The organism is Rhodococcus sp. ARP2 (assembly GCF_001029585.1).
Classification (GTDB): domain Bacteria; phylum Actinomycetota; class Actinomycetes; order Mycobacteriales; family Mycobacteriaceae; genus Rhodococcus_F; species Rhodococcus_F erythropolis.
Genome location: NZ_LEKE01000083.1, coordinates 57,139 through 172,481 on the forward strand (window position 1 = coordinate 57,139; position 115,343 = coordinate 172,481).

Below are 115,343 nucleotides of genomic sequence, written 5' to 3' on the forward strand. Positions count from 1 at the left end.
TTCCGAGGGCGACAAATCTGCCGTCCTTGACTGCCACAGCGGTGGCGTTATCGCCGACCGCACCGTCCATGGTCCTGATCTCGCCGTTGATGTAGATGTGGTCAGCCACCGTTGTCATACGCTTGTCTCCATTCGTTTTCCGACTACAGTCGTCGAGGACTTCTTCGCAGGTATCCGCGTCGCCACAACCACTCCGGCCAAAATCATTCCGGCACCTGCAAGTTGGACGAGAGTTGGGGTCTGCGCAAGCATCACCGCGCCGAACAGCAGTGCCGACGCCGATTGCAACACCAGGCTGGCGGCGACTGCACTGGCAGGCAGACGCTGACTGGCGCTGGCCACCAGAAGCCACCCGATCACCTGAGATACCAACGCGAGCAGCACAAGCCAGCCTTGAGCTACGAGCGAAGGGGTCAGATCCAAAGTTCCACTCACGAGGCCGTATACACCTGCAGTGAGGGCAGTGGCTCCCGTCGAGACGAACATCGGCAGAGCCGTTCTACCCGCCGCCCGAGTAGCCAGACCCATCAGGAAGATGTAGACCGCGTAGGCGCCTGCGGCGATCACGGCAAACGACACTCCGACAGCAGGATTCGACCCCGTGAGCGTTGTGCTCGTCCCGGCTACCAGAGCAACTCCGGCGAAGAGCAACGGAAGGCTGGCGACCAGTTCCCGGCCGATCCGTTGGCGCAGAACAACGTAGCCGAGGATTGCGACGAACAGCACTTGCAAATTCAGGATCACAGTCGAAAGACCTGCCCCGATCGAATGAATCGACTCGTGCCAGAGCACCAGATCGATTCCGAGGAACGCGCCGGCAAGCAAAGACTTCACGATCCAGGGCGCCGAGATCGAAGGCCGGGATGACCGACGACGCTGAACGAGCACGAGTATGCCGAGAGGGATGAGCGCATAGAGACACCGAAAGAAGGCACCCGTCGACGGAGACACTCCTGAGAGTTCATAGAGCACCGAGGTCAACCCGAGGATGCATGCACCGGTGACGACTACACGCAGGTCACGACGGCGTAGTTGATCGCCGGACGGCACGCGTGGCGATACTTCATCACTCATGGTGATAATGTATCACCGACGCAAAGCCTGTCATACAGGGAAGATGCGTGCATGAGAACTCCGGTTACCCGTGAACGCGTGATCGCTGCCGCAGCCGACCTGGTCGACAGCAAAGGCGCCGACGCTCTGGTACTGAGTCAACTCGCCGAGACCCTCGACGTCCGGCAGTCAGCCCTGTACAAACACGTCGACGGGGTCGACGACGTCCACCATCAACTCAGCCTCCTCGCACGCAACCTTCTCGCCGAACAACTGCGTGCCGCCGCGGTTGGTCTCTCGCGCGACGACGCCGTCATGGCGCTCGCAGACGCATGGCGTTCCTTCGTCCGGGTGCACCCCGGGCTCTACGCCATCACCGACCGCTACCCCACTGCTCCGCATCCCGATCTGGTCTCCGCCGTCGGCGAGGTGGTAGACGTCATCAACAAGGTGATCGCGGGATACGGTCTGAGCCCGGATGATTCGGAGCAGGCGGCGTGGTCTCTTCGTAGCGCGCTGCACGGTTTCTGCATCCTCGAATCGGTAGAGGGTCAACCGGCCGGCACCGACCCGGATCGGGTGTACCGAAGACTGGTCGAACTTCTCTGCGCCGGTATTGCTCGTATGTAAATACCGGCTCCTGTTATCGTCGGATGAAACGACACAGACCAAAAAGGATCAGACATGGTTGGTGAACTCGACATCTCCGGATAAAACCGGGCATGACGGCCACCGGCAGACGCCTCGGAGCGCTGCCGTAGTGGCCATGTTGTCGTTCACTAACCCGACTTTTTGCGGAGCAGCGTTGCCGCGCCCGCACGACACCTGAGGTCTATTCATGTCCGATACCTACATCGTTTGCTCGAATCTGTCTTTTGCCTGGCCGGACGACACTCCGGTCTTCGACGAATTGTCCTTCACCGTGCCCGGTGGCCGAACCGGGCTGGTTGCCCAGAACGGCGTCGGGAAAAGCACTCTGCTCAGATTGATCGCCGGTCAACTCCGCCCACGCGCCGGCAGTGTGTCCGTCGACGGCGTTCTCGGATACCTTCCGCAAGACCTTCCACTGACGGGCGATCTGACCGTTGCCGAGGTCTTGGGCATCGCCCCGACGCTCGCTGCGCTGGACGCTGTCGAATCCGGAGACACACGAGAAGAACACTTCACGACAATCGGGTCCGACTGGGACATCGAAGAGCGGACCCGAGCCCAACTCGGCCGACTCAGTTTGAGTGACATGACGTTTGATCGTCGTCTCGACACTCTGAGCGGCGGGCAGGTCATCTCGCTCGGACTGGTGGCTCAACTCCTGCGACGCCCCGATGTCCTTCTCCTCGACGAACCCACCAACAATCTCGACCTTGACGCGCGCCGCAGACTTTACGACGTTCTCGACGACTGGAATGGCTGTCTGTTGGTAGTCAGCCATGATCGAGGACTACTCGACCGCATGGACCGCATCGCCGAACTTCACAGCGGCGAGATCAGCTTCTACGGTGGCAATTTCACCGACTACGAAGCTGCGGCACGCTCGGCTCGCGAGGTGGCGGAGAAGAACATCCGCAACGCCGAGCAGGACGTCAAACGCGAGAAGCGCGAACTGCAGCAGGCCCGAGAACGCGCTTCACGACGCGCAAGTAACGCTGCCCGCAATCTCGGGAACGCGGGCTTGCCCAAGATCTTTGCGGGGACCATGAAGCGCAATGCTCAGGAGTCGGCCGGCAAGGCGAACGAGACACACCTCGCCCGGGTCGACGCGGCAAAGGACCGACTCGACAGAGCGGGCCGCGCTCTTCGAGACGACCAGACGATTTCGCTCGAACTGCCAGGCACTCACGTACCCGCCGGACGCATGGTGTTCTTTGGTGAGCGAATGCAATTCGCGTTCGGCGATCGTGAGATCTTCGCCGACCCCGGCATTGACCTGGCCATTCGAGGACCGGAGCGTATCGCGTTGACCGGGCCGAACGGCGTGGGAAAGTCGACGCTACTTCGCATCGTCAACGGGGATGTTGCGCCGACTTCCGGTGAGGTCGAGCGAGCCGACGGCCGGGTGGCATATCTGTCGCAGAGGCTCGACCTACTCGACCCCGCACGCACCGTCGCCGAGAACTTTGCATTGTCGGCTCCAGGCCTTCCGGCCCCGGAACGCATGAACATCCTGGCGCGCTTCCTCTTTCGGGGTGCGGGTGCTCACCTACCCGTCGCTGCACTCTCGGGCGGTGAACGGCTGCGGGCTACGTTGGCATGCGTTCTCTTCGCCGATCCGGCCCCGCAATTGCTTCTTCTCGACGAGCCGACCAACAACCTCGACTTGGTGAGCGTTGCTCAACTCGAAAGTGCCCTGAATGCATATCAGGGGGCGTTCGTGGTGGTCAGCCACGACGAGAGATTCCTGGCCGAGGTCAAGGTCGAACGCTGGCTCAGGCTCTCGGACGGCCGTTTGACCGAGGTCGCCGCACCGGACGCAGTGGGCTGACACGACCAGTGAACAGGCGAAAGGCCTTCACACACATCGTGTGTGAAGGCCTTCGTCTGCACTACTGCTCAAGGCGTCCTGGTGTACACCGGATCGTCGAAGGATCGACGTTGCGTCACCCAGTCCGTGGGCAGGATGTTCTCGATCATGTCTTCACGGGATTCGTCGAACACGACGATCCGATCGGCGATTCGCCACTCACCACGGCGCCTTTCGAACCTGTCGACGTAGCGGCACTTGATCGTGGCAAGCATCTGCACCGAATCCGTACCGGAACGCTCCTGCCGCAGAAAACACAAACAGTACGACTCACACTGAGCGACATCGCCGTTGATGTCGATCAGTATGTTGGAAATGCAGTGAATCGAAGAGTCGATCGTCTTGTGCCTGAGCTTCATGTCTTCGATGAGCCCGTCGACGGTTCCGATGTAACCACCGTGGTTGTCTATCGCGTCGTCGAAGTAGCAGAGAGCTACGCTGTCGAAATCTTTCCGATCGACGGCCCGAGCGTAGCGATACAGAACTTCGGTGATTTCTTGCTTGTCAGCGAGGGACACAACACGTCTCCTGTTCTCCCGAGGTGATCAATCAACCTGCAGTTCAACGCCCTTGGTCTCCTTGATGAAGAAGACCGTGACGAGGGTGATCACGGCACAGAACACGAAGTATCCGGCCGGGGCGAGAGAGTTACCGGTCAAGCTGATGAGATAGGTGGCGATGAAGGGCGCGGTGCCACCGAGGAACATGTTGGTGACGTTGTTACCCAAGGCCAGACCGCTGTACCGCACAGATGCTTTCAGCATTTCGACATAGGTCACGTACGAAGCACCGTTGACAACGGAAACGCAGATGAAGAGCACCGACTGACCGACAACCGCCTGCCAGATACCAGAACCGGCCATCATCATGAACATCGGGATTCCGAGAACCACTGCGGCGGCACTACCGGCGAACAGCACCGGCCGACGCCCGTACTTGTCTGCCATGTATCCCGAGATCGGCAACGTGATGACGCCGAGAACCAGCGCAAGAGAAGTGGAAAGGAAGGCAACGCGCGACGAGTGACCGCCGGTGGTCTGCAGGTACGTTGCGGCATACACCGAGGCGATGTAGTAGCCACCGGTGATGAGTGCGCCCAGCAGGATGATCTTGACGACGCTGCCACCGGAGGTGCTGAGCAGCTCACGGATGGGAAGCTTCTTGGTCTCACCCTTGTCCTGCAGTTCCTCGAACTGAGGAGTGTCTTCCATCTGGCTACGGATCCAGATACCGATGCCACCGATCAGCAGGCTGAGCAGGAACGGGATACGCCAAGCCCATTCGAGGATCTGCTCTTGCGAGAATACCGACGTCAGGCCGAGGGCCATGAGCGAAGCAGCCAGCGAACCCAGGTAGGTGCCGGTATTGACCATCGAGGTCTGCGTCGCACGCCACCGCTTGGGAGCGGACTCGGAGACAAACGCGTTGGCGCCGCCGAGTTCACCGCCGGCCGCGAAGCCCTGCAGGCAACGAGCCAGAACGAGGATGGACGTGGCCCACACACCCAACGTGGCGTACGTCGGCAGCAAGCCCATTCCGGCTGTCGCCAGAACCATCAGAAGGATGGTCCAGGAGAGAGCATTCTTGCGGCCGTACTTGTCGCCGATGTGGCCGAAGAAGATTCCGCCGGGCACGCGTAGAAAGAAGGCCACGGCAAATGCTGCAAAGGTACCGAGCAGTGCTGCGTTCGGGTCGTGGGAAACGAAGAACAGCGCGGCGATTGTCGTGGCCATGTATCCGTAGATACCGAAGTCGTAGTACTCGACGACGGTACCGACGATGGCCGCGCGAATTACCTTCGTCGTCGACTGTCGTTCGGTTGCCACGTTCCTGCCCTCGGTGGATTCGGCTCTCGCCATGGTCTCATTCTCTGACATGTTGTTCCCTGCCTGGATTGGATACTGACTGGATTCGGTGCCGCGCAGACGTCGGACGTCAGGAGTGCGCGATGGAATGGACCGGTGCGCTCTCAGCGCTGGTCCTGGTGTAATTCGCCGCATTACGTCCCGCTACGCGGCCCATGGTCAAAGCGTTGGCAACTGCATTGCCGCCGCCCACGTATCTCAGTCCGAGGATTCCGGCGCCGGCCTCACCGGCCGCGTACAGACCCTCGATAGGTACTCCGGTGCTGCCGAGCACGGCCGCATCGGTGTTGATTTCCATTCCCGCATGCGTGCATACGAGCTCTGCCGGAAGGATTTTCGCGGCATAGAACGGAGCTGTCGCAATAGGATCCGGATTGCCGACGGCACCCTTGTTTCGCAACGTGCGATGACGGAGGAAGTCGTCGTCGTGACCGCTGGGCAGTTGGTCGTTCCATCGACGCAGGGTTTGCGCCAACGTCGCAACCGGAACACCCGTCGCCACTGCGAGGTCTTCGATCGTATCCGCGCGAATCGTGCCACCGGCGGCAACTTCTTCCTCGACGCGTTCGGGATTCCAATCCGCATATCCCGGAGCCAGATTCACGCGAGCGTTTTCGTCGAAGATCATCCAACCGTATCCACCCTGATGGTCGATGATGCCGGTCGAGACGGCGTACGAGCTGTCCTCGTCCATGAATCGACGGCCGTCCTGGTTGACGTAGATCCGCGACTTCGGCGGAAAACCGGCCTGCCAGTGATGGAATCGCTGGAAGTAGACCGTGGGCAGCATCAGGCCCCAGCCGTCGCCCGCCACGGAAGCACCGAGGTCTTCGGCAAAACGAAGATGGTCTCCGCGACTCCCCTCCGCTGCGACGACGAACAAGGCGTCTCCGGCCTTGTTCGCGTCCGGGAAGTGGCGCGCCACCAAGCCTGGATCTTGCGCGAATCCACCGGAAGCAACAACGACGGCGCCCGCAGGCACCTCGATGTCGTCGGCGACAACACCGACAACCCGACCGTCTTCCTCGATCAGCTTCTGCACCCGTGTTCCGAAGATGACCTCGATCCCGTGCTTACGACGAGCCTTGTCCAGCACCTGAATCAGTCCGTATCCCTGATCCTTGGGCACATGGCCGCGCCAGACATCCTCGACGCCGGCCTGGGCGAGTCCCGGTTGGTGAGCGTTACCCGAGATCGCCGCTGGAATCTCGACGCCGAGCCCGATGAGCCATTCCAGTGTCGGACCGGCATTTTCGCAGAACGCACGAATCAATCCGGGTGCGAGCATCCACTGGTTGAGGTCCATGTAGTGCTGGAAGAACTTCTCTGCCGAGTCGTCGACTCCGAGGCCGGCCTGCACGCTTGTTCCGGCGGCCGTGAAGATTCCGGCCGACAGCGCAGTGGATCCACCGAGTTCGGTTTCGGACTCGAACAGCAGAACGGATGCGCCTTCTTCAGCTGCCGACACCGCAGCGGCGAGACCGGCTCCGCCGCCACCGATGACAACGACGTCCCAGTGCTCGGTCATGAAAGTTCTCCAGTCTCCGCGATGATGCGGTGGTAAAGACCGTTCGACACCAACCCGCCGTCGACGGTGAGTTCCGTACCGGTGGTGTAGGTCGAACTGTTCGAGAGCAGGAACAGCACCGCTTCGGTGATCTCGTCGAGAGTTCCCATGCGTCCGAAGGGAACCGACTTCAGTGACGCGGCGACGAAGTCGTTTGCGCCGCCGAGCAGCGCCGTACCGACCAGTCCCGGGTGCACAGAGTTGACGCGAATCCCCCACTGCGCGAAGTTGCCCGCGGCCGACTTCGACAGACCGGTCAAACCCCACTTGCTCGACGAGTAAGCCGGAGAGAAGTACCCGATCTGACCGGCGATGGACGAGATGTTGACGATCGATCCGCCACCACTCTGGCGCATCAGCGGCGCCACCGCCTTCATACCGTAGAACGGACCGAAGAGGTTGATCTTCATGGTCAGTTCCCAGATGTCGTTCGGGGTGTCCATGAATTCGAGCCGACGCGAGATGCCGGCGTTGTTGACCAGTCCACCGAGTTCCCCACGGGTGGTGCGAATTTCGTCGACAACCCGGTCCCAGGCATCGGCATCGGTGACGTCCAGAAGATGAGCGGACGCCGATCCGCCGGCGGAGACAATGTCGTCGACCACGCCGGATGAATCCGAAACATCGGCAATGCAGACATGCGAACCGCGCGCGGCGAGAGTGCGCGCGTGATGCGCTCCCATCCCGGCAGCACCGCCGGTAACGAGAACGACGCCGGGATATTTCGTGGACTCAGACATGCCGCGAACCACCGTCCACCGCAATGCTGTGCCCGGTGACGTAGCGCGCGCTGTCCGAGAGCAGGAACAGCAGCGGCCCGAAGACCTCTTCGGGCGAGCCCAGACGATGCAGCGGTACCGCGTCGAGTGCGTTCGCGAGCGCGATCGGATCATCCTGGACCCACTTCGTCATCGCCGTGTCGATGTAGCCGGGCGCAATGGAGTTCACACGAATACCCTTGTCTCCGAACTCCACTGCGAGCGACTCAGTGAGGTGCGCGACGGCAGCTTTCGACGTGCAGTAAGCGCCTCTCCCCTTCCGCACACGCAGCGCAGATACCGAGGACATGTTGACGATGGCGCCGCCGGGACCGAGGTGGCGTGCCGCTGCCTGAGCACCGTAGAGCACTCCTTCGACATTGACACTCAGCGTTGCGCCGATCTGCTCCGGGGTGATCTCCTCGGCCAGCGCGAACGGGAAGATACCCGCATTGTTGATCCAGAAATCGACCCGGCCGAACTCCTTCAACGCCAACTGCGCAAGCAGTTCGTGCTCGTCCGGCTTGGTGACGTCGACCCGAGCTCCGACGACGCGACCCGGCTTGTCCGCCAGTGCATTCGATTCCAGGTCCGTATTGATTCGTGCGGCCGTGGCGAGCATCTGCTCTTCGTTGATGTCGGCACCGACGACATGTACGCCGCGTGTTGCCAGCCCTTCGGCGAAGGTCGCACCCATACCCTGAGCCGCGCCGGTCACCACTGCGACCTTGCCTGCCAACTCCGGGTACACCGCCGACATCTGCGTCACAACGGTGCGGCCCGGGTTCGTCTGGTCAGAGCTTTCGGTCATGATGTACTTCTCCTACTGAATATTGTTGTGCAAGAAACATTTCGGTACTTCAGCCGTGTTCGGACACTCGAGGTGCGTCGTCTCGGGAGACGGTGCGGCGGGCGATCTTCCATTCCTCACCGACCCGAACCACGCGGTCAGCGACCGTCGTCATCCGAACCAGTCGCGATTCGCCGCCGCGAGCGGTGGCAACGATCTGCAGGTACCCGCGCACTGCGAGAGCACTCTCGTCCACCGCCTCGACGACGAGATTGGTCAGAACGTGCCGATGCACCTCGTCGACAGCTTCCGCAGCAGCGTAAAAGCGAGCAGCAAACGCTGCAAGGTCGTCGAAACCGACCACGGGTTCCGGATAACTGGCTGAATGAAATTCACCGTTGTCCGTGAATGTCTGCGCCCAATCCTGCTGGCGCCCAGAGTCTATGCAATGACTCTGGTGGCCGTACAGCTGGTGGATTGCGACAACATCCTCCGTTGCCACGACGCGGTAGTTGCTCATGAAGGTTCTCTCCGAACACGCTGCGCTGCATCCACCCGAAGGTTGTGCAGCTCCGTAAAGTGTGCGATAATCGCACACACTGTGCGATATGTTCAAAGCGTAGGTGGCATACCTCACAAACGTCAAGAAAGGGATTTGATGTCAGAGCTGAGCGAGGAACACCGTCCGCACAAAAGCGCAGTTCAAGTGGACTCGAGCATGTCGAAAACGCTGCACCACGGACTCGAGATCTTGGAACTCCTGACGTCCTATCCGCACGGTTTGTCAGTCACGGACATTGCCGACGGAGTGGGAGTCCACCGGACTGTCGCACATCGGTTGATCCGCACGCTCGAGGCTCATCACCTGTGCCGCAAGGACTCCTTCAAGCGCGTCACTCTCGGCGCCGGACTGGTCACCCTCGCCGAACCGGTGGAACAAGATTTGCGAACCCTGGCCCGCCCGATACTTCAAGAACTTGCCGAGGCCACCGAGGCGACAGCACACCTGGTGGTCCGCGAGAGCGACACCGAAGTGCGCGCACTGATGGTGGTCGAACCGCGCAGCGCCAAGGTTCACGTCGCGTTTCATCCAGGGCAGGTTGATCCGATCGACCGCGGCTCCGCAGGGCTTTCCATTCTTGCCTCACTCCCACCGGTGAGCGGGGAACGAGAGGAAGTGACGGCTGCCCGCGCACGGGGCTACGCAGTGACCGTCGGGGAGGTCATCCCGTCCGTCCTGGGAATCTCGGCAGTCATCCCCGGCAGACGCCGCGACGCCATCTCCAGCCTCGGAATCTCCGTGTTCGACTCCGAGGATCAAGCAGCCCTGGGCGCCGAGGTCATGGCAGCGGCAAAAACCCTCGGCAGCATGTTGCGCTGATCCAGACAACAGGCTGATCCGAACACCAGTCGAGCCCCGGGAATACCCGGGGCTCGACTTTGTTGACTCCGAATGAGATAGTTGAACAATCAACTACCTGACATCAGCTTCACGGATACAAGGAGTACGACATGCCTGCTGTGACAGTCGAGAACATCTTGGCCCTGCCCCGCCTCGACGAGCCGGCAGAGTCAGCAGTCGACCGCCCCGTCAAGAGCATCACCACCGCACCGGTCGGATACGAAGGTGAAGGCTTTCCCGTCCACCGCGCGTTCGCCGGCATCGACCTCTCCGCCCTCGACCCGTTCATCCACATGGACCAGATGGGCGAAGTCAACTACGCACCCGGAGAGCCCAAGGGCACTCCGTGGCACCCGCACCGCGGCTTCGAAACCGTCACCTACATGATCGACGGCATCATGGAGCACCAGGACTCCAACGGTGGCGGCGGTGTAATCGGCGGCGGCGACACCCAGTGGATGACCGCGGGTGGCGGCATCCTTCACATCGAAACTCCGCCGGAGCACCTCGTCCTCAGCGGCGGCCTGTTCCACGGCGTCCAACTGTGGGTCAACCTGCCTCGCGACAACAAGATGGCATCTCCGCGGTACCAGGACATCACGGGCAACAAGGTGGCCCTGCTTTCCTCGCCGGACGGCGGAGCCTTGGTGCGCGTCATCGCCGGAGACATCGCCGGCCACGCCGGACCCGGATCGACGTACACACCCATCGCGCTCTCCCACACCACTATTGCCCCGGGTGCGAGCCTGACTCTGCCCTGGAACCCCGAGTTCAACGCCATCGTCTACGTGCTCGCCGGCGAAGGAACGGTCGGAGCCGAGCGTCGACCCATTCGAGTAGGGCAGACGGCTGTCTTCGGACGCGGTGACTCCATCACCGTCGCCGCTTCCGATCGCCAGGATTCGCGGACCGAATCCCTCGAGGTATTCATCCTCGGTGGCAAACCGATTCGTGAGCCCATCGCGATGGCCGGGCCGTTCGTCATGAACACCAAGTCCGAGGTCATGCAGGCCTTCGAGGACTTCCAGGCCGGACGCCTCGGATCCATCCCGGCAGCACACGAAAAGCTGAGCTGACATGTCGTCGGTGGTCGTCCAACGAGCAGCCGAACGTGCGCACCTCAACTACGGCTGGCTCACCGCGCGTCACAGTTTCCCCTTCGCCGGAAACTTCGATCACGCCGCGTACGCGCACGGACTTCTGTTGGTGAACAACGACGACATCATCGAAGCCGGCTCCGGTTTCGACACTCATCAGCACCGCGATACCGAGATCGTGACGTGGGTGCTCAGCGGATCTCTGGTTCACCAGGATTCCGCTGGGCACTCCGGCGTCATCCATCGCGGACTCGCGCAGAGAATGAGCGCCGGTACCGGAATCCTGCACTCCGAGCGCAACGATCGCTTCCGGGCCGACGGCTCACGCGTCACCGAACCCGTTCACGTCGTTCAGATGTGGATACCGCCGGACGAATCCGGAGTGACCCCGAGCTATCAGGAACTCGACATCAACTCCGAACTCGACGGCGGTGGCCTGATCACCCTGGCATCGGGGATGCCTGCGCATCGCGGTCACAGCGCCATCGGCCTGCACAACAAACATGCGGCACTACATGTTGCTCGCCTCGAGACCGGCGGGTCGGTATCTCTTCCGGATGCGCCGTACGTGCACGGGTTCATCGCCAGCGGCACTGTCGACGTCGAGGGAGTCGGATTGCTGGGACCAGGAGATTCGTTGCGACTCAAGGACACTGGCGGTCAACGAGTCGAGGGAATCGACGATGCGGAGATACTCGTGTGGGAGATGCACGCGTCGACGAACTGACGACACCACCGAGTACGCCCAATGTTCGGACTACACAGCAGGTTCGTCGTAGGGTGGATGCCGGTAGTGGTGGATCCGGTAGTGATGGATCCCGGTGGCACAGAAGGAGGAGCCATGGCATCTGGTCGAGCACAGGCCCCACGGACGACACCGCACATCGATGTGCACCGCTCCGGTGATCGCTTGAAATCCCGCGTCTCCTGGCTGGATTCGAAACATTCGTTCTCGTTCGGACAGCATTACGATCCGGACAACACTCATCACGGATTGCTGCTCGTCAACAACGACGACACCGTACTGGCGGGAACCGGTTTCGATACCCATCCGCACAAGGACATGGAAATCGTGACGTGGGTACTTCGCGGTTCGCTCGTGCACCAGGATTCCATCGGCCACACCGGCGTCATCTATCCAGGCCTCGCCCAGCGCATGAGCGCCGGTACCGGAATCATGCACAGCGAGAAGAACGATTCGTGGCGTATTGGCGGCGAACAGCATTCCGACCCCGTGCATTTCATCCAGATGTGGGTGGTACCGGACGAAGGTGGACTGACTCCCGGCTACGAACAACTCGAGATCGACGACGAACTGCTGCGCGGCGGTCTGATCCCGGTGGCCTCCGGAATGGAGCGCTACAAGGATCATTCGGCGATTCGCATCAACAACAAGAACGCCGCCATGCACGTCGCGCGGATTCTGCCCGGCACCTCCGTGAATCTTCCCAGCGCACCGTTCCTGCACGTCTTCGTTGCGCAGGGCACTGCCGAGATGGAGGGCGTGGGCACACTGTACGAGGGTGATGCCGTCCGGTTGAGCGATTCGGGTGGGCAGCAACTGACCTCCGACGCCGGGGCGGAAGTCCTCGTCTGGGAGATGCATTCACGTATCGGTGGTTGAGACCCGGTCTCGGCAGGACTGGGTGCGCTGGAGATACTCGACGGATGAGCATCGACAACTCCGCCGCACCCGTCACGCAACTTGACCCCCTCAACACCTTGATGGGTGTGCGCGCCGTATCGGTCGTGCCGGGCGACTTGGCCTTCGCGCAGGCAGTCGGCCCGCGCTTCCACGATCACCGTGGCAAGACGGTGCTCGGTTCCATCGGCGTCATGATCGACGGTGCCATGGGCGGCGCGGTGTACTCGGGACTGACCTCGGGCCATCAATCCGTGCTCGCGCAGGTCACGGTCAGCGCGGGCGCCGACATTCCCGCTCTCGCAGACGTCGGCGCCACCGGCACGCTCGTGCATCTCGACGACGGCGTCGGGCTCGCGTCCGGTCAACTTCGCGACGAGAACGGCACCCTGCTGGCCGTGATGGCCGGCCGCGCAATGGTGGTCTCGCGTCCACCCGTCGTCGGAATCGACGACTACGTGGACGGTGAGCCGCTACCGGTCCCGACGCCGGAGAAAACGAGCAACCTGAGTGGGTTGTCGGGGTCCGACGTCGTCGAAGGTATCCGAGGCGGCACGCTCGAACGCGGACCGCTCGCCGGACTACTCGATCTTGCTGTCGTCGACGTGACGCCAGGTTCCGTCGTCGGGGAGTTCGCACCCGTCGCCTGGATGGCCAACCCGCTGGGCGCCGTGCAGGGCGGTGTCCTCATCTCGGCAGTCGACGCCGTTACGGGACTGGCAGCACAGACCCTGACCAGCGCCGATCAGGACTATCGCGTCCTCGACCACAAGATCGACTTCCTGCGCTCACCCGACATCGGTGGGCCGGTCTTGCGCGCCGAAGCCTCCGTGATTCGCGCCGGGCGCAGGCTCGCGCTGATCGAAACGCGCATCGTCGACGCCGGCGGACAGGTCTACGTACGGGCCACCTCGAGCATCCAGATGCTCTCCCAGCAAGTTCACAGCGGATAACCAGTTCCGCACCAGGTCGCCCGTCCACCATTGAGACAACAGCCCACACAATGGAGGTACAGCGGCGTGAACAAAGACATCGAAGTGAGCAGGCTACGCGTGAGCCGTCGACGGGCCCTCGCTCTCGGCGGAACCATCAGTCTCGGCGGGCTCATCGCAGCCTGTTCCGGTAACAGTGGCACCGCCACGACGACTTCGGCCGCGGCTGCATCGACGACAACCACTTCCGGCGCTTCCGCAGCGGCCACGTCCGGCGATGCCGTCACCGCACTTCTGGCCAAAGCACCGCAGTGCGTCATGAGCAAGGAAGAGACACAGGGCCCCTACTGGTTCGACGTCGACTCCATTCGCGGCGACATCCGCGAAGACCGTCCGGGCACCACACTGCAGGTGGCAATGCGCGTGCAGGACAACAGCCAGTGCAACGTCGACGGCAGCATCGGCGCGGTCTCCAACGCCGTCGTCGAGATCTGGCACTGCGACGCCGGCGGCGTGTACTCCGGCTTCGAATCCGGTTCGCTGAGCGCCAACGGCGGCGGCGGTGGCGGAACTCCCCCGGCCGGCGGGATGGGTGAACCTCCGTCAGGTGCACCCGGAGGTGGAATGGGCGAACCTCCGTCAGGCGCCCCCGGAGGAATGGGCGGCGGCATGGGCGGTTCCGGAGAGACCTCCGACGGTTCGTACAGCGTCGGCGACACCGAAGCCACCACCACCGACGACGGCACCTACCTGCGCGGCGCCCAGACCACCGATGCAAACGGCATCGCGCAGTTCACCACGATCTTTCCCGGCTGGTACATGGGCCGCACCACCCACATTCACGTCAAGGTGCACATCGACAAGAAGACGGTCCTCACGTCGCAGACCTTCTTCGACGAGACCCTTCTCGACGAGGTGTACTCGCAGTCCCCGTACAGCGAGCACACCGGTCGTGAGAACAACACGAACAACGCCAGTGACGGTATCTACGACGACACCGGCCTCATGACCGTCGAGAAGCAGTCGGACGGTTCCTACCTCGCCGTCATCAACCTGGGTATCGACGCCTGAGGTAGGAGCCAGGTCAGCCGCCGACGTATGCCGCGAGGTGCTTTCCGGTGAGGGTGGAGCCGTCGGCGACGAGCTCCTCGGGAGTGCCTTCGAAGACGATCCGACCGCCGTCGTGACCGGCTCCAGGGCCGAGGTCGATGATCCAGTCGGCGTGCGCCATCACGGCCTGGTGGTGCTCGATGACGATGACGGACTTACCGGAATCGACGAGTCGATCGAGCAGGCCGAGCAACTGCTCGACGTCGGCCAGGTGCAGTCCGGTGGTCGGCTCGTCGAGGACGTACACGCCACCCTTCTCGCCGAGGTGCGTCGCCAGCTTGATGCGCTGACGCTCACCGCCCGACAGCGTCGTCAACGGCTGGCCGATCGTGAGGTACCCGAGCCCCACGTCGACCAGTCGGACGAGGATCTTGTGCGCAGCGAGCGTCTTCGCCTCACCGTCGCCGAAGAACTCCTCGGCCTCGGCCACCGACATCGTGAGAACCTCGTTGATGTCCTTGCCACCGAATTTGTATTCGAGAACTTCCGCCTGGAAGCGCTTGCCCTCGCACTCCTCGCAGAGAGTGGCAACGCCGGCCATCATCGCCAGGTCGCTGTAGATGACGCCGTTGCCGTTGCACGTCGGGCAGGCGCCTTCGGAGTTGGCACTGAAGAGCGCCGGCTTCACGCCGTTGGCCTTCGCGAATGCCTTGCGGATCGGGTCGAGCAGCCCGGTATACGTTGCCGGGTTGCTCCGACGCGAGCCGCGGATCGCACTCTGATCGACCGACACCACGTCCTCGCGTTTCGCCAGCGAGCCGTGGATCAGCGAACTCTTACCCGATCCGGCCACACCAGTCACCACGACCAGTACACCGAGCGGTACGTCGACATCTACATCTTGGAGGTTGTGTGAGTTCGCTCCACGAATCTCGATTGCTCCGGTGGACTCCCGCACGGTCTCCTTGAGGGCGGCCCGGTCGTCGAAGTGACGCCCGGTGACCGTATCGCTGGCTCGCAAGCCATCGACTGTGCCCTCGAAGCAGACGTTTCCACCGGCGCTACCCGCGCCTGGCCCGAGGTCGACGATGTGATCGGCGATCACGATCGTCTCCGGCTTGTGCTCGACAACGAGCACGGTGTTGCCCTTGTCCCGCAGGCGCAGCAGAAGATCGTTCATCCTCGCGATGTCGTGCGGATGCAGGCCGGTAGTGGGCTCGTCGAATACATACGTGATGTCGGTGAGCGAGGAACCCAGGTGCCGAATCATCTTGGTGCGCTGAGCTTCACCACCGGACAGCGTTCCCGACGGACGGTCGAGGCTGAGGTAGCCGAGTCCGATCTCCACGAAGGAGTCGAGCGTTTCGCCGAGCGTCGTGAGCAAAGGCGCGACCGATGGTTCCTTCAGACCGCTGACCCATTCCGCGAGATCGCTGATCTGCATCGAGCAGGCGTCGGCGATGTTGACGCCCTTGATCTTCGACGACCGCGCGCCCTCGCTCAGTCGCGTCCCGTCACATTCAGGGCAGGTGGTGAACGTGATCGCCCGCTCGACGAACGCCCGGATGTGGGGCTGCATCGCGTCGACGTCCTTGGCGAGGAACGACTTCTGAATCTGCGGAATCAGACCCGTGTACGTCAGGTTGATGCCTTCGACCTTGATCTTGGTCGGCTCTTTGTAGAGCAGATCGTTCAGTTCCTTCTTGGTGTACTTCTTGATCGGCTTGTCGGGATCGAAGAAACCGCAGCCGCGGTAGATCCGGCCGTACCAACCCTCCATGCTGTAGCCGGGGACCGTGATCGCACTCTCGTTGAGCGACTTGGTGTCGTCGTACAACGCGGTCAGATCGAAATCGTTGACCGCCCCTCGTCCCTCACATCGCGGACACATGCCGCCGGTGATCTTGAAGCTACGACGCTCTTTCGTCTGACGTCCGCCGCGTTCCATCGTGACCGCGCCTGCTCCGGAGATCGAGGCCACGTTGAACGAAAACGCCTGAGGCGAACCGATGTGAGGCTTTCCGAGACGGCTGAACAAGATGCGGAGCATCGCGTTGGCGTCGGTGGCGGTTCCGACTGTCGAGCGCGGGTCGACGCCCATCCGCTGTTGATCGACGATGATCGCGGTGGTCAGGCCGTCGAGAACATCGACGTCCGGCCGCGCGAGCGTCGGCATGAATCCTTGAACGAAAGCGCTGTAGGTCTCGTTGATCATCCGCTGCGATTCCGCGGCGATCGTACTGAACACCAGCGAGCTCTTTCCCGAACCGGAGACGCCGGTGAATACCGTCAGCCTCCGCTTCGGGATCTCGACGCTGATGTCTTCGAGATTGTTCACCCGCGCGCCTTGCACGCGGATCAAATCGTGGCTGTCTGCAGTGTGCAGGGCAGTCATCGTGTCTCCATCTGTCAGTCGATCGCCGACGGTCTCAGCGCAGTTGACGGGCTCAGCGCAGTTCTTGAATACGGATCAGGTTTCCCGCTGGGTCGCGGACGGCGCAATCGCGAACGCCGTACGGCTGCTCGGTCGGTTCCTGGACGACGTCGATGTCGCCGGCCTGAAGCCGCTCGAACGTATCGTCCAGATCTTTGGTGGCCAGAAGAAGTCCGCCGTACGTGCCCTTGGCCATCATCTCGATGATGGTGCGGCGCTCGTCGTCGGTGATTCCGGGATCGACGGCCGGCGGATGCAACACGATGGAGGTGCCGGGCTGGCCGGGCGGCCCCACCGTGATCCAACGCATCCCGTCGTAGCCGACGTCGTTGCGCACCTCGAAGCCGAGGGTGTCGCGGTAGAAGTTCAGGGCGGCGTCAGGGTCGTCCTGCGGAAGGAAACTCGAGTGAATGGTGATGTCCATGGCGATCACGTTAATTGCGGTTGTGGGTTCTGCGCTTCTCGATTCCTGATCGGTCTGGTGACTTGTTTGGACACGCAGGAAGGCATTCCGGCCGTCGACTGCTCGGCCTCGCGCCGATAGACGCTGGGCGGGACCCCTACCAATTCGGTGAACTTACTGCTGAAAGTGCCGAGAGAGCTGCAGCCGACTTCGAAGCAGACGTCCGTGACACTGAGATCTCCGCGGCGCAGTAACGCCATTGCGCGCTCGATTCGCCTGGTCATCAGGTATGCGTACGGCGGTTCGCCGTACGCCTGACGGAATTGGCGACTGAGATGCCCCGCAGACATGTTCACTCCCCGCGCGAGCGCCTCCACGTCCAGAGGCCGCGCGTACTCCCGGTCGATACGGTCACGCACGCGTCGTAGTCGCGCGAGGTCCTGCAGGTGCGGATCTGCGGCAGGTCTGCTGGTCACGTATTCGATCGTGCCATGCGGTACCGACGTTGCCCAGCACAAGAGATGAACTGGGGTGTGGAGCGATCACGCACACACCGAGCAGTTCGTCATGATCGTGTAAGGATGGAGAAATGACCACGGCTCATCGCTCAGGCATCGACCTCACCCACCTCGACGGCGACACACGGGCGCAGGACGATCTGTTCGTCCACGTCAACGGAAAATGGCTCGCCGAATACGAGATTCCGGCAGACCGCGCAGTCGACGGGGCCTTCCGGACGCTCTACGACAAGGCCGAAGAAGACGTACAGACCATCATCACCGAAGCCGCGGAGTCCAACTCTGCCGCCGGTACCGATGCACAGCGCATCGGCGACCTGTACTCGAGCTTCATGGACGCCGACGCGGTGGAGGCCGCGGGCCTCAGCCCCATCGACGACGAGCTCGACGCCGTCGCCGATGCGCCGGACCGGTCGTCGTTGGCCACCGTGATCGGACGCCACCAGCGCGTCGGCGTCGGCGGTGCCATCTCGCATTACGTCGACACCGATGCCAAGAATTCGGAGCGGTACCTGATCCACTTCAGCCAGTCGGGAATCAGCCTGCCCGACGAGTCGTACTACCGCGAGGACAACTACGCGGAGATCCGCGAGAAGTACGTCGCGCACATCGACAAGATGTTCACCCTCGCCGGCGTCGGCTACGACGCACAGCGTGTGTTCGAACTCGAGAAGAAGATCGCGGCCGGGCATTGGGACGTCGTCAAGCGTCGTGACGCAGATCTGAGTTACAACCTCGTGGGCTTCGAGGAACTGACCGAGCAGAACCCCGGTTTGGACTGGGCGGCATGGTTGTCCGGTCTCGGCGCCGATTCGGAGAAGTTCGCCGAGATCGTGGTCCGTCAGCCCGATTTCCTGCACACCTTCACCGCACTCTGGGCGTCGGAGTCACTCGACGACTGGAAGGCATGGGCAGCGTGGAAGGTGCTGCACGCTCGCTCCCCCTACCTGCATTCGGCGCTGGTCGACGAAACCTTCGCTTTCTACGGAACCACGCTCTCGGGTACCGAAGAGAACCGTGAGCGCTGGAAGCGCGGGGTCAGCCTGGTGCAAGATCTGCTCGGCGAGGCCGTCGGCAAGCTCTACGTCGACCGTCACTTCCCCGCTGAGGCGAAGACCCGCATGCTGGAACTGGTCGCCAACCTACAGGAGGCGTACCGCCGCAACATCTCCGACCTCGAGTGGATGAGCCCGCAGACTCGTGAGGCCGCGTTGGCCAAGCTCGAGAAGTTCACCCCGAAGATCGGTTACCCCGACAAGTGGCGCGACTACGCCGGTCTCGATATCTCGGCTACCGACCTGGTGGGCAACTACCGTCGTGGATACGCCGCCGAGTACGACCGTGACCTGGCCAAGCTGGGTGGCCCCGTGGACCGTGACGAGTGGTTCATGACGCCGCAGACCGTCAACGCGTACTACAACCCGGGCATGAACGAAATCGTGTTCCCCGCAGCCATTCTCCAGCCGCCGTTCTTCGACGCCGCAGCCGACGACGCCGCCAACTACGGCGGCATCGGTGCCGTCATCGGCCACGAGATCGGGCACGGCTTCGACGATCAGGGCGCCAAGTACGACGGCGACGGCAACATGGTCGACTGGTGGACCGACGAGGATCGTAGCGAATTCGGCAAGCGCACAAAGGCTCTCATCGAGCAGTACAACGAGTTCGAGCCCAAGGAACTGCCGGGCCACCACGTCAACGGTGAATTCACGATCGGCGAGAACATCGGCGATCTCGGCGGGCTGTCGATCGCGATCGCGGCGTACAAGATCGCGACCGAAGGTAACGAACCTCCGGTCATCGACGGACTCACCGGTCTGCAGCGCGTGTTCTTCGGGTGGGCGCAGGTATGGCGCACGAAGGCCCGTGAGGCCGAAGCGCTTCGCCGTCTGGCCGTCGACCCGCACTCGCCGCCGGAGTTCCGGTGCAACGGCGTCGTCCGCAACCTCGACACGTTCCACGAGGAGTTCGACGTCAAGCCAGGTGACGCACTGTATTTGGAGCCGGAGAAGCGTGTGAAGATCTGGTAGCAAGGGCAAGCCCCTGTGCGCGCTTAAGGACCCCCTGGACTCCCTGAGCGCGCACGGGGCCGAAGGCCCTACCGGGCGTACATGATCACCCCGACGCCGACCAGACAGATCAGCGCACCGGCGATGTCGAAACGATCCGGGCGGAATCCGTCCATCACCACCGCCCACAGCAGTGAACCCGCTACGAAGATCCCGCCGTACGCGGCGAGGATGCGCCCGAAGTTCGCATCGGGTTGCATGGTCGCGACCAGACCGTAGAGACCGAGCGAGATGACGCCGAGCCCTACCCAGATCCAGCCCTTGTGCTCGCGAATTCCCTGCCACACCAACCACGCGCCCCCGATCTCGAGCAGCGCGGCGAGTACGAACAGCAATAGCGAACGTGCGACGGTCATGCCGCACACAGTATCGCTACAGACGTACCCCGGTCTCCGCGGAAAAGAAGTACACCTCGCCGGCCTTGGGCAGCAGATGAAGCGACTCCCCCGGTGCCACCGACATCTTCCGATCGACGCGAATGACGATTCGGCCGGATCGGCTCTGCCACTGCGAATCCGGGGCACCCTTTGCATAGACGAACGATTCGGCGCCCAGCTCTTCAAGCAGGTCGGCATCCACGGCCAGCGAGCCCTTTCGCCACGCTCCCACCAGATCCCACGACTCGGGACGCACTCCCACGACGACCCGCTCCCGCTCGGACGCCCCGGTGGGCAGCGGAATCCGCAGGTCACCGAGCACTGCGACGGTACCCTCGACCGGCGCTTCGATCAGGTTCATGCCGGGCGATCCGATGAAGGCGGCCACAAAGGTGTTGACGGGGTTGTCGTAAAGTTCCCGCGGCTTCGCCACCTGCTGCAAACGACCGTCCAGCATCACCGCCACCCGGTCCCCCATCGTCATCGCCTCGACCTGATCGTGGGTGACGTAGACCGTCGTGGTGCCGAGTCGACGCTGTAAGGCAGCGATCTGCGACCGCGTGCTCACGCGTAGTTTGGCGTCCAGATTGCTGAGCGGCTCATCCATGCAGAACACCTTGGGATGGCGAACGATGGCCCTACCCATGGCAACTCGCTGACGTTGCCCACCGGACAGCTTGGCCGGTTTACGTCCGAGCAGCGGTTCGAGTTCAAGCATCCGTGCTGCCTCGAGTACCCGCTCGCGCCGTTCGGACTTTCCCACTCCCGCGTTCTGGAGCGCAAAACCCATGTTCTGCTCGACGGTCATGTTCGGGTACAGCGCGTAACTCTGAAACACCATGGCGACGTCACGTGCTCGCGGAGCGAGATGCGTGACGTCCGTGCCGCCGATCTCGATCCGGCCGTCCGACGCGGATTCGAGACCGGCGAGCATTCGCAGGCTGGTGGACTTACCGCAACCGGAAGGTCCTACGAGTACCAGGAACTCACCGTCGGCGATGTCGAGGTCGAGACGGTCGACTGCCGGTCGATCGGTTCCTTCGTAGCGGTGCGTGATTCCCGCGAATTGCACGTTGGCCATGAGTGTTCTCTCCTACTACTTCGGCAGCTTTGGGGTGATCTGCCGGTCGATGATCTGCTGCAACTGGGTGGCAACGCCGGCGAATGTCGATGCGACGTCGGCTTTCTGGAGAGCGATCTGCTCGAGTCCGGTGCCGATGATCTGATCGCCACCCGGGACGAACACGCGTGCGTAGTCCTGCGAGCGCGTACGCGAAAGCTGATCCACAGCGGTACGGGAGTTCGGATTCGCGTCGAGGAATGCCTTCATGCTCGGCTCCGACGTTGCCGACTTGCGGACCGGCATGTAGCCGACGTTCTGCGAGAAGTACGCCGTGTTCTCACCATTGGTGATGAAGTCGATGAACTTGAGCGCGTTCTTCTTACGCTGATCGGAGATCTTGGACGGGATGGCAAGCCCGGCGCCGCCGGTGGGGCAACCGGGAGTTCCGTCCACTGCCGGGAGGAACGCGGTGCCGAAGTCGAAGTTGGCAGTCTTCTTGATGCCGGACAGGTCACCCGTCGACGCGATGGTCGACGCCAGGATGCCCGTACCGAATTCGTTTGCGATGTCGGTGGAAACCGCGGCGTACTTCTTGTCGTGAATCATGCTGGAGAGGAACTGCCCTGCGGCAATGGTCTTCTCGTTGTCGAGCTGCAGATTCCACTGGTCGGAATACGATCCGCCGAAGGTCCAGATGGGGCCTTCGTAGGTCCAGCCGAGGTAATCCTTCGCGTTGCCCCACCCGTGTGCCAACTTGCCGTTGCCCACGACCTTCTGCAGCTCAGGCCCCCACTCGTCGAACTCCTGCCACGTTGCAGGCCCACGGTCGGGAAGTCCGGCCTGCGACCAGACCGCCTTGTTGTAGTAGAACAACGGCGTCGACCGCGCATAGGGAAGTGCGTAGTGCTTGCCCTGGAACAGGTAGTCGGCGAGCAACGAGTCGACGTAGTCGGCCGAGTCGACGCCCACCTCGGAGAAGAGTCCGTCGAGCGGCTCGATTGCCCCGGCAAGTGCGTAGTTGAACCACCAGACATCCGACAGCACAACCACATCGGGAACATCTCCGCCGGAGAGAGCAGCGTTGAACTTCTGCGCCACCTCTTCGTAGTTCTTGCCGCCGTCCACCAAGTTGACCTTCAAGTCCGGGTACTTGGTCTGGAAGCGGTTGATCAATTCCTTCTCCACGTCGGTGGACTTACCCGGGTGGTTCGACCAGAAGGTGATGGTGTTGGACTCACCCGACGCACCGGATGTTCCCGCAGCATCAGCGCTGGAACCACCGGATCCCGCGCACGCGGTCAGTGCTGCGCCGGCGGCGATTGCACCGCCGAGGCTCAGAAATCCGCGCCTGTTCATGTTTGCCATTACTGCTCCTCGAGAAAGAAATGTGACGGGAAAAGCTGTCAGCCCTTGACCGCACCGGAGGTGAGGCCTTTGATCATGTGTCGTTGCAGCAGAAGGAAAATCACCAGGATCGGTAGCATCGTCAGTACCGTTCCTGCCATGACGGGACCCCAGTTGGTGAGTCCGTCGTTGTTCTGCAGTTGGGTCAATCCGATCGGCAGCGGCGCCACCGAGGAATCGTCGGACATGAGGAACGGCCACAGGTACTCGTTCCATTCGTTGACCACCGTGATGATGCCGAACGCCACCATCGTGGGCCCGGAAACGGGGAGCACCACGCGCCAGAGAAGCCGCCAGTGGCCGGCGCCGTCCATCCGCGCTGCCTCGACGATCTCCGAAGGTATCGAGAGAAAATGGTTGCGCATGAGGAACGTACCGAAGGCTACACCCGCGAGCGGAACTATGATGCCCTGGAACGTGTTACGCCAGCCCCACTCTGCCACGAGTGCGTAATTCGAGATCACGGTGATCTGGTTCGGAACCATCAATGCGGCGATGATTCCGAGAAAGACGAAGTTCTTCCCCGGGAAGCGCAGGAACACCAGCCCATAGGCGCTGAGAGTCCCCAGAACGAACTTCGCCGCGGACAGTATCGTCGTGATCACTATCGAGTTCCGCAGAAACATCCAGAACGGAACCGATGTCGTTGCTTCGGAATAGTTTTCGGGATGCAGCGACGACGGCCACCACGTTGCAGGCTGCGTGTAGATCTCCGGACGCTCCTTGAACGAGGTCATCACGATCCAGTAGAGCGGCAGGACGATGATGACCAAGGCGATCACCATTGCCGCGTAGCCGAGGATCTTCACACCGACCTCACGCCGGTCCACGTTCTTGCGTTCCGGCCCGGGCCGGACGACGGAAGTCGGAGCAGCGCTTTTCTTTTCCTCTACCGCTGTCATTTCTCTTCTCCCCGATCCATGGCACGAACCTGGTAGACGGTGATGATCAGCAGGATCAAGAACATGATGGTGGCAACCGTCGCGCCGTAGCCCGCCCGGAAGTTTCGGAATGTCTCGTTGTACACCTGGTAGACCATCGTTGTCGTCCCTGTACCCAGCGGGCCACCACGGGTCATGACGTTGATGATGTCGAAGACCTGGAGCGAGTTGAGCATGACGGTGATGGAGAGGAAGAACGTCGTCGGGCGCAACTGAGGTAGGAGAACCCGGCGGAACTTGGTCCACGGCTTGGCGCCGTCGATTTCGGCTGCTTCGTTCAATTCTTGCCGAACTCCTTGCAACGCAGCGAGGTAGATGACAAACGTGTAGCCGAGGTTCTTCCACATGTATGTCACCGTCACCATGAACAGCGCCCAGTGGGGGTCCTGATAGAAGTCGGGCGATTGGAGTCCGACGCGGTGCAGGAGATCCTGGATCAGACCGAAGTTGGGGTCGAAGACGAACTGAAACGCGACACCGATCGCTGCACCGGAGATCACGAACGGCGCGAAGATCGCCGACCGGACCAGGTTTCGCCCGACGAGCTTGCGATCGAGCAGCATGGCCAACGCCAGACCGATGACCATCGAACCCACCACTGTGACCAATGTGAATACCACTGTGTTGGTGACAATCTGCCAGGTGTCGCTTCGTCCGAACCACTCGCGGTAGTTGCTCAGCCCGATGAACGTCGCCTTCGGGTCCGCAATGTTCCAGTCGAAGAACGAAAGTCGGATGTTGTCCACCAGCGGGCGATAGGTGAACAAGATCAGCAACGCGAGATTGGGACCTACCAAGAGCGCAAAGAGCGCGTAATCACGCCATGGTCTGCCCCACAGACCTGGCTTGCCTGATGTGGGCAGCGTTCTTTCCGGACTCGATCTCACTGAGGCAGTCTGACCGCTCGCAACGAATGAATGGTGAACGTACAAGACACTCGAGCTGAACGCGACACGAAAAAGGCCCTGCGCGAATACTTCTCGCGCAGGGCCTTCCTCGTCGATGTCTAGCGGTTCCAGTCACCCAATCCGTCGGCGCCGCTGAGGACTCCACCTGCGGTGTTCTGCACGATCACCGGGTCACCCTTGCCTGCGTTCTCGAAGAACCACTTGGCGTCCTCGGTGCTGACATTGAGGCAGCCGTGGCTGACGTTGGTGAAACCTTGTTGCGCTACCGACCACGGAGCGGCATGGACGAAGATGCCACTGTAGGAAATTCGTGTCGCGTACTCGACGTAGGTGCGGTAACCCTCGGGAGAATCGATCGGAACGCCGTACGTGGACGAATCCATGTACATGTCGCGCAGCTGCTCGCCGACGATGTACGTGCCGTTCGGTGTTTCGTGCCCCGGCTTGCCGAACGACGTCGGCATGGTGCGCACGACTTCACCGTTGCGGGTGACGGTGACCTGCTTGGTGTTGTCGTCCGCGACGGTGACGAGTGCGTCACCGATGTTGAACGTGGAGTGCGAATCACCGGCGTCGACGGTCGCGGAGATGTTCGCCGGCCAGAACTGTGCCGGCTTCCAACGGACCTGGCTGTCGTTGATCCAGTAGAAGCTGCCATCGACCGGAGGATCGGTGGTCACGCGAATCGCGCGTTCGGCCGTAGCACGGTCGCCGACTGCCTCGTTGAAACGAATGATGATCGGCTGCGCGATGCCGACTGTCTCACCCGCGGACGGGTTGAGCGACGGCGCGGAGAAGTTGGGAGCGCCGATGGGAGCCTGAATCGGTGTACCCGGGATGCCCGGAACCGGAATCGCCGGATCGAGGTACGGAACGCCGGGAATGACGGGCAACGGAATGTCCGGTCCACCGGGGAAGAGAGGAACGGCCGCGGAAGGTCCGGCGAGAGCCAGGCCGGCAGCCACCGCTCCGACGATTGCCACGGCAACCCGTGACGTCCGACGACCCTGTCTGCTGCCCATGTCACTACCTTCGCTCGAATGACCACGTACTCACGTGGATTTTGCGCGGCCGGCATCGATACCCGCCTGGTACCGATGCCGATGCACCATCCGGACGCGCCCGCCGGGCGCACACCTACACACCCGAGCACGCCAAAGAGAGCAAACCGCACATTTCCATAGTCATTAACACACAAATGCGGCAATCGAGCAATTCGGATGTTCGCCCAAACGTTGCTATCCCTCGCTGCGAGCAGCCGCCAACATCGATTCGATGGAGATGAGTTTGGTTCGCGGTCGACCGGCGGCGGCACCGGATGCTCGTTCTGCCTTGTCGATCCGCTGCCAACCTTGGTAGTCCACCTGATCCGGCGACCGATCTGCCAGCAGAACCTGCAACTTGTCAGCGTCCTCGGTCGGCGTGGCGAGGCGCCCACCAGCGAAGTCGTCGAAGATCATCGACACCGTCTCGGCGGAGCAGTACTTGTTGGTGCCGATCACCCCCGTCGGTCCGCGCTTGATCCAACCCGCGACGTAGACACCCGGGATCGGCGTGCCGGTGTCGGTGTCGATCACGCGACCGTTCTCGTTGGGGATCACGCCGCGAGCGTCGTCGAAGGGCAAGTCGGCCATCGGTGTGCCGCGGTATCCGACCGACCGAAGCACCAGGGAGGTGTCGATCGTCTCCTCGGCTTCGGTAGGCCGGGCGGAGAGCTGACCGGTCGGCGTTGCCACCAATTCGTTTTTCACGATCCGCACCTGTGAGACTGCACCGTCGCCGAGGATCTCGACGGGCGAGGTGAGGAACCGGAGAACGATCCGCTTGCGGGAAGGATCTGCGGTACGGGAAGCAAATTCCTGCGCCTGCTTGACCTTGAGCAGCACGGACGGCTCGGCGGCATCGCTGTCCACGAACGCCTGACTGGCCTCGTCGAGTTCGGCTTCGATCGGGTCGACGACTACGTCCACGTTCGCCATCTGTCCGAGGGCCAACAGTTCGGGATTGGTGTATGCGGCCTGCGCCGGCCCGCGCCGCCCGAGAATGACGACCTCACGAATCTTGCTGTTACGCAGCGCTTCCAATGCATGCTCGGCGAGGTCCGTCTTCGCAAGCTGGTCCGGGTCGGTCACCAGGATGCGAGCGACGTCGAGTGCGACGTTGCCGTTTCCGACGATCACCGCTCGCTCGCCGGACAGATCGAAAGTCCGATCGGCATATCCCGGGTGGCCGTTGTACCAGGCGACGAACTCGGTGGCAGCGTGACTTCCCGGCAGTTCCTCGCCCGCGATCTCGAGCTTGCGATCCCCGGCAGCGCCGACCGCGTAGATCACTGCGTGGTGATGGTCCAAGAGTTCCGAATGCGAGATGTGGGTACCCACCTCGACGTTGAAGTGGCAGCGCACGGTCTTCTTCGCGACCACGGCGCGGAACTGGTCGGTGACGCCTTTGGTTCCGGGATGATCCGGAGCCACGCCGGCGCGCACCAATCCGTAGGGAGTGGGAAGCCGATCGAACATGTCGACCTCGACGCGAGGCTTGCCGGTCAGTTCCATCGCCGCATAGCAGGCTGCGGGGCCGGAGCCGACGATCGCCACTTTCAGCGTTCCCAGTTCGGGATCGATCTTGGCCATCGTGATCGGCTCGGGCCAATCCGGGCCCATCGGATGCTTCTCGAAGTACGACGCGTTCATCTGCAGGTACGGCGCGTCGTCCTCGTCGAGTTCGTTGTCCGGGAAGATCGCCTCGACCGGGCACTCGTCCACACACGCACCACAATCGATGCAGGTGTCGGGATCGATGTAGAGCATTTCGGTGGTCGCGAACGGAGCTTCGTCCGGTGTCGGGTGAATGCAATTGACCGGACACACGTCAACACACGAGGCGTCGTTGCAGCACGGCTGCGTGATCACATACGCCATGACATTCCCCTATCCCTGAAACACGAAGCACGAACTGATTCCCAGACTATAACGTGTTCCAATTTGGCGCGAGAATCGTTTTCAGATCACCCCATTGCGCTTCAGCAGCCATACCGCCTGCACGGTGGCGTGACCTCGCCATTCCAACGCCGCGGCGGGCGAATAGCTGTCGAAATCCACCGCCCAACCGCCGTCGTCGTGTTGCCGTGCAGCGAGCGCGGACAGTTCGGAGTCGATCACCGCTGCATCGAACAACGCGCGGGTCGGACCGCCAGGAAGCGGTGAGAAATCGAGGGGCCGCATGAATTCGCCCTCGGCTCCCCCGTCCACGTGAACCAAGCCGTCAGCCGGGATACGCGAACCAAGAGTGCTCACCAACGACGACGCTTCGGGACTGTTCCGGTGAACCGCGTCGAGAAACTGCAAGGCAAAGGCGAGCTCGAGGGCATGCAGAGAATCCGCCCCGTCGATCGCGTCGAGGCAATATCGAACGGCAGAGGCGAACCACGGATGTTCGGCGACGGCCTCGTCGAATTCGGCAACGCGAGCCGCTGCAGCACACACGATGCTGGTGATCTGCAACGACGGCGCCGACGGATCCGCGCTCACCCAGAAGGGCGCACAACCGGCTGGATCGGCAATCGGGAAGGCGAAGGGCAAACCGCCGCCTGCCAGCGAATTGGTCTGCAACCAGTCGCACAGTTCGACCGCTCTGGGCGTCGGCGTTCCGATGTCGGCAAAGGCTTCGAAGGCATGCAGCGCTCCGCCAGGTTGGCTGGTTGCCGAGCGAAGATCCGGTTCGAGTCCCCAGCCGTACCCACCGTCCGGGTTGCGATAACCGTCCACGGCCGCACAAGCCCCGGCCCGGTCACCCTGTCCGAGAATCAAATTCAGCCGATGCCGATCGAGAGTCCTGGCATGTCCCGCCATGAACCCGACGGCCGCCGTGAGATCAACACTCATGAAGAACGGTTCAGGATTCGTCGCCGTCGAGCCGGAAGCCGACCTTCAACGTGACCTGGAAATGCGCCACGGCGCCGTTCTCGATGTGGCCGCGAGTTTCCACCACCTCGAACCATTCGAGGTTGCGCACCGTCTCGTTCGCCCGGGCGATGGCGGTGCGAATTGCCGCGTCACTGCTCTCGGTGGACGAGCCGACGATCTCGGTCACCCGGTACACGTTGCTGCTCATGGCATTCCCTTCGTGTCAGATTCGACGAACCAACTCCTGCGCCTCGGCGCCGAGCCTCGCAAGGCGAAGATCACCGAGAGCTGTCACAGCACTACCCAACCTGTTGGTGGTGAAACCGAGCGAGAGTCCGCTGGACAGGTCCGCATACGCGCCTGAACCGCCGACTCCGTAGTGGCCTATCGCATTCCGCGGCTGCCGCCGCGCGGCAATGATCGGCGGGTGGTAACCGAGAGTCCAGTTGGGCCGCACCGCCAGCACGTAATCCCGATCGCGAGTCTGGATGGTCGACATCTGGTCGATGGTCGATTCCTTCAGGAACCGCTTCCCGTCGATCACGCCGCCGTTAGCGATGGCGCCGTACATCTTCGCGAGAGCGCGCGCGCTGAACACTCCGTTCCAGCCCGGCATGACCGCGTCATGGACAGCCGGGTTGCGCACCATGACGTCGAAACCGTCCGGCATCGCGGCCTCCGCGAGTCCGCGAGTCGGACCGACGTGTGAGAGCACGGTCGACGCGAAGGCCCAGTTCAAGCCGGCAGGGTTGATATGTGGGAACAGCTTCGCGATCCGTGGACGCTCGGTTTCGGGTACGCGGTACCAGAATTCGTCGACTCCGAGGGGCTTCGCTATCTCCGCTTGTACGACGTCGATGAACGGCTGACCGGACACCCTGGCCACAAGTTCGGCTACCAACCAGCCGTAGGTCACAGCGTGATAGCCGGGGCCTCGAAGCCGACGCGGATCCGGCTTCTCGGCAGCCAGGGCGGCAACGACCGCGTCGTAGTCCATCAGGTCGAGGGGATGCGGCATCAGGCCGCGAACGCGGTGAAGGCCCGCGCGATGTGACATCAGTTCCCGGACGGTGATCTTGTCCTTGCCGGCCCCTGAGAATTCGGGCCAGTACTGAGCAACCGGAGCGTCGTAGTCGATCAGCCCGCGTTCGGCGAGTCGATGAACGACGGTGCTGGCCACGCCCTTGCCGGTCGAGAAGGAAAGCGACACCGTGTCGTGGTCCCAGCGCCTGTCGCGGTCGGCATTGCCGGCCCAGATGTCGAGAACTTTCTCGCCGCCCAGGTACACGACCAGCGCGCCGCCGCCTTGTTGCGGTTGGCGATACATCGCGAAGAAGCGGTCGGCCAAGGGAAGGAATCGCCGGTCCACATACAGCTCGGTGCGCGAAGGCACCTCCACCCGGGCGAGCGAACCCCGTCGTGCATTGGGAGCCATCGCGTCCTCCGATCCCCGCTGATTCAAGTTGTCCGGTCACCGGATCGGTGGCAGGAGCTTGACACCATTGTGACCACTGTCACGCAAGAGGCTCAGGACCGGGGTGCACTCACGGGGTGACCCACGTCGAAGTGCCGTCGCTGACACATCCCTGACCTGTGGCAAGGTTGAAAACAAGGGTGGGACCACCCGAGCAGATCGCCCCGACGTCCGCGTCACCCACCGCCGCTCTGCCGCCAGGTCCGCTGAGCACCACGGCAAAGGGTGAGGAGTCTGTGCGACCGAGTGCGAGCGAACCCGGGCCGTACGCAACGGCGGCAAGCAGCCCACCGCGCGACTCCGCTGCAGCAACGCCGCCGAAGAGTCCGACGCCCGCCGACCGGCCACCGTCTCGCGAATCGGCGACGCCGACGCCATCGCCCTCCACGTGTGAAATCGCGTAACTGGAGGGATCTGCCACCGCTCGGCATGCGGATGACCCGTCGACGATCGTCTGATCTTGGCCGCGCGCCGAACAATCCAACGTCGCGGCCGACGCTGTTCCACTACCGAGTGACAATCCGAAGGCGGCAAGAATCACGCCACCCGCCGCTAAGCCTGCTGCTCGCATTTTCCGGCGATCCATATCCAACCCCCACAGTGCATTCGACGTGACCGTACATTCGACGTCTAATCGAATTACCCGATATGTCCGCCTCTGACGCTACCCGTCTTTGTTCTTCCTATCTCGGTCCTTGCTCGGTTGAACTCGTTTGGGTTCACCGGGCATTTTGGGATAGTTCGGCGGGTACGGCAGATCGCCAAGTCCCGCCGCCAGATCCTTCTCCCACATCTCCAACAGAACGTCGAGGGCAAAGGCCTTGTCGTGCATCGCTTCCATCGGATCACCACGATCGGCGAGCAAGCCGGGAACCGTGGCGATGGTGCAGTCGTCTGGGTGCACGTCCCGCAGTTCGTCCCAGGTCACCGGCGTGGACACAGTTGCGATCGGCGTCTTACGAGCCGAATACGCCGCCGCGATCGTCCGGTCACGGGCATTCTGATTGAAGTCGATGAAGATCCGTTCACCCCGCTCTTCCTTCCACCACGCGGTTGTGGCGCGATCGGCACTACGCCGTTCGACTTCACGGGCGAGGGCGATACCCGCGTGGCGGACCTCGACAAAATCCCAGCGCGCCTCGAGCGGGATGTAGACGTGAAGGCCTCGGCCACCGGACGTCTTGGGAAATCCTTCCAATCCCAACTCGGCGAGCAGAGGGCGAAGGACCTCGTCCGCGATGGCAACGGCCTCGTCGAACCCGGTCCCCGGTTGCGGATCGAGATCGATGCGGAGTTCGTCCGGGTGGTCGGTGTCCGGGCAACGCACGGCCCAGGGATGAAACGTGACAGTCCCGAGATTGGCAGCCCACACGATGTTCGCAGCACTACGCACTCGAAGGACGTCGGCCTTGCGACCCGACGGGAACGTGACCTCGCAGGATTCGACGTGCTCGGGCCGCTTTGCCGGCAGCCGCTTCTGGTAAACCTCTTCGCCCTCGATGCCGTCGGGGAATCGCTGAAGATGCGTTGGCCGATCTTGGAGCGCCCGCAACGCTGCACCCTGCAGCGCCACCGTTCGGTAGTACTCGACAAGATGCCGTTTGGTTCCGCCGTCCTCACCCAACTGCGGATAGTAGATCTTGTCCGGGCTCGACAACCGGACCGCGATCCCGTCGACGTCCAGTTCCTCTGCGGGACTCGCCATCACTTACCACCTGCAAGAACATCCGCGAAGTCGTATCGCACCGGAACCTCCAACTGATCGAAAGTGCATTCGTCGGGCACCCTGTCCGGACGCCAGCGCAGGAACCGCGCGGCGTGCCGAAAGCGTTCCCCTTCCATCTGGTCGTACGCCACTTCCAGCACCCGCTCAGGACGAAGCGGAATCCAGGAGCGGTCTGCGGCCGATCTCCACCGGCTGGCCTCTCCCTCGGCCACAACGTCGTCCCCGAGGCGCAAAGGTTCGAGTTCGGCCAACAACTCGATCCGCCGCGCCGCGGTGAAAGCCGAAGCGCCACCGATCATCTTCAATTCGGAACCGTCGAACAGACCCAGAAGCATCGACCCGATACCCGGCTGGCTCTTGTGGGGACGGTAGCCCAGCAGTACGACATCCGCGGTCCTGGCGTGTTTCACCTTGATCATCTCGCGTTTGTTCGGCAGGTACGGTCCCGCCAGCTTCTTGGCGACAACCCCGTCGAGGCCCGCGCCTTCGAATGTTTCGAACCAGGCCATTGCTTCGGCGCTGTCGGCCGTCGCTGCCGTGACGTGGCAACTCGGCCCGCCACCGACGCAATCGAGGAGCAACGCACGTCGCACACCGAAGTCCTCGATCGAGACGTCGCGATCCCCGAGCGCCAGTAAATCGAACCCGACAAATTGCGCGGGCGTCTGTTCCGACAACAATGCGACGCGGCTCGCGGCGGGGTGAATCCGCTCGGAGAGCGCTTCCCAACTCAGGCGCGTCACACCGTCGATCTCACGGGGAACCACCAGTTCTCCGTCCACCACACATTTTTCGGGCAATTCAGACTTGACGGCTTCCACCGCCTCGGGAAAGTACCGCGCCAAGTCCTTTCCTCCTCGCGACCCGAGCACCACTTCGTCACCGTCACGAAAGATGATTGCTCGAAATCCGTCCCATTTCGGCTCGTACGACCACGTCGGGTCACCGGACTCGGGCTGAGGCGGCACAGTGGCCGCAGCCTTCGCGAGCATCGGGGCAAGCGGCGGCATCAGGGGTAGCTCCACCTACCCATACTGACAGTCCGGTTGGCAATTCGACTACCGATGTATTGGAATAGGTCCCGAACAATCTACGAACCAACAGAATTATCCAAGAATCAACAAAGGGGTCCTTATGTCCGGAATCGTCCGGCGACTTTGCACTGCGGTGATCGCAACTTCTGCAATCGCCGCCTTCACCGTCGGTTGCGGTTCCGACATCGAGCCGAAAGCCATTGCGGAATCATCTTCCTCGGTTGCCGATTCGACCACTACCTCCGCAGCCCCGACCACCTCGAAGATCACCGGCCAGGAGGGTTCGGACGACGGCGGCGACGTCGACATCGACGTGTCGATCGGTGATTGCGTCAAGCTCGGCGGTACCACGACGGCCGCGGAAATCGACAACGCGGACTGCGGTAGCAAGGATTCCAACTACAAGGTGGTCGCCAAGGTTCCCACCTCTGATCAGTGTGCCTCCGATGTCGACTCGTACTACTACGAGACCCTCGCGGGTGACGAGCAGGGCGCTGTCTGTCTCGACGTCGACTGGGTAGTCGGCGGATGCATGGACCTCGGCAGCGGAATGGACGAGCCCGCCCGCATCGAATGCTCGGATACCAGCGGCACCAATGTAGTCGAGGTCGTCGAAATCCTGCAGAACTCCACGTCGATCGACGAATGCGGTTCGGGGGCAGACTCGGGATTCGAGCACCCGGAACGTAAGTTCACGGTCTGCGTCGCAACGCTCTGATTCGAGCGCCCTCCCGAAAAACACCTGTGCGCCTTGTCAACCGATCTCGGTTGGCAAGGCGCACAGCGCTTTCTACAGCCAGTGCCTTCTACAACCGGCGCTTTCTACAACCAGCCCCGACGTTTGAAGATCGTGTAGAGACTTCCACACGTCAAGAACATCATCGAGAGCGCAAACGGATAGCCCAAGTGCCAGTGCAGTTCCGGCATGTCGTCGAAGTTCATTCCGTACACGGTTCCGATAAGCGTCGGCGCGAAGAGAATTGCCGCCCACGCCGAGACCTTCTTGATCTCCTCGTTCTGCGCGTAGCTCGCCTGCGTCAGATTGCGCATCTCCTCGTTCTGGTTCTGCGACACCAGAGTTGCGTTCACCGTGAGGATGTTTCCGAGCAACTGACGAAAGCCGTCGGCCCGCTCCACCACAGTCGTGGCATGGTCGGTGACGTCGCGGAGGTAACGCTGGAGTTCCTCGTCCGTGTGGTACTTGTCGAACCCCGCCGACAACCCACGCAGCATTCCCAGCAGCGGACGGGTCGCCCGCTGGAATTCGATCACCTCACGGGTCAGTTCGTAGATGCGACGCGAAACTCCGGGATCGCCACTGAACACTTCGGTTTCGATCTCGTCGATGTCGTTCTGCAGGCCGGCCACCACCGGGGCGTACCCGTCGACGACTGCGTCGAGAATGGCGTAGAGAACGGCCTCGGTACCCAACCGCAACAGGTCAGGATCGTTCTCCATGCGAGTCCGCACCGCCGAGAGATCCGGCGATTCACTGTGACGGACGGTCAGAATGAAGTTCGGACCACAGAAGATGTGCAACTCGCCGAATTCGACCCGCTCGGTCTCGTCGCGGTACCGCGCAGCACGCAGGACCACGAACAGTGTCTTGCCGTAGCGCTCGAGCTTGGGGCGCTGGTGCGCGACAATCGCATCCTCGACCGCCAGTTCGTGGAGGTCGAAATGTTGTGCAGCGGCATACAACTGGGCGTCGTCGGGCCGGTACATGCCGATCCACGCCATCGACTGCGAATCCGGAAGGCATGACAGTGCTTCCGCCAGCGTGGACGGCGACGCTATCCGCTCGCCGTCGCGGTACACGCCACTGTTGACGACGGTCGATTCGACGGGCGCCACCGCCTCGGGCGGGGCAGCCTTGACGACGGTGCGTGCGGCACGCGAGTGCCCGGGATGTGAGTCACCGAGACCCGCGGAACGACGTGGCAGTACCGAACGTGAACGACGAAATTCGCGCATGCTGAACAGCTTTCGAGGGAAGAGTGAACGACGACGCTTGCTTCACAGCAAAGCCGAAGCCGATGAACACACGATGAAGCTGCAGCAAAATACCGGAACAACCCGGGCGGCTACAGCTTCAGTTGGTACTCGGAGGTTGGCCACGCATTACAGCCACACCTCCTCTTCCCTGAATTCCTACGCAAGTCCGCGCACGACGCCAACATGCTACCCCGACTGTCAGAGCGGGACAAACCGAACGACAAGCCGCAGGACAGCACGAACCGGTCGGAGGAAACCCGCTCGACGAATGCAGCTTTCAGTCAGTTCGCAGCGCGCAATCCGCCGATCAAGAGTTCGACGATCTGGTCCGCCAACGACTCCGTCTCCGCCAAAGTCTGCCCTTCACGCCTTCGGTACCAGAGGTCGATGCCGTTGAGACTGCTGAGGAGTACTTTTGCCGCCATTCGCGGCGAGCTCGCACGAATGGAACCATCCGCGACACCTTCAGTCATCACGTCGACGAACAGATTCTCGTAGTCGAGTCGCAGCGAATTCAGTTCCACGAGGACTTGCTGTTGCCTCGGCTTGAGCGCGGAGTTCATCTGGCCCCGGACACCTTGGTGGATCGTGTGGTGGTACCCGAGATGTGTCATGAGATTGACCAGGTGGGCGTGCGACATCGCTTCGAGACGCGCGAGGCCGCTGTCTGCCCCGTCGATCCGAGACTCGACCTCCGCGCGGAGCAGGCTCATCCCGCGCTCGTAGATTGCCAGGTAGATGTCGAACTTCGAACGAAAGTGGTAGTAGACAAGACCTTTGGTGGCCCCGATTCGATCGGCCAGCAAATCCATGGTCGTGGCCGCGTAACCGTCTTCGGCAAAGGCGTCGGCGGCGCTGGTGATGATCGCGGATCGCACGTCCGGAAGATCACTACTCATTCGACTTCCACTCCCATTCGCACTGCCTGCCGGCCCTTGACTGTTTCCACGCTATCGCATAGTAATACTGAGTAGTATCCCAGATCAGAGAGGTTTTCCAATGTCGTTGGATTTTTCCGGCAAGGTAGCGATCATCACAGGCGCAGGCGGCGGACTCGGCCGTTCGCATGCATTGGCCCTCGCCGCACGCGGCGCACGCGTCGTCGTCAACGACATGGGTGGCTCGGTCAACGGCAGTGGCGGCGCTGATACCGCAGCAGCCAAGGTAGTGGCGGAAATCGTCGAGTTGGGTGGCGAGGCCATCGCGGACCACTGCGACATCACCGACGTCGACGCCGTCGCCGCCATGGTCGCGACGGCCGTGGACAAGTGGGGCCGCGTGGACATCCTGATCAACAACGCCGGAATCCTGCGCGACAAGTCGTTCATCAAGGCCGAGCTCGACGACTTCCGCAAAGTCATCGACGTGCATCTGATGGGTTCCGTCATCTGTTCCAAGGCAGTCTGGCCGCACATGGTCGAACAGAACTACGGACGCATCCTCATGACTACGTCGGCATCGGGAATTTACGGCAACTTCGGCCAGGCAAACTACGGCGCCGCGAAGTCCGGCGTCGTCGGCCTGATGAACGTTCTCGCTATCGAGGGCGAACGCAAGGGCATCCGCGTCAACTCGCTGGCCCCGACCGCCGCGACCCGCATGACCGAAGACCTCCTCGACGAGAAGACTCTCGCTCTGCTTGCACCCGAATCGATTTCACCCGGCGCGCTGTTCATGGTCTCCGATGACGCACCGACCAAGACCATCCTCAGCGCTGGTGCCGGTGTCTTCGCGATCGCTCGCATGGAAGAGTCGCAGGGCGTGTACATCCCCGAAGGCGCACTCTCCCCTGAGGTCGTCGCCGAACGGTGGTCCGAGATCAGTGACATGACCAATTCCGTCCAGGTGCCCGCGGCGTTCGATCAGACCCGCCGGTTCGTCGAGAAAGCTGTAGCCGAGCAGCCTGCCAACTGAGCAGGGCAACCAGCCAACTGATCGATCCTGCTCCCCCTAAGGTGTGGTGGTGACCACACCAACGGGAGTTTCGATCGTCGACATCGTCGACAGACTGGGAATGACGTTCCTCAGCGGAGGCGACACCGTCGACGACGCCCGCACTGTCAGCCGAGTGACCCTGCACGAAGGGTCCGGAGTCACGCAAGGCAGTGCGGGCGCCGTCGTGCTCGGCGCAGGACTGGCCGAGTCGGCCGACATTGCCACTGCAGTAAAAGAATACGGTTCGGCCGGAGCCGTCGCGCTGATCGTCAGGGAGCCATTGGCCGTCGACGAAAGCGTCGCACGGGCGGTCGCCGAAGCCGATATCGCACTACTTGGAATGGTCAAGGATGCAAGCTGGCTGCAAAGTGCGTCGCTGATCAACGAGATCCTCGAATCCGGCAACAACGGGGACCGCACGTCCGCCGCCGACGCCGACCTGTTCGATCTTGCCAACTCGATCGCTCAGGTATTGAACGGCCCGGTCACCATCGAGAATCAGTCGAGCCGGATCCTCGCGTTTTCGGCGGATCAAGCCTTCGGCGACGAGGCACGTAAGCAGAGCGTCCTCGGACATCAAGTGCCGCAGCACTATTCCGACCGGCTCAGGTCAATGGGGTACTTCAACAAGATCTACGGCTCTACCCTGCCGGTATTTCTACCGGGTATCGGGCCGGGCATCAGGCCCCGGGTCGGCATGCGAATACATGCGGCATCCCAGATCCTCGGTTCGATCTGGGTGATCTTGGACGAGGAGCCGAACGAATTGCAGGTGAAAACGCTCGTCGAGGCGGCGGGGGTAGCCGCGATGAGTTTGCTTCGCGCCAAGCTGGCCGCCGATTCCGCACGACGGCTGAGGTTGGGCGAGGTGATCACGCTACTGAGTGGCGGCACTTCGGCCAAGGAAGCGGCCGAGCGACTGGGCTACGGCCGCTCGAAAGCAAACGTACTTGCGGCCGGCTTCCGTAGCGGCGCCGGCGCATCGTTGGAGGCCGAAGCCGACGTCGATCAACTGGCCCTGACACTCAATACCTATCTCGACCAAGTATTTCCGTTGTCGGTGGCGGCAGCGATCGGCGGCACCGTCTACGCCGTCATCCCACACACCCGGCACCAGACCGACGACGACTACGTGCGTCGGATCGCGTCGGAGTTCGCAGACCGTTCCCGTTCGGAAAAGTCGGTGGTCATCGGAATCGGTGCGACAGTGGCCGACGTGATGACGCTGGAGAAGTCACGCGACGAAGCCGACCGAGCGCTTCGCGTTCTGAGGTCGACGTGGAATTCCTCGGGCCGGACCGTCGCGCGCGCCGACGACGTGCAAATCAATTCCCTACTTCTGCGCCTCTCCGACGCCCTGGCGGACGAGAACGAGACCGCGTCGGGTCCGCTCGCGGTACTGCGTGAGTACGACCGCACTCACGACATCAACCTCGTGGACACCCTTCGAGCCTGGCTCGACACGTTCGGCGACATTCCGGCGGCTGCGTCGTTGGTTCACATCCACGTCAACACGTTCCGGTACCGCCTCAAGAAACTTGCCGGGATTGCCGGAATCGATCTCGATGATCCGGAAACTCGATTCAGCCTGATGCTCCAGCTTCGTCTCTTCTATCCGACAGCGTTGTAGCGATCTACCAAGTCTCACGAAACATTCGTAAATCCGGACGATGTTCTCCTCCTTTTGTTGGGTGAGGATTCAAGCAATCGTTTATTGCTCCTGACCCGACAGACCTCGTGTCACTCGGGCGGGACTACACCTTCCGGAGGCACCATGAAACAACGGTCCTACGCACTGCTGGCTGCGGCAACTGGCACCGTTCTTGCCCTGACCGCGTGCTCATCGGGTGGCTCGTCGGGTTCAGGTTCGGGTGGGGGTGAACCCGTCACGGACGGCACCTTCAAATTGGCTCTCGTGGCCGACCCCGGCGCTCTGAATCCGCTGATGACGGCCGCATCGCCGGCGCACCAGCTGGCGCGTCTGAGCTACGACTATCTGCTCCACCCGGATCCCGATACCGGTGTCACCAAGCCATGGCTCGCCGAGAAATGGGAAGAGACAACCACTTCCGCGTCCTTCACCATTCGCGACGGTGTCACCTGTACCGACGGATCCGCTCTGACTGCCCAGACTGTCGCCGACAACGTCAATTTCATCACCAACGCAGCAAACAAATCTGCTCTCCGCGGGGTGTACGCACCGGCAACTGCGAGCGCCACCGCCGACCCGGCGACACGGACAGTAACGGTGACGACTCCGGAGCCCTCTCCGTTCCTGCTTCTCAACCTGGCGCGAATACCGATCATGTGCGAGGCCGGGTTGAAGGATCCGACGGCGGCAAACAAGACGACCTTCGGGTCGGGCATGTTCCAGATGACAGAGGCAGTCGCGAACGATCATTACTCCTACGTTCGGCGCGACGGCTACAACTGGGGACCGGACGGCACCACCTCGGATACGGCTGGAGTACCCAAGAATGTCGTCGCGTCCATCATCACGAACAACAGCACAGCGGCCAACCAGGTGTTGTCCGGTGATCTGAATGCCGCAGCAGTTTCCGGCCCCGACCAGGATCGTATGAACGCCGCGAACCTGGACACCGTCAAGCAGCCTGCTCCGGCGGGCGAGATGTTCTTCAACCACAGTCCCGGCAATCCGACGAGCGATCCTGCCGTACGCAAGGCTCTGGTCCAGGCTCTCAATCTCGACGACCTCGCCGAGATCTTCACGGCCGGTCGCGGAACCCGGTCGACCACGATGGTGTCCATCGAACCGCGGGCCTGCATCTACGACTCTGTCGCCGGAAACCTGCCGGACTTCGATACCAGTGCAGCCGCAGCAACTCTCGAGTCTGCGGGCTGGAAGGTCGGCGCGGACGGTAAGCGCAGCAAGGACGGCACACCGCTCCGAATTCGGATGGTGTACGAGACGTTCGGTGACGCGACCGATGCTGCCGCCGACGTCGCGGTCAACGCGTGGAACGACCTGGGCGCCACCATTGAACTCACCAGTGGAGACTCGAACAAGATTCTCGATGTAGCACTCAGCGGCAAGGACAACACGGCGTGGGATGTTGTGTGGGAGCCGATCAACGTCGCGCTGCCCAGCATGCTGGTCCCCTTCCTCTCCGGTCCTGTGCCCGCGGCGGGAATGAATTTTGCGTCGATCTCCAACCCGGCCTACGACGCAGCCGTCACCAAGGCTTCCGGGCTGACGGGCGAGGACGCTTGTGCCGCTTGGGCAGACGCTGAGTCCGAGATCATCAAAGCAAACTCGGCGGTACCTTTTGCCGACAAGATCACGACTCTCTACTTCAACAATGCGGGTCTTGCATTCGGCCGCAATTTCATCGGTTCGGCCCTGCGCCTGTACCAGTAGACCGCCGGTAGCGACCGGGGAAATCGTCGTGTTTCGCCGGTCGCTGTCGGTATACGGACAGGTATTCACCGATCCAGGCGGTTTTCGTGGGAGCGGACGAAAATCGACCCGATTTTCGTGAGGATCGACAGAGATGCGCGTCACGTCATGCGCCAAGATTTAGCAGTCAACACTCAATCGCGCCCTCACGTTTTTCGCTCGGGCCCCAGCTCCATCCCGGAGGCACCATGAAACACCGCTCCTATCCAACACTTGCGGCAGCCGCAGGGCTCACGCTTGTGTTGTCTGCTTGTGGCTCGGGAGGCACGTCCTCGGGCGCCAGTGGCGGTGAACCGGCCACGGACGGGACCTTCCGTTTCGCCCTGCAGGCCGATCCGGGCGCACTCAACCCGATCATGTCGGCCTCTCAGGCAACCGCCGAGCTGTCTCGATTGGCCTACGACTACCTGATCTACCAGGATCCCGATACCAGCGAAGTCGGACCGTGGTTGGCGGAGAAGTGGGAGGAGACCCCGACCTCGGCGTCCTTCACCATCCGTGACGGGGTGACCTGTACCGACGGATCGACGCTGACTTCCCAGACCGTCGCGGACAACATCAACTTCGTGGCCAATCCGGACAACGGTTCACAGTTGCGCGGGTCCTCCGTTCCGACCGGTGCCACAGCAACCGCCGATCCGGCAGCGCGCACCGTCACGGTGACCACCGCGGCGCCGAGCCCGTTCCTGCTTCTCAACGTCGGTCGACTGCCGATCCTGTGCGAGGCCGGGCTGAAAGATCCGACAGCATCGAACAAGAAGTCGCTCGGCACCGGCATGTTCGAAGTCACCGAAGTCGCCGCCAACGACCACTACACGTTCCAGCGACGTGATGGCTACAACTGGGGCCCCGACGGCACCGCTTCCGATACCCCCGGCGTCCCCAAGACGGTCATCGCCGCGATGGCACCGAACGTGAGCACCGCCGCAAATCAGCTTCTCTCGGGTGAACTCAATGCAGCTCCGATCGCCGGGCCGGACAAGGACCGCGTCGCGGCAGCCAATCTGGACTCGGTTGGCCGGCCGGTGCCCGCAGGCCAGATGTACTTCAACCAGATCGCCAGCAACCCCACCAGTGATCCGGCAGTGCGCAAGGCGCTGATCCAAGCGGTCAATCTCGACGACCTCACTCAGGTCATCACCGCCGGAAACGGGGTCCGGGCAACCAGTCTCGTCGCCGTCGAACCGCGCGCCTGTGTCTACGACTCTGTCGCAGGCAACATTCCGGACTTCGACCTCACAGCTGCAAAGGCAACACTGGACGGCGCTGGTTGGACTGCCGGCGCTGACGGCAAGCGAAGCAAGGATGGCAAGCCGCTCAATCTCCGCCTCGTGTACGACGGCACCGACGATCCGCGCAACGCGGCGGCAGAACTTGCTCAGTCGGCGTGGTCCGAACTCGGCGCAAACGTCGAGGTGACCGGTGGTGACTCGAACAAGATCATCGACGTCATTCTGAGCGGCAAGGACAACTCTGCCTGGGACATCGCCTGGGTCCAGATCAACTCCTCGCTGCCCAGCACGTTCACCGCGTACTTTGCCGGGCCGGTTCCCGCAGCAGGCAAGAATTTCGGATCGGTCAGCAACCCCGCCTACGAAGCAGCAGCCACCAAGGCTTCCGGTCTGACCGGTAGCGACGCTTGTGACGCTTGGGCCGACGCCGAGTCGGAGCTCACCAAGACGATCGCGGCCGTGCCCTTCGCAGATTCCGTCATGAACGTGTACTTCAACAAGGCCGGACTCTCATTCGGTAAGACGCTCACCGGTTCTGCGTTGCGTCTCTACCAGTAAGTCGTTTTCCCGCTCAGCATCTCTTCCCGCCCTGCATCTGTTCCCGCCCTCCGGAAAGACAGCCCATGAGTCAAACTATTGAAGCCGCGAAACCAGAAGCGGCGCCTCAGGCTCGAGCAAAGTGGCTCGAGTCCGACAGCTGGCCCGCATATCTTCTGCGTCGTTTCGGCACCTTCGTGATTTCACTCTGGGCGCTGGTGACTGCGGCGTTCCTGATGCTCCAACTGATTCCGGGCGACCCGGTTCGGTTGGCTCTGGGAATGAACGCACCGGTCGAACTGGTCGAGACAACGAGGTCTCAGCTCGGTTACGACCTTCCCTTGTGGCAGCAGTACTTCCGATTCGTCGGCGGGTTGCTGAGCGGGAATCCCGGTGACTCGATCACCTTGAGGACTCCGGTCTTCGAGGTGATCGCGTCCCGCCTCCCTGCAACACTCGAACTGGCTGTACTCACAGTCGTCACGGTGCTGCTACTGGGCATTCCGATCGGCCTCATCTTCGCTGCACTGACCCGCAACGGTCGACGACGCGGAGTCGAGATCGGTTACACCGCAACGTCAGGCACTATCGCCGTGATCCCCGAGTTCATGTTCGGTACGGCGCTGGTCTACCTCTTTGCCGTCACGTTCCCTGTTCTGCCCGTCGCCGGCCGAGGTGGACCGGAAAGCTACATCCTCCCGGTCGCGGCCATGTCGATCGGTGCCATCGCCTCGATGTCGCGCATCGTCCGTGCAGAGGCACTCGGCGTGTTGGACATGGACTACATCCGTACGGCGCGCGCCAAGCGAATGCCCGTGGCACGAATCTACTTCCGTCACGCAATGCCCAACCTCATGACGTCGACGCTGACGCTCGCCGGACTCCTCCTGGGTGGTCTGATTGCCGGCACCGTGCTCATCGAGAGCATCTTCGCCTGGCCCGGCATGGGCATGGCGCTGGTCAAGTCCATCACCGAGAAGGACTACCCGCTCGCCCAGACACTGGTCGTGATCTACGGCGCCATCGTCCTTCTCATCAATTTCATCGTCGACGTGGTGCTCGCTCTCATCGACCCACGATCCACAATTCGGGAGAACTGAGTTGAGCACCTCACCTACGGCCCCCACTGCGGCCCCCAAGACGCCCCCGCGACGACACTGGATCGTCGGAACGTTCCGCACCCCATTGGGAATCCTGGCCCTCACCTTCCTGACCGCTCTGATCGCCCTCGTCATCTTCGGACCGATGATCTGGGGTGACGCCGCTGTCGCAGCCAACCCGAAGGCACTCTCTCAGGGACCGAGTTCCGAGCACATCTTCGGCACCGACGCCGGCGGGCGTGACGTCTTCGCCCGCACGATGACCGCCGCGAGACTGTCGGTGCTCATGGCTCTCGGAGCCGTCGCACTCGGTGTCACAATTGGCCTGATACTCGGTACGCTCCCGACGCTCGCTCCCCGCTGGGTCGGACGAATGGTCGTGGCATTCCTCAACTTCGCCATCGCGTTCCCCGGACTGCTCCTCGCGATCTTCCTGTTGGTCGTTCTCGGACAGGGTGCGGGCAGCGCGGTGATCGCCATCGGCCTCGCCCTGGCCTCGCCGTTCGCGAGGTTGACGTACGCACTGGCTTCGTCGGTCAACGGACGCGACTTCATCGACGCAGCACGCATCCTCGGGGTCACCAAGCCGGGGCTGCTGTTCCGCCACATTCTCCCCAATATCCGTGAACCACTCATCGTCAATGCCAGCATCGCTGTCGGCAGCGGCCTGGTGGTCTTCGCCGGACTCTCGTTCCTCGGCTTGGGCATTCAGCCACCTGCATTCGACTGGGGCCGGATGCTCAACGAAGGTCTGTCGAAGATCTTCGTCAACCCGGCCACCGCACTTGCCCCCGGCATCGCCGTCGTGCTCGCCGGCTTGACCTTCACGCTGCTCGGCGAGGCCATTGCTCGCGGCGCGGGAGTTCGCAGCCCGATCAGCAGTCGCCTGCCGAAGTGGAAGCCGATCAACCGGAAAACTGCTCAGGCCGATTCGGCGCCCAGCGACGAGGACGCAGTTCTCACCGTCCGCAACATGTCCGTCGCAGTCCCCGCGGGTGACGACTGGCGTCGCCCCGTCGACAACATCAGTTTTACAGTTCATCGCGGCGAAACCGTGGGCATCGTCGGTGAATCCGGCTCCGGAAAGTCACTGAGTTGCATGGCAATCGCGCAGCTGACCGACCACCCCACCGTGGTCGACGCCGGGCTCATCGAGTTCGACGGCACCGTGCTGATGAAGGACGGGAAGCGGCCGGACAACGCGGCTTCGCGCAAGGTTGCCCGCCAACTCGGCACACGTATGGCGATGGTGTTCCAGGATCCGATGTCGTCCATGAATCCGTCTCTCAAGGTCGGATACCAGGTCGCCGAGATCGGTTGGCTCCACGAAGGTATGAGCAAGGTCGACGCGAAGAAGGCGGCAGTCGAGCGACTGAACGCCGTCAAGATCCCCGACGCGCCCAGGCGTGCGAAGCAGTACCCCCACGAGTTCTCCGGCGGTATGCGTCAGCGCGCGATGATCGCCATGGGTCTGATGGGCAAGCCCGCTCTGATCATCGCGGACGAACCCACCACTGCGCTCGATGTGACCGTTCAGCGTGAGGTTCTCGGGTTGCTCCACGAGGTTCGCGAAGAAACCGGCGCCGCAATCCTTCTCATCTCGCACGATATGGCCGTCATCACCGGCATGTGCACCCGTGTCCTGGTCATGTTTGCCGGCGAAATCGTCGAAGACATCGCAGTCGACGATCTGATCGCCGGTCGTGCAAAGCATCCGTACACCCGCGCGCTGATCGCCGCGGTCCCCACCATGAGCACCGATCGCGACAAGCCGCTTGCCACCGTCGACGAAGCCTGGCAGGTGGAGAGCCTCGACGCCGAGGAGAGCACCGCCGACATCGAGTTGGAAGAACTGTTGGCTGTTGCAGAGGAGATCCGATGAGCAGGCTCGAATTCCGTGACGTCAACGTCCACCTCGGTAGCGGTTCGAAAAAATTCCACGCCGTCAAGAACATCAATCTCGACATCCCCTCCGGATCGGTGGTCGGTCTCGTCGGTGAATCGGGTTCCGGAAAGTCGACACTGGCGCGAGCAACTGTCGGCTTGGCCGAGCCCAGTTCCGGCCAGATCCTTCTCGACGGTGTGGACGTCGCTCACGCCCGCGGCGCGACGGCTCGTCTGCGCCACCGGATCCAGATGGTCTTCCAAGATCCGTACTCGTGCCTCGACCCGCGAATGACCATCGGCCAGTCACTCGCCGAGGCTCTGCGGTCCACCGAGCGTCGTGACAAAGCTCGCCGCGGCCGCGGCGACCGCGCTGCCGAGGTGGCTCGACTCCTCACCACCGTCCAACTGCCGGTGGAGAAGGCGCACGAATACCCGTCGTCGTTGTCTGGTGGTCAGCGCCAACGCGTTGCCCTCGCGCGGGCTTTGGCAGCCGCACCGGCAGTTCTGCTTGCAGACGAAATCACCTCCGCTCTGGACGTGTCCGTGCAGGGCGCGGTTCTGAATCTGTTGGTGGATCTGCAGAAGCAGCTAGGTCTGACGGTTCTGTTCGTCAGTCACAACCTGGCGGTGATCCGCTATGTCTGTGACCACGTCGCAGTCATGCTCGGCGGCGAGATCGTCGAACACGGGCCGGTTCTCGACGTGATCGATTCGCCCAAGGAGCCGTACACGGCAAAGCTGTTGTCCGCGATCCCGACCTTCGGGGAGCCGATGTTCCAATGACAACGCCGACCACTCTCGACTCCCCCGCTGCCGTAGCCCGTGCCGAAGAACGTCGTTCGGCGAGAATCCAGGATTACGCGTCCGTGGTTACACCGACCAGCATCGCCGTCTCGGCGTCGGGACGCATTGCATACGTACGTACCGAAGCGAATCCGGCCGCGGATACCAACGAGCACTCGATCTGGTTGGCTTCCCCGCAACTACAGCTCACCGCGGGACCTGCCGACACCTCGCCGGCATGGCATCCCGTTTCCACGCTGTTGGTCTTCGTTCGGCCGGATTCCTCGGGCACACCGCAACTGTGGAAGGTCGACGCCACCGGCGGGCCCGCCGTTCAGATGACCACCACGGCGCAGCTCCCGCTCGGCGCTGGGGCACCAGTGTTCTCTCCCGACGGTGCTCGAATCGCCTTCAGCGCCCCGGTCGACCGCACTGCCGCCGGATCGTCACACCTCTTGGTGGCGAAACGCCTCAACTACAAGGTCGACGGATCCGGTGTCCGGGGCAGCGTTCGGGCGCACTTGTTCGAGTTCGATCTGGCCGCCGGCTCGCTTCGGCAACTGACGGACGGCGATTGGGACGCTTCGCATCCCGCGTACAGTCCCGACGGCACCGAACTTGCTTTCACCGCGGCGATGGACGGCAATGCCGATCTGACACGGGCGAGCTCCGCGTGGACCGTATCGCTGACTGATCTCGCCTCGGCTCCGCGGATGCTGGGGCACGCACGCGGCATCGCCGGACCACTGACGTGGACACCTGTCGGCGACGCCGTCGTAGCAGTCGGTTGGCACACGCCGATCATTCACAACAACGAACTTCTTGTCCTGCACCGCGACCAGCGAATGGAAGACCGCAGTCTGACATCCGCACTCGACCGAAACGTCATGCCTGGCGGGACCGGTTATCCCGGTGGCGCACCGCGTTTCACCGCCGACGGCGACATCGTCTTCTGCATCCGCAACCACGGCTCCACCGAACTGCACAAGGTCGATTTCGGATCAGGCTCCGTCTCACCACTTCTCACCGGAGAACAGACAGTGGTCTCCGGTCTTGCCCTGACCTCTGGGAAGGCCGTCGTCGCGCTGGCAACGGCGACGTCCTTCGGTGAGGTCGCCGTCATCGACCTCGAGACTCGTGCAGTCGAAACCGTCACCGAATTGAACACGGAACTGACAACTTCCGTCGCGTTTCCAGTCGCCTCCGAGCGTTGGTTCGACATCAGCGACGGCACCCGTGTTCAGGGTTGGATCCTGCGCGACCCGAACGTCACGGGCGCCGGTCCGCTGGTTCTGGACGTCCACGGCGGACCACACAATGCCTGGACCGGTACACCCACCCCGATGCACGCGTACCACGCGGAACTGGTCGCGCTCGGATATACGGTCTTGATGATCAATCCGCGGGGAAGCGACGGCTACGGCAACGAGTTCTTCGACGGTGTGCGTGACGGTTGGGGTGAGGCGGATCGCGCCGACCTGCTCGAACCAGTCGAAACCCTTGTCGCCGAAGGGATGGCCGATCCGAAGCAACTGGTGCTCACTGGCTACAGCTACGGCGGATTCATGACGTGCGCCCTGACGTCCGTCACCGATCGGTTTGCCGTCGCAGTCGCTGGCGGCCTTGTCTGCGACATCGCGAACACGGCGGGCCCCTCGGACGAGGGCATCTTGCTGCAGACGGTCGAATTCGACCCGCAGTCATCTCGGGTACAGGAACTTTCGCCGCTGGGGCGAGTCTCCCAGGTGACGACACCGACGCTGATACTTCACGGCGGTAGCGACGTCCGCTGCCCGGTCAACCAGGCAGAACAGTGGTTCGGTGGACTGCGTTTGGCCGGCACCCCGACCGAACTGGTGGTCTTCCCGGGCGCGTCGCATGCCTTTGTGCTGACGGGTCGACCCTCCCACCGTCTGGATTACAGCACCCGTCTCGTCGACTGGATCGAACGTCATCTCTCGCCTACGCCGGCACTGACCACGGTCGATCCCGACTACTGGCAGTACCGACTCGACACCCTGAGCGCGAAGTACGGGGTACCCGGTGCTTCGCTCGGAATTCTGACCACTACCCGCAGCGGTTTCGACCGCACCGTGGTGACGTCCGGTGTCGTCAGTACCCGTACCGGTGTCGCGGCCACTCCCGACACGTTGTTCCAGATGGGTTCGATCAGCAAGGTCTGGACGGCCACCCTGATCATGCAACTCGTCGAAGAAGGATTACTGGACCTCGACTCGCCTGTCCGGAACATTCTGCCGGGCTTCGCAGTTGCCGACGCGGTAGCCACTGAAACGGTCACCACTCGCCACCTGTTGACTCACACCAGTGGCATCGACGGTGACGTCTTCATCGACGGCGGACGCGGCGACGACTGCGTCGAGCGATACGTCGCAGCCCTGACATCGACGGTGCAGCTCTTCGCACCCGGTACCGATTGGTCGTACTGCAACACCGGCTTCGTCATCGCCGGACGAATCATCGAGGTTCTCCGAGGCAAGAGTTGGGACGCGGTTCTGCGTGAGCGGATCATCGAGCCTCTCGGCCTGACCAAGACCACGACCTTGCCCGAGGAGACGGCACTGCACCGCGCTGCGGTCGGGCATGTCGGCGGTGCCGACAATCTCGCGCAGACACCACAATTCCTCATCCCTCGCTCGATGGGCCCCGCCGGTCTCATCAACAGCACCGCCGAGGACCTTCTTCTGTTCGCGCAGGATTCGATGCGCGAGGATCCGATTCTGCTTCAGCGGTCCACCCATCTGGCGATGCTCGAGGAGCGCCGCCAGATCGGAGAGGTGTCATCTGCAGACATCATGGGAACCACGTGGCTGCTGCACAATTGGGACGGGGTGCTGGCGCATGGTCACAACGGTGGAACCCTCGGACAGCAGTCCTTCTTGCGGGTGGTCCCGTCCTGCGGCATTGCGGTAGTCCTGATGGCCAACGGCGGTGCGATGGACGCTCTCTCGGGCGACCTTCTCGCCGAGGTGATCGGTTCCATCGGCGGCGTCGCCGTGACACCGGCATTTTCGCCTGGAGACCCCGCCACCCGCACCACGTCCTCACCTGAGGAACTCGATGCGCTGTGCGGTCTGTACCGCGATGCTGCTGCCGATTTCGTCCTGGAAAGGACCGGGAGTTCCCTGACCGCCCGCCGCACCGAGCACATCGACCCTTCGGTCAACGCCGAAAGCGCAGAGTCCGTCTCTCTCAGCCTGATCGAAGTTCACCCTGGAGTATTCGCGACCCAACTACCTCAATCAGCGGGTTGGATCCGGATCACTTTCTCCGACACCGGGAGTACACAATTGCTACACGTCGGAAGCCGCGCGTATCCGCGAGTGAACAACCGATGACCATTCTCCGCGATCTGGCCGAGCGCCAACTTCCTCAGATCCTCGAGGACGCCATCGCGCTCATTGAAGTCGAGTCGCCGTCGCACGATCTCGAAGCTGTTGCCCGCAGCGCGAAGTGGACGTCAGACCTTGTCCACGAGCGACTCGGAGTGACACCGGAGTCGATAGTGACGGAAGGCCGAACCCATCTGGTGACCCGTTTCGGCAGCTCACCGACGCGGCTGATGCTGCTCGGTCACCACGACACCGTGTGGCCGATCGGAACCCTGACGCGCCTACCCGCAGCGGTCCCCGAGGGCGCACTACGAGGTCCGGGTGGCCTCGACATGAAACTTGGTGTCGTTCAGGCAATCCACGCCCTCGCCATCGTCCGAGAGTTGCACGGCGACGATGCACTCGACGGAATCACACTTCTGGTCACCGGTGACGAAGAAATCGGTTCGCCCACGTCGCGGTCACTGATCGAGGACCTCGCGGCGGGCGCGGTACTGGTTCTCGAGGCCGGCGGAGACGGCGGCGAACTGAAGACTGTCCGCAAGGGAGTGTCGCTGTATCGGATCCATGTTGCCGGTCGCGCCGCGCACGCCGGGCTGGAGCCGGAAAAGGGCATCAATGCTGCAGTAGAACTGGCTCGTCTCGTGATCGCGGTCAACGACTTGTCCTCGCCTGCGCAGGCAACCACCGTCACCCCGACTGTCATTTCGGCCGGAACCACCACCAACACCGTTCCGGCAGAAGCCTTTGTCGACGTGGACGTGCGCGCAACCAGCGCTGCCGAGCAGGATCGGATCGATGCAAGTATCCGAGCCCTGCAGGCAATCCACCCCGAAGCCGTAGTCACGGTCTCGGGTGGCGTCAACCGACCACCTCTCGAAGCGACGATGTCCGCACCGTTGCTGGCGTTGGCGGAACATGTTGCGCTCGAGCATGATCTGACTCCTCCCGTCGGGCTCGCCGTAGGCGGAGCCTCGGACGGAAACTTCACTGCCGGTATCGGTATCCCCACCCTCGATGGCCTCGGTGGCGTCGGCGGCGGTGCACACGCCGAGACCGAGCATGCGCTCGTGTCCGCTATCGCCCCGAGGACGGCGTTGGTTGCGGGCCTTATTCGTTCGATCACGTCTGAAGGGGGCCCTCGTGTCGAAAAGCAAAGCGGTTGAGTTTCGAGAGCTGGTCGACAATCGCGAAATAGCCGATCTATCCGCCGTTTTCGATGAGATCTGGGCTACCAGCCCCGGACCGGCTCATTTCGGCACGGCGATGTTGGTTGCGCTTCATCACGGTGGTCACTACGTGGTGGGAGCCTTTTCCGAAGGCGAAATGATCGGTGGTTGTGTCGGATTCTTCGTCGAGCCTCTCGGCGAGGTTCTGCACTCACACATCGCCGGAGTACTACCGGGACACGCAGGCAAGGGAATCGGCCGCGCCCTCAAGCATCATCAGCGAGACTGGTGCATCGAGCGCGGTGTCAGGACGATCCGGTGGACCTTCGATCCACTGGTCGCACGAAATGCCTATTTCAACATTCAGCGTCTCGGTGCCGCACCGACCGAATACAACCCGGATTTCTACGGTTCGATGGCAGACGGCATCAACGCAGGCGACGCCAGCGATCGTATGCTCGTCAGTTGGGATCTCGACGTCGATGGATCTCCGAGTTCTGCTGTGGCCGTGAATGATACATTCAAGGTGCTTCAACCCACCGAGGACGGTACGCCTCGAATGCTCCCGATCCCACCCGACTGCATCGATATCGCAGTCGGAATACCCCGAGACATCGAGCATCTGAGAACAGTCGACCGCGCCTCTGCCTTTGCCTGGCGACACGCGCTTCGCGAGTACCTCGAACCACTGATCGCCTCGAAGGAATGGCAATCGACCGGCTTCGACCCCAGCGGCTATTACACGTTCACGAAAATCTGCGAGACAACCGGAGAAGAGCAAGTCCATGCACATTGAGTCCGTCGAATTGCGCGAACTGCGCATCCCTCTCGTCTCCCCCTTCACCACGTCATTCAGCACCCAGCTCGAGCGCAACACCCTCGTCCTGAAGGTGAGCGGCACCACCGACGGCCCCAACGGTCCGGTGGAGACTGTCGGCTGGGGCGAGTGCGGTTCGCTGAGCGATCCGTACTACAACTCGGAGTACACCGCTGGTGCGCGGGCGATGCTTCGCGAGTATCTCGTTCCGACGCTACGTAAGTCGCAGTCGGATCAGCCGCTCTCGGCCGAGACGGTCGGCAGCGTACTTCACCACATCGTGGGTCACCAGATGTCCAAGTCGGCTATCGAAATGGCAATTCTCGATGCTGAATTGCGCGGTCGTGGACAATCTTTCGCTCGGTACCTCGGTGCAACGCGCACACGAGTTCCCTCGGGAGTGTCCGTCGGCATCCAGGACAGCATCCCTCAGCTGCTCGAGACCGTCGGCAACTATCTGTCGCAGGGGTACGTGCGAATCAAGCTGAAGATCAAGCCGGGCTGGGACATCGCTCCCGTGGCTGCGGTGCGCAAGGAGTTCGGCTACGACGTTCCTCTGCAGGTCGACGCAAATGCCGCGTACACCCTCGTCGACGCGCAGTTGCTCCGTCGCCTGGACGAATTCGCACTGCTCCTCATCGAACAGCCGCTGGCCGAGGACGATTTGGTGCAGCACGCCAAGCTCGCCCAGTCCCTCTCGACTCCGATCTGCCTCGACGAGTCGGTCGAGTCGGCCAAGGATGCGGCGGATGCCATCACGCTCGGTGCCGCTTCGGTCATCAACATCAAGCCGAGCCGTGTCGGTGGATATCTGGAAGCCAAGCGCATCCACGATCTCGCCTCGGCACACGGTATCGCGGTGTGGTGCGGCGGAATGCTCGAGACCGGAATCGGCCGCGCCGCCAACGCGGCCCTCGCGGCGCTGGACGGGTTCACGCTGCCCGGCGACATCTCGGCGTCCGATCGCTTCTACAAGGAGGACATCACCGAACCGTTTGTCATCGAGGACGGCCACATCGCCGTGCCGCAGGGACCGGGCTTCGGCGTGACTCCACGTGAAGACGTCATGGATCGCTTCACGGTCGGAACCGAGACTCTGTAGGTCCACACAGTCACGCAGCAGCCACCTCCACCTTCACCCGGCGGAGGTGGCTGTTCGTCGTTTCTGTCGGTAGGGAGGTGCATAGTGATTCGGACATGACGTTCTGCACCGAAAGGCCCCCGATGAGTAGCTGGTCCGATCGCCCGATCTGCGCGTTCGACCTCGAGACCACGGGGCGGGATCCGTCGACCGCTCGCATCGTCAGTGCCTGCGTCGCGGTCATCGACGGTTCGAATGTCGAAACACGCACGTGGTTACTCGATCCCGGCGTCGATATCCCCGCCGACGCTTCGGCTATTCACGGAATCAGCACCGAGTACGCGGCGCGGCACGGCCAGAACTACGCCGAGGGCTACGAAGAGATTCGCGATGCTCTGCATAATTCCTGGGCGCGCGATCACGCCGTCGTGGCGTTCAATGCCTCCTATGATCTGACGGTCATGCATGCCGAGGGTCTGCGCATCGGCAAGCCCGCATTCGTTCCCGGGTTGGTGATTGATCCGTACGTGATCGATCGGGCGATGGATACGTTCCGCAAGGGCAAGCGAACGCTTGCGGCCGTGTGCGAGCACTACGGAATTTCATTGGAGTCGGCGCACGAAGCCGAGGCCGATGCCAAAGCGGCGGCGGCGTTGGCCCGCGAGTTGGCCGTGCGGTTCCCCGACCTCCTGGGGCTCGATCTCATGGTCGATCAAGCCGATTGGCACGCCGAGCGCCAGCGTGATTTCGCCGAGTACCTACTCAGCCAGGGCCGGGACGTAGGAGACGTCGACGGCCAGTGGCCGATTCGCGTTATCGCCTGATCCGGGCAATCGAGTACGCCGTCAGTCGGGAGTCACGATCGCGAAGTTCTTGTCGCCGGGATCCAACACCGCGGCAAGTCGCGCCAGAACCGACTCGTCCCCGGTGAGCGCGATGCCGGCATCGGCAAGCCCTTCGGCGGACAATCCGCCGAGAGCCAACGCAGGCAGCGATCGTTTGGTCGTGGACAGGATCGCGTCCGCAGGATCCTTTTGACTGTGCGCACTGTAGGTCAGGACTCCGTTGGCGAGCCGCAATCGGTAGCGTTCGTCGACATCGGTCAGCACGACGTCGATGGACAGTCGTTCATTCCAGGCACTCGGACCGTCAACTTGAATCGCTATGGCGTCGAACAACATTGCAGGTGTCAGCTGCGCGATTACATCCGGGGCGGTGGTTTCGGTGGGGGTGCCGAACTGGCCACCACGCAGTTCTGTAGTACCGGAGAGATACCAGTTGCGCCAGGTGCCGTTCTCCGCACCGTAGCCGAGCTGTTCGTAGGTGTCGGCCAACAGCGCTTTGGCTCCGGCGTGACCAGGCTCCGAGAACACGACGTGATTGAGTACCTGTGCGACCCAACGGTAGTCGCCGGCGTCGAACGAATCACGCGCTTTGGTGACCACTGCGTCGGCGCCACCCATGAATTCGACGTACCTAATGGATTGCTCGACCGGAGTATGTTCCCACAGACTGGCCGGGTTGCCGTCGAACCAACCGAGATAGCGTTGATAGATCGCCTTCACATTGTGGCTGATCGAACCGTAGTAACCTTTTGCGCTCCAGGCATTCTCGAGCGACGGTGGCAACTGGATCTCTTCGGCGATTTCAGGTCCGGTGAGACCTTTGTTGATCATGCGCAGCGTCTGATCGTGGACGTAGGCGTACAGATCACGCTGCGTGGCAAGGAATTCGACGACGCGGTCGTTGTCCCAAGTCGGCCAGTGGTGCGAGGCGAAGACAACTTCGACGTCGTCACCGAACATGTCGATGGTTTCGGTGAGGTACTGCGACCAACCGTGAGGATCACGCACAACAGCGCCGCGTAGCGTCAAGAGATTGTGGAAGTTGTGGGTGGCGTCTTCGGCTGCACACAGAGCTTTGAAGCCGGGAAGGTAGATCAACATTTCCGACGGCGCTTCGGTATCAGGTGCCATCTGGAAGATCATGCGGACACCGTCGACGGTCTCTTCGTGTCCGGTGGTGGTGACGATATCGGTCGGCGCGATGAGAGTGACGGTTCCGACCGACACAGTCTGTCCCAGACCTCCACCGACTTGTCCCTGCGGACCCCTGGCCAGTGCGGCACCGTACATGTAACCCGCACGTCGTCCCATCGCGGTACCCGCATACACGTTTTCGGAGACCGCGTGCTCGACGAATCCCTCCGGCGCAAAGATTTTCACGCTCCCGCCGTCGACTTCCTCCTGCGTGACGAATCCCTTCACACCACCGAAGTGATCGACGTGTGAGTGAGTGTAGACGATCGCCTTGATCGGCCGATCTCCCCGATGTTGTCGATAGAGTTCGAGCGCCGCCTTTCCCGTTTCGGCAGACAGGAGGGTGTCGATGACAACTACCCCCTCGTCGCCTTCGATGAAAGACGTGTTCGACAAGTCCATTCCGCGGACCTGATAGATGCCCGGGACTACTTCGAACAATCCGTCGATCGCGGCGAGTTTCGACTGCCGCCACAGACTGGGATTCACAGTCTCGGGTGCATCCCCTTCGAGGAACGAGTAGGTGTCGTTGTCCCAGAGAACTGTTCCGTCTTCGGCGGTCACCGCGTTCGGTTGACGGCGAGCAACAAGCCCGCGAGTGGCGTCGTCGAAATCCTGTGTATCGGCGAACGGCAGACTCCCGAGGAGCGCCTTCTGCTGACGAATGATGGTCTCGGATGCCGCGTTCGATGTCGTAGCCATACCGACATTTTGGCGCGCTGCGGTCGTCTTCGCCTCACCTTCTACGGGTGAATGATGTTCGTGACCAATGTGTCTGACCCGCGAGCGGAGAAACGAGCTTCCTTCGATCTGCGACGGCCTCGTGATCGACGCAGGCGGGGGTGTTGCAGTCGCGGGTGTATCGGCGGATAGATCAAGCTCAGTGTCGATCCGAGTGTGAAGTAGCTGCGAAGCAGACGGAAGACGAGGTAGGCGGGAACGTACTTGACCGAACTCGGCCGCCAGACCAGGCACACGACGACCGTCATGATCATCGACATACCCAACAATGTCGCGACGATGGGTTGCCATTGCAGAGTCGTGAATGTCGATTGGAATGCGATTCCGGCGATACAGGCGAAAATGAGCAGTGGCGCCAGCATCGCTCGGCGTGCGGCGTTGACCAGGTTGAACGGCAACACGAACGTTCCGATCATCGTCTGCCGATCCAGGAGCAGCGCCCGGTTGCGCGCCGCGAGGTGGTAGATACTGCGAAACCACCGGGTTCGCTGCTCGAGTAGGTGCGCGTAGGACGCCGGAGTCTCGCTGTAGTACACAGCTTTCGGATCCGCCACACTGTGGTAACCGGCAGCTGTCAGTCGCATGCAAATATCGGTGTCTTCGCCGTTCATCCCCTGCACCATGCCGCCTACCTTGATCAACTGGCTCCGCCGATAGACCGCGAACATCCCGGGAATGCCCATGACGCCCTGATACCCGTCGAGTGAGACCTGGAAAAAGCCGTGGCGCATGTACACCTCGATCAGGCGACACTTGTCGATCCAGGTCTTTTCCTCGCGCGGCATGGGGATCCCACCGACGCAGCCGACGCGCGGGTTCGCGAAATGTCGCATCGCTGTCTCGAGGCAACCCGGGCCGATGACAGTGTCAGCGTCGATCCTGGCTACGAACTCTTCGGTGATGTGGTCGATTCCCTTATTGAGTGCGATTGCCTTGCCCGGTGTCGGGCAGTCGAGGACGGTACCGGTGATGAAGCTGCATTCAGCAATGATCTGTTCTGCGACTTCGTGTGTGTTGTCGGTGGAGGCATTGTCTACGACGTAGAGGTGGATTCGTCCCGGGTATGTTCGCGCTGCGGTGTCGACGGCAGCGATGGTAGCGGCGATATCGTGCGCCTCGTTGTGAGCCGGAACAAGAATTGCCGTAGGCGGCGAGAACTCGTGACCGCGCGACTTCTTCAGCGCACGTACTCCGAGCAGTGCCGTCGAGATCGCCAGGAGTTGCTGCATGAGGAAAACTCCGGCACCGATACCTCCGAGAATTGCCCAACTCTTGAGGAGGTCGACGAGGTCGTACAGGACGTGCAATGCGATCGCGGCTCCAGCGATCGCCAGTACCAAGCATCCTGACAGTTTCAGGAACGCGCTCAGCGGTATTCGCGGGTCGAGTGGCAGCGGCCCCTGCGGGGGAAGTTGTGCCTGACGGAGGATGGTGTGCGGGAAGATCGCGAGGGCGATCAGCCCGGAGATCATCTGAGCTCCGAAGACGGAGATGGAGATGATCCCGGCGTTGTGGAGCAACCACGCCACAGTGTCGACCGCGACGCAGAACAACGCGTACTTACCCAGCAGGGAGAAGGCGAGGAATACTCTGCGCCAGATGTTCGAGTAGGCGCAGAGTGCGTAGGTGAAGAAGAACATGATCAGAAACAGCCGCAGAGGGAAGACGACCTTCCCTCGTCCCTCTGAAAAGATGACCAGGTCTCGCGGCATGTCGGTCAAACCTGAATGTACGAGGAATGTTCGGATGCACATGACGATGATCGACAACCCGGCAAAGGTGATCAGAAATCCGTTGGTCCCGCTCGACGGCCGATCGACGGCGTAGTCGGCCGGCGCGCTGTCGACAGACCGGAAATGATCGACCAGCGCACGGTCCTCGTCAGGAGCACGCAAAGCGTCAGTCATCGCACTCCCCCACTCACCGGGGTCCGTTCGCACGTGCCGGAGCACCGGGACCCGTTGTGCCGTCGGCGTTCACGATGACGCTGCCCTGAGCCGTCATCAGTCGAGCGGATTCCGTCCCGAACGGCGGTACCGGAATCTTACCGGGTTCCCCGACAAACTGAATGGCGAGTCCCCCGGCACCTGTTGTACTGGTGGCAGTTTCGACCACCATGCCGTTGTCGAACGAGGAAATGTCGAGGGCGGATTGCTCAGGGCCGGCCAGAATTCGTCCATTGTCGATGCGCACCGGTGGATTCACTTCCGGGCTTTGCCCGATCAGCACGAATGGCTGACCCGATGCCGGTTGGGAATTCCAGAGAAACTCCGGGTCGTACCCATTCGGAATGAACTTCGTCAGCACCGGGACGACTGCGTTGAGTTCGTCCACTGCGCTCACGCTCGAAGCATCGGGTCGATAAACGGCGAATCCTGGCGCAAGCGTTCGCGGTACGGCCGTGAATCCGATCCCCGGGTCATCACCGAGCACAAGAGCAGAAGTTGTTTCGAGTTGCATCGGGTACGTGGTCACTCGCACATCGCAGCCACCCAGATCACGGTCACGCTGGATGCTGAGGGTCAGGGTGTTTTCCAGTAGCTGCGACGTCGGCAAAGGGATCACAGTCTCCACCGAGGTCGCGCGATCGAGGCGGCGACTGTCGACCAACCGATCGTTGAGTTGAACGTTGAGAATCCAGGTGAGGTCGTCGGGAGACGCCGGGAGTTGCATCCCGACCCGAACTGATTGCGGTAGACGCCCGCCGGGTAGATCGGCGAGCGAGTACCCGATGCGCCACCGATGGTTTTCGGTGACCTGCACGACGGACGTGTCACCGCCGAGTGCATCGAGAGCCACGTCGTTGCCGCTCAACGGTTTTGTCACGAGCGCTTGCGGATCGCTCCCTTCTGAATCGGCCGTGGACACAATCGGAGTCGTGAGGAATCTCGAAATCAAGTCACCGTTCGGTTGGGTCATCGCCACCACCGCTGTGCCCTCGGCCTTTCCGAGCGTGATGGACTCAGCTTGTCCTTCCGGGGCAGACCAGCCCTGATCGACGAGTGCGTCCGTCGGGCCCACCATCACTACGTTTTCATCGCCGTCGCCTGGCAACCGGTCCGAGTACGTCACCTCGTACCCTGCTCGGGTCAACGCGATTCCCATTTGTGCTGCGGCGGTTCGCCACTGGTCACTCTGATCGACCAGGACCACGGTGAGTCGACGATCCCAGGAGACGACGGCGTCGCGAACTGTGTGTACAGGTTCCGACAAGGCCGCTTCTACGACGCTGGTGGGGTCCAGGTGCACCTGCATTCCGGCCGCATGGTCGGGTGTGCAGGTCCGATTGTCGAGGGTCCCTTGTACCTGCACCTGTACGCGCACCTGTCCGTCGCTCGACAACTGCCCCGGAACATCGACCATGACGTCCAATCCGGTTTCCCCCGTGTTCAACTCACTCTTGTAGACCTGCTGACCGTCCATCCTCACGATCAGGAACACGACACTGTCCCGGGCCACCTGCGACGTCCCGGTCAATCGCAGTCGGGTCTGTTCCCGCGCCGAATCGACCGGGAAGGTGACGTCGAAACTCGTCGACGGCGAATCGTCGGTGAGCCAGACGCCGTCGTCGAATCCCGCTCCCGACAGCGACTTCGTGTAGTGACGATCCGCCGGAACATCGAGGCTGTTGTCGTCGACATCGCGCGTGAACCACAACGGCCGCACGAACACGAAAACCAGCAAGAGTACGACGGCAGCCGCAAGTACCCACCATGCAGATCGTGGAACCGAACGCCCACGTTCCCCCGGAAAGTATTCGGGCTCGGAATCTTTCGCTCCCGAGCCCGGAGTGCCATCAGGCGGATCTACGGCCGGGCCATCTGTGTCGTCGTTCATGCATCGGCTCCTGCGGCAGATGATCTCCTTGCGCTGTTCCAGTACGAGGTGGACGGGATTCGGCTCACGTCGACCCGATCTGCATACTTCTGTGCGATTTCCACCGACTCCTGCAGCAGTCCGGCGTCCAGCCGAGTCGGCTCCAGACCGAGGCCGAGCAAGTGATCATTGCGTGCACTGAGCAGATTTTCATCAGCCTCGGCACGGGGGTTCGGGACCTCACTGATGCGCGCGCCGATCGACTCGGCGACCAGGCGTGCCAGATCGGAGACGCGGTGAGTCTCGGTCACCTGATTCATCACGCGTACCCGTCCGTCGACGGCGTCCCCGGATTCTGCGGCTAATCGTATGCACCGCACGGTGTCACGAATGTTGATGAAGGCCCGAGTCTGCCCTCCGGTCCCGTGCACGGTCAAGGGATGACCGAGCGCCGCTTGAACCAGAAAGCGGTTCAGCACCGTTCCGAAATCACCGTCGTAGTCGAAGCGGTTGACCAAACGGGAATCGAGCGCAGTCTCGTCCGTCTGTGTGCCCCAGACGATGCCCTGGTGGAGGTCGGTGATCCGCACGCCGTCGTTGCGCGCGTAGAACTGGAACAGCAACTGGTCCAAGGACTTGGTGAGGTGGTAAACGCTACCGGGCGCCGTCGGGTACAGAATTTCGCGTGAATGAAGATGTCCGTCTCGGTCCGGGTAACTCACGGTCAGATAGCCTTCGGGCAGATCTACCGGCACCGACTCGTATCCGTAGACGCCCATCGTCCCGAGATGAACTACATGGGCGTCGAGGCCGGTCTGAACCACCGCGGCAAGCAGGTTGTGAGTTGCGTTGAGATTGTTGTCGACGGTGTAGCGCTTGAGTTCCGGCGATTTCATCGAGTACGGAGCAGCGCGCTGTTCCGCGAAGTGCACGATCACCTCCGGACGAACCTTGCCGAGGACATCGAGTAAGACGTCGTACTCGTGGGCCAGATCGAATTCGACGACGTCGATTCTTCGGCCGGTCACTTCCGACCAGGCCCGCACACGCTCGGAGAGAGTCGAAATCGGGGTAAGCGACTGCACCCGCAGTTCATCGTCGATTCGACGACGAACAAAACTGTCGACGATGGTCACCTGATGCTCGTGCGCCGAAAGATGCAGAGCGCTCGGCCAACCGCAGAATCCGTCACCACCGAGTATCAGTATGCGCATGGTTCTCCCTTACTTCCGTGGAGGACAGGTGTCACTCATGCAGGCGGTTCTCGCATGCTTCACCTGTAGCCCGGATCCCGATGCCGAATTCGATGCCATGACCACATCGTCAGTCTGTAGTGCCAAGATCGCATGCACTTCACCTACTACGGGTGAACATCAAGTGCAGGAGCGTCCATGCGGCAGTAGGCACGGATCTCGAGGGTATGGTCATCTCGTATTCCCAAGCACAACACGAGGCAAGTTCAGGAACGGCCTTATTTGACGACTGTTGTTGTGCCGCAACTCTATACCGAGACATGGTTCGAGGATCGTGTGGAGTTCGATGACGAAGCTGAGGATGTGGTTGGAGTGACGATTTCCGAGAACCTGGCCAGGGATGCGTATCTGTACGCCTATTCGATCGACGAGGCGTACAAGTTCCTGTTCGAGACGACCATCGAGCCTGGGCGCGCTGTAAACGAGTTCCAACTGTTGCGAGACCTGGCAGATGACACCTATACAGCCCACCCCTCGATCAACAACGACACGCTGCACCTGCAGGGATGGTTCGATGTCGGTGCCGAACCTGTGGTTGTGACCGTCCCGGACTTCGACGAGGGGCGGTACTGGATCCTGCACACGATGGACCTCGGTCATTACACCAACGCCATGATCGGATCTCGAACACGGGGTGCGCGAGGAGGACGCTTCCTGTTCGCCAGTGGTGTGTGGGACGGTGACATTCCGGACGGGGTCGACGAGGTTGTGCGCTCCGAGTCCGATCTGATCAAGGTCATGGCCCGCATCATGACTACCGGCGGCGACGACCTAGAGGCGGCCCGAAACCTCCAGGACCAGTGGAAGTTGGAAACGCTGTCGGTGTTCCTGGGGGCGTGCGGCCCGGGGCAACCAATCCGCGACTATCCCGATCCGAAATCGACGAACTGGCTCGCGCGCACCAACTTCGTCCTGGCTGCCGGTTCAATGGCCCGAGCCGATGCGGAATGGCTGACGAAGTACCACGACATCGGTCTGGAACCGGGGAAAACTGAATTCACACCTGAGCAACTGGATGCCGCCGAGCGCGGAGAGCAGCTTGGGATGGCACATATCCGTGATCTCGCGCCTGAGATGACGAACGCGGGAAAGCTCCTGGGCACGCGGGCCGACCTTCAGGACGGGCCGCGCGATTTCTTCGCCGAGGGAACGTACCTCGGCCAGTGGGGGCTGCCACCGGTCGAGTCGGTGTACGTCAAGGTCGAGACAGGCTCCGACGGGCAACCGATCAACGGCGCGCATGGCAAGACGTACCGTGCGCGCCTTCTCCCTCCGGAGGTGAGCGAATTCTGGTCGTTCACCGTCTATGGTTCCGACGATCGCTTGATGGCGCACAATGCGATCAATCGTCACAGTCGCGGCGATCGCACGCTGATCATGGACGACGACGGTTACTTTACGATCGTGCTGAGCGCGGACGTCGACGCCAACGCAGAGAATCCGAACTTCCTCCCCATTCCGGAGAAAGACGCCTACCTCATCATGCGAATGTACGGCCCGAGCAAGGCCGTTCAGGACGGCGAATACCTGACACCGTCCTTCGACGTCACGTGATCGAGCGCCTCGACTGAAGTCACCGATGAATTGCCGACCGACATTCGACGCGTGATGGCCACCGATTGAAAACGGTTACCCCGCCGCGATCCTCGTCCCGACGGTATGGACGATCTGCACGTCCGGGTTCCACGGAATCAGTGCGTCGATCGATGCCTCCAGTTCATCCAGTGGGGGAAGGGTTTCCGGGCCGAGCACGTCGATGGTGGCGGTGCTGCCCTGCCAGGTGACATCGGTGACCTCGGCTCCCGGAGTGTCTGAGAGCCACTGTTGCGCCGCGCTCCCGATCTGCCTCGCCCACAACGACGACAGGGAGTTGCCGACCATCGGAATCGCGACGACGATCAACAGAGCGGCAAGCACGAGGTATGCCCGCCGCCGCGACGTCTTCAAGATCCCGGCGTCGCGCGCGTACCCAGCTGCGACGAACACGCCTGTCGCAGTGATGATCATGGCAACCACGTTCGATGCGAACAGTACAAACGCGCCCACCGCCAAACTCGGTGACCCCGAGCCGAGACAGACACCTACCACCGCCAACGGTGGGACAAGCGAAATTGCGATGGCAACACCGGGAAGTACGTCGCCGACATCCTTGCGCGCGATCGCGATGGCCCCGACCAAACCGGTCGCAAGTGCTGCCGTCAAGTCCATCAACGTCGGCGAAGTACGCCCAAGCACTTGGGAATTGGTCAGCACGTTGGAGGGATTCGGCAATACCTGAGCGAACGCGACACCCAATACGACGACGAGGCAGATACCACCGACGACATAGACCAGGCTCCGCCCCACCAAAGCGCCTTGGCCAGTTGTGATGCCCAACCCGACCCCGAGAATCGGCGTCGACAAGGGAGCGACGATCATCGCTCCGATGACGGTTGCCGTGGAATCGCCCACGACACCGGCCACGGCGATCACGGCAGACAGCGTCAGCATCACCCAGAAGGCGGATCGCTTCGAATCTCGGTCCCCCACCGAGAAATTGAGCTTTTCGTCGAGCTCCGCCAATGTGCGCCGTTGTGCTTGCGGAACCACCCCGTTCACGGTCGATACTCCATCACACGCCGATACGGCGGGTGGTCTGCGCTGACCCTGCGACCCCGGTGAGCAACGAGACGATCGCGATTCCGACGACGAAGTAGATTGCGGCGCTGGCGACTCGCGATGCGGTGGTCGCTGCGATCGTGAACGGCCACAGCGCGGTGGCGATCGTTGCGAGGATTCCGATCCACGCGAAGAAGTTCGACGCACGTGGCGTCGACACCATCAACGCATGCAGAAGTGCGGTAGCGACCAGCGCTGCGATCGCGGCGCTGAGAGCAAGCGAGCCGGCTTGGGAATTCCCCGGCATCCGCTCCGGTGTGATGACCGGAGTGTCGAGGATTCCCCGCACGATCAGTAGTCCGACGACCGCGGCCAGGGCCGCGACGAGCGCAGTTGCGGCCCCGCCCGCCCACAGTCGTTGTGCATTGACGGCGGGAGTCGCCGGACTGTCTGGTTGGAACTGGCTCATCGAGAGACTCCTTCACCGATACCGGATAGGGCTGTCCTTCCGAACTGTATGCGTTTCGGGACGGCACACATTCACCCTCGACGGGTGAAAAACACGGCGCTCTCGACTCTTCGACGGTGCCGGGGCTACGCCGGGACGGGCGGCCACACCGGGGCAATGCTCCACGGGCGCGCCACCTCGAGCTGCGACGCAACCCGGATCAGCAAATCTTCACGCCCGAACGCACCCACCAACTGCACACCGATAGGAACGCCGGCCGAGTCATGACCCATCGGCAAGGAAATCGCAGGCTGACCTGAACTGTTGAACGGACTGGTCAAGCCGCTGTACCCGGCCGAATGCTCCCAGATCGACATGGGATTTGCCGTGTCGAGCAGACCGAGCGGAGCTGCCGGTCGAGCCATCGTCGGCGTCAGCAACAGGTCGTGATCGACAAAGAACGCACCGATCACCTGGGCTGCCCGCTCGAGTTCCTGCAATGCCTTGACGACGTTCGTCGCACTTTCGGACTTCGCGCGATCGTAGATCATCCGAGCCATCGGCTCGAGGTCGTCGTCGCGGATTGCGCGGTTCAGGGCCTCGAGTCGTTCGTCGACCTCGATCGTCATCGGAATGCCCATCAACACGGAAAGCCCGGCGGTGAGCGCATCGAGCGGAAAGTTCGGGGCACCCTCGGTCACATCGTGACCGAGTTCTTCGAGCAGGCCGGCAACACTGGTTGTGACGGCCGAGCACTCCGGGTCCACCGGGGTGCCATCAGGAAGAGTGTTACTCAGACCGATCCGCAACCGTCCGGGATCCGCACCAACTTCCTCGATATACGGCCGCTTCGGCGCCAGGATCACGTAAGGATCACCGACAGTCGGTCCGGCGGAGAGATCGAGAAGCAGTGCAGTGTCGCGGACACTTCGGGTGAGTGCGTGATGAACACTCATCGGCGACGAGAACAGCGTGCGCGCCGGTGCCGTCGGAGTACGTCCACGGCTGGGCTTGAGGCCTACCAAGCCACAGGCCGATGCGGGAATACGGATCGATCCACCGCCGTCACTGGCATGGCCGCCGGGCACGATCCCGACGGCAACAGCTACAGCCGTGCCACCCGAAGATCCGCCGGGTGAACGATCAAGGGCATAAGGGTTGCGGGTAGGCCCGAACAGCGCAGGTTCGGTACTCGCATTCTTACCGAACTCCGGGGTGTTCGTCTTGCCGATGACAACCAGACCGGCCTCACGGTACCGCTCCACGAGCGTCGAATCTTTTTCTGCCACAGCATCGGCGAACAATCGAGATCCGTTGGTGCTCGGCAATCCTGCGACGTCCATGCCCAGGTCTTTGATCACGAACGGGACGCCGTGCAGTGGACCTTCCGGCAAGCCGCCTGATACCTCGTTGCGTGCCTCCTCGCGACGCTCACTGATCACCGCGTTGACTGCCGGGTTGCGCTCGTCGAGTCTGTCCAGGCTGAACTCGAGAACTTCCTTGGCGGAGACGTCGCCGCTCTTGATCGCCTCGGCCAGGCCGGTCATGTCGTTGTTGTCGAACAAATCCTGCATCGATGCCCTCATCACTCGTGTCGAACTCTGCCGATAGTGAGGTCCGTCATACCAACCATGGCGAAGGCGTAGCTTTGAAATTCCGCTTGGCGGGACCGGCCTACCGATTCAGCCTTACAGAATCAAGCCCTGCCGCCGCGCTTCCACAACTGCTTCGTGCCGACTGCGGACGTCGAGTTTTCCCATCAGATTCCGCATGTACGTCTTGATCGTTTCGACGCTCAGGGACAACCTCTCGGCGATCTCGGCATTGCGCAGTCCCAGAGCTACGTAGCCCATCACCTCCCGCTCACGGGGCGACAGGACAACGGTGTTCGCGACTGGAGTGTTCGCGGAAGGGTTCGGCGACGCCAACGCCCGCAACTTTGCCTCGACGGCGAGGACCTGCGCGCTGAGAGCCATGTCCTCGAGGTTCGCCGCGATCTCGCCGAGCGCCAGGACGCTCTCGGTCAACCCTTCGGATATCTGGGCATCGCGATTCGAACCATGTTCCACCGCAGCGGTATCGAGCATCGCCACCCGACGATCCACTTCGTCGCGAATCTCGAATTCGCGGGCCAACGCGTACGACGATCGCATCATCGTCTCGGCGATCACGTCGCCGATCGGCAGGTTGGCACGCAGTCCTCCGTAGATCGCTCCGCGAGTAACCCCGCGTACGACGATCGGGACTGCCATCAAGGATTCGATGGCTTCGGTGCCCACTTCGTAGTCGTAGTCATGAGTGATGTGCGACGAGTTCGCGTAGTCCTGCACCGCGCCCGGTCGTTGTTCTGCGATCGCACGACCACCGAGTCCGCATTCGGCGTCGATCTTCAAATTTCGCAGGATGTTGCTACGAGTCCCGACGTAGCCGGTGATGGTCAGCGACCGGTCGTCAACACAACCGCCGAACAGAACCGGCAACTCGGTTCGGGGGTGCAGTCGACGCAGTTCGGCGCGCAACGCGTCGTCGTCGCTCGGTCTCAGTACCCTGCTCACTCTCACCTCCACATACCCAATTCAGAGGGTAGCGGCACCTTTGACTGGGCAATAGCGTGCATCCAGGCCATTTGTAGTGCCGATCACAACTACCGTGACACCAACCGTGTCACGTCGCCTTCGGAGGAACCGTGTCTGTCTCGACAGCTCTCGCAGCCAACAACACCCCGCTCAGTCCGCTGCGCTTTCTCGAGCGCAGCGCTGCGGTGTTCCCCGATCGCACCGCCGTCATTCACGGCGACCGGAGCTACACGTACCGAGAGTTCGGTGACGAGGTCGCAGCGCTGGCCCGCGTCCTGCGTCAACGCATTCAGCCCGGTGACCGCGTTGCGTACCTGGCGCCGAACGTTCCCGAGATGCTGTTCGCGCATTTTGCCGTCCCACTCGCCGGCGGAGTCCTGATCGCCCTGAACTCACGCCTCGCCGGTCCCGAACTCGAGTACATCCTCGATCACTCGGGAACCACGATCCTGTTCGTCGACTCCGAATTCGTCGGCTCGGTCACCTCGTCCAAGGCGAACGTGACGAGCCTGCGCGAGATCATCGAGATCCCGGACTCCACCGTCCCGTCCCCGGAGGTTCCCACCGGAATCGTCACCGGGCAGTACGCCGATCTGATTGCCGAAGGTGAAGCTCTCGCCGATCAGCCACTGTACTGGGGCGTCGACGACGAGCAGCAGTGCATCGCCATCAACTACACCTCTGGCACCACCGGAAAACCCAAGGGCGTCATGTACTCCCACCGCGGGGCGTACCTGAACTCGCTCGGCGAGACATTCCACAACGGCTTCGACGGAGCGACAAAGTATCTGTGGACGCTGCCGATGTTCCACTGCAACGGGTGGTGCACGCCGTGGGCCGTCACTCAGGCCGCGGGCACACATATCTGCCTGCGCGCGGTCCGCGCCGACGCGATCTGGGACGCCATCGACAATCTGGGCGTGACGCATCTGTGCGGCGCTCCTACCGTCTGCTCCACCATCGCCGACGCGGACCAGGCCCACAAGGTCGACGCCCTGCGCATCACCACCGCCGGCGCTCCCCCGTCACCGACGATCATCGGAAAACTCGAAGACATCGGTGTCACCGTCGTTCACGTCTACGGCCTCACCGAGGTATACGGCCCTTACACGATCTGCGAGTACCAGGAAGCCTGGGACGACAAGCCGCAGTCCGAGCGCGCGGCACTTCTCTCCCGTCAGGGTGTCGGCATGGTGCAGGCCGAAAATGCTCGCGTTGTCGATGACGAGATGAACGACGTTCCCGCCGACGGCCAGACCATGGGTGAGATCGTGCTCCGCGGCAACAACGTGATGCTCGGTTACTACCGTGACGAGGCCGCGACCGCCGAAGCATTTGCCGGTGGTTGGTTTCATTCCGGCGACCTCGGCGTCATGCATCCCGACGGTTACATCCAGCTCAAGGACCGCGCGAAGGACATCATCATTTCGGGCGGTGAGAACATCTCCACCGTCGAGGTGGAGCAGGCGATCATGAGTCACCCTGCCGTGATCGACGTGGCAGTCGTCGGCGTTCCCGACGAGAAGTGGGGCGAGCGCCCGAAGGCATTCGTGGTGCTGGGCAAGGGATTACAGGCTTCCGCCGAAGACATCGTCGAGCACACCCGTGCATTGCTGGCCGGGTACAAGGTTCCCCGCGACATCGTCTTTCCACTCGACCTTCCTCGCACCCCGACCGGCAAGGTTCTCAAGTTCCAATTGCGTGCGTCGAAGTAATTCGGCCGTAGGGTCTCAGCGCACCGAACTGTGACGCCGGCGCAGATCGACAGGTTGCCCGTCCGAAGGGAACGGCAAGGACGTGAAGTCGAGCGGAGCGACGTAATCTGCGTCGACGTTCCAGTCGAAGCGCATGAGGAGGTGGTGCATGATTGCCTTGATCTCGGCGCCGGCGAAGTGCATTCCCAGGCATTTGTGCACTCCACCTCCGAACGGTTCCCACGCGTACCGATGAACCTTGTCTTCGCGTCGATTCTCGGCGAAACGTTCGGGATCGAAACGCTCGGGATCAGGCCAGTACTGCGCCATGTGGTGCGTGAAGTGAGGGGCGACAGAAACATACGTTCCCGCAGGCACGAAGTGACCCCGTACTTGAGTGTCGCGGACCGCTCGCCGCGCCATGACCGGTACGGGAGAGACGAGTCGGAGGCATTCCTTCATCACCAGGTCAAGGCTGCTCAGGCCGTCGAGATCTGCAAAGCTGGGCGTCGAGGTCCCCAGAGCGAGCGACTCGGCACGACACCTGTCCTGCCACTTCGGATGTTGACCTAGATATTGCATCATCGTGGAAAGGGTGATCGTCGAAGTGTCGTGTGCGGCCATCAGGAGGAAGATCATATGGTCGATCACTTCGTCGTCACTGAAGCGTTGTCCTGCTTCGGATTCGATGTGACAGAGCACGGAGAACAGATCATCGGTTGCGCGAGCTCGACGCGCCGGCAGGTAGCGACGAAAGAAGTCTTCCAGGACCCGGCGGCCGTCGAGTCCTCGCTTCCATCTGGTCCCCGGCACGCGGTAGCGGACCAGAGAAGTAGCCGCCTGCACACAATCCACGAAAGCCTTTTTCACCGAAGATATTTCGCTTTCGGTACTTCCTTCCGCACCGCCCATGAAGATGTCGGTGGCGAGATCGAGGGTGAGTGTCTTCAGCGCTGTGTATGCACGAAATCCGTCAGTGGGGGTCCATGTGTCGAGCGCCGAGTCGATTGCCGGATTGAGAACGTCGACAGACTTCTCGATCCGAGTCCGAGTGAACGCCTGCTGCATGATTCGACGATGCCGTAGATGTTCTTCCGAATCGAGAAGCATCAGCCCACCGTGAAAAAAGGGGCCGATAAGCACCGACCAGCCGTCGCTGTTCACAAAAGCCCGATCTTTGTTCTGCAGCACTTCCTGGCACGCGTCGGGTCCGAGAACAGCGATCCACTGCCGACCGACCATCGAGAACCAAGAGACCTCGCCGTATCGATCCCAGTTCTCTTGCATCAATGCGAGTGGATCGCGGATGTATGCAAGAGCGTGCCCGACGAGAGGCAGCCCGGAACGGCCCGAAATCGGGTGCAACTGCGAGTTCACGGGGGGACGAGCCAGGATCTTGGACACTGCGACCTCTACTCTCGCTCAATCTGACAGTGCATCCTGTCAGATGGACTGTAGTCTGCGTCACAGTGGTTGCGTCTGTCAATATCGACCTATGACTTCTCCGACGCCGCGGCGGTATGCCGGCCTCAGCGGCGACCAGCGCTCAGCATTGCGGCGCGAGAGCTTGCTAGAGGCAGGGCTGGAACTATTCGCTGTCGCAGGCAGTCGAGGCGCCACGATGACCGCGATCTGTGCGCGAGCCAAGTTGACGGAACGCTACTTTTACGAAAGTTTTTCCAGCAGAGACGAACTGCTGAAAACAATCCTGGACGGAATTGCCGACGAGGTTCGCGACGCCGGCCTGACCGCACTACGAGCGAGCGACGGAACGCTCGAGCAGCGCGTACGAGATGCCATCACGTCGTTCGTCACCCTCCTCACCGACGATCCCCGCAAGGGGCGTGTGGCAATGATCGAATCCGCTGCATACGAGCCCCTTCGCGCACACCGGCGCGCGGTACTGCACGGCTTCGCGCAAATGGTCGCGGACGAAGCCTCGCGAATGTACGGCGACCGAGCTTGGCCATCTCATCAAGGTCAGATCAACGGACTGCTCTTCGTCGGGGGCCTTGCCGAATTGGTCACCGCGTGGCTGAACGAGGAGATCGCTATTACCCCTGACGAGATCGTCGAGGCGGCAACCTACCAATTCACGTCCACCGCACACCGTTGAGATGGAACCGATCGGCATGCGGTTGCTGCCCGCCACACCGGGATGGCGCGAACAGGCGCAATACTTGTCCCCATGAGTGAACGCGCAGACCTGCCCGGAACTGACCCCGCACAGTTTCGGGTACACGTCGCGTCTCAAGCGATCCGGTTGTTCTCGGAGAACGGGTACGAAGCCACCACCGTCGAGCAGATCGCCGCTGCCGCCGGTGTGTCGCGCCGGACGTTCTTCCGGCAGTTCCGCTCCAAGGAAGACGTGATCTTCGCCGATCACGAGTCCCTCCTCGAACACGTGGCCGAGTTCCTCGCGTCCGATTCCGCCGACCCCTGGGCGTCGGTGTGCGAGGCCGCGGGACTGGTCTTCGACTTCTTCCGCCGGAACCGTGACCTTTCGATGCGGCGATACCGCGTCGTACAGCATGTTCCGGCTCTTCGCGACCGCGAACTCGTCACCGGATTCCGCTATGAGCGCCTCTTCGTCGACTACCTGCGCAGCGCTGTTCCCCGCGAACCGGTCCTCGAGGTTGTCGGTTTTGCCGCAGCTGTCACCGCGTGCCACAACTACCTCTTGCGAAGCATGATCAAAGGCGACGAAGACGCCACAGCCGAAGCGCTGAGCCAGGCATTGCTCGACGTTCGGCGGACGTACGGCGTGGCACCCGGGTCCAAGACCAGCACGCCAGAATCGAAGTCTGTGCTGGTAGTAGCATTTCCCCCGGGCACGTCCGCCGAGGAGATCAGCAGAAAAATCCACGAACAACTCGGCTGACACCGCTCGTGCACCGGAACTTCACACTCCCACCCCTTGACCTGGCACTCAGTGCCGTGTTTGACTGGGGTCATTGGCACCGGTCTGTCCGCGAATCTCGTCGGTAACGCCGGAGCCGCACCAACCGCCTTCAAGCCACCTTCACCAAGGAGCGTTCCCATGGCAGGAAACCCGGATTTCAATCTCTTCGCGCTGAACGAAGAGCACGACGAACTGCGGGCTGCTATCCGCGGACTCTCCGAGAAGGAAATCGCGCCGTACGCCAAGGACGTCGACGAGAACGCACGTTTCCCCGAGGAAGCGCTCACCGCTCTCAACGCGTCTGGCTTCAACGCCATCCACGTTCCCGAGGCTTACGACGGCCAGGGCGCCGACTCCGTCGCCACCTGCATCGTCATCGAGGAAGTCGCCCGCGTCTGTGGCTCCTCCTCGCTGATCCCCGCCGTGAACAAGCTCGGCACCATGGGCCTGATCCTCAAGGGTTCCGAAGAGCTCAAGTCCAAGGTGCTCCCGGACCTCGTCAACGGCGGAATGGCGTCGTACGCACTGTCCGAGCGTGAAGCCGGATCCGACGCCGCTTCGATGCGTACCCGCGCGAAGGCTGACGGCGACGACTGGATCCTCAACGGTTCCAAGTGCTGGATCACCAACGGCGGCAAGTCGACCTGGTACACCGTCATGGCTGTCACCGATCCCGACAAGGGCGCAAACGGCATCTCCTCCTTCATGGTCCACAAGGACGACGAGGGCTTTGTCGTCGGACCGAAGGAAAAGAAGCTCGGCATCAAGGGCTCCCCCACCGCTGAGCTGTACTTCGAGAACTGCCGCATCCCCGGCGACCGCATCATCGGCGAACCGGGCACCGGCTTCAAGACGGCACTCGAGACCCTCGACCACACGCGTCCCACCATTGGCGCACAGGCTGTCGGCCTCGCCCAGGGCGCACTCGACGCGGCTCTGGCATACACCAAGGATCGCAAGCAGTTCGGCAAGTCCATCAGCGATTTCCAGGCTGTTCAGTTCATGCTCGCGGACATGGCAATGAAGGTCGAAGCCGCACGTCTGATGGTCTACACCTCCGCTGCTCGCGCCGAGCGCGGCGAGAAGAACCTCGGTTTCATCTCCGCTGCGGCGAAGTGCTTCGCTTCCGACGTTGCCATGGAGGTCACCACCGACGCCGTGCAGCTGTTCGGCGGCGCCGGCTACACCACCGACTTCCCGGTCGAGCGCATGATGCGCGACGCCAAGATCACGCAGATCTACGAAGGCACAAACCAGATTCAGCGCGTCGTGATGTCGCGTGCGCTACTGAAGTAGGGCCTCCGGCCCTGTGCGCGGTCAGGCAGTCCATAGACTCCTTAACCGCGCACGGGGGCTTGACCCCTGTCTGAAGAATCTTGAGGAGAATCGTGGAACTCGTAGGCGTAATCGGCGGCGGCACCATGGGTGCCGGCATTGCCGAAGTTTGTGCAAAAGCCGGTAGCTCGGTACTGGTGCTCGAAACCAAGGAAGAATTTGCCGCCGCTGCTCGCGAACGGATCGCCAAGTCGATCAACCGCGGCGTAGCCAAGGGCAAGATCACGCAGGAAGACGCCGATGCCGCCATCGCACGCGTTCGCGTCACCCTGGACATGGAAGAGTTCGCCGATCGCGACCTGGTGATCGAGGCGGCTCCCGAGATCGAAGCTCTCAAGTACGAGATCTTCGGCAAGCTCGACAAGATCGTCAAGCCTGCAGGCATTCTGGCGACCAACACCTCGTCGATCCCCGTCATCAAGATCGCCAAGGCCACCTCGCGCCCCGGCCAGGTTGTGGGCGTTCACTTCTTCAACCCCGTGCCGGTCATGCCGCTCGTGGAGATCGTGGTCAGCCTGACGACGTCCGAAGAGACCGTCCTCGCCGTCACCGACTACGCCAAGAACACGTTGCGTAAGAAGACGGTTCGCGCGGGCGACCGCTCGGGCTTCATCGTCAACGCTCTGCTCATCCCTTACCTGTGCCAGGCAGTCCGGATGCTCGAATCCGGCTACGCCACAGCAGAAGACATCGACGAGGCCATGAAGGGCGGCTGCGGCTACCCGATGGGCCCGCTGACGCTCCTCGACACCGTCGGTCTCGACATTGCCCTCGCAGCGGCAGAGTCCCTGTACGCGGAATTCGCAGAACCGCACTACGCTCCGCCGGCGCTGCTTCGCCGCATGGTCGACGCCGGTCGTCTCGGCAAGAAGACCGGTCGCGGGTTCTACGAATACGCCTGAGTCCGACCGCTTCACTCTTCCGGCCCCTTACCTGTTGCAGGTGAGGGGCCGGAGTTGTTTTCGGACAGATCTTGTCGAATCGATTGACAAACTCGCGTAGCGCAGTAAAAGTCATCATGTGACAACAATCGTTGTCACATGATGGCAGGCGGAGGGGCACCCTGATGAGCAGCGACGCAGACACGGGCACTCGTCGATCGAAGCCTCGAGAACTACGAGCCGATCCGATCGGCCCCGGCTCCCTGACATGGACACACTTCGGCGACGTTCGCGGCCTGCTGTACCTCGGACGCGCAGGCATCCTGCAGAACATGCACCCCGCGGTAAGCGGAGCGCTGCAAGATCATTCGAATTTCTTCGACAACCCACTCGACCGCCTGTTCCGCTCACTGCCGCCCATCTACGGCGTCGTGTACGACCGGACCGAAGAGGGCACAGGCACGCTCGTTCGCAACTTCCACACCGATCTCAAAGGAATCGACGAAACCGGCGGGCGCTACCACGCCCTCACTCCTGACACTTTCTGGTGGACACACGTCACGTTCTTCGAGGTGATTCTCGATTTCAACGAGCGATTCGCGTACAAGAAGTTCACGCAGGAGCAGAAGGACCAACTTGTCCGTGAGGCCGTAACCTGGTGGCGCTGTTACGGACTCACCGATCGACCGGCTTTCGACGACTACGCCAGCTTCCGCACGTATTGGGAAGACATGCTCGACAACCACCTGATCAACACCCACACCACAAAATGGTCGACGCGCATCGCCGAGCACGACATCGCACCGGCTCCGAAGGTTCCGACGTGGCTGTGGCGTCTTAGCTCTCGCCCCACGATGGCCGTGGCGAACTGGATCGGCAAGGCACTGATGCCGGAGAAGGCACGCAAGACCCTTGAATGGGAATGGACGCCGCGCGACGAACGGATGTACTTCTGGTTCGCCCGCTTCCTGACATTGACAGATCGGTTCTGGCATCTGCTGCCGCTACGACTGCGGTATGCACCGCGCGCCTACTCGGGCATCCGCGCGCAGGGTCTGTGAGCACTCGTCGGTAGGCTGGAGTGCGTGCCAGCCCAACTCCCCTCCGACGCGATCAGTGTCCGCGTGGACAGCTGGACGTGGGCGGTTCGGCTGTTCAAGACACGCTCGCAGGCGGCGACGGCCTGCCGATCGGGACACGTTCGGGTCAATGGAACGTCGGCAAAGGCGGCTCAGCAGGTGAAAGCCGGCGACGAGGTGCGGGTGCGTGTATCCGGCATCGAACGCATTGTCGTCGTGGTCAAGCCGATCACGAAGCGAGTCAGCGCGGTGCTGGCCGCCGATTGCCTGCAGGACAATTCGCCACCCCCACCACCGCCCGAACTGATTGCGTCCATTCCGCGACGTGATCGCGGCGCCGGCAGACCGACCAAGCGCGAGCGACGTGACCTCGAGAAGTTGCGCGGCCTCGAGCCCTGATTGCTACCTCGAAACAGGCTGACGCAGAACCGTCTTCAGTTTCTCGGGCGGCGTCCGGCGCGCATCACTGAGGTAGATCTCGTGATGATCGCCGTTGAAACTGAAGCCGTTCGACGGGATGAACGTGTTGTGCAAGCGGTCCAAGGTGGGGGCCTCGTCGTCGTAGGAACCTACGTGAAGAATCTGGACGGACAGACCCTCCTCCAACTCGAGAAACCTGACCTTGTCGAGAGCGGCAATCTCCTTCTTGGCCCGCACTGCCTTGGCTCGGACTGCTGCAATCGCCGCAGACAGTTCGGCCGCCGTGATCCACTCCGGTTGCGAGATCATCATCGTCCAATCCCACGACGGCTTGTCCCGTGTCACGAACACCTCGGGGTCATCTGCCCGCCACAACCCTTCCAGCGGGCCAACGACGAAGTCGCGATCCAATTCCTTCTTGCTCGCGAATTTTGCCGAGTAGGACACCGAATACAGCGCTTCGAGCGCCTCGGAGTACTCGGTGGCAGTGTTGGGGTCGCCGTGACCGTCGACGGCGAAGTAGCCGAAGCGGGGAACGGTCACGAGGGCAAAATCGCGGCGCCCAGGCGAGTAGAGGTCCTTGTATGCCTTCTTGACGTCGTACTTCTCCATGCGCCACCCACCTGATCACTGGCCGAGTTTCAATGTTCGGAAACCTATCCGAGAACACCGACATCCCGATAGCGGACCACTGTCCCCTTGTTAATAGACCAGTGGACCTTTACTCTGGACGGGGTGACTACACCCCAGGCGACCGACGTCGCTCGAGTTCCGCGCCGCAGACCATTGCGGATCGTTGCCATATCCGCGATTGTCGCGTCGATCTTGGCTCTGTTGTTCATGTACCCATGGTGGAGCTTGTTCATCCGGCCGGACTGGCCGACTGCGGTGGCAGTTTTCGGCACCGTTCTGTTTGCCACCCTCTTGATCGCCCTGCCTGCCAGCATGGTGCTCAGCCACGGACACACCGACCGCGATCCAGTTCGCCTGATCGGCGACGCCCTCCTCGGAATCATCTGGGTCGTGTTCGTGTGGACCCTGCTCGGCGAAGTTCTGAGGCTCGGACTGCTCGTCGGCGGCGTGGATGACCCGCTTCGATCGAGAATTGTCGCCGTTGCCGCACTGATCATCTCGGCCCTTCTGCTGATCTGGGGCTACCGGGAAGCCATGAGACTGCCACGGATCAAGCAGGTCGACGTCACCATCCCCCGCCTTGGTGCGGGGATGGACAAACTTCGGGTAGTCGCGATCACCGACACTCACTTCGGGCCGATCAATCGCGAGAAGTGGTCCGAGCGCGTCATCGCGGCAGTCAACGATCTCGACGCCGACATCGTGGCCCACGTCGGTGACATCGCCGACGGAACGGTAGAGCAGCGCCTCGGCCAAGCGACCCCCCTCGCATCGGTCGAAGCCAGGCTCGCTCGCGTCTACGTGACCGGCAATCACGAGTACTTCCACGAGGCTCAGGAGTGGCTCGACTACATGACCTCGATCGGCTGGGACGCGCTGCACAACCGCCACCTCGTGGTCACCAAGGGCGGAGACAGACTGGTCATCGCCGGAGTCGACGATGCGACAGCGTTGGGATCGAAACTCGACGGGCACGGCGCGAACTTCGACATGGCCCTGGCCGGCTCCGACCCCGAATTGCCGATCCTGATGCTCGCCCACCAACCGAAGCAGGTTACTCAGTCCGCTTCTGCGGGAGTGGATCTGCAGCTCGCCGGCCATACCCACGGCGGACAGATCTGGCCCTTCAACTTTCTGGTGAAACTCGATCAACCGTCGGTACACGGGCTTACCAGGCACGGAGAACGTACGCAGCTGTACACCAGCCGCGGAACCGGCTTCTGGGGTCCACCATTCCGAGTGTTAGCACCGAGCGAGATCACCGTTCTGACGCTACACAGCGCCTGATCGTTCTCAGCTCGTTCGGGTTGCCGCTCGCGCCGACAACCCGACGAGCTGGTTGATCAGGCCTTCGCGCAGGCCGACTGCGAACATGTCGGCAGCTGGGGGCGCCTGCATCTCGTTCAGCACGACGACGATGGATTCGGCAGGCTCGGCCGTGGGCCACAAGCCGGCAACGATCACCAGGGTCACCTTGGCGAATTGTGCCGCGTCGCCTTCCGAGAGGTGGGGCAGCTGTGAATGAACTAGCGATGCAAACCTTCCCGAGTTGACCGTCGCCCGCTTCTTGAAGTCGCGGGCGAAGTCGACGGAGATGTTTCTTTCGAGGACCCCGGCCATGACGCTCATCAACTCGCACAGCAATCGCTGTCCGACAAGCGATTCCGCAACCGCGGATGCGACATGAATTTCAGGGGCGTATGGCGAGTCGTCACCGGCCGGAGTCAACGACTCGGACAACCCGTCCAGCCACGCAACCCAGTTCTCGTCGAGCACTTCGAGAAAGATGGCCTCGCGACTGTCGAAGTACCGGAGCACGTTCGACTTCGCCAGGCCGACGCTCTCACTGAGCTCACGCAGGCTGATGTCGGCGACGGGTCTGGACCCGAGCATCGCGCGGGCTGCATCGAGAATCGCGCACCGACGTGCTTCGATCTGCTCGGGCCTGCGCGCGCGCTGGAATCCGTGGGTCGCCACCATCACGTTAGATTATCAGACCATCGTTCTATTGTTTGCTGCACTGCGGGTCAATTGTCCGAAGGTGCATGCTGCGCCACGACTCCCCTCGACGCCAGTTCGCGACGCAGCGAATCGGTATCGACGGACGCGAGATCGACTCGGTGCGTGCGGGTGGCCAAAGCTCGGACCTCCACGGACAGATCTGCCACCTGCTTACGCGTCGCGGCCTGCCCTGCCTCGTCCTGTTCCGCCACTCGCTCGACCAACCAGGAAGCGAGTGTGGCAGTCACGATGCCCAGCAATGCAATTCCGCCGATCATCAACGCTCCGGCGATCAGGCGCCCGGTTGTAGTGACAGGAGCCATGTCTCCGTAACCGACGGTCGTAACCGTCTCCATCGCCCACCACAACGCCGTCCCGTACGACGTGATGGCGGCGCCCTCAGCGTGCCGCTCGGCGTCGAGCATGGCCAGTGCCGCGACACCGATCAGCAAGGCCGTGGCCCCGGTGGCGTAGACAACCACTCGTCCACGCAAGCTTTGCCCGCTCGAGCGGTGGACTATTGCAAGCAGGGTGACCAATCGAAGGAGGCGCAAGGGACGCAGCATGGGTAGCACCACCATCGCCAAATCCAAGAGATGCCTGACGAACCAGCGACCGCGTGCAGGAGCCAACCACAGGCGAACTGCGTAGTCGACGGCAAATACGACCCACGAAGCCCACATGATCCATTCGGTCAGGCGATGCGGGAAGCCAGTCGGTTGCGCCAGGACTTGGTACGCGTACGCCACCAAGAACAGGCAGGCCGCAGCGGTCAAGGGGATGTCGGTGGTGAGCTGCCACCGCTCCGACGTCCACGCAGTGCGGCGGTGCACCGACTTCCTCGATTCGTTCATCCGAGAAGTCTTACACCACTGCTACCGCGTGACCGGCAGAACCGACTCAGATCCGAGTGTGCGTCAAGATGTTGAGCGCCATGGGAACTGCCTCGATCGTGATGGGCAACGGCCCCACCCGATCACCGTCCGCGTAGGCGATGATGCCCTCGGAGACCAACCGCACCTTCTTCGACCGATACGTCTGCACCGCATCCAAGGAGACGTGAGTTCCCTTGTACACCCGCGGAAACAGGCGCACCAGACGCAACCTCGAACCGTGCCCGACGACGGTCAGATCCAGCAACCCATCAGACTTCGACGCGCCCGGAGTGATGAGCATGCCGCCACCGTACGAGCGCCCGTTGCCGACAGCCACGAGCGTCGCGTCCACCGTGATGACCTCGTCGTCGAGTTCGATCCGGTACGGCAGCGGCTTCATCTTCGCCAACTCGGCGAGCATCGCCAAGTTGTAGCGCATCGGTCCCTTGGGCCACGACATCCGATTGGCCCGTTCACTGACCAGCGAATCGAATCCGCTCGCGATGATCGTTCCCGACCAGACGACGGAACCGTCGGCAAGCGTGATCTTCGCCAGGTCGGACTGCTGCACGACGCCGTCGGCGATCACATCGGCGGCTGCCTCGGGATCGCCTGTGGGAATGCCGAACTCACGGGCGTGATCGTTACCGGTGCCCGCCGGGATGAGTCCGATAGGAGTATCGGTCAACGCGGCAGCCTGCAATCCGATGCTGATGGCACCGTCACCGCCGACCACCACCAGCGCGTCGGTACCCTCCTCGATCGCACGACGCGCCAACTTCTTGGCGTCGTCGGCATCGGTTCCGATGATCTCGGTGACGGCAACTCCCCGAGCACGCAGTCGCGCAACACCTTTGCGTCCGGCTGCAGGCGCGTGACCATGTCCCGCCATCGGATTGATCAGGACGGTAACCTTCTCGATCTGACTGCGGGTTTCGGTCACGGAATCAGCTTTCCAGGATTGAGGATGCCGGCAGGGTCCACTGCATTCTTCACTGCGCGAAGGATATTCGCGCCCAATTCGCCGATCTCGTCCTTCATCCACGGGCGATGGTCAGCTCCGACTGCGTGATGATGGGTGATCGTGCCACCGGCGGCGATGATCGCATCGCCAGCGGCAGTTTTCGCCTTGTGCCACTGAGCGATCGGATCCTCGGTCTGCGCGCTGACTACTGTGAAGTACAGCGAAGCACCGGTCTTATAGGTGTGCGAAATGTGGCACATCACGAGCGGCTGAGTCCCCTGCTCGACGAGAGCCTTGGTCAGCGCTTCGGTGACCGAGGAGCGCAGGTTCGCGAGGTTACCCCAGGTGGTTGCTGTCTCGAGGGTTTCACACAGTGCGCCGACGTCGAGAAGAGCGTCACGCAGATACGGCGCATCGAATCGCCCGTGTTCCCAACTGTTTCCGGGCTCCTCACCGAGCGAAGTCCCACCGTGAGCGGTGAGAATTGCTCGGGCCTCCGCCATCCGTTCAGCGGTGTGCGAAGCGGTGCCCTCGTAGGTGGTGATGCCGAGGCAACCACCGGTGAAGGCGTTCTCGCCGATCTTGTCGGTGGTCGCCAGATTCACGCCGCTCTCGGCCTCGTCGGACAATCGCAGTACGGTCGGAGCCGATCCTTCCTGGACCAGCTCACGCAATGCTGCTGCGCCGGTGGCGAAGTCGGGGAAGCTCCACCCTTCGCGCACGGTGGTCTCGGGCAGGCGGTGAACCCGGACACGCACGTGCGTGATGACGCCGAATGTCCCCTCGGAGCCGACAAAAAGCTCACCCAGATCGGGGCCTGCGGCAGAGGCCGGCGCACGCCCGGTCTCGACCACACCGCTCGGGGTGACAACGGTGAGGCCCTGGACCATGTCCTCGAAGCGTCCGTATCCAGCCGACGCCTGCCCCGAAGACCGGGTGGCGGCAAACCCGCCCAGAGTGGCGAACAGGAAGCTCTGCGGGAAGTGCCCGACCGAGAAACCGTGCTCACGCAGAAGCTCCTCGGCCCGTGGGCCGGTGGTTCCGCCGCCGAACGTCGCAATGCCCGATTCCTCGTCCAACCCGACGAGCTGATCGAACCTGCGCAGATCGAGAGATAGAACTGCGTCGAACCCGTCACGAATGGGATCGAGCCCGCCGACGACGCTGGTGCCACCACCGAACGGGACCACTGCGATCCGGTTGGCAGAGCAGTATCGGAGAACCTGCTCGACCTCTGCGTCTGTCCCTGGAGTGACGACTGCGTCCGGTGCGTCCTGCGGCTCGGCGCTACGACGGCGAAGCAGATCCGGGGTGCTCTTGCCACCGGCCCGAAGGATTCGATCCGAATCCTCGGTGCTGACGTACTCGGCCCCGACCAGCCCAGCCAGCGCCTCGACGTGCGACTGAGCCAGGGCGGACGGAGTCACCTGAACGTCTTCGATGGCGAGGCGCGAGCGAGTCGGTGCGGACACACCGAGAAATCCGGTCAACAATGATGTGACTGCGTCCGACAGTTCACGCTTCTTGGCCGGATCGCCCCAGGCGTCCCACTGCATCGGCGGTTGCAAGGCAGACTTTTCGGTGCTCATAGACACTAGTGTTACATATTTGTGTGATGTGTAAACATCCCGGTTGATCGAGCTGTCGATCAACCCATCGTCTTCGAGCCGTCGATGGCTTCACGAAGCATGTCTGCGTGGCCCGCATGCTGGGCCGTCTCGGCGATGATGTGCAGCAATGCGCGCCGCGCTGACCAGCGAGCGCCGGCTTCGAACCACGGAGCGCTCGGAAGTGGATGAGAGATGTCGAGGCTGTCCAGCGAGGCCACCAACTGGTCGGTCCTGGCCGCGATCCCTTCGTACTCGGAAACGATGCTTGCCAAGGTTTCACCCTCGATCATGGCAAATTCGTTCGCCCGTTCCTGTTGCATCTCTTCCGACCACTGGGTCGGGTCGAAGTCCCCGCCAAGTCCGGCCGGGCCTTCCAGAATGAAGTCGACCCAACCCTTCTCCGCCTGACCCACATGCTTGATCAATCCGCCTAGGCACAGTTCGCTCACGGTCGGCCTCGAAGCAGCCTCCTCGTCGGTGAGGTCCTTGACCGTGAAGAGAAGGAATTCACGATGTTGACGCAGGCTCTGGAGGAGATCCGCGCGCTCGCCGGTGACGGTGGTGGTCGGTGCGTTCATGATGTTTTTCCTTCGCTCGTGGGTTCTTCGCCCTGTGAGAACTACGTTAGAAGTCATTGCGGACAGAAACGGTCCTCATTAGAAAACGATCAAAGAAAAAACTCCCGGCACTCACCAATGAGGGTGAGTGCCGGGAGTTCGAGCGAGCTAGAACGAGATCAGACTGTGCGGGCCAAACGATCGGCCAGCAGGCGCGTGAAGTGCGCCGGGTCGCTCAGCTCGCCGCCCTCGGCAAGCAACGCCATGCCGTAGAGCAACTGAGCCGTCTCAGTCAGGTTCTCCGCATTGTCGTTGGCGGCCTGCGCCTCCCGAAGACCCGAGACAAGCGGGTGCTCCGGGTTGAGCTCGAGGATGCGCTTGCTGTGCGGAACAGGCTGACCCGAAGCCTTGTACATCTTCTCGAGCGTCGGAGACATGCTGAACGCGTCGCCGACGATGCAGGCAGCCGAGGTGGTCAGTCGCGTCGAGAGACGCGTTTCCTTGATGTCGTCGGACAGGGTTTCGGTCAGCCACGTCAGCAGCTCGCCGAATTCCTTCTCCTTCTCTTCGCGCTCGGCCTCGGCCGCCTTCTTCTCGTCCTCGGTGTCGAGGTCGACCTCGCCCTTGGCGATCGACTGGAAGGTCTTGCCGTCGAAGTCCGAGACAGCGTCGACCCACATCTCGTCCACCGGGTCGGTGAGAACCAGAACCTCGAGGCCCTTGGCCTTGAAAGCCTCCATGTGCGGGGAGCTTTCGATGAGGTGACGGGATTCGCCCGTCATGAAGTAGATCTGTTCCTGGCCGTCCTTCATGCGCTCCACGTACTCGGCGAGAGTGGTCACGCCCTCTTCGCTGTTGGTCGAGGCAAACGAAGAGATGTCGAGCAGCGTCTTGCGGTTGTCGGCATCGGCCATCAGGCCTTCCTTGAGCGCGCGTCCGAACTCGGTCCAGAAGGTCGAGTACTTCTCGGGCTCGTTCGCCTTCATGTCCTTGATGGTCGAGAGGACCTTCTTGGTCAGACGACGACGGATGGCAGCGATCTGCCGGTCCTGCTGCAGAATTTCACGAGAGACGTTGAGCGAGAGGTCTTGTGCGTCGACCACGCCCTTGACGAAGCGCAGGTAATCGGGCACCAACTCTTCGCAGTCGTCCATGATGAAGACGCGCTTGACGTAGAGGTGGATGCCGGCCTTGCGCTCACGCATGAACAGATCGAACGGCGCCGTCGACGGAATGAACAGCAGCGCTTGGTATTCGAAAGTACCTTCGGCCTTCATCGGGATGACCTCGAGAGGCTCGTCCCAGGCGTGGCTGACGTGCTTGTAGAACTCCTTGTACTCGTCCTCGGACACCTCGTCCTTGGAGCGAGTCCACAGTGCCTTCATCGAGTTGATCGTCTCGGTCTCGATGGTGACCTCGGGCTCTTCGCCCTCGGCTGGCGTCGACGTCCGAGCGACATCCATGCGGATGGGCCACGCGATGAAGTCGGAGTACTTCTTGACCAGTTCCTTGATCTTCCATTCCGACGTGTAGTCGTGCAGGCCGTTCTCGGAATCCTCGGGCATCAGGTGCAGGGTCACGGAGCTGCCCTGCGGCGCCTCGTTCACATGCTCGAGCGTGTACGTGCCTTCGCCGGTCGACTCCCAGCGCGTCGCGTGGTCTTCACCGGCGCGGCGGGTCAGCAGCGTGACCTTGTCCGCCACCATGAACGTGGAGTAGAAGCCGATGCCGAACTGACCGATCAGTTCTTCGGATGCCGCTGCATCCTTGGCTTCCTTGAGCTTACGACGCACCTCGGCGGTGCCGGACTTGGCGAGCGTGCCGATCAGGTCGACGACCTCGTCACGCGACATTCCGATGCCGTTGTCGCGGATGGTCAGGGTGCGTGCCGCCTTGTCGATGTCGATCTCGATATGCAGATCGGAGACGTCGACGTCGAGGTCTTTGTCCTGGTACGACTCGAGGCGGAGTTTGTCCAGCGCGTCCGAAGCGTTGGAGATCAACTCACGAAGGAAGCTGTCCTTGTTCGTATAGATTGAATGAACCATCAGATCCAGCAGCTGACGTGTTTCTGCTTGGAACTCGAGCTGCTCGGTATGCGCGGTCACTTCGATCCCTTTCTCTTCTCGGACTGATCACAGGGATTTTACTCGACCTCGAATACCGCGGGCCGGCCCCCGCACAGACAAGGGAGGCCACGCGACCTGCGCATGACCTCCCGTTATCTTCACCCACCGATCTACTCCGTGACGTCAACCATCGAATAGTTCGAGACGCCGCCGGCCAGCACCCTGAGGTGATCGTCCGATGCGCCCAAAGTGTGTTCGATGGCCACCAGCCGCGAGACGTAGTGCCCGACCGGATACTCGGCTGTCATACCGATACCACCGTGCATTTGAATTGCTTCCTGACCGATCTGATGCGCGGCACGACCGACAGCCAGCTTCGCTCGCGACGCGATGGTCGGATCGATCACTCCGTCGGCGATGGCCATGGTCGCGTACAGACTCATGCTGCTCGCCAGTTCGAGCGCCACGTACATGTCGGCCGCACGATGCGTCAGCGTCTGGAACTTCGCGAGCGGAACACCGAACTGCTTGCGCTGCTTCAGATAATCTGTCGTCAGTCGCAGCGCCTCGGTCATGATTCCGATCGCCTCGGCGCACAGAGCTGCCTGCGCCCGGACCTCTGCTTCGACGATCGCCGCCGTGACATCGCTGCCCTCACCAAGTTGTTCGGCCGCGGCATCGGTGAACGTGAACTGCGCACCGCGACGGCCGTCGTGGGTGGCATACGTGTTCCGTGTGACACCTGAGCCCTCCGCATCCACCAGGAAGAGCCCGGTGCCGCCGCCTGGAAGTGTGGCGCTGACGACCACGACGTGCGCGCTGTCGCCCTGCAGGACCGGGTTCTTGACGCCGGTGATAGTCCACCCCGATCCCGACTGCGTCGCCGTGGTCGTGACGGTGGCGACCGGCCAGCGCGTGCCGGGTTCCGTATGCGCGAAGGCCGACAGAGTGGTCCCGTCGCTGAGCGCCGGCAGGAGCCGCGCCCGCTGATCTGCCGAACCGACAGCCGCGATCAAACCGCCGGGGATCAGAACACCACCCAAGTACGGCTCGGGTGCAAGCGCTCGGCCCAGTTCGGTCATCACGACCATGGTCTCGACCGGTCCAGCGCCCATTCCGCCGTCAGACTCCGCGAACGGCAGGCCGAGCAGCCCAAGCTCCGCGAACTGCTTCCACACCGCGGCATTCCATCCCTCGTCGGTAGCCGAGGTGGCGTTGCGCTTCTCCGCGTCGTAGCTGCGGTTGAGCAATTCACGCGTCGTGTCGCGAAGCATCGTCTGTTCGTCGTCGAGTTCGAAATTCATGTCAGATGCTCACAATCCGAGGATCGAGGAGGCAATGATGGAGCGCTGCACCTCACTTGATCCGCTGTAGATGGAAACCTTCCGGTAGTTCAAGTAGCGCGGCGCCGCCTGCTGCGCCCACTCCGGCGAGTCGATGTCGGCGATATCTACCGGCAGAGAGTCCGGTCCGGCGACATCCATCAGCAATTCCGTTGCTGCCTGCTGCAATTCGGAGCCACGGAGCTTGAGCAGTGAGGATGCCGGATTCGGCTTTCCGTCTGCCGAACTCGCCACAACTCGCAGTTGAGTCAGATCCAGTGCAAGCAATTCGTTTTCCAACTCGGCCAACCGAGCCGCGAACAACGGATCCTCGAGGAGGGTGCCGGTTCCGACGCGAACCTCCCGCGCCTTCTCTTTTGCCGTGGCGACAAGGGTTTTGGAGAACCCGACCCGTGTGACCCCCGTGCGTTCGTTACCGAGCAGGAACTTGGCGTAGTCCCAGCCCTTGTTCTCCTCGCCGACAAGATTTTCCGCAGGAACACGGACGTTGTCGAAGAACACCTCGTTGACCTCGACGCTGCCGTCGATCAGTTTGATGGGACGAATCGTGATGCCGGGAGTCGCCAAATCGATGAGCAGGAACGAAATTCCTGCCTGACGCTTCTGGGCACTGGCATCTGTCCGAACCAGACAGAAGATCCACTCGGCGTGCTGCGCGAGAGTAGTCCACGTCTTCTGACCGTTGACGATGTAATCCGCGCCGTCACGGACAGCAGCCGTCTTGAGTGAAGCGAGATCCGAACCGGCTTCTGGTTCCGAAAAACCTTGGCACCACCAGATATCGGCGTTAGCCGTCGCCGGGAGAAACTTCTCCTTCTGCTCCTGCGAGCCGAAGGCCGCGATAACGGGCCCAACCATGCTCACGTTGAACGGCAACGGGTTGGGTACCGACGCCAACTGCATTTCCTCGGAATAGATGTGGCGCTGAACCGGAGTCCAGTCCTTGCCACCCCATTCGACCGGCCAGTGCGGAACCGCCAGTCCGTGTGCGTTCAGAATCTGTTGGCCCGCAACGATGTCTTCACGCGTCAGCTTTCCGAATCCCGCTGCACGTGCACGAAGTTCGGGCGAGAATTCGGTGGTGAAGAACTTTCGCATCTCCTCGCGGAACGCAACTTCCTCAGCGGTCAATTCGAGATTCATATGGAGTCTGCTTTCTTCTGGCAGGATTTCAGAACAAGATTCGTGCGACGGTCTGCGCAACAACGGCTGGCTTGTCCACGCCTTCGATCTCGACGGTGTTGGTGATCTGACTCTGCAGCGAACCGTTCGGCAACTCTTCGATCGCAGAGAGCACTGCAGTGTTTCGAACCTTGGCTCCAACCGGCACTGGACTCGGGAATCGAACCTTGTCGGACCCGTAGTTGATGACCATCTTCGCCCCGTCGATGCGGTACACGGACTTCGACAGAAGCGGCAGGAGCGAGAGAGTCAGATACCCGTGGGCAATCGGACCGCCGAAAGGTGATTCACGCTTTGCCCTTTCGTCGTCGACGTGAATCCACTGATGGTCACCGGTCGCGTCGGCAAATTGATGGACCATCTCGCGGGTGACCTCGACCCACTCGCTCGAGCCCAGCGTTTCACCGACCGCCCCCAGGAGATCGGCCTTGTTCTCGAACACCCGCGTCATCTGATCCTCCACGTTCCCGAACACTGTTAGGTTAATTGGATAATAAACTCACGGTGTAAGGTTGTCCAGTACTTTCACACGAAAGGGTGTGCGATGGCGCGACCGCGGATTCCACTACTGAGCAAGCCGATCATCAGGGACACCGCCCTGAAATTGGTCGACGAGCACGGTTTGACCGACTTCTCGATGCGCAAACTCGCCACCGTTCTCGGCGTGCAAGCACCATCGCTGTACAGCCATTACGCCAACAAGGACGAGCTACTCGACGACGTCGCGAACGTCATCATGGAGTCCGTCGACGTGAGCGGCTTCGACTCTGACGATTGGCGCGGTGCGCTTCGCACGTGGGCGCGGTCCTACCACGCCGCCCTGGGCAAGCATCCCAATATCGTTCCCTACTTGGCCTACGGTCCGAGCGTCAGGCCCATCGCCCTTGACCGCGCCAACGCCATCCACGGCGGCCTGGTGCGGGCCGGATGGCCGCAGCGCACGGCAACACTGATCGGCGCTTCCGTCAAGTACGTGGTCATGGGTGCTGCGACGGCGACGTTCTCCGGCGGATTCGTAGACGATCCGGCGATCTACGCCGAGCGTTACCCGCACCTCACGCGAGCACATCTGTTGCGCGAGCGTGCTACGGAAATCGACGGTGCCAGTTTCGAACTCGCGCTGGAATCCCTGCTGGACGGGCTGGAAGCCAAATATGCACTGCTGCAGACCACTTCAGAGTAATTCCCTGAAAACCGGGGGTTGCTACTTTCGGTCGAGCATGCCGAGCATCGCAACGAAGGCCGCCTGACGATCCCCGAGAGCGGCAAAGAATTCCCGATCCGATGCTTCGACCGCACGATTTGCCTTGCCGGCCAGGGCCGCACCCGCCTGGGTCACCACCACCGAGCGTGCCCGAGCGTCGGTCGGGTGTGGACGTCGTTCGACCAATTTCTTGGATTCGAGGGTCCGTATCACCTGTGACGTCATCATCGGATCAGTGCGCGCATACTCGGCAAGATCGCGTTGAGTTATCGGCGTTTCCGCGTCCAGCCACGTCAGTGCGGCGAGTAGAACGAACTGCACGTGAGTCAGGTCGAAAGGCCGCAGCGCCGCGCGAATCGAAGCCTGCCAAGCATTGGTGACACGCCACAACATCAGACCCGGACTGTCGCCAGCATCCTCGAAGTCGGTTTCCAGTTTCTTCGCCACAGCGTCAGTGTGTCAGCTCGTTGCCGAGCGCAGAATCTCGACGTCGTTGCCATCCAACGGAATCAAGCCTCGGCGGAGCTGATACCCCCAATTCGGTGTCGAGGTCAATGCCAATCGACTCCGTACGTCGCCGAGAGGAACGGGCGTGAACTGCTCGTATCGCACTCGACGCCGAAACGGCTTGAAGCACCCCTCGTCCGCCTGCCAGATCTCACCCTCTTCGATCACCCCGAGGGCTGTGAACTCGCGCAACGGATCTCGATCACCAATGGACTCGACCGGCGAATAGTAGACAAGCACATCGCCCGCCTTCATCCGCGCCAATCCGGACCTCTTCCCGTGCCCGATCTGCGCGATCCCAAGATCCACTGCGCGACGCACATGTTCGGCCGAGACAACCCCTAACCAGGCGTTCATCGCCGACCACCTGGCGAACCGATCGCAAGTTCAATCATGAATTTAGTATGCGCGCTTATTATATTCCTCGCAACAGATCGACTCTTGAACGTGTTCAACTTCTAGGCGTACGCTGAACTTGAACACGTTCAAAGAAGGGGAGCCCATGAGCAGTCGCGGGATCGAAACCAGGGAAAAGCTGGTGGAAACAGCTTTGCGGCTCTTCCGCGACGAGGGCTTCGCAGCGACGACCATGCGCAAGATCGCGACCGAAGCGGAGGTCTCCCTCGGGAATGCCTACTACTACTTCGCCAGCAAGGACGAACTGGTTCACGAGCTGTATCTCGTCATCCAACGTGATCACCGAGAGCGTGCGCTTCCACTCCTACGGCAGGGTGGCTCACTCGCGGAAAATCTCGCGATCGTTCTGCACACCGGACTCGATGTCATGGGGCCATATCACGGGTTCGGTGGCGCGTTTCTGCACGTTGCCCTACCAACCGCATCGCCGTCCAGCCCGTTCTCGGCCGAGTCGAGCGATGCGAGATCGATGGCCGTCGAATTGATGCGCGAAGCACTGGCGGCGTCGAAGCAGAAGACGCCGGCGTCCTTGGAGACCCAGCTCCCAACACTCTTGTGGCTCAGCTATCTGGGCGTGACGCTGCACTGGGTCACCGACTCGTCTCCGGGGCAAACTCGTACCCGATCCCTGGTCGACGGCCTGGTCCCGATCATCGCCAAAGCGCTCACCCTCGCGCGGCTACCAGTGGCCCGCGGCCTGGTCGGCGACGTCGCCGCCCTGATGACCAAAGTCGTTTCTCCAGAGCGGAACAAAAAATCATGAAGACTGTCGTTGTATGTGGGGCGTCGGGTTACATAGGGCAATCTCTCCTTCGAGCGCTCGAATCGAACGGGGCCGAGATTCGGACGATCGGCCGCGGAGGAACGAGCGATGCCACCTGGTCCGACGAGCAAGGTGTCGCCGACGTACTCAGCGGCGCGGATCTGCTGGTCAACCTCGCCGGACGCTCTGTGAGCTGCCGATACAACAAGCGCAATGCAGACGAAATCTTCTCCTCCCGCGTGGAAACGACCGCACTGTTGGGTCGCGCACTGGCCCGTACACCGCAGCCACCCTCGCTCTGGGCGAATGCCAGTACCGGCACGATCTACCGAGACGCGCGGGATCGACCGATGGACGAGAAGAACGGAGAGCTGGGTAAGGGATTCTCCGTCGCGGTCGCGCGGGCGTGGGAGCACGAATTGTTCTCAGCCCCAACCCCCGTTCGCAAAGTGGCGTTACGAATGTCGATCGTTCTCGGAGCCGGCGGCGGAGCAATCAACCCCTTCGTGAACCTGGCCCGAATCGGTTTCGGCGGAAGAATGGGCGACGGACGACAAATGTTCAGTTGGATACATATCGCCGATGTCGTTCGCTCGGTCATCCACATCTACGAGCATCCGGAGATCTCAGGCCCGGTCAATATCGCATCCCCGTATCCGGTAACCAACACCGACATGATGCGGATGGTACGAGCGAAACTTGGCCGACAATACGGGTTTCCGACGCCGGGCTGGATGCTCGAGTTCGGCGCACGAATCGTCCGCACCGAGGCTGAATTGGTGACGAAGAGTCGCTGGGTTTTACCAGGGGTGCTCGCGGACAGCGGCTTCCAGTATCAATTTCCGACGTTGGAGTCTGCGCTGGAACAGATCGCTCAGGAGACCCCGCGAGGGCTGCTTCCGGTGACACTCGGCTGAGTATCGTGCTCTCCGGTCCGCCCGCCGTACGTCGCAATCTTGTACTCCGTCGCAGCCAAAGACAATGTGAGCTCCTTGATCTGCCGACGAACGGTGTCCCGGTGCTCGAGCAGCATGTCGAGCCTCTCCGGAACTGTCCCTTCACCGGCGTCGACCAGTTCAACGTAGTGCTGCAGGTCGCGAATCGCCATGCCTGAGATACGCATGCGGGTCAGAAACACCAGCCTGCGAATAGATTCCGGCCCGTACACACGATGTCCGCTCGAATCACGATCCACCGCAACCAAGCCGATCTTCTCGTAGTAGCGCAGGGTATGTGCCGAAACATCCAGCAGGTCTGACACTTCGGCGATCGACATCGGATCTTCGACGTCCCCTGCATCGACGAGCCGGTGAATGACCTCGATCGACATGGGCCCGTCCACTTCCCCAAGTGCCTCGAGCGCCTTACGCATCAAGTCTTCGGTAGCCATGACTCCCAGCCTAGAACGGGCGGACAGGTCCGGCAGCATCCGCGAAATCGGCGCTGCGAGCGAGGTCGGCCCAGACGGATACCTCGGCGAGATTCTTCCGATACGACGTGGATATCCGCTCCACGGCTTCCTTTCCCAGCGGCAGACGCAGTGGCACGTTCTCACTGTGTACCAGCGCATTGATGATTACCGCTGCTTTCTCCGGATCGCCCTCCTGAACACCGTCTGCCGCCGCCATGTCACGCAGAACAGGATCGAGCAAATCACGGTAGTCCGAGGATGATTCGGCGAAGCTCAGAACGCCAGGTGTGTTGAATGCTGTACGGAATCGGCTGGGCTCGACGATCATGACCCGGATGCCGAACTGCCCGACCTCACCGGCAAGGGCCTCCGACCAGCCTTCAATCGCGAATTTGGACGCCGAATACGCCCCGACGCCGGGAAACGACATGCGGCCGCCTTGACTGCTCATCTGCACGATCGTTCCGCTGCCCTGCGCTCGCATCGAAGGGAGGACGGCGCGCACCAACGCGGCGGGTCCGATCAGGTGCAGTTCCATGAGATCCCGCAAGGTCGAATCGTCCACCATCTCCGCCGCGCCGACCATCCCGCGACCGGCATTGTTGACCAGCACGTCGACACGACCGAAATGCTCGAGCGCATGTTCGACGACGCTGGGTGCCGCCGCGGTGTCGCGGACGTCGAACGTCACCGCCGAGAACCGATCCGGATGCTCCGACGCGATATCTGCAACGGACTCGGGCCTACGAACTGCCGCGACTACCGCGTCCCCGGTTCGAAGTGCGGACACTGCAAGCTCGCGGCCGAAACCCTGAGAAACTCCAGTGATGATCCAGGTTTTTGTTGTCATGGTGGGCAACGCTAGGGGTTAGAGCGCGCTCCAACGCAAGCCTTTGGTTCTACAGCCGAGCTACGCGCCGGCCCAAACCGGTCGCTCGCCGCGAAGGAAACCGTCGACACCGGCTTTGAAGTCGTCACTGCTGTAGATCATGCGCATCAGATCATCGTTGTCGGTGATCGATCGGGTCCTGATGCGGCGCAGGGACTCTCGAATCGTCCACACGGTCATCGGGGCAGCCGCAAGGAGTTCCCGCGATACCTGGGCAGTCAGGCTCGCGAACTCTGTCTCTGTTGCACAGTCGCTGAGGAAGCCGTTCCGCAGAGCCTCGTCGCTCGACATGACCCCCGCCCGAGCGACCAACGACATCAGACGCGAACTGCCGATCCTGTCCGCCAGCAACGCCACGGAATGGACCGACAACGAGTTTCCGAGTGTGCGCGCGATCGGGAGGCAGAAGCGGGACCCGTGCGTCGCGATCCGCACATCGCACGCTGCCGCTAACAACAGCCCGGCTCCCGCGCACACACCATCGATGACCGCCAGCGTGGGAACCCGCACTTTCTCGAGTTCGGTCAGCACGCCGACGAACCGACTTTCGTAGTCGAGCCCGTCATGAAAACTCGAGAAGGTCTGAAAATGGCGTATGTCGGAACCCGCCGAGAACGCCTCTCCCCCAGCACCTCGGAGAGTGAGTAACCGGATCTCGCGGTCGGAGTCGGCGCTCCGGCAGGCTCCGGCAATGGCGTCGTACATCTGAGGAGTCAGTGCGTTGTGTTTCTCCGGCCGGTTGAACACGACGTCAAGCGTCTCGCCACGACGGATGATCGAGATGTCTTCGTGCGTTTCAGTCATGACACTGACGCTATTACCGACAAGGAACAAACGAAACACATTGCACTCGAGTATCTTTGCGAATATTCGGTGCGAAGTTGCAGATAGTGCGAACGGAGAAGCGTCGACGAGGCCAGGAGACGGTGATGCCAGAACCGAACCTCGCCGACGCAGCATTAGTGGGGTGTCATGCCACGATTGTTGAAAGCGTTATGCCACAACGGTCCGCTGCGGCACACCGGAGTACTGACTCAGCGGCCTGATCAGTGCGTTCGACTGCCCCTGCTCGATGATGTGCGCCGTCCATCCGGTGATGCGGCTCATCACGAAGATCGGCGTGAACATCTCGACGTCGAAGCCCATGAGGAAATACGCAGGGCCCGTAGGGAAATCGAGATTCGGCTTGATTCCGGTGGCACTGACCATCGTCTTCTCGAGGATCTCGTACATCTGCACCCACTTTTCGCCGTCAGTGCAAGCAGCGACGTCGACGAGCGCCTGCTTCATGGTCGGCACTCGCGAATCACCGTTCTTGTAGACACGGTGCCCGAATCCCATGACCTTCTCTTTGACAGCCAACTTCTCCGACATCCAGGCTTCTGCGCGGTCGGGGTCGTCGATCTCGAGCATGTCGTGCATGACAGCTTCGTTTGCGCCGCCGTGCAACGGGCCCTTGAGCGTGCCGATCGCAGCCGTCACTGCGCTGTAGATGTCCGAAAGTGTGGACGTCACAACACGAGCGGCGAACGTCGAGGCGTTGAAGGAGTGCTCCGCATACAGGATCAGCGAGACCTCGAAGGCCTTCACGATCGCCGGCTCCGGAACAGCACCGAAGCACATGTTCAAGAAGTTTTCGGCGAAACCCAGGTCCGACTGCGGCGCGATGGGATCCTGGCCGCGCCGGCGGCGGAAATCGGCTGCGACGATGGTCGGAAGCACAGCCGTCATCCGCAGTGCCTTGGCCAGATTGGCCTTCTCCGAGTTGTCGTCCTCCGCCGGATCCTCGGCGCCGAGGTAGCTGATCGCCGTACGGACCACATCCATGGGGTGGCAGTTGTCCGGCATCTTGGTCAGGAGCGAGAGCAGTGATCGATCGGCACGGCGAGCCGCACGCTCACGCAGACAGAGCAATTCGAGCTGCTCGGGTGTCGGCAGTTCGCCGTACCACAGCAGGTGCGCAACTTCTTCGAAGCTACAATTCGCGGCGAGGTCCTGCACTGCGTAACCGCGATACGTCAACGAATTCGTCTCGGGCACTACCTTGGAGATAGCCGTCGTGTCGACGACAACCCCGGCCAAGCCCTTGTAGATCGTCGGAATCTGTTCGGTCATGTCCTACTCCCCTCCACGCTGAAATTGAAAATGCCACTGTCGAATTCGTTGTAACGCTCGTACTCGAGAATCTCGTACAACCTGCTGCGCTGCTGCATCTCGCCGAGCAGTCCTTCTTGCGTGCCCTCCGCAAAAATCTCGCGCAGACCCTTTTCGATAGCGAACATCGCCAGACGAAGGGTGGTCACGGGGTAGATGACGGCGTTGAAACCGATCTCTTCCAATGTCTTCGCCGAAATGAGGTTCGACTTTCCGAACTCGGTCATGTTGGCGAGCAACGGAGTGTCGACTGCTGCGCGGAACTTCTCGAAGTCGGCCTCGGTGGCAAGAGCCTCTGTGAAGATCAAATCAGCGCCGGCATCCGCGTAGGCCTTTGCTCGCTCGATCGCTGCGTCGATACCGTCGATTCCGGCAGCATCGGTGCGCGCGCAGATGACGAAGTTCGGGTCACGACGTGCCGAGACTGCAGCACGAACTCGGCGAACCATGTCTTGGGTAGGCACGATCGCTTTGCCGTCGAGGTGCCCACAGCGCTTGGGGTTGATCTGATCCTCCAGGTGCAGACCGGCTATACCGTCGTCCTCGAAGACCGTGACCGTGCGGGCAGCACTCATGGGTTCACCGAAACCGGTGTCGGCATCGATCAGCGTCGGGAGGTAGGTGACCCGCGCGATCTGCTTGCTGTGGGCGGCGACCTCGGTCAACGTGGTCAGCCCGATGTCGGGAAGCGCCAATCCGGCGGAATACGCACCACCCGAAACGTAGACACCTTCGAACCCGATTTCCTGAATGAGCTTGGCTGTCAACGGATTGATCGCACCGGGGAGTCGTTGAATCTTTCCGGACGTCAGCCCGGCCCGGAAGGCAATCCGCTTGTCGGCTGCAGACGTCGATGCGGCAATGAGGCCCGTCATCAGAAGAGTCCCTTGGCGACCTTGGGGGCCCGAGCGAGAACGTCTTCGGAAACGGTGAAGGTCAGCTGATCGAGTTCGCCTGCCTTCAAATCGGCGGTGCGCTGAGCCGCGTCGAGGAAGCGGTCCTGTTCGCTCGGCTCGATGACGCCCTCGGCGAGGGTGCGGAACTTCGCGACGTACTGATCGCGAGCGAACGGACGTGCGCCGAGCGGGTGTGCATCGGCCACCGCAAGCTCGTCGACGATGACCTCGCCGCTCTTCAAGGTGATCTCGGCGCGAGCACCGAAAGCCTTCTCGTCCGGGTCCGTCGAGTGGTAACGGCGTGTCCATTCGGGATCTTCGCGCGTGGAGATCTTGTTCCACAGCTCGATCGTGTCGGGGCGCTGTGCACGCTCGGGCGCGTAGGAATGCTCGTGGTGCCACGTACCGTCCTGCAGCGCAACGGCAAAGATGTACATCACCGAGTGATCGAGAGTTTCGCGTGATGCGGTGGGGTCGAACTTCTGCGGATCGCCGGAACCGGTGCCGATGACGACGTGGGTGTGGTGACTGGTATGCAAGACGATCGAGGCGATCTGGTCGAGATCGCCGACGCGAGAACGCATCCGGCGTGCGAGGTCGATCGGCGCCTGGCTCTGGTACTCCGCGGAGTGTTCCTTCGTGTACGAGTCGAGGATGGCGCGCTTCGCCTCACCAGAACCCGGAAGCGGAACGTGGTACTCCTTGTCCGGGCCACCGAGCAGCCAGGCGATCACGCCGTCTTCGCCTTCCCAGATCGGTGACGGCGCACCTTCACCGCGCATCGCACGGTCGACTGCCTCGACGGCAACCTTGCCGGCCAGCGCCGGCGCGTAGGCCTTCCAGCTGGAGATCTCGCCCTTGCGGGACTGCCGTGTAGCCGTCGTGAGGTGCAGCGCCTGACCGATTGCCTGGTAGACCGTCTCGGTGCCCAGGCCGAGCAAGGTTCCGATACCTGCCGCGGCCGAAGGGCCGAGGTGTGCGACGTGATCGATCTTGTGCTCGTGCAGGCAGATAGCCCGAACCAGGTCGATCTGGATCTCGTAGCCAGTCGCCAGACCACGAATCAGGTCTTTGCCGTCACGCCCGGCGTGCTGAGCGACGGCAAGGATCGGCGGGATGTTGTCACCGGGGTGCGAGTACTCGGCGGCCAGGAACGTGTCGTGGAAATCGAGTTCACGAACCGCTACGCCGTTTGCCCATGCGGCCCATTCAGGCGAGAAGGTACCCGAGATACCGAACACGGTGGAACCGGGTGTGTACGGATGAGACTGCGCCTGCGCACGCGCATTCACTACGGGGCGGCGCACCAGGGAAGCTGCGGCAACTGCCGCGTTGTCGATGATCCGGTTGACGATCATGTCGGACGTGGCGTCGGTGACCTCGACGGAATCCGTCGCAACTTCCGCGATCTTCCACGCGAGGTGGTCTTCCTTGGGGAACTCTTCGGCAGAGCGGTGGGTGCGTACGAGATGCGTCTTCATCGATCCTCTTCTCACGTGCTTCGGTATCTATTTGCACGCTACGCAGCTCATTAACCTCGGGATAGGCCCTCGCAACTGCCTATTTGTGCAATAACGATCCTGCAATGTTGCGAATGTTGCGAATGGCTCCTCGGTAGGGTGAACGCGATCGGCACCGAGGAGATTCGATGAAGAAGATGTACGCGGGAGCGCGGCTGCGACGGCTGCGGGAAGAACGAAACCTGTCACAGTCCGCACTGGCGAAGGCACTCGAACTCTCCCCCAGCTATGTCAATCAACTAGAGAACGATCAACGACCGCTGACGGTCCCCGTCCTTCTCAAGCTCAACGCCGAGTTCGATCTCGACGTGCAATTCTTCGCCTCCGATTCCGACGCACGCCTCGTGGCTGACGTTCATCACGCCTTGGCCGAAACCTCGGAATCCGGGGAGGTATCGCTGGCAGAGGTAGACGAATTGGTGGCCCGAATGCCCGCGGTCGGACGCACCCTCGTGATGTTGCACCGTCGTTTGCACGCCGCAACCGAGCAGTTGGACCAGTTCTCGACGCAATTGTCCGGCGAGGCCGCATCTGATGTGTCGCTCGTACCCATGCCCTACGAGGAGGTTCGGGACTTCTTCTACGACCGAAAGAATCACATCGCCGTTCTGGACGACGCTGCCGAGCAGATGTTCGTGGACAACGGATTGTCCGTTGGCGCAGTGGATTTGCAACTGGCACGACTACTTCGCGATCAGCACGGCGTCACCGTGACGATCCGTACCGACGAACCAGACAAGCTCGGCCCCAAGCGTTTCTACGATCCGGACAAGTCGGTACTCACCCTCGCCCGTCGTCTGTCGGCAGGGCAACGCGCGTTCCAGATCGCGATGCAGTTGGCCTTCTTCACCCAAGCCGACGTGATCGATTCTCTTGTCGCCGAGGATGAATCATTGAGTGCCGAATCCGCAGCTCTCGCCCGCATCGGACTCGCGCATTACTTCGCCGGCGCGCTACTACTGCCGTACACCCAATTCCTGGAATCCGCTGAGGCCTTGCGATACGACATCGATCTGCTGAGCCTCAAGTTCGAGGTCGGCTTCGAGACCGTCTGCCACCGGTTGTCCACACTCCAACGGCACGGCCAGCGCGGCATTCCCTTCTTCTTCGTCCGAACCGATCGCGCCGGAAACATCTCGAAGAGACAGTCCGCTACCGCTTTTCACTTCTCCAGAGTCGGCGGCAGTTGCCCGCTGTGGGTCATCCACGAGGCGTTCGCGAGCCCAGGGCGCATCCTCACCCAGGTCGCGAAGATGCCCGACGGCCGGACATACCTCTGGGTGGCGCGCACTACCCACAGCGGCGGGCTCGGGTACCTCGCCCCCGAGCGGAACTTCGCCGTCGGACTCGGTTGCGACATCGGCTACGCCGATCGCATGGTCTACTCCCACGGAATCCAGACGGACGACCCCGCGACCATCGTGCCGATCGGCGCGGGGTGCAAAGTCTGTGACAGACCGGCGTGCTCTCAACGCGCCTTCCCCCAACTCGGCCGCTCGATCTCCGTCAGTCAGAACAGCAGCAGCCATCTGCCGTATCCGCAACAGTAGGGCGCAAACAATAGGGCGCACCGACTCCACCTGCGCTTCCCCGGAGCTACGGCGCCTTTCTGCTTCGATGGATGTCATGCAACCCGATACCGTGACCCCTCGTCGACTGGTTCTTCGCCGCCTTTCGGCCGTGGTTGGTGTGGCCGGAATCGTGACGGGTTTGGTTGCCTTGATCGCAACTCAGCTGGACGTCGATCACAACATCGTGATCGTTCTGGCGTCAGTGGCACCCTTGTTGATGATTGCTCCGCTGATCGGTGCCGTCGTCTCGGGTATCGGGCGTCAGTGGATCGTATGTGCCGCATCCCTTGTCGTCCTTGCACTGTTCGGATGGTCTGTGAGCCCGCTGTACATCGGCGGAACTGGGGAGTCGACGTCTGCGAACGGTCCATCGATTCGGTTGATGCAGGCCAACTTGATGGTCGGTGCAGCGGATCCGGAGTCGCTTGTGGCGATGGTCCGCGAACGCAACGTCGACGTGGTGACGGTCCAGGAGTTGACGTACCAGGAAGCCGAAGCGCTCGAAGCCGCCGGGCTTGAAGAGGTTCTGAGCCACCAGTTCCTGATCCCCTACGCCGACGGCGGTGGCGGGGCCGGAATCTACAGTCGCTTTCCTCTCTCCAATCCACGTAGCCTCGACGGGTTCTCACCCGAAACGCTGTCCGCAGAGCTGAATGTCGGCTTGGCGCAGCCAGTCACATTGTTCGCCGTGCATCCGGCACCTGCGTACATCTCGCCGGCTTCGGTGTGGGCGGCCGAGCAGCAGAAGCTTGGGTCTTACATGGACGAAGTCGCCGGGATGGACAATGTGATAGTCAGCGGCGATTTCAATGCGTCGCACTCGAACAAACAGTTCCGGAATCTCCTCAGAAACGGATACACCAGCGCCGCCGATCAATTGGGTTCCGGCCTGATCCCGACGTACCCGACCGACAAGTGGTATCCGGCGGTGGTCGGTATCGACCACATCATCACCAAAGGCGCCGTGGCGACATCCTTGGAACGGATCGAGATCGAGGGATCCGATCACCACGGCCTGATTGCCGACATCACGTTGTCTTGACTAAATCCTGGATTGAGCAAGCACCGGGGCATTGTTGTGCCCCGGTGCTCGCGTCTTCAGTTGTCGCGATTCACGCCGCGGTGGGCGGACTGTTCCCGCCGATCGGCTGCTGATACGGATCGATCGACATCGGTGGATAGAACACCGACTTCCGATCCGGGCCGATCTCCACCCGCCACTCCGTGTGGTGCATCGTCCGATGATGATGACCGCACAACAAGATCAGATTATCGAGATCCGTTGGGCCACCATCACCCCAGTGAACAATATGATGAGCATCGCACCACCCCGACGGAGTCCCACACCCCGGAAACGCACACCCACCATCCCGAACCGCAAGAGCCCGCCGCTGCGGCACCGTCGCCGTTCTCGCTTCCTTACCGCAGTCGAGCGGAACACCATTCTCATCCAACAAAATCCGCGTCACGGTGCAGTCGCACGCCAACATCCGGGCAGTATCGATACTGATCGGGCCCACCCAATCCGTCCACGCAAATCCCAGCTCCTCGGTGGACGGCAACAGGTCTTTCAGAACTTTAAGGTCCGTCATGTCTTTCGCGGACGCGGTGACCGTGATGTGCGGTTTCACCCCGCCCTCGATCGGACCCAACCCCGCCCGCTCGTACCGGCGCAACAACTCGCAAAACCCGTCCGCACGCCGTAGCGCCGGAGTACGCGTGTCCTTGACACCGTCCTTCTCCGGCGTCGGCGCCGACAGGCTCGACAGCAACGTGATCAGACGGGCCCCGTTCACAGCATCCAGATCACCCTTCACAGTGACCCTCCCGTACAAGCCTTTCGAGGCGTAGAACTCGTTCCGCTCCGAATCCTCCCCGACCGGAACACCGTCCTCGCGCTTGCCGTACTGCTTCTCGATCCGCCGGATCGCCGCCCGCACCGCATCACAATCCGCAATGTTCTTCGACGCCAACCCCAACAGAATCCCGCGAGCCTTGTCCACATCCGCCGGCGTCATGTTCTTCGGTGGATGCTGACAAAACGACGCCACCTGACGCGCCTTCAACGCATCAACATCACCCCGGTGAAACGCATCCGCCACAACAGGTTCGAGCATCAACAACCGCGCCAACCCGACCAGCAGACTGCACTCACCGATCTCCAAATTCGTCGAACCATGCAACCACTGCGCGATCGCTCGAAAACCCTTCCCGCCGAGAACCTCACGGGAAAACATCTCCACGATCAACAACACAAACCGCGATTGCAACTCGTGCCGGACACGCACCAGATCCAGAACCTCACCCTTGAGGCCCTCGCCATCCAGCTGCCACGCATCCCGACTGTCCATGCCGAAAGTTTAATCGAACACACTTTCGATAACCAGAGACAAAACGGACAACTTCACGAGCGCCCAGAACTCGAGACTCGTTGAAATACAGCCTCATTCGACTGCCACACGCTGCTACGTCGGCGTGACTATCGCAAAGTTCGGATCAGGCTCGTCGAGGTGCCCCGCAAGTTCTGCGAGCTTCGCCGGGTCGCCGGCCACCGTGATACTGCCATTCGCAATCTCGGCGCCCAGGTCCGCACCACCGAGCAGCACACCGAGTAAGCCGAGACGACTCAAACTGAACGTCGCATCCACAGACCCGGCATCTGCAGACCCACCTTCCACGTCGAAATGGATCAGCACTCCGTTGCTCAGTTCCGTTCGGTGCACGATGTTTTCGTCGGTGATGTTCCAATCGATGACGATGTGGGAATTCGCTGCACTCACTCCGTCGACGCGGAGCGACACGGCGTCGAACACCTGCTTCACCGACAACGCTGCGGTGATATCAGGAGCTGCAGCAACTGTGGGCGTACCCACCGAACCGTTGCGCAGTTCGTATGCACCGGTGAGGTAGAAGTTTCGCCAGGTGCCGTTCTCTGCGCCGTACCCGAGTTGCTCGAAGGTATCGGCCTGCAGGGTCTTGGCCTCGGCGTTGTCCGGTTCAGCAAAGATGACGTAGTTCACCACCTGCGCGACCCACCGAAAGTCTCCGCTCTCGTACGATTCCCGAGCTTTTCGGAGCACCTCTGCCGATCCGCCCATGAACTCCACGTGACGCTTGGCCGATTCGACGGGTGGATGCTCCCACAGGTGCGCTGGGTTGCCGTCGAACCATCCCATGTAGCGCTGGTAGATGGCTTTGACGTTGTGACTGACGGAACCGTAGTACCCGTGTGTGTGCCACGCCTGCGCCAAGGCGGCTGGCAGTTCGATGGATTCGGCGATCTCTAGACCGGTCCACCCCTGATTGATTCGACGAAGGGTCTGATCGTGAAGGTACCCGTAGAGATCGCGCTGCAATGACATGAACTCGGTGAGCCGTTCGGTCCCCCACGTCGGCCAATGGTGGGATGCAAACACGACGTCGGATCGTGAGGCGTAGCGATTGATCGATTCGGTCAGGTACGCCGACCACACATGCGGATCTCGCACCAACGCTCCACGAAGTGTCAGTAGGTTGTGCAGATTATGAGTTGCGTTCTCCGCCATGCACAGTGCGCGAAAGTCCGGGAAGTAGAAGTTCATCTCGGACGGCGCCTCGGTGCCTGGGGTCATCTGGAACTCGATCCGAACGCCGTCGATCGTCTCTGTATGACCAGTCTTCGAGATCGACACCGTCGGTGAAATCAGCGTCGGTGTACCGGTGGAGGTGGTCTGGCCCAATCCTGCACCGACGCCACCTCGAGGACCTCGAGGCAATGCCGCCCCGTACATGTATGCCGCGCGTCGAGCCATTGCCGTTCCCGCATAGACGTTTTCCTCAACGGCATGCTCCACGAATCCGGTTGGGGCATAGATCACGCATCGCCCGGCAGCGACGTCGTCTTCGGTGGTCACCCCCTTGACCCCACCGAAATGGTCGATATGCGAATGCGTGTAGATCACCGCGACAACCGGTCGATCACCACGATGCGCCCGATACAACGCGAGACCAGCGGCCGCGGTTTCCCGAGAAATCAGTGGATCGATGACGATGATCCCGCTCTCCCCCTCGATAAGGGTCATATTCGACAGATCGAGGCCGCGTATCTGATAGATCGAATCCGTCACCGCAAATAGCCCTTGCTTGGCCACCAACCTCGATTGACGCCACAAGCTCGGATTGACGGTCGGCGGGCACTCTTCATCCAGGAATGAGTACGAGTCGTTGTCCCACAGCACTTTTCCGTCGGGTCCGGTTACCACGCCGGGATCGAGCGCGCCGATGAACCCGCGCTCGGCATCGGTGAAATCGGTCTTGTCGGAGAACGGCAGGGTCTCGGTGACTCGGGAGTTCGCCGCTTCGATTGCGGCCGATGCTGCGCGTGGGTCGATCATAGATCAGCCTTTCATGCTCAATTGTCCAGTGTGGTAAACCCGTTCAAGGCTTCAAGAACCAGCGGGCACTAGCTCAGCAACTGCGACTTTGCCGCGGCGAACTCCGCGTCGGTCAACACGCCGGACTGATGAAGCTGACCCAGCTCCTGCAGCTTGGAGACCAGATCGTCCGCGCCAGAAGGGGGAACGGACTGCACGGGTGCGACCTGCGGCGGCGGCTGTTGCTGCTGGTACTCCTGCTGGTATTCCTGCTGCTGCTCGCTGGCCTTCCGTTGACTCCGTCGATCCATGGCGTTGGACGTCGCTTTTGCGGTTCCAGCCACTACCGCAGTGCGCGCCACCGTGCCGAGCAACCCCGGCCGCCCTCTGCGTCCACCTCGAAAAACCATGCCGAACTCCTTGGGTAATTGTCGCTACTGAAATGCTGCTTCGACCGCTGCGACGACTACCTCGCGCGGTACCTGAACGTGAAGGACTACATCGCCGCCGCCGCCGCGAACCGTCGACGCGAGCTCACGCGCCCACGTCTGCTCGTAGACGATGACTGCGGCGGACGTTCCTGGTTCGAGTGACTCACGGACCACGTCCAGATCCTCGTCACTGATCAATGCCTTGGCTTCGATGGACAGAATCGCCAGTCCGATCTCTGTGAGATCTTCGTCGACGTCGATCTGTGACACCTGTCCGTCGGCGTCCTTGGCGATGTACACGAGGTCGAGCAGGGTGACAAAACCTCGTTCCACCACGTTTTGCAGCGCGGCGACGGCTTCAGGATCCACAGTGGAACCTGGGAATGCCAGCACCACGAGCTCGACCGGTCCGATGTTCATTGCGTCGTTCATCCATCAAGCCTGGTGGCTCGGACGCTTGGGAACCTCACCCGCAGGGGATGAATTACCCGATGCGATCGAGTTATTTGTTGCGACGAATGACTTCGCGAATCGGCCGTACGTGTACGCCTTCTGCCGCGAGGGCTCGCCGGGCTTTGCCTCGAGTGACGAGCACACCGACGATGCCGAGAATCCAGACCGGATATTGCACCATCCAGGCGACGCGGAATCCGTCGAACGTGTACCCGCCCATGTGTCCGAGGATTACGCCCATCACTTGAATCACGATGAGGGAAGCGAGGAATCCACCGATGTTGACCATGCCCTGTGCGGTGCCCATCGCCGAACTCGGGTTGGACGTACGCGCGTAGTCGAAGCCGATCACCGAACCCGGCCCACCCACCGAGATGACGACCACCAGGATCGTCAACAACCAGAGCGGAGACGGTTCGCTTCGTGAAAGCACGATCGTCCACATGAGCGCGCTGGCCACCATGATGGTGAGAACCAACCACGATCGACGCATGGGATAGCGACCGGTGAGAATGCCGAGGATCGGGCCGGCCACGATTGCCGAGATGACCGACAGCGTCAGCAGCGAGCCGACCGTCGTGGAGTCGAGGCCTTGAGCCGATTTCAGGTACGGCACACCCCACAGCAGCGCGAACGTCGTAATCGAGAACTGAGTCCCCATGTGACTGAAGAACCCGAGACGGGTGCCGGGCCGCATCCACACCGTCTTGATCTGTCGCCCGATCTCCTTGGCGCCGGCCGGCACGGCGACCACGTCGGCACCGGGCGGCGCGTCGCGGATGACACTCAACGCCAGTGCAAACGCCAACAGTCCGACAGCGGCAGCGCTGCCGTAGGCAAAAGTCCAGCCCGGCCCGGACAACAGCAACATGAACGGGAGCGCAGACATCACCTGGCCCAGCTGACCGAGGATGCCCGTGAACTGCGAGACCAACGGCACCTGCCGGGGCGGGAACCACTGCGGTACCAACCGCAACACCGAGATGAAGGTGAGTGCATCCCCGGCACCGACGGCAATACGTGCACCGATCGCGACGGGCAGCGATTCGGTGAAGGCGAGAGCCAACTGCGCGGACATCATGATGAACGCACCGACTGCGATCATGATCCGCGAACCGTAGCGGTCGAGGAGGACTCCCGCCGGAATCTGCATACCGGCGTACACGACGATCTGCAGCACGACGAAGCTCGACAGAACGCTGGGCGAGATCGAGAACCGATCAGCAGCAGACAGACCCGAGACACCGAACGAAGTGCGGTGAAGCACGGCGATCACGTAGGCAAAAACACCGACACCCCAGACCAACCACACTTTTTTCATCGGGTCTGTATGTTACTCCTGTCTTTCGCAAGGCTCAGGACATGATTATTCGCGGCCCTGAGAGACCCAATTCAAATCAGCCGAACGGAAGCCTTCGGTGATCGCGGCGAGGGAGTCGAGGCGAGCGATCTGGTCTTCGCTCAGAACGATGTCCAACGCTCCGGCGTTTTCCGTGACTCGTGCAGCGAACCGCGTGCCGGGAATCGAAACGGAAGGCAACCCGTACTGACGGCCCTTGGCATCGAGCCATGCCAGGGAAACCTGTGCAGGCGTCGCGCCGAGCTCCTCACCGACGGCGCGGACCACGTCGAGAACCTTCTGATTAGCAGGGAGCGCGGAGTCCGAGAAGCGTGGGAAGCGTCGGCGTAGGTCGTTGTCACCGAGCGTCTCCGCATCGAACGATCCCGCCAGGAAGCCTCGGCCCACAGGTGAGAAGGGCACGAATCCGACTCCGAGTTCCGCGGCGGTGGGTACTACCTTGTTCTCGACGTCCCGACTCCAGATGCTCCATTCGGACTGGATCGCCGCGATCGGATGCACCCCGTACGCACGACGCAGTTCATCGCCGGTCGCCTCGGACAGGCCGATGTTGCGGACCTTGCCCGCCTTCACCTGCTCTGCGATCGCGCCGACGGTGTCTTCGATCGGAACGTTCGGGTCGACCCGGTGCAAGTAGTAGAGGTCGACATGATCGACGCCGAGTCGTCCCAGAGACTCGTCGAGTGCCTGCGGTACGTAGGCCGGGTCTCCGTTGATCCCGCGCTGACCGTTGGCGATGTTGCCGACCAGACCGAACTTCGTCGCCAACTGCACTTCGTCCCGGCGGTCTTTGAGAAGCTCTCCCACCGCACGCTCGCTCGAGCCCTCGCCGTACACGTTGGCGGTGTCGATGAACGTGATCCCGATGTCCACCGCATGGTGCAATGTGGCAAGCGCCTCGGCCGGATCCACCGGGCCGTAGACAGGGGCGACGGACATCGCGCCGTATCCCTGGGCGCTGACAGTGAGACCTTCGGCCAGAGTGACGGTGGGGACGGTCATGAAAACTCCTCGATTCGACTAAGCGACAACCTCGACAGTCTTCACCGAATCGAAGCCTCACGCACCGATTAACGTCACGCTGATCGGGTTACCCTCGAGTGATGGCATTCGATTGGCTCGAACTCGTGCTCACCGCCCACCGCGAATTCGGTTCACGACTCGCCGCAGTCGAGGACTGGAACGCACCCACGCCCGACTCCGACTGGCACGTCGAACACCTCGTCCGCCACGTCATCGAGGAGCAGCAGTGGGTACCGCCGCTCCTGGCCGGACTGACGGTCGGCGAGGCGACACCGGACATCGTTCCCGTCGGGGACGACCTGTGGACCGAATGGCAGAAGTACTCCGATGCCGCCATCAAAGCGTGGAAATCGACGGACCTCAGTGCCCACGTTCACCTCTCGTACGGCACGGTGAAGGTGGAACCCTATCTGCGCCAGCAGACCTCGGACGTCACCATCCACACCTGGGATCTCGCGCGAGCGGTCGGAGCAGACGAGCGACTCGATCCAGACCTCGTCGAGGCCGTCTGGTCCGACCTCGACGGGCAGCGCGACATGCTCGCCGAGAGCGGCCTGTTCTCCGCTCCCGTCGATCTTCCTGACGATGCGTCGTTGCAGGACAAGCTGATTGCCCTGACCGGCCGCGATCCTCGTTAGACGTTCAGCGTCACGCCCGTCGTGCGGGCGACGCCGTCCCAACCACCGGCAGGTGCACCGAGGCCGAGCAGAGCCGCAACCGTCGGCGCGACGTCGATCGTGCGAGCCTGCGTGTCGATCTTCCGTCCACCGTCGAGAGCGGGATGCCCGCCGCTGAGGAAGAACGGGATAGGCAGTGTCACGAAATGGCCGTGGTTGCCGGGAATCGGGTTGGACAGTGGAGTCGGATCACTGAACCGCCAGCCCTGGGCGCAAAACGCAACGACGTCACCGGCATTGGTGCCGAGATCGAATTCGGCGGGGAGGTGGCTGGATTCGACGCCGTCGACACCCTCGACGATCTGTTGAATCCGGCTGACAGCTTCCGCCCGTTCGCCATCGGGTCCGACGAAGTAGATCAAGTCTGCGCCACCGTTCTGGGCGATTCGAATCTTGCCTGCGAGCAACGGGTCCGCGTTCAGCGGTCGATCGAGTCCGATGAGCCGCGCGGGCTCCGACCAGTCCATGGAGTGGTCGGCCAACACGATCAGAATGCTCCGATTCCAGCGACCCGTGTCATGAAGGAAGTCGACGAAGCGGCGAACCTGGTTGTCGGTGTTCTGAAGTGCGGCCGTGCGAGCGATCCGGATGGACGGACCGGACAGATCCAGGTGCCCAACCCGATCGACGTCACCGAGGTTGGTGAACGAGAGCCGCGGCGAGTTCCCGCCGACGATACGGATCAAGGCGTCGATCGTGAAGTTGTCCGGCGCGTGCTCCGTGCCGGGAACGAGCGGCTGGGGATCCCACACCAGTGAGGCGCGGTCACCGAACAACCCGTGAAGGTAGCGCTTCGACAGCACACTCGCAGTGGTCAATCCGAGTTCGGCGCGCACCCGATCCAGAACCGTCGATGCCTGCAGGTCGGAAGGCCGATCGAGGTCACGCTTCTTGTCGATGGACGGATCGTAGACGGAGTTGGCGGGTACTCCCGAACGCGCCGGCAGCACTCCCGTCATCATCGCCGTGTGATTCGGCAGCGTCTCCGCGATCGTGATGGCGCTGGCGTCCGGGTAGTGAATACCGCCGGCCGCAAGCCCGGTCAGCGTCGGGGTGAGCTCCGATCGCAGCTCGTCCGGACGCATGCCGTCGACGACGATGACATGCACGTCCAGGTCTGGGATGCCTGCGCTGGTGGGAACGCTCGCGCGAGCGGGCGTTCCGAGCAATGCCGTTCCGGCGACAACACTTCCACCGATCAGAACGCTACGACGCGAAACTTCGATACTCACTGGTCGACTCCTGGTCGGTACGAGGCCTGATCGAGGGCGGCCGAAGTGGGCGAGACTCTACTGCCCGCGCCTGTCGGAAGACGGTAGCTCACGGCATAGTGCGCATTGCTCTGTGGATTGGTGAGATCGTCGACGTAGTACCAATCCATCTGAGTACCTTCGCGGGCGATTTCGAATACGCCGTAGCCGTGCGAGTCCAGTTCGACGTACCGCACGTGTCGGTTCACTGCCTTGAATGCTTCTTCTGCCGCAACGGTTACCGTTCGCGGCGGCACTTTCAGCATGTCGTCGATGTTGGGCGACGTCACCGACGGGACGACGAACTCAGCGCCGACAGTCGGCCCGCCTGGGTAATTCGCGGCATTGGTCGGTAGGTCGCAAGCCCACGACGTGTGGATGTCACCGGTGATGAAGACGGTGTTGTCCACACCGTTCGAGGTGATCGCATCGAAAAGCCTGGTGCGGTCGGCGGTGTACCCGTCCCACTGATCCGTGTTGTACGGGACACCGGCCTGCGGCACTCCCACCAGTTCGGTCAACGCCGCGGTGGTCGCCGGTTCCAGCGGCGGGAACACGCAGGGCGTGATCATGACCGGATTGCCGACGATCTTCCACTGCGTCGGGGAGGTGACGATTCCGCTGGTCAACCAATCCATCTGTGCGCGTCCGGCAATGGTGCGTGACGGATCGTCGACCTGCTTCATCGTCGGCTGCTCGTCGCGGTAGGTACGCAGGTCGAGCATCGAGATCTCGGCCAGATTCCCGAAGCGGAACCGTCGATACAGCTGAACGCTCGAACCACTACCCGACGGGCGGACGGGCATCCACTCGAAATACGCCTTGGCCGAGTTCGCCTTTCGATCTGCCCAATCGCCTTCGACACCGGGAGTGTGGTTTTCGGCGCCGTCCCGGTAGGCGTTGTCGGCCGATTCGTGATCGTCCCACGTAGTGATGAACGGGAGTTTCAGGTGAAGAGCAGCCAGATCCGGGTCGGTCTTGTACTGCGCGTGCCGAATTCGGTAGTCGGCCAGCGAAATGATCTCGTGGGCCGGCTCGTGAAGGCGAACGGATCCGTTCCGCGCGCCGTACTCCCCCTGCCCGTACTCGTAGATGTAGTCACCGAGATGAATGATCGCGTCGAGGTCTTCGCGGAATGCGAGGTGGCGATAAGCACCGAAATATCCTGCTTCCCAGTTGGAGCAGGACACGACGCCGAAGCGGAGACGATCGAGATCTGCCGAGTTCGACGGAGCCGTGCGGGTGCGTCCCACCGGAGAAACAGCCGAACCCGCAGTGAATCGGTACCAGTACGTCGTCGACGAATCGAGTCCGGTGACGTCGACCTTCGCGGTGTGATCGGATTCTGCCGAAGCAGCAACACTTCCCGACGCCACAACGCTCGCGAACCCCTCATCGGTCGCGACCTGCCAGTTGAGCGTCACCGCCGCCCCGACGCCCGAACCTGGCGTTGCGTCCGCCGTTGGGGTGATGCGGGTCCAGATGATCACGGCATCCGGCAACGGGTCACCGGATGCCACGCCGTGCGCGAATCCCGGGCTGCCACCCGGAACCTCGGCACCGGCGTGGCTCGCCGAAGCGACACCGAGACCTACTGCGCCGGCGAGAGCCGCCGATCCCTGCAGTAGGCCACGTCTGGATATTCGATCGAAGGCATTCGTGTGCACGCTAGGAGTGAACCCGCACCTGAACGGCCGTTCAAGAGAGCTTCGGGATGTTCACCCAGGCTTCGCCTGCGATTCTCTGAAAGTTTGACCGAGTCGATCCCGATCACAACCGGTAGTCGAGGGCCGAGCCTCGAACCACACCGACCTTGACTCCGATGTAACCGCCGAGTGCACCCCCGGCCGCGATCAGGATCCAGAACGCCGGCGGAATCAGAGCCTCGGACCCGTCGATCTCGGAGAACGCGGAATAGCCGGCGATCAACGCACCGAACAGCACAGGCAGTATCAGCAGTGCGGCAAAGAAAGTCACCCACACCGATACGAAGCGGCCCTTCCACCGGGCAATCTCGTGCAGAACCGTCAGAACAACCAGGAAGACACCACTACCGGTCAAGACGGCCGCCAGAACTGCAAACCCGAAAGCTGAAATCAGTTCCGACTCCACCTGAATCCCCCTGTACGTCAATCACCTGCACACTCAGCCCCGACTGCGATGCGACGAGTCTATTCACGACGGACGACGTCTGTTGGCAACTCGAGTCGCTCGTCTGCCGGAAAGACATCCCGCTGACGCCTATGCTTGGAAAATGACCGAACCCGACATCAAGCCCAGAAGTCGTGACGTCACCGACGGACTCGAAAAGACCGCAGCGCGCGGCATGTTGCGTGCAGTAGGAATGGGTGATGACGACTGGGTCAAGTCGCAAATCGGCGTCGCCTCGTCCTGGAACGAGATCACACCGTGCAACCTGTCCCTAGATCGCCTGGCCAAGGCCGTCAAGGAAGGTGTCCGGGAGGCCGGTGGATTCCCCCTCGAATTCGGCACTATCTCCGTTTCCGACGGCATTTCGATGGGTCACGAGGGCATGCACTTCTCTCTCGTCTCTCGTGAAGTGATCGCGGACAGCGTCGAGACCGTCATGCAGGCCGAGCGTCTCGACGGATCGGTTCTTCTCGCCGGCTGCGACAAGTCGTTGCCCGGCATGATGATGGCGGCGGCCCGCCTCGACCTCGCCAGCGTGTTCCTGTACGCCGGCTCCACCCTCCCCGGCGTCGCCAAACTTTCCGACGGCAGCGAGCGGGAAGTCACCGTCATCGACGCGTTCGAGGCTGTGGGCGCCTGCTCGCGTGGACTGATGAGCCGCGCCGACGTCGACACCATCGAACGGGCGATCTGCCCGGGCGAAGGCGCGTGCGGCGGCATGTACACGGCAAACACGATGGCCAGCGCCGCCGAGGCCATGGGAATGTCGCTGCCCGGCAGCGCTTCACCGCCCGCACCGGACCGTCGCCGCGACGGATTCGCCCGCGAGAGCGGCAAAGCCGTGGTCGAACTCCTGCGTCGGGGCATCACCGCCAGGGACATCCTCACCAAGGAAGCGTTCGAGAACGCCATCGCGGTGGTCATGGCGTTCGGCGGATCCACCAATGCGGTGCTCCATCTCCTCGCGATCGCGCACGAAGCGTACGTCCCGCTGACGCTCGACGATTTCGCCCGCGTCGGCGCGAAGGTCCCGCACCTCGCCGACGTCAAGCCCTTCGGAAAGCACGTCATGACGGACGTCGACCGTATCGGCGGCGTCCCCGTCATCATGAAGGCATTGCTCGACGCGGGACTCATGCACGGAGATTGCCTGACCGTCACCGGCAAGACTGTTGCGGAGAACCTGGCGCACATCACCCCGCCCGATCCGGACGGCAAGGTCCTGCGGGCGATGAACAAGCCCATTCACCCGACCGGAGGCATCACGATCCTGAAGGGGTCACTTGCGCCCGGCGGCGCGGTGGTCAAGTCGGCAGGATTCGAGTCTGATGTATTCGTCGGCACTGCAAGGGTTTTCGAACGTGAACGCGCCGCAATGGACGCGCTCGAAGACGGGACCATCACTGGTGGCGACGTCGTCGTCATCCGCTACGAGGGCCCGAAGGGTGGTCCCGGAATGCGTGAGATGCTGGCCATCACGGGCGCGATCAAGGGTGCGGGTCTCGGCAAGGACGTCCTGCTGCTGACGGACGGACGATTCTCGGGCGGCACCACCGGCCTGTGTGTCGGACACGTTGCGCCCGAGGCCGTGGACGGCGGTCCCATCGCGTTCGTTCGCGACGGCGACCAGATCCGGCTCGACGTGGGTACCGGACAACTCGAATTGTTGGTCGACGACTCCGAATTGGAAGTCCGCAAGAAGGGCTGGGAGCCGTTGCCGCCTCGCTACACACGTGGTGTGTTGGCCAAGTACTCCAAGCTCGTGGGATCAGCCTCGGGTGGAGCAGTGTGCGGCTGATCCCAGCTCGCAGCTAGATGGGCCGGTACCCGGCGCCGACGCCTCCGTGGGCATTGATCGTGTCCACGATGGAGGTCATGTTGGTGCCGAGTTCCGGCCCCAGGCACGGTACCCAGAGGTAGGCGTTGACCATCGCGACCAGCGTCGTGCCGACCGTGACCGGGGCTCCCGAATCACCGTGGTCGACGCAGATCTGAGTCCAGGTGGATGCGTCGGCGCTCAGGTCTCCCCAGACGACGCCGCAGGTGGTGCCCGTCGTACGGCCTTCCTTGCAGGCTGTAGCCGGGAAGCTGGCCGGAGCGCCGATCGAGGTGATGGTTGCCGCGCCCACCGTTCGAACTGGTGTGACCTTGCCCGGATCGAACTGGATGACCCCGTAGTCCAGGTCCGGGTTCGACTCGACGAACGTGCCGACCACGCCTGCGTCCTCGTTGCTTTCCGGGATCACGAACGATCCAGGACCACCGCAGTGACCTGCGGTGATACCCACGAGTCTGCCGCCGTTGTCGTGCCCGATAGTGGTCAACGTGCAGACCAGCTGATTGTCGATGATGATGCCCGAACCACCACCCATGGGCGTGGGTGCAGCAACCGCGTTGCTGCTGACGATGAACCCGAGTCCGAGTGCCAAGACCAACGCTGCCAGAGCCGAAACAATTCGCTGCAACATCACAATCTCTCCGCCGGTAATCTCCCCGCTGCAAAAAACGCATACCCCGGAAAGTGCGGACCTACGCAGCGTTTCTAGTCGGTAGCTCCGAGCGCTTCGAGCATCTTGCGTGCCTCCTCGAGCTGGCGACTTAACTCGTCGACTCGCGCTGCAGCCATGTCCCGTGCAGCGACGATGATGGACTCGACAGCTTCGATGGCGGTGGGCTCACCCAACTCGCGGACAGCTCGCTCGACTGCATCGGGTGCGACCGGAACTGCTTTGCCCGGACGCTTGGCGCCCTGTGTGACCGTCACGCTCCAGTCGTTGTCCGCGCCCGCATGGATGGTGACGCTGATGCCGGCCGGCAGTTTCTTCGCACGCTTGACGGCCGGACGAGGTGTCGCGGCAGGGGCAGCAGTGGTAGTCGGTACCGGAGCGGGTGCAGGCTGCGCACGCGGCTTCGGTCGAACAGGCTCTACGAGTGGCTCCATCAGGGGCTCGGACTCCACAACTGGTTTGGGCCGTGGCGCCGGTTTGGCCGGTGCCGCGGAGACGCGGTTGATGCGCAATTCCTCTGCCTCGAAAGGCAATTCGTCGTTGACGCCCTTGGGGCGAATCATCACGGTGTTGCCGTCCACCGACACGACTTTCGCCGAGGTACCGGCTTCGATCCCCAGGCTGGGAGTCGCCTCGCGCAGATAGACGGTGGCGCGCTTGCCTTCGGCGACAGCCGTGGCGAGCGCTGCCAGATTGTCCGCAGTGAGGTGATCCGGCGTTGATGCGGCAGCGCCGGAACGTCTACGGGGTGGCATGCGCAGGTCCTTTCAGAAGTATCTCGTGCATTTCAGTATCGACAGTGCTTTTCTCGGGGCAACTCTTGCACAAGCCACCGACGTGTTGACTCTCACCGCCCGCCTGGGCCCGAGGATCCGTAGGCGGTTCGGCCAATTCAGTACTGTTCTCGGGGCACCGCGTGGAAGATGGTGGACAGAAATTCGTTGCGGCAAGAAGGAGCACGGTGAGCAGTTCGGAGTCAGAGTGGATCGACGAGGTCACCGAACCCGCCCCTGCTGAATCTAACGCTGCTGAATCTCACGCTGCTGAGCCGATCGACGTCGATGCTCATCTGCTCAGCCGGATTCAAGCCGACATCGAGGAGTCCCTCCTCGGCGGACCGCGCTGCTTCACACAGTCGCAGATCGCGGAATTCGCCGGGGTGACACGCGAGCGCGCCGATCGTCTGTGGGTGGCGATGGGCTTTGCCGTCGACGAGGATCCCGACGCGGTCATGTTCACGCAGCAAGACGCCGACGCCCTCAAGACCATCACCGACATGGTCAATCGAGGCGTCATCTCGCAGAACAGTGAGGTGGCAGCTGCCCGTTCTCTCGGACAGTCGATGTCGAGGTTGGCGGAGTGGCAGGTATCGCTGATCAGCACACACATCATCGATCAGCTTGCGGACTCGGTGGATCACGAACCCGACGCCATCAGAAATGTCGTTCTGAGCCTCGGCGCCGAGATCATTCCCGCTGTCGAATCTCTGCAGACGTACGTATGGAAGCGTCACGTCGCGTCGTCGACGGGCCGCAACGTGGGAAACCCGGGCGAAGAAGTCGCGAGTCGTGTTCTGGTGGTGGGTTTCGCCGACATCGTCGGGTACACCTCGCTGACTCGCGGACTCGACTCCGCCGAACTCAACGATCTGCTCGAGCGGTTCGAGTCCGCGTCCACCGAAATCATCGGACGCAACTACGGCTGGGTGGTCAAGACCGTCGGTGACGAGGTCATGTTTGCCGCCGAGAGTCCTCATCACGCCGCCGAGATCGCCTTGCAGATCCAGCAGGCGGTCCTCGCCGATCACGACGATCCACAGCTTCGGGTAGGTCTGGCCATGGGTCCGACGTTGGTTCGCTTCGGAGATCTCTACGGTTCGGTGGTCAACAAGGCCGCGCGCCTGACCAGCTCCGCTCGCCCCGGCACCGTGCTGATCGACTCCGAGCTGGCCACCCAGCTCGGCTCGGACGCCAATTTCAAACTGCGACACCTTCGTCCGCGACGAGTGCGCGGCATCGACCGCCTCGAGCAGTACGTGCTACGACGCAATCTGGAGCCGTGAGCTGTCAGCTCGACACTCCGCGTGCAGCCAGAAAATCGTCCACGATCTGCTCACACGCGGCCTCCCCGAGAGGCGTCAGCGTGGCCAGCTTGGTGAGCACCAAAGGTCCGACCAACTGAGCAAGTGCGACGTCGTAGTCGTACTCCCCCAACGCTTCGATCGCATCCGGCGAGCGCAGGATCCGATCGAACGCGTGACGGTACTGCTCGAAGACCGTCTGGCGCAACGATCGCAATTCGGGCTTGTCCGTCGACAGGGCGTCGACGCTCGAGTAACCCTTCAGCTCCGGCCCCAAGCCGAGCCAGCACATGGCCGTCACCTGGATCGGTGCGCTTTCGATGGCCTTGGCCTGACTGGTCAACAACTCGAGCAATTGCGCGCGGAGGTCACCTTCCCCGGACATCTCGGGCACCGGCGGTAAGAGGCGAGCAAATGCCGCGGCGAGTAACTCCGTGCCGCTGTCGAAATGCCGATACAACGTCGCACGTGCGACGTTGGCCAATTTGGTGACGGCATCGATCGTCACCGCGTCCACGCCGCCTTCTGCCAGCAGCTTGGTCGCCGCGTCGAGCAACCTGGACCTGGAACGCTGTTTACGCGGATCCTCGTCGCTGACCTGCTTGTCGATTTCCTGCTTGTCGATTCCCGCCGTCACAACCTCAGTTATACCCACTTGGGGGTTGTGGAACTTCTGTTCTTGTAACGATACTGATGGTCTTGTTTCTATCGGGAGGTTTCGTGAGTAGCGATACGACGCTCGAACAGTCCACGTGGACCATCCGACAGATCTGGATGCTGACGGTCGCGTGCTGCGCCGTCGCGCTGGTCGTCGCAGCGATGGCCGCTCTCAACACGGCCCTTCCCGACTTGGCCCGCGATACCGGTGCAACACAGAGCCAGCTCACGTGGATCGTGGACGGGTACACGCTCACGCTGGCTTGTCTCTTGTTGCCGGCGGGCGCACTCGGCGATCGATACGGTCGACGAGAACTGCTCATGTTCGGACTACTCGTTTTTGCTGCCGGCTCGTCGATTCCGGTCTTCGCGGACGAACCGTCGTGGATCATCGTCTCCCGCGTGATCTCCGGCGTCGGCGCCGCATTTGTCATGCCGGCGACGCTGTCTCTACTCACTGCAGGTTTCCCGCCGGCGCAGCGTGCCCGTGCCGTCGGAGTCTGGTCCGGCGTCGCAGGGTCCGGTGCAATCGCCGGACTCGTCGTCTCCGGGCTACTCCTCGAAAAATGGTCCTGGCATTCGATTTTCGTCAGCCTGGCCGTCGTCTCGGTCCTCATCCTCGTGGTGTCGTTCACGATCGTGACGTCGAAGGACACGGAGGCAACTCCACTCGATCTACCTGGTACAGCGCTGATCGCCGGCTCGATCGGACTGTTCGTCCTGGGGATGATCGAGGCGCCGGCCCGTGGTTGGCTCGATCCGGTAGTTCTCGCGTTGCTGGTCGGCGGAATTGCCTTGGCCGCGGTATTCAGCTGGGTCGAATTACGTACTCGCCATCCACTTCTGGACGTGAGGCTGTTCGCCAATCGCGCATTCGGCAGCGGCGCAGCGTCACTGACCCTGCAATTCCTGGCGACTTTCGGCTTGTTCTTCCTGATCGTGCAGTATCTCCAACTGGTGCTCGACTACTCCCCACTGCAATCGGCGCTCGCCCTGATGCCGATCGCTGTGCCGGTGATGGCGCTGTCCGTGGTTGCTCCCCTACTGATTCCGCGTATCGGCCTTCGCGCTCTCACCGCCACCGGGGTTGCCTTCCTCGGAACCGGAATTGCACTCTTGACGCGCTTGGACGCCAGTTCGACCTACGCCGAAGTCTGTGTCCCCTTGGTAGTAGCCGCTATCGGATTGGGCTTGTCCACGACCCCCGCCACTGCTGCGATCGTCTCCAACGCACCAGACTCCAAACAGGGTGTTGCCTCAGCAGTCAACGACGCAACCCGTGAGATCGGCTCTGCCATCGGCGTTGCACTGGCGGGAAGTATCCTCGCCGCCGGCTATGGCAAACACGTCCAGCCCGCGGTCGACTTGCTGCCCGAACCCGCCAAGGAACCGGTATCCGGTTCTCTGGCCGCCGCTCTCCATGTCGCCGAAGCAGCCGGGCCGCAGGGTGCCCAGTTGGCCGAATTCGCCCGTGAAGCCTTCATCAAAGGCATGGATCAAGGAGCACTCACGCTCGCCGCGATCATGTGGGTATCCGCGATCGTTCTGGGATTCTGGGCTCCGGGTCGTCAGCGAGACTGACCGCCTCGTCGGTATGCCGGGGCCTTGGTCGTCTGCTCCGATTGCAGAGTCTGCAGTAGGGGCATCGACCGGAGCGGCACCACAACCGAGAGAACCATGACGCTGGTCGACCGGGTGGCTATCCCCGACCGATTCAGTTCGAGCAGCGTCGCTTGTAAATCCTCGTGCGACGCAGCGGCAATCCGGCACAGCACGTCGCCGGAGCCTGTGGTGGCAAAGGCTTCGAGCACACCGGGGAT

Annotated in this window: 106 protein-coding genes (2 of these 106 only partly in view); 40 read left to right on the forward strand and 66 right to left on the reverse strand. The window is 62.0% G+C overall.

Translation table 11 applies throughout. The annotated features are described in order from the left end of the window. Positions 1-118: the 5' portion of an amidohydrolase gene (locus ABX74_RS21335; protein WP_047889653.1), read on the reverse strand. 1,478 nt of this gene lie to the left of the window's left edge; only the first 118 of its 1,596 coding nucleotides appear in the window; its start codon is at positions 116-118; its stop codon lies off the left edge, out of view. After that, on the reverse strand, positions 115-1,074 hold the full coding sequence (locus ABX74_RS21340; RefSeq protein WP_047889654.1) for a DMT family transporter: 960 nt from the start codon (positions 1,072-1,074) through the stop codon (positions 115-117). The genes ABX74_RS21335 and ABX74_RS21340 overlap by 4 nt, the downstream gene beginning before the upstream one ends. 51 nt (positions 1,075-1,125) lie before the next feature. Between ABX74_RS21340 and ABX74_RS21345 the strand changes: the two genes are divergently transcribed. Both ABX74_RS21345 and ABX74_RS21350 read left to right on the forward strand, forming a co-directional pair. Next, positions 1,126-1,683: a TetR/AcrR family transcriptional regulator gene (locus ABX74_RS21345; RefSeq protein ID WP_047889655.1), complete on the forward strand. Its 558-nt coding sequence runs from the start codon at positions 1,126-1,128 to the stop codon at positions 1,681-1,683. A 208-nt stretch (positions 1,684-1,891) separates the two neighbouring features. After that, positions 1,892-3,532, forward strand: a complete 1,641-nt coding sequence (locus ABX74_RS21350; protein ID WP_047889656.1) for an ABC-F family ATP-binding cassette domain-containing protein — start codon at positions 1,892-1,894, stop codon at positions 3,530-3,532. 68 nt (positions 3,533-3,600) lie between these two features. Here ABX74_RS21350 and ABX74_RS21355 read toward each other — a convergent pair whose 3' ends face one another. The 6 genes from ABX74_RS21355 to ABX74_RS21380 all read right to left on the reverse strand — a co-directional run bounded on the left by ABX74_RS21355 (position 3,601) and on the right by ABX74_RS21380 (position 9,071). Next, positions 3,601-4,089 (reverse strand): nuclear transport factor 2 family protein, encoded by a 489-nt coding sequence (locus ABX74_RS21355; protein ID WP_047889657.1) that lies wholly within the window; start codon positions 4,087-4,089, stop codon positions 3,601-3,603. Positions 4,090-4,116: 27 nt separating this feature from the next. Next, entirely contained in the window at positions 4,117-5,430 is a 1,314-nt protein-coding gene (locus ABX74_RS21360; protein WP_044480096.1) for an MFS transporter, read from the reverse strand. A gap of 76 nt (positions 5,431-5,506) precedes the next feature. After that, positions 5,507-6,964 (reverse strand): FAD-dependent oxidoreductase, encoded by a 1,458-nt coding sequence (locus ABX74_RS21365; RefSeq protein ID WP_047889658.1) that lies wholly within the window; start codon positions 6,962-6,964, stop codon positions 5,507-5,509. Further along, positions 6,961-7,743, reverse strand: coding sequence for an SDR family NAD(P)-dependent oxidoreductase (locus ABX74_RS21370; RefSeq protein ID WP_047889704.1), 783 nt, complete (start codon positions 7,741-7,743; stop codon positions 6,961-6,963). Before ABX74_RS21370 ends, ABX74_RS21365 begins: the two co-directional genes overlap by 4 nt. Beyond that, positions 7,736-8,572, reverse strand: a complete 837-nt coding sequence (locus tag ABX74_RS21375; RefSeq protein WP_019745205.1) for an SDR family NAD(P)-dependent oxidoreductase — start codon at positions 8,570-8,572, stop codon at positions 7,736-7,738. The genes ABX74_RS21370 and ABX74_RS21375 overlap by 8 nt, the downstream gene beginning before the upstream one ends. Positions 8,573-8,621: 49 nt before the next feature. Continuing rightward, positions 8,622-9,071: a nuclear transport factor 2 family protein gene (locus tag ABX74_RS21380; RefSeq protein ID WP_019745206.1), complete on the reverse strand. Its 450-nt coding sequence runs from the start codon at positions 9,069-9,071 to the stop codon at positions 8,622-8,624. Positions 9,072-9,209: 138 nt separating this feature from the next. On the opposite strand from ABX74_RS21380, the gene ABX74_RS21385 reads away from it, so the two are divergent. The 6 genes from ABX74_RS21385 to ABX74_RS21410 all read left to right on the forward strand — a co-directional run bounded on the left by ABX74_RS21385 (position 9,210) and on the right by ABX74_RS21410 (position 14,695). Further along, positions 9,210-9,932, forward strand: a complete 723-nt coding sequence (locus ABX74_RS21385; RefSeq protein ID WP_047889659.1) for an IclR family transcriptional regulator — start codon at positions 9,210-9,212, stop codon at positions 9,930-9,932. Between the two features lie 131 nt (positions 9,933-10,063). Continuing rightward, a complete protein-coding gene (locus ABX74_RS21390; RefSeq protein WP_020970712.1) occupies positions 10,064-11,029 on the forward strand; it encodes a pirin family protein in 966 nt (321 codons plus the stop codon). 1 nt (position 11,030) lies between these two features. Next, on the forward strand, positions 11,031-11,777 hold the full coding sequence (locus ABX74_RS21395) for a pirin family protein (protein WP_020970713.1): 747 nt from the start codon (positions 11,031-11,033) through the stop codon (positions 11,775-11,777). A gap of 114 nt (positions 11,778-11,891) precedes the next feature. After that, entirely contained in the window at positions 11,892-12,674 is a 783-nt protein-coding gene (locus tag ABX74_RS21400) for a pirin family protein (protein ID WP_020970714.1), read from the forward strand. A gap of 44 nt (positions 12,675-12,718) precedes the next feature. After that, positions 12,719-13,645 carry a PaaI family thioesterase gene (locus tag ABX74_RS21405; RefSeq protein WP_047889660.1) on the forward strand — a complete coding sequence of 309 codons (927 nt, stop codon included), beginning with the start codon at positions 12,719-12,721 and terminating at the stop codon, positions 13,643-13,645. Positions 13,646-13,711: 66 nt separating this feature from the next. Continuing rightward, positions 13,712-14,695 (forward strand): protocatechuate dioxygenase, encoded by a 984-nt coding sequence (locus tag ABX74_RS21410; protein ID WP_047889661.1) that lies wholly within the window; start codon positions 13,712-13,714, stop codon positions 14,693-14,695. A 13-nt stretch (positions 14,696-14,708) separates the two neighbouring features. Here ABX74_RS21410 and ABX74_RS21415 read toward each other — a convergent pair whose 3' ends face one another. The 3 genes from ABX74_RS21415 to ABX74_RS21425 are packed head-to-tail and all read right to left on the reverse strand — an operon-like array spanning position 14,709 to position 17,987. Further along, positions 14,709-17,069 (reverse strand): ATP-binding cassette domain-containing protein, encoded by a 2,361-nt coding sequence (locus ABX74_RS21415; protein WP_019745212.1) that lies wholly within the window; start codon positions 17,067-17,069, stop codon positions 14,709-14,711. 52 nt (positions 17,070-17,121) lie between these two features. Beyond that, the gene (locus tag ABX74_RS21420; protein ID WP_020909044.1) at positions 17,122-17,532 is read right to left on the reverse strand and encodes a VOC family protein; all 411 of its coding nucleotides are present in this window, start codon (positions 17,530-17,532) and stop codon (positions 17,122-17,124) included. A gap of 5 nt (positions 17,533-17,537) precedes the next feature. Then, the gene (locus ABX74_RS21425) at positions 17,538-17,987 is read right to left on the reverse strand and encodes a helix-turn-helix transcriptional regulator (protein ID WP_019745214.1); all 450 of its coding nucleotides are present in this window, start codon (positions 17,985-17,987) and stop codon (positions 17,538-17,540) included. Between the two features lie 113 nt (positions 17,988-18,100). On the opposite strand from ABX74_RS21425, the gene ABX74_RS21430 reads away from it, so the two are divergent. Beyond that, a complete protein-coding gene (locus ABX74_RS21430; RefSeq protein ID WP_047889662.1) occupies positions 18,101-20,059 on the forward strand; it encodes a M13 family metallopeptidase in 1,959 nt (652 codons plus the stop codon). A 68-nt stretch (positions 20,060-20,127) separates the two neighbouring features. On the opposite strand, the gene ABX74_RS21435 is transcribed toward ABX74_RS21430, so the two are convergent. The 13 genes from ABX74_RS21435 to ABX74_RS21495 form a co-directional block, all read right to left on the reverse strand. Continuing rightward, complete coding sequence (locus ABX74_RS21435; RefSeq protein WP_003940244.1) at positions 20,128-20,454, reverse strand: YnfA family protein; 327 nt, start codon at positions 20,452-20,454, stop codon at positions 20,128-20,130. Positions 20,455-20,470: 16 nt separating this feature from the next. Next, positions 20,471-21,556 carry an ABC transporter ATP-binding protein gene (locus ABX74_RS21440; protein WP_047889663.1) on the reverse strand — a complete coding sequence of 362 codons (1,086 nt, stop codon included), beginning with the start codon at positions 21,554-21,556 and terminating at the stop codon, positions 20,471-20,473. A 15-nt stretch (positions 21,557-21,571) separates the two neighbouring features. Next, positions 21,572-22,903 (reverse strand): ABC transporter substrate-binding protein, encoded by a 1,332-nt coding sequence (locus ABX74_RS21445; protein WP_019745217.1) that lies wholly within the window; start codon positions 22,901-22,903, stop codon positions 21,572-21,574. Positions 22,904-22,941: 38 nt separating this feature from the next. Then, complete coding sequence (locus tag ABX74_RS21450; protein ID WP_020970719.1) at positions 22,942-23,844, reverse strand: carbohydrate ABC transporter permease; 903 nt, start codon at positions 23,842-23,844, stop codon at positions 22,942-22,944. Continuing rightward, positions 23,841-24,815, reverse strand: coding sequence for a carbohydrate ABC transporter permease (locus ABX74_RS21455; RefSeq protein ID WP_019745218.1), 975 nt, complete (start codon positions 24,813-24,815; stop codon positions 23,841-23,843). Before ABX74_RS21455 ends, ABX74_RS21450 begins: the two co-directional genes overlap by 4 nt. Before the next feature lie 74 nt (positions 24,816-24,889). Further along, complete coding sequence (locus ABX74_RS21460) at positions 24,890-25,813, reverse strand: Ig-like domain-containing protein (RefSeq protein WP_047889664.1); 924 nt, start codon at positions 25,811-25,813, stop codon at positions 24,890-24,892. Positions 25,814-26,029: 216 nt separating this feature from the next. Further along, positions 26,030-27,712, reverse strand: a complete 1,683-nt coding sequence (locus tag ABX74_RS21465; protein WP_047889665.1) for an FAD-dependent oxidoreductase — start codon at positions 27,710-27,712, stop codon at positions 26,030-26,032. 81 nt (positions 27,713-27,793) lie between these two features. Beyond that, the gene (locus ABX74_RS21470) at positions 27,794-28,675 is read right to left on the reverse strand and encodes a hypothetical protein (RefSeq protein WP_047889666.1); all 882 of its coding nucleotides are present in this window, start codon (positions 28,673-28,675) and stop codon (positions 27,794-27,796) included. A gap of 10 nt (positions 28,676-28,685) precedes the next feature. Further along, positions 28,686-28,904, reverse strand: coding sequence for a dodecin (locus tag ABX74_RS21475; RefSeq protein WP_003939815.1), 219 nt, complete (start codon positions 28,902-28,904; stop codon positions 28,686-28,688). A 15-nt stretch (positions 28,905-28,919) separates the two neighbouring features. Next, the gene (locus tag ABX74_RS21480) at positions 28,920-30,131 is read right to left on the reverse strand and encodes a serine hydrolase domain-containing protein (protein WP_047889667.1); all 1,212 of its coding nucleotides are present in this window, start codon (positions 30,129-30,131) and stop codon (positions 28,920-28,922) included. Positions 30,132-30,240: 109 nt separating this feature from the next. Continuing rightward, the gene (locus ABX74_RS21485) at positions 30,241-30,756 is read right to left on the reverse strand and encodes a DUF6764 family protein (protein WP_020970725.1); all 516 of its coding nucleotides are present in this window, start codon (positions 30,754-30,756) and stop codon (positions 30,241-30,243) included. A 78-nt stretch (positions 30,757-30,834) separates the two neighbouring features. Continuing rightward, a complete protein-coding gene (gene ligD, locus ABX74_RS21490; RefSeq protein WP_003940248.1) occupies positions 30,835-31,875 on the reverse strand; it encodes a non-homologous end-joining DNA ligase in 1,041 nt (346 codons plus the stop codon). Continuing rightward, positions 31,875-32,921, reverse strand: coding sequence for an ATP-dependent DNA ligase (locus ABX74_RS21495; RefSeq protein ID WP_019745225.1), 1,047 nt, complete (start codon positions 32,919-32,921; stop codon positions 31,875-31,877). The genes ligD and ABX74_RS21495 overlap by 1 nt, the downstream gene beginning before the upstream one ends. Positions 32,922-33,030: 109 nt before the next feature. Between ABX74_RS21495 and ABX74_RS21500 the strand changes: the two genes are divergently transcribed. Beyond that, a complete protein-coding gene (locus ABX74_RS21500) occupies positions 33,031-33,648 on the forward strand; it encodes a hypothetical protein (RefSeq protein WP_019745226.1) in 618 nt (205 codons plus the stop codon). A 104-nt stretch (positions 33,649-33,752) separates the two neighbouring features. Here the strand turns inward: ABX74_RS21500 and ABX74_RS21505 are convergent, their stop codons facing one another. After that, positions 33,753-34,904 carry a magnesium and cobalt transport protein CorA gene (locus tag ABX74_RS21505; protein WP_007731382.1) on the reverse strand — a complete coding sequence of 384 codons (1,152 nt, stop codon included), beginning with the start codon at positions 34,902-34,904 and terminating at the stop codon, positions 33,753-33,755. 302 nt (positions 34,905-35,206) lie between these two features. After that, the gene (locus ABX74_RS21510; protein ID WP_020970727.1) at positions 35,207-35,824 is read right to left on the reverse strand and encodes a TetR/AcrR family transcriptional regulator; all 618 of its coding nucleotides are present in this window, start codon (positions 35,822-35,824) and stop codon (positions 35,207-35,209) included. Between the two features lie 100 nt (positions 35,825-35,924). Here ABX74_RS21510 and ABX74_RS21515 point away from each other — a divergent pair, with 100 nt between their 5' ends. From ABX74_RS21515 to ABX74_RS21570, 12 genes are all read left to right on the forward strand, one after another. After that, entirely contained in the window at positions 35,925-36,839 is a 915-nt protein-coding gene (locus ABX74_RS21515) for an SDR family NAD(P)-dependent oxidoreductase (RefSeq protein ID WP_019745228.1), read from the forward strand. Between the two features lie 49 nt (positions 36,840-36,888). Further along, complete coding sequence (locus ABX74_RS21520) at positions 36,889-38,490, forward strand: PucR family transcriptional regulator (RefSeq protein ID WP_037120543.1); 1,602 nt, start codon at positions 36,889-36,891, stop codon at positions 38,488-38,490. 144 nt (positions 38,491-38,634) lie between these two features. Further along, entirely contained in the window at positions 38,635-40,239 is a 1,605-nt protein-coding gene (locus tag ABX74_RS21525) for an ABC transporter substrate-binding protein (RefSeq protein WP_020970729.1), read from the forward strand. A gap of 227 nt (positions 40,240-40,466) precedes the next feature. Then, positions 40,467-42,068, forward strand: a complete 1,602-nt coding sequence (locus ABX74_RS21530) for an ABC transporter substrate-binding protein (RefSeq protein ID WP_019745231.1) — start codon at positions 40,467-40,469, stop codon at positions 42,066-42,068. 65 nt (positions 42,069-42,133) lie between these two features. Continuing rightward, positions 42,134-43,147 (forward strand): ABC transporter permease, encoded by a 1,014-nt coding sequence (locus ABX74_RS21535; RefSeq protein ID WP_019745232.1) that lies wholly within the window; start codon positions 42,134-42,136, stop codon positions 43,145-43,147. Position 43,148: 1 nt separating this feature from the next. Continuing rightward, positions 43,149-45,029, forward strand: a complete 1,881-nt coding sequence (locus ABX74_RS21540) for a dipeptide/oligopeptide/nickel ABC transporter permease/ATP-binding protein (protein ID WP_020909058.1) — start codon at positions 43,149-43,151, stop codon at positions 45,027-45,029. After that, positions 45,026-45,817: an ABC transporter ATP-binding protein gene (locus ABX74_RS21545; RefSeq protein ID WP_047889668.1), complete on the forward strand. Its 792-nt coding sequence runs from the start codon at positions 45,026-45,028 to the stop codon at positions 45,815-45,817. Before ABX74_RS21540 ends, ABX74_RS21545 begins: the two co-directional genes overlap by 4 nt. Next, positions 45,814-49,173 (forward strand): serine hydrolase, encoded by a 3,360-nt coding sequence (locus tag ABX74_RS21550; RefSeq protein ID WP_053062067.1) that lies wholly within the window; start codon positions 45,814-45,816, stop codon positions 49,171-49,173. Before ABX74_RS21545 ends, ABX74_RS21550 begins: the two co-directional genes overlap by 4 nt. Next, positions 49,170-50,333 (forward strand): M20/M25/M40 family metallo-hydrolase, encoded by a 1,164-nt coding sequence (locus tag ABX74_RS21555; RefSeq protein WP_047889669.1) that lies wholly within the window; start codon positions 49,170-49,172, stop codon positions 50,331-50,333. Before ABX74_RS21550 ends, ABX74_RS21555 begins: the two co-directional genes overlap by 4 nt. Beyond that, a complete protein-coding gene (locus ABX74_RS21560) occupies positions 50,311-51,132 on the forward strand; it encodes a GNAT family N-acetyltransferase (RefSeq protein ID WP_029256203.1) in 822 nt (273 codons plus the stop codon). Before ABX74_RS21555 ends, ABX74_RS21560 begins: the two co-directional genes overlap by 23 nt. Then, positions 51,122-52,255: an o-succinylbenzoate synthase gene (gene menC, locus ABX74_RS21565; protein ID WP_047889670.1), complete on the forward strand. Its 1,134-nt coding sequence runs from the start codon at positions 51,122-51,124 to the stop codon at positions 52,253-52,255. The genes ABX74_RS21560 and menC overlap by 11 nt, the downstream gene beginning before the upstream one ends. Before the next feature lie 122 nt (positions 52,256-52,377). Further along, the gene (locus ABX74_RS21570; RefSeq protein WP_042952889.1) at positions 52,378-53,058 is read left to right on the forward strand and encodes a 3'-5' exonuclease; all 681 of its coding nucleotides are present in this window, start codon (positions 52,378-52,380) and stop codon (positions 53,056-53,058) included. A gap of 21 nt (positions 53,059-53,079) precedes the next feature. On the opposite strand, the gene ABX74_RS21575 is transcribed toward ABX74_RS21570, so the two are convergent. The 4 genes from ABX74_RS21575 to ABX74_RS21590 are packed head-to-tail and all read right to left on the reverse strand — an operon-like array spanning position 53,080 to position 60,044. Further along, the gene (locus tag ABX74_RS21575) at positions 53,080-54,975 is read right to left on the reverse strand and encodes an alkyl/aryl-sulfatase (RefSeq protein WP_020909064.1); all 1,896 of its coding nucleotides are present in this window, start codon (positions 54,973-54,975) and stop codon (positions 53,080-53,082) included. A 41-nt stretch (positions 54,976-55,016) separates the two neighbouring features. Further along, positions 55,017-56,921, reverse strand: a complete 1,905-nt coding sequence (locus ABX74_RS21580) for a glycosyltransferase (RefSeq protein WP_047889706.1) — start codon at positions 56,919-56,921, stop codon at positions 55,017-55,019. Positions 56,922-56,934: 13 nt separating this feature from the next. Then, entirely contained in the window at positions 56,935-58,851 is a 1,917-nt protein-coding gene (locus ABX74_RS21585) for a hypothetical protein (RefSeq protein ID WP_047889671.1), read from the reverse strand. Continuing rightward, complete coding sequence (locus tag ABX74_RS21590) at positions 58,848-60,044, reverse strand: NAD-dependent epimerase/dehydratase family protein (RefSeq protein ID WP_047889672.1); 1,197 nt, start codon at positions 60,042-60,044, stop codon at positions 58,848-58,850. Before ABX74_RS21590 ends, ABX74_RS21585 begins: the two co-directional genes overlap by 4 nt. A 351-nt stretch (positions 60,045-60,395) precedes the next feature. On the opposite strand from ABX74_RS21590, the gene ABX74_RS21595 reads away from it, so the two are divergent. After that, positions 60,396-61,637 carry a DUF1254 domain-containing protein gene (locus tag ABX74_RS21595; RefSeq protein WP_223257983.1) on the forward strand — a complete coding sequence of 414 codons (1,242 nt, stop codon included), beginning with the start codon at positions 60,396-60,398 and terminating at the stop codon, positions 61,635-61,637. Positions 61,638-61,712: 75 nt separating this feature from the next. Here the strand turns inward: ABX74_RS21595 and ABX74_RS21600 are convergent, their stop codons facing one another. From ABX74_RS21600 to ABX74_RS21615, 4 genes are all read right to left on the reverse strand, one after another. After that, the gene (locus ABX74_RS21600) at positions 61,713-62,681 is read right to left on the reverse strand and encodes a TIGR00341 family protein (protein ID WP_020909070.1); all 969 of its coding nucleotides are present in this window, start codon (positions 62,679-62,681) and stop codon (positions 61,713-61,715) included. 13 nt (positions 62,682-62,694) lie between these two features. After that, positions 62,695-63,150 carry a DUF6069 family protein gene (locus tag ABX74_RS21605; RefSeq protein WP_020909071.1) on the reverse strand — a complete coding sequence of 152 codons (456 nt, stop codon included), beginning with the start codon at positions 63,148-63,150 and terminating at the stop codon, positions 62,695-62,697. 125 nt (positions 63,151-63,275) lie between these two features. Next, on the reverse strand, positions 63,276-64,703 hold the full coding sequence (locus ABX74_RS21610) for an amidase (RefSeq protein WP_041815258.1): 1,428 nt from the start codon (positions 64,701-64,703) through the stop codon (positions 63,276-63,278). 114 nt (positions 64,704-64,817) lie between these two features. Next, positions 64,818-65,684, reverse strand: a complete 867-nt coding sequence (locus ABX74_RS21615) for a helix-turn-helix transcriptional regulator (RefSeq protein WP_041815263.1) — start codon at positions 65,682-65,684, stop codon at positions 64,818-64,820. Positions 65,685-65,815: 131 nt separating this feature from the next. On the opposite strand from ABX74_RS21615, the gene ABX74_RS21620 reads away from it, so the two are divergent. After that, positions 65,816-67,420 (forward strand): acyl--CoA ligase family protein, encoded by a 1,605-nt coding sequence (locus ABX74_RS21620; protein ID WP_047889673.1) that lies wholly within the window; start codon positions 65,816-65,818, stop codon positions 67,418-67,420. 15 nt (positions 67,421-67,435) lie between these two features. Here ABX74_RS21620 and ABX74_RS21625 read toward each other — a convergent pair whose 3' ends face one another. After that, positions 67,436-68,803, reverse strand: a complete 1,368-nt coding sequence (locus ABX74_RS21625; protein WP_047889674.1) for a cytochrome P450 — start codon at positions 68,801-68,803, stop codon at positions 67,436-67,438. Between the two features lie 91 nt (positions 68,804-68,894). Between ABX74_RS21625 and ABX74_RS21630 the strand changes: the two genes are divergently transcribed. The 6 genes from ABX74_RS21630 (at position 68,895) to ABX74_RS21655 (ending at position 73,995) form a co-directional block, all read left to right on the forward strand. Next, a complete protein-coding gene (locus ABX74_RS21630) occupies positions 68,895-69,515 on the forward strand; it encodes a TetR/AcrR family transcriptional regulator (RefSeq protein ID WP_021345503.1) in 621 nt (206 codons plus the stop codon). A 72-nt stretch (positions 69,516-69,587) separates the two neighbouring features. Continuing rightward, positions 69,588-70,280: a TetR family transcriptional regulator gene (locus ABX74_RS21635; RefSeq protein ID WP_024487439.1), complete on the forward strand. Its 693-nt coding sequence runs from the start codon at positions 69,588-69,590 to the stop codon at positions 70,278-70,280. A gap of 159 nt (positions 70,281-70,439) precedes the next feature. Beyond that, positions 70,440-71,597: an acyl-CoA dehydrogenase gene (locus tag ABX74_RS21640; RefSeq protein WP_003939784.1), complete on the forward strand. Its 1,158-nt coding sequence runs from the start codon at positions 70,440-70,442 to the stop codon at positions 71,595-71,597. Positions 71,598-71,689: 92 nt separating this feature from the next. Then, the gene (locus ABX74_RS21645) at positions 71,690-72,538 is read left to right on the forward strand and encodes a 3-hydroxybutyryl-CoA dehydrogenase (RefSeq protein ID WP_020909078.1); all 849 of its coding nucleotides are present in this window, start codon (positions 71,690-71,692) and stop codon (positions 72,536-72,538) included. A 164-nt stretch (positions 72,539-72,702) separates the two neighbouring features. Then, complete coding sequence (locus ABX74_RS21650) at positions 72,703-73,578, forward strand: oxygenase MpaB family protein (protein WP_047889675.1); 876 nt, start codon at positions 72,703-72,705, stop codon at positions 73,576-73,578. A gap of 24 nt (positions 73,579-73,602) precedes the next feature. Beyond that, on the forward strand, positions 73,603-73,995 hold the full coding sequence (locus ABX74_RS21655) for an RNA-binding S4 domain-containing protein (RefSeq protein WP_029256216.1): 393 nt from the start codon (positions 73,603-73,605) through the stop codon (positions 73,993-73,995). 3 nt (positions 73,996-73,998) lie between these two features. Here the strand turns inward: ABX74_RS21655 and ABX74_RS21660 are convergent, their stop codons facing one another. Further along, positions 73,999-74,628, reverse strand: a complete 630-nt coding sequence (locus ABX74_RS21660) for a GyrI-like domain-containing protein (RefSeq protein ID WP_047889676.1) — start codon at positions 74,626-74,628, stop codon at positions 73,999-74,001. A gap of 123 nt (positions 74,629-74,751) precedes the next feature. Here ABX74_RS21660 and ABX74_RS21665 point away from each other — a divergent pair, with 123 nt between their 5' ends. After that, positions 74,752-75,936, forward strand: coding sequence for a metallophosphoesterase (locus ABX74_RS21665; RefSeq protein ID WP_047889677.1), 1,185 nt, complete (start codon positions 74,752-74,754; stop codon positions 75,934-75,936). Positions 75,937-75,942: 6 nt separating this feature from the next. Here ABX74_RS21665 and ABX74_RS21670 read toward each other — a convergent pair whose 3' ends face one another. From ABX74_RS21670 to ABX74_RS21710, 9 genes are all read right to left on the reverse strand, one after another. Beyond that, entirely contained in the window at positions 75,943-76,629 is a 687-nt protein-coding gene (locus ABX74_RS21670; RefSeq protein WP_047889678.1) for a TetR/AcrR family transcriptional regulator, read from the reverse strand. A gap of 47 nt (positions 76,630-76,676) precedes the next feature. Then, positions 76,677-77,504: a potassium channel family protein gene (locus ABX74_RS21675; RefSeq protein WP_047889679.1), complete on the reverse strand. Its 828-nt coding sequence runs from the start codon at positions 77,502-77,504 to the stop codon at positions 76,677-76,679. A gap of 46 nt (positions 77,505-77,550) precedes the next feature. Then, a complete protein-coding gene (locus ABX74_RS21680) occupies positions 77,551-78,468 on the reverse strand; it encodes a diacylglycerol kinase (protein ID WP_003940547.1) in 918 nt (305 codons plus the stop codon). Beyond that, complete coding sequence (locus tag ABX74_RS21685; RefSeq protein ID WP_024487438.1) at positions 78,465-80,045, reverse strand: FAD-binding oxidoreductase; 1,581 nt, start codon at positions 80,043-80,045, stop codon at positions 78,465-78,467. Before ABX74_RS21685 ends, ABX74_RS21680 begins: the two co-directional genes overlap by 4 nt. A gap of 92 nt (positions 80,046-80,137) precedes the next feature. Then, entirely contained in the window at positions 80,138-80,677 is a 540-nt protein-coding gene (locus ABX74_RS21690; RefSeq protein ID WP_047889680.1) for a DinB family protein, read from the reverse strand. 158 nt (positions 80,678-80,835) lie between these two features. Next, positions 80,836-82,764, reverse strand: a complete 1,929-nt coding sequence (gene htpG / locus ABX74_RS21695) for a molecular chaperone HtpG (RefSeq protein ID WP_019745254.1) — start codon at positions 82,762-82,764, stop codon at positions 80,836-80,838. Between the two features lie 131 nt (positions 82,765-82,895). Next, entirely contained in the window at positions 82,896-84,029 is a 1,134-nt protein-coding gene (locus ABX74_RS21700) for an acyl-CoA dehydrogenase family protein (RefSeq protein WP_047889681.1), read from the reverse strand. A 9-nt stretch (positions 84,030-84,038) separates the two neighbouring features. Next, on the reverse strand, positions 84,039-85,211 hold the full coding sequence (locus tag ABX74_RS21705; RefSeq protein ID WP_047889682.1) for an acyl-CoA dehydrogenase family protein: 1,173 nt from the start codon (positions 85,209-85,211) through the stop codon (positions 84,039-84,041). 28 nt (positions 85,212-85,239) lie between these two features. Beyond that, a complete protein-coding gene (locus ABX74_RS21710; RefSeq protein WP_020909091.1) occupies positions 85,240-85,701 on the reverse strand; it encodes a MaoC family dehydratase in 462 nt (153 codons plus the stop codon). A 93-nt stretch (positions 85,702-85,794) separates the two neighbouring features. On the opposite strand from ABX74_RS21710, the gene ABX74_RS21715 reads away from it, so the two are divergent. Further along, positions 85,795-86,433 (forward strand): TetR/AcrR family transcriptional regulator, encoded by a 639-nt coding sequence (locus ABX74_RS21715; RefSeq protein ID WP_042925028.1) that lies wholly within the window; start codon positions 85,795-85,797, stop codon positions 86,431-86,433. 21 nt (positions 86,434-86,454) lie between these two features. Here the strand turns inward: ABX74_RS21715 and ABX74_RS21720 are convergent, their stop codons facing one another. Beyond that, a complete protein-coding gene (locus tag ABX74_RS21720; RefSeq protein ID WP_042952904.1) occupies positions 86,455-86,901 on the reverse strand; it encodes a MarR family winged helix-turn-helix transcriptional regulator in 447 nt (148 codons plus the stop codon). 12 nt (positions 86,902-86,913) lie between these two features. Continuing rightward, positions 86,914-87,318, reverse strand: coding sequence for an EVE domain-containing protein (locus ABX74_RS21725; RefSeq protein ID WP_047889683.1), 405 nt, complete (start codon positions 87,316-87,318; stop codon positions 86,914-86,916). A gap of 145 nt (positions 87,319-87,463) precedes the next feature. Between ABX74_RS21725 and ABX74_RS21730 the strand changes: the two genes are divergently transcribed. Both ABX74_RS21730 and ABX74_RS21735 read left to right on the forward strand, forming a co-directional pair. Further along, positions 87,464-88,141 (forward strand): TetR/AcrR family transcriptional regulator, encoded by a 678-nt coding sequence (locus ABX74_RS21730; protein ID WP_047889684.1) that lies wholly within the window; start codon positions 87,464-87,466, stop codon positions 88,139-88,141. Further along, the gene (locus tag ABX74_RS21735) at positions 88,138-89,058 is read left to right on the forward strand and encodes a TIGR01777 family oxidoreductase (protein ID WP_019745262.1); all 921 of its coding nucleotides are present in this window, start codon (positions 88,138-88,140) and stop codon (positions 89,056-89,058) included. Before ABX74_RS21730 ends, ABX74_RS21735 begins: the two co-directional genes overlap by 4 nt. On the opposite strand, the gene ABX74_RS21740 is transcribed toward ABX74_RS21735, so the two are convergent. The 6 genes from ABX74_RS21740 to prpD form a co-directional block, all read right to left on the reverse strand. Next, positions 89,016-89,531, reverse strand: a complete 516-nt coding sequence (locus tag ABX74_RS21740) for a MerR family transcriptional regulator (protein WP_021332012.1) — start codon at positions 89,529-89,531, stop codon at positions 89,016-89,018. The genes ABX74_RS21735 and ABX74_RS21740 overlap by 43 nt on opposite strands. A 10-nt stretch (positions 89,532-89,541) precedes the next feature. Continuing rightward, on the reverse strand, positions 89,542-90,402 hold the full coding sequence (locus ABX74_RS21745; protein ID WP_021332011.1) for an SDR family NAD(P)-dependent oxidoreductase: 861 nt from the start codon (positions 90,400-90,402) through the stop codon (positions 89,542-89,544). Between the two features lie 60 nt (positions 90,403-90,462). Further along, entirely contained in the window at positions 90,463-91,245 is a 783-nt protein-coding gene (locus ABX74_RS21750) for an enoyl-CoA hydratase (RefSeq protein ID WP_031330816.1), read from the reverse strand. Positions 91,246-91,434: 189 nt separating this feature from the next. Then, positions 91,435-92,556 (reverse strand): bifunctional 2-methylcitrate synthase/citrate synthase, encoded by a 1,122-nt coding sequence (locus ABX74_RS21755; RefSeq protein ID WP_021332009.1) that lies wholly within the window; start codon positions 92,554-92,556, stop codon positions 91,435-91,437. Next, positions 92,553-93,470, reverse strand: coding sequence for a methylisocitrate lyase (gene prpB / locus ABX74_RS21760; RefSeq protein ID WP_021332008.1), 918 nt, complete (start codon positions 93,468-93,470; stop codon positions 92,553-92,555). The genes ABX74_RS21755 and prpB overlap by 4 nt, the downstream gene beginning before the upstream one ends. Then, positions 93,470-94,972, reverse strand: coding sequence for a 2-methylcitrate dehydratase PrpD (gene prpD, locus ABX74_RS21765; RefSeq protein WP_021332007.1), 1,503 nt, complete (start codon positions 94,970-94,972; stop codon positions 93,470-93,472). Before prpD ends, prpB begins: the two co-directional genes overlap by 1 nt. A gap of 167 nt (positions 94,973-95,139) precedes the next feature. Between prpD and ABX74_RS21770 the strand changes: the two genes are divergently transcribed. Beyond that, the gene (locus ABX74_RS21770; RefSeq protein ID WP_020909101.1) at positions 95,140-96,561 is read left to right on the forward strand and encodes a short-chain fatty acyl-CoA regulator family protein; all 1,422 of its coding nucleotides are present in this window, start codon (positions 95,140-95,142) and stop codon (positions 96,559-96,561) included. A gap of 67 nt (positions 96,562-96,628) precedes the next feature. After that, a complete protein-coding gene (locus ABX74_RS21775; RefSeq protein ID WP_047889685.1) occupies positions 96,629-97,624 on the forward strand; it encodes an endonuclease/exonuclease/phosphatase family protein in 996 nt (331 codons plus the stop codon). 70 nt (positions 97,625-97,694) lie between these two features. Here the strand turns inward: ABX74_RS21775 and ABX74_RS21780 are convergent, their stop codons facing one another. The 6 genes from ABX74_RS21780 to ABX74_RS21805 form a co-directional block, all read right to left on the reverse strand. Then, a complete protein-coding gene (locus tag ABX74_RS21780) occupies positions 97,695-98,933 on the reverse strand; it encodes an HNH endonuclease signature motif containing protein (RefSeq protein ID WP_021332005.1) in 1,239 nt (412 codons plus the stop codon). Between the two features lie 114 nt (positions 98,934-99,047). Further along, the gene (locus ABX74_RS21785; protein ID WP_047889686.1) at positions 99,048-100,955 is read right to left on the reverse strand and encodes an alkyl/aryl-sulfatase; all 1,908 of its coding nucleotides are present in this window, start codon (positions 100,953-100,955) and stop codon (positions 99,048-99,050) included. A gap of 68 nt (positions 100,956-101,023) precedes the next feature. Continuing rightward, complete coding sequence (locus tag ABX74_RS21790) at positions 101,024-101,344, reverse strand: SHOCT domain-containing protein (protein WP_019745273.1); 321 nt, start codon at positions 101,342-101,344, stop codon at positions 101,024-101,026. Between the two features lie 24 nt (positions 101,345-101,368). Continuing rightward, the gene (locus tag ABX74_RS21795; RefSeq protein ID WP_019745274.1) at positions 101,369-101,797 is read right to left on the reverse strand and encodes a DUF6325 family protein; all 429 of its coding nucleotides are present in this window, start codon (positions 101,795-101,797) and stop codon (positions 101,369-101,371) included. 70 nt (positions 101,798-101,867) lie between these two features. Beyond that, positions 101,868-103,139 (reverse strand): MFS transporter, encoded by a 1,272-nt coding sequence (locus tag ABX74_RS21800; RefSeq protein WP_007732605.1) that lies wholly within the window; start codon positions 103,137-103,139, stop codon positions 101,868-101,870. A gap of 45 nt (positions 103,140-103,184) precedes the next feature. Further along, a complete protein-coding gene (locus ABX74_RS21805; RefSeq protein WP_019745276.1) occupies positions 103,185-104,180 on the reverse strand; it encodes an aldo/keto reductase in 996 nt (331 codons plus the stop codon). A gap of 101 nt (positions 104,181-104,281) precedes the next feature. Between ABX74_RS21805 and ABX74_RS21810 the strand changes: the two genes are divergently transcribed. Further along, positions 104,282-104,839: a TIGR03086 family metal-binding protein gene (locus ABX74_RS21810; RefSeq protein ID WP_020970773.1), complete on the forward strand. Its 558-nt coding sequence runs from the start codon at positions 104,282-104,284 to the stop codon at positions 104,837-104,839. Here ABX74_RS21810 and ABX74_RS21815 read toward each other — a convergent pair. From ABX74_RS21815 to ABX74_RS21825, 3 genes are all read right to left on the reverse strand, one after another. Then, positions 104,836-106,110, reverse strand: a complete 1,275-nt coding sequence (locus tag ABX74_RS21815; protein WP_047889687.1) for an alkaline phosphatase family protein — start codon at positions 106,108-106,110, stop codon at positions 104,836-104,838. The two genes, ABX74_RS21810 and ABX74_RS21815, sit on opposite strands and share 4 nt — an antisense overlap. After that, positions 106,107-107,795: an alkaline phosphatase D family protein gene (locus tag ABX74_RS21820; protein ID WP_047889688.1), complete on the reverse strand. Its 1,689-nt coding sequence runs from the start codon at positions 107,793-107,795 to the stop codon at positions 106,107-106,109. Before ABX74_RS21820 ends, ABX74_RS21815 begins: the two co-directional genes overlap by 4 nt. A gap of 103 nt (positions 107,796-107,898) precedes the next feature. Beyond that, positions 107,899-108,240 carry a hypothetical protein gene (locus ABX74_RS21825; RefSeq protein ID WP_019745280.1) on the reverse strand — a complete coding sequence of 114 codons (342 nt, stop codon included), beginning with the start codon at positions 108,238-108,240 and terminating at the stop codon, positions 107,899-107,901. Between the two features lie 142 nt (positions 108,241-108,382). Between ABX74_RS21825 and ilvD the strand changes: the two genes are divergently transcribed. Further along, complete coding sequence (gene ilvD / locus ABX74_RS21830; protein WP_020970776.1) at positions 108,383-110,077, forward strand: dihydroxy-acid dehydratase; 1,695 nt, start codon at positions 108,383-108,385, stop codon at positions 110,075-110,077. 13 nt (positions 110,078-110,090) lie between these two features. Here the strand turns inward: ilvD and ABX74_RS21835 are convergent, their stop codons facing one another. Both ABX74_RS21835 and ABX74_RS21840 read right to left on the reverse strand, forming a co-directional pair. Continuing rightward, a complete protein-coding gene (locus ABX74_RS21835; RefSeq protein WP_007732621.1) occupies positions 110,091-110,747 on the reverse strand; it encodes a S1 family peptidase in 657 nt (218 codons plus the stop codon). A gap of 74 nt (positions 110,748-110,821) precedes the next feature. Next, on the reverse strand, positions 110,822-111,541 hold the full coding sequence (locus ABX74_RS21840; protein WP_003940205.1) for a DUF6319 family protein: 720 nt from the start codon (positions 111,539-111,541) through the stop codon (positions 110,822-110,824). Between the two features lie 206 nt (positions 111,542-111,747). Between ABX74_RS21840 and ABX74_RS21845 the strand changes: the two genes are divergently transcribed. Continuing rightward, positions 111,748-112,848: an adenylate/guanylate cyclase domain-containing protein gene (locus tag ABX74_RS21845; protein WP_370671290.1), complete on the forward strand. Its 1,101-nt coding sequence runs from the start codon at positions 111,748-111,750 to the stop codon at positions 112,846-112,848. 4 nt (positions 112,849-112,852) lie between these two features. Here the strand turns inward: ABX74_RS21845 and ABX74_RS21850 are convergent, their stop codons facing one another. Further along, positions 112,853-113,503, reverse strand: coding sequence for a TetR/AcrR family transcriptional regulator (locus ABX74_RS21850; RefSeq protein WP_019745284.1), 651 nt, complete (start codon positions 113,501-113,503; stop codon positions 112,853-112,855). A gap of 56 nt (positions 113,504-113,559) precedes the next feature. Between ABX74_RS21850 and ABX74_RS21855 the strand changes: the two genes are divergently transcribed. Beyond that, on the forward strand, positions 113,560-115,104 hold the full coding sequence (locus ABX74_RS21855; protein ID WP_047889689.1) for an MFS transporter: 1,545 nt from the start codon (positions 113,560-113,562) through the stop codon (positions 115,102-115,104). Here the strand turns inward: ABX74_RS21855 and ABX74_RS21860 are convergent. Beyond that, positions 115,092-115,343, reverse strand: the 3' portion of a protein-coding gene (locus ABX74_RS21860; RefSeq protein WP_003939810.1) for an Lrp/AsnC family transcriptional regulator. Its footprint extends 261 nt past the window's final position; only the last 252 of its 513 coding nucleotides appear in the window; the start codon falls outside the window, past its right edge; the stop codon is at positions 115,092-115,094. The two genes, ABX74_RS21855 and ABX74_RS21860, sit on opposite strands and share 13 nt — an antisense overlap.

What these genes read in the sequence shown, in the direction of transcription:
- ABX74_RS21340 (WP_047889654.1), bottom strand. Translation starts at nt 1,074, where the DNA reads ATGAGTGATGAAGTATCGCCACGCGTGCCGTCCGGCGATCAACTACGC.
- ABX74_RS21345 (WP_047889655.1), top strand. Translation starts at nt 1,126, where the DNA reads ATGAGAACTCCGGTTACCCGTGAACGCGTGATCGCTGCCGCAGCCGAC.
- ABX74_RS21350 (WP_047889656.1), top strand. Translation starts at nt 1,892, where the DNA reads ATGTCCGATACCTACATCGTTTGCTCGAATCTGTCTTTTGCCTGGCCG.
- ABX74_RS21360 (WP_044480096.1), bottom strand. Translation starts at nt 5,430, where the DNA reads ATGGCGAGAGCCGAATCCACCGAGGGCAGGAACGTGGCAACCGAACGA.
- ABX74_RS21365 (WP_047889658.1), bottom strand. Translation starts at nt 6,964, where the DNA reads ATGACCGAGCACTGGGACGTCGTTGTCATCGGTGGCGGCGGAGCCGGT.
- ABX74_RS21370 (WP_047889704.1), bottom strand. Translation starts at nt 7,743, where the DNA reads ATGTCTGAGTCCACGAAATATCCCGGCGTCGTTCTCGTTACCGGCGGT.
- ABX74_RS21375 (WP_019745205.1), bottom strand. Translation starts at nt 8,572, where the DNA reads ATGACCGAAAGCTCTGACCAGACGAACCCGGGCCGCACCGTTGTGACG.
- ABX74_RS21380 (WP_019745206.1), bottom strand. Translation starts at nt 9,071, where the DNA reads ATGAGCAACTACCGCGTCGTGGCAACGGAGGATGTTGTCGCAATCCAC.
- ABX74_RS21385 (WP_047889659.1), top strand. Translation starts at nt 9,210, where the DNA reads ATGTCAGAGCTGAGCGAGGAACACCGTCCGCACAAAAGCGCAGTTCAA.
- ABX74_RS21390 (WP_020970712.1), top strand. Translation starts at nt 10,064, where the DNA reads ATGCCTGCTGTGACAGTCGAGAACATCTTGGCCCTGCCCCGCCTCGAC.
- ABX74_RS21395 (WP_020970713.1), top strand. Translation starts at nt 11,031, where the DNA reads ATGTCGTCGGTGGTCGTCCAACGAGCAGCCGAACGTGCGCACCTCAAC.
- ABX74_RS21400 (WP_020970714.1), top strand. Translation starts at nt 11,892, where the DNA reads ATGGCATCTGGTCGAGCACAGGCCCCACGGACGACACCGCACATCGAT.
- ABX74_RS21405 (WP_047889660.1), top strand. Translation starts at nt 12,719, where the DNA reads ATGAGCATCGACAACTCCGCCGCACCCGTCACGCAACTTGACCCCCTC.
- ABX74_RS21415 (WP_019745212.1), bottom strand. Translation starts at nt 17,069, where the DNA reads ATGACTGCCCTGCACACTGCAGACAGCCACGATTTGATCCGCGTGCAA.
- ABX74_RS21420 (WP_020909044.1), bottom strand. Translation starts at nt 17,532, where the DNA reads ATGGACATCACCATTCACTCGAGTTTCCTTCCGCAGGACGACCCTGAC.
- ABX74_RS21430 (WP_047889662.1), top strand. Translation starts at nt 18,101, where the DNA reads ATGACCACGGCTCATCGCTCAGGCATCGACCTCACCCACCTCGACGGC.
- ABX74_RS21435 (WP_003940244.1), bottom strand. Translation starts at nt 20,454, where the DNA reads ATGACCGTCGCACGTTCGCTATTGCTGTTCGTACTCGCCGCGCTGCTC.
- ABX74_RS21440 (WP_047889663.1), bottom strand. Translation starts at nt 21,556, where the DNA reads ATGGCCAACGTGCAATTCGCGGGAATCACGCACCGCTACGAAGGAACC.
- ABX74_RS21445 (WP_019745217.1), bottom strand. Translation starts at nt 22,903, where the DNA reads ATGGCAAACATGAACAGGCGCGGATTTCTGAGCCTCGGCGGTGCAATC.
- ABX74_RS21450 (WP_020970719.1), bottom strand. Translation starts at nt 23,844, where the DNA reads ATGACAGCGGTAGAGGAAAAGAAAAGCGCTGCTCCGACTTCCGTCGTC.
- ABX74_RS21460 (WP_047889664.1), bottom strand. Translation starts at nt 25,813, where the DNA reads ATGGGCAGCAGACAGGGTCGTCGGACGTCACGGGTTGCCGTGGCAATC.
- ABX74_RS21465 (WP_047889665.1), bottom strand. Translation starts at nt 27,712, where the DNA reads ATGGCGTATGTGATCACGCAGCCGTGCTGCAACGACGCCTCGTGTGTT.
- ABX74_RS21470 (WP_047889666.1), bottom strand. Translation starts at nt 28,675, where the DNA reads ATGAGTGTTGATCTCACGGCGGCCGTCGGGTTCATGGCGGGACATGCC.
- ABX74_RS21475 (WP_003939815.1), bottom strand. Translation starts at nt 28,904, where the DNA reads ATGAGCAGCAACGTGTACCGGGTGACCGAGATCGTCGGCTCGTCCACC.
- ABX74_RS21480 (WP_047889667.1), bottom strand. Translation starts at nt 30,131, where the DNA reads ATGGCTCCCAATGCACGACGGGGTTCGCTCGCCCGGGTGGAGGTGCCT.
- ABX74_RS21485 (WP_020970725.1), bottom strand. Translation starts at nt 30,756, where the DNA reads ATGGATCGCCGGAAAATGCGAGCAGCAGGCTTAGCGGCGGGTGGCGTG.
- ligD (WP_003940248.1), bottom strand. Translation starts at nt 31,875, where the DNA reads ATGGCGAGTCCCGCAGAGGAACTGGACGTCGACGGGATCGCGGTCCGG.
- ABX74_RS21500 (WP_019745226.1), top strand. Translation starts at nt 33,031, where the DNA reads ATGTCCGGAATCGTCCGGCGACTTTGCACTGCGGTGATCGCAACTTCT.
- ABX74_RS21505 (WP_007731382.1), bottom strand. Translation starts at nt 34,904, where the DNA reads ATGCGCGAATTTCGTCGTTCACGTTCGGTACTGCCACGTCGTTCCGCG.
- ABX74_RS21510 (WP_020970727.1), bottom strand. Translation starts at nt 35,824, where the DNA reads ATGAGTAGTGATCTTCCGGACGTGCGATCCGCGATCATCACCAGCGCC.
- ABX74_RS21515 (WP_019745228.1), top strand. Translation starts at nt 35,925, where the DNA reads ATGTCGTTGGATTTTTCCGGCAAGGTAGCGATCATCACAGGCGCAGGC.
- ABX74_RS21525 (WP_020970729.1), top strand. Translation starts at nt 38,635, where the DNA reads ATGAAACAACGGTCCTACGCACTGCTGGCTGCGGCAACTGGCACCGTT.
- ABX74_RS21530 (WP_019745231.1), top strand. Translation starts at nt 40,467, where the DNA reads ATGAAACACCGCTCCTATCCAACACTTGCGGCAGCCGCAGGGCTCACG.
- ABX74_RS21535 (WP_019745232.1), top strand. Translation starts at nt 42,134, where the DNA reads ATGAGTCAAACTATTGAAGCCGCGAAACCAGAAGCGGCGCCTCAGGCT.
- ABX74_RS21545 (WP_047889668.1), top strand. Translation starts at nt 45,026, where the DNA reads ATGAGCAGGCTCGAATTCCGTGACGTCAACGTCCACCTCGGTAGCGGT.
- ABX74_RS21550 (WP_053062067.1), top strand. Translation starts at nt 45,814, where the DNA reads ATGACAACGCCGACCACTCTCGACTCCCCCGCTGCCGTAGCCCGTGCC.
- ABX74_RS21555 (WP_047889669.1), top strand. Translation starts at nt 49,170, where the DNA reads ATGACCATTCTCCGCGATCTGGCCGAGCGCCAACTTCCTCAGATCCTC.
- menC (WP_047889670.1), top strand. Translation starts at nt 51,122, where the DNA reads ATGCACATTGAGTCCGTCGAATTGCGCGAACTGCGCATCCCTCTCGTC.
- ABX74_RS21570 (WP_042952889.1), top strand. Translation starts at nt 52,378, where the DNA reads ATGAGTAGCTGGTCCGATCGCCCGATCTGCGCGTTCGACCTCGAGACC.
- ABX74_RS21575 (WP_020909064.1), bottom strand. Translation starts at nt 54,975, where the DNA reads ATGGCTACGACATCGAACGCGGCATCCGAGACCATCATTCGTCAGCAG.
- ABX74_RS21580 (WP_047889706.1), bottom strand. Translation starts at nt 56,921, where the DNA reads ATGACTGACGCTTTGCGTGCTCCTGACGAGGACCGTGCGCTGGTCGAT.
- ABX74_RS21585 (WP_047889671.1), bottom strand. Translation starts at nt 58,851, where the DNA reads ATGAACGACGACACAGATGGCCCGGCCGTAGATCCGCCTGATGGCACT.
- ABX74_RS21590 (WP_047889672.1), bottom strand. Translation starts at nt 60,044, where the DNA reads ATGCGCATACTGATACTCGGTGGTGACGGATTCTGCGGTTGGCCGAGC.
- ABX74_RS21605 (WP_020909071.1), bottom strand. Translation starts at nt 63,150, where the DNA reads ATGAGCCAGTTCCAACCAGACAGTCCGGCGACTCCCGCCGTCAATGCA.
- ABX74_RS21610 (WP_041815258.1), bottom strand. Translation starts at nt 64,703, where the DNA reads ATGCAGGATTTGTTCGACAACAACGACATGACCGGCCTGGCCGAGGCG.
- ABX74_RS21630 (WP_021345503.1), top strand. Translation starts at nt 68,895, where the DNA reads ATGACTTCTCCGACGCCGCGGCGGTATGCCGGCCTCAGCGGCGACCAG.
- ABX74_RS21635 (WP_024487439.1), top strand. Translation starts at nt 69,588, where the DNA reads ATGAGTGAACGCGCAGACCTGCCCGGAACTGACCCCGCACAGTTTCGG.
- ABX74_RS21640 (WP_003939784.1), top strand. Translation starts at nt 70,440, where the DNA reads ATGGCAGGAAACCCGGATTTCAATCTCTTCGCGCTGAACGAAGAGCAC.
- ABX74_RS21650 (WP_047889675.1), top strand. Translation starts at nt 72,703, where the DNA reads ATGAGCAGCGACGCAGACACGGGCACTCGTCGATCGAAGCCTCGAGAA.
- ABX74_RS21660 (WP_047889676.1), bottom strand. Translation starts at nt 74,628, where the DNA reads ATGGAGAAGTACGACGTCAAGAAGGCATACAAGGACCTCTACTCGCCT.
- ABX74_RS21670 (WP_047889678.1), bottom strand. Translation starts at nt 76,629, where the DNA reads ATGGTGGCGACCCACGGATTCCAGCGCGCGCGCAGGCCCGAGCAGATC.
- ABX74_RS21675 (WP_047889679.1), bottom strand. Translation starts at nt 77,504, where the DNA reads ATGAACGAATCGAGGAAGTCGGTGCACCGCCGCACTGCGTGGACGTCG.
- ABX74_RS21685 (WP_024487438.1), bottom strand. Translation starts at nt 80,045, where the DNA reads ATGCAGTGGGACGCCTGGGGCGATCCGGCCAAGAAGCGTGAACTGTCG.
- ABX74_RS21690 (WP_047889680.1), bottom strand. Translation starts at nt 80,677, where the DNA reads ATGAACGCACCGACCACCACCGTCACCGGCGAGCGCGCGGATCTCCTC.
- ABX74_RS21700 (WP_047889681.1), bottom strand. Translation starts at nt 84,029, where the DNA reads ATGAATTTCGAACTCGACGACGAACAGACGATGCTTCGCGACACGACG.
- ABX74_RS21705 (WP_047889682.1), bottom strand. Translation starts at nt 85,211, where the DNA reads ATGAATCTCGAATTGACCGCTGAGGAAGTTGCGTTCCGCGAGGAGATG.
- ABX74_RS21710 (WP_020909091.1), bottom strand. Translation starts at nt 85,701, where the DNA reads ATGACGCGGGTGTTCGAGAACAAGGCCGATCTCCTGGGGGCGGTCGGT.
- ABX74_RS21715 (WP_042925028.1), top strand. Translation starts at nt 85,795, where the DNA reads ATGGCGCGACCGCGGATTCCACTACTGAGCAAGCCGATCATCAGGGAC.
- ABX74_RS21725 (WP_047889683.1), bottom strand. Translation starts at nt 87,318, where the DNA reads ATGAACGCCTGGTTAGGGGTTGTCTCGGCCGAACATGTGCGTCGCGCA.
- ABX74_RS21730 (WP_047889684.1), top strand. Translation starts at nt 87,464, where the DNA reads ATGAGCAGTCGCGGGATCGAAACCAGGGAAAAGCTGGTGGAAACAGCT.
- ABX74_RS21735 (WP_019745262.1), top strand. Translation starts at nt 88,138, where the DNA reads ATGAAGACTGTCGTTGTATGTGGGGCGTCGGGTTACATAGGGCAATCT.
- ABX74_RS21740 (WP_021332012.1), bottom strand. Translation starts at nt 89,531, where the DNA reads ATGGCTACCGAAGACTTGATGCGTAAGGCGCTCGAGGCACTTGGGGAA.
- ABX74_RS21745 (WP_021332011.1), bottom strand. Translation starts at nt 90,402, where the DNA reads ATGACAACAAAAACCTGGATCATCACTGGAGTTTCTCAGGGTTTCGGC.
- ABX74_RS21750 (WP_031330816.1), bottom strand. Translation starts at nt 91,245, where the DNA reads ATGACTGAAACGCACGAAGACATCTCGATCATCCGTCGTGGCGAGACG.
- ABX74_RS21755 (WP_021332009.1), bottom strand. Translation starts at nt 92,556, where the DNA reads ATGACCGAACAGATTCCGACGATCTACAAGGGCTTGGCCGGGGTTGTC.
- prpB (WP_021332008.1), bottom strand. Translation starts at nt 93,470, where the DNA reads ATGACGGGCCTCATTGCCGCATCGACGTCTGCAGCCGACAAGCGGATT.
- prpD (WP_021332007.1), bottom strand. Translation starts at nt 94,972, where the DNA reads ATGAAGACGCATCTCGTACGCACCCACCGCTCTGCCGAAGAGTTCCCC.
- ABX74_RS21770 (WP_020909101.1), top strand. Translation starts at nt 95,140, where the DNA reads ATGAAGAAGATGTACGCGGGAGCGCGGCTGCGACGGCTGCGGGAAGAA.
- ABX74_RS21775 (WP_047889685.1), top strand. Translation starts at nt 96,629, where the DNA reads ATGGATGTCATGCAACCCGATACCGTGACCCCTCGTCGACTGGTTCTT.
- ABX74_RS21780 (WP_021332005.1), bottom strand. Translation starts at nt 98,933, where the DNA reads ATGGACAGTCGGGATGCGTGGCAGCTGGATGGCGAGGGCCTCAAGGGT.
- ABX74_RS21785 (WP_047889686.1), bottom strand. Translation starts at nt 100,955, where the DNA reads ATGATCGACCCACGCGCAGCATCGGCCGCAATCGAAGCGGCGAACTCC.
- ABX74_RS21790 (WP_019745273.1), bottom strand. Translation starts at nt 101,344, where the DNA reads ATGGTTTTTCGAGGTGGACGCAGAGGGCGGCCGGGGTTGCTCGGCACG.
- ABX74_RS21795 (WP_019745274.1), bottom strand. Translation starts at nt 101,797, where the DNA reads ATGAACGACGCAATGAACATCGGACCGGTCGAGCTCGTGGTGCTGGCA.
- ABX74_RS21800 (WP_007732605.1), bottom strand. Translation starts at nt 103,139, where the DNA reads ATGAAAAAAGTGTGGTTGGTCTGGGGTGTCGGTGTTTTTGCCTACGTG.
- ABX74_RS21805 (WP_019745276.1), bottom strand. Translation starts at nt 104,180, where the DNA reads ATGACCGTCCCCACCGTCACTCTGGCCGAAGGTCTCACTGTCAGCGCC.
- ABX74_RS21810 (WP_020970773.1), top strand. Translation starts at nt 104,282, where the DNA reads ATGGCATTCGATTGGCTCGAACTCGTGCTCACCGCCCACCGCGAATTC.
- ilvD (WP_020970776.1), top strand. Translation starts at nt 108,383, where the DNA reads ATGACCGAACCCGACATCAAGCCCAGAAGTCGTGACGTCACCGACGGA.
- ABX74_RS21835 (WP_007732621.1), bottom strand. Translation starts at nt 110,747, where the DNA reads ATGTTGCAGCGAATTGTTTCGGCTCTGGCAGCGTTGGTCTTGGCACTC.
- ABX74_RS21840 (WP_003940205.1), bottom strand. Translation starts at nt 111,541, where the DNA reads ATGCCACCCCGTAGACGTTCCGGCGCTGCCGCATCAACGCCGGATCAC.
- ABX74_RS21855 (WP_047889689.1), top strand. Translation starts at nt 113,560, where the DNA reads ATGGTCTTGTTTCTATCGGGAGGTTTCGTGAGTAGCGATACGACGCTC.